This window comes from Acidimicrobiia bacterium (assembly GCA_036271555.1).
Lineage (GTDB): Bacteria > Actinomycetota > Acidimicrobiia > IMCC26256 > PALSA-610 > DATBAK01.
In genome coordinates this window covers 1-115343 of sequence record DATBAK010000085.1, presented here as the reverse complement: position 1 = coordinate 115343, position 115343 = coordinate 1, and the positions used below count along the sequence as shown (strand labels likewise).

The 115343-nt window shown below is 70.3% G+C and carries 109 protein-coding genes and 2 tRNA genes (1 of these 111 running past the window's edge); 60 read left to right on the top strand and 51 right to left on the bottom strand.

The annotated features are described in order from the left end of the window. The 4 genes in view from VH914_19915 to VH914_19900 are tightly spaced (at most 10 nt apart) and all read left to right on the top strand, a layout consistent with a single transcriptional unit that may run on beyond the window. On the top strand, positions 1–1482 hold the 3' portion of the coding sequence (locus VH914_19915; GenBank protein HEX4493480.1) for an ABC transporter permease. Its footprint begins 933 nt before the window's first position; 1482 of the gene's 2415 nt are visible here — the last part of the coding sequence; the start codon falls outside the window, past its left edge; the stop codon is at positions 1480–1482. A 10-nt stretch (positions 1483–1492) separates the two neighbouring features. Next, the gene (locus VH914_19910) at positions 1493–3028 is read left to right on the top strand and encodes an arylsulfatase (protein HEX4493479.1); all 1536 of its coding nucleotides are present in this window, start codon (positions 1493–1495) and stop codon (positions 3026–3028) included. Next, on the top strand, positions 2995–4110 hold the full coding sequence (locus VH914_19905) for an amidohydrolase family protein (GenBank protein HEX4493478.1): 1116 nt from the start codon (positions 2995–2997) through the stop codon (positions 4108–4110). The genes VH914_19910 and VH914_19905 overlap by 34 nt, the downstream gene beginning before the upstream one ends. After that, a complete protein-coding gene (locus tag VH914_19900; protein ID HEX4493477.1) occupies positions 4107–4445 on the top strand; it encodes a nuclear transport factor 2 family protein in 339 nt (112 codons plus the stop codon). Before VH914_19905 ends, VH914_19900 begins: the two co-directional genes overlap by 4 nt. A 61-nt stretch (positions 4446–4506) precedes the next feature. Here the strand turns inward: VH914_19900 and VH914_19895 are convergent, their stop codons facing one another. Beyond that, positions 4507–5463 carry a DMT family transporter gene (locus VH914_19895; GenBank protein ID HEX4493476.1) on the bottom strand — a complete coding sequence of 319 codons (957 nt, stop codon included), beginning with the start codon at positions 5461–5463 and terminating at the stop codon, positions 4507–4509. Between the two features lie 113 nt (positions 5464–5576). On the opposite strand from VH914_19895, the gene VH914_19890 reads away from it, so the two are divergent. Both VH914_19890 and sigJ read left to right on the top strand, forming a co-directional pair. Next, positions 5577–6716 (top strand): hypothetical protein, encoded by a 1140-nt coding sequence (locus VH914_19890; GenBank protein ID HEX4493475.1) that lies wholly within the window; start codon positions 5577–5579, stop codon positions 6714–6716. 150 nt (positions 6717–6866) lie between these two features. Then, positions 6867–7748, top strand: coding sequence for an RNA polymerase sigma factor SigJ (gene sigJ, locus VH914_19885; GenBank protein HEX4493474.1), 882 nt, complete (start codon positions 6867–6869; stop codon positions 7746–7748). Positions 7749–7885: 137 nt separating this feature from the next. Here sigJ and VH914_19880 read toward each other — a convergent pair whose 3' ends face one another. Next, complete coding sequence (locus tag VH914_19880) at positions 7886–8392, bottom strand: O-acetyl-ADP-ribose deacetylase (GenBank protein HEX4493473.1); 507 nt, start codon at positions 8390–8392, stop codon at positions 7886–7888. Positions 8393–8446: 54 nt separating this feature from the next. On the opposite strand from VH914_19880, the gene VH914_19875 reads away from it, so the two are divergent. The 6 genes from VH914_19875 (at position 8447) to VH914_19850 (ending at position 15023) form a co-directional block, all read left to right on the top strand. Further along, on the top strand, positions 8447–9001 hold the full coding sequence (locus tag VH914_19875) for a hypothetical protein (GenBank protein HEX4493472.1): 555 nt from the start codon (positions 8447–8449) through the stop codon (positions 8999–9001). A 4-nt stretch (positions 9002–9005) separates the two neighbouring features. Next, positions 9006–9617, top strand: coding sequence for a class I SAM-dependent methyltransferase (locus VH914_19870; protein HEX4493471.1), 612 nt, complete (start codon positions 9006–9008; stop codon positions 9615–9617). Between the two features lie 84 nt (positions 9618–9701). Further along, a complete protein-coding gene (locus VH914_19865) occupies positions 9702–11351 on the top strand; it encodes an isovaleryl-CoA dehydrogenase (GenBank protein ID HEX4493470.1) in 1650 nt (549 codons plus the stop codon). A 136-nt stretch (positions 11352–11487) separates the two neighbouring features. After that, positions 11488–11979: an RDD family protein gene (locus tag VH914_19860; GenBank protein HEX4493469.1), complete on the top strand. Its 492-nt coding sequence runs from the start codon at positions 11488–11490 to the stop codon at positions 11977–11979. Positions 11980–12202: 223 nt separating this feature from the next. Continuing rightward, positions 12203–12874, top strand: a complete 672-nt coding sequence (locus VH914_19855; protein HEX4493468.1) for a hypothetical protein — start codon at positions 12203–12205, stop codon at positions 12872–12874. A 133-nt stretch (positions 12875–13007) separates the two neighbouring features. Next, positions 13008–15023, top strand: coding sequence for a PQQ-binding-like beta-propeller repeat protein (locus tag VH914_19850; GenBank protein ID HEX4493467.1), 2016 nt, complete (start codon positions 13008–13010; stop codon positions 15021–15023). A 3-nt stretch (positions 15024–15026) separates the two neighbouring features. On the opposite strand, the gene VH914_19845 is transcribed toward VH914_19850, so the two are convergent. Then, positions 15027–18575: an AAA family ATPase gene (locus tag VH914_19845; protein HEX4493466.1), complete on the bottom strand. Its 3549-nt coding sequence runs from the start codon at positions 18573–18575 to the stop codon at positions 15027–15029. A 172-nt stretch (positions 18576–18747) separates the two neighbouring features. Between VH914_19845 and VH914_19840 the strand changes: the two genes are divergently transcribed. The 3 genes from VH914_19840 (at position 18748) to VH914_19830 (ending at position 22725) form a co-directional block, all read left to right on the top strand. Then, positions 18748–19347: a Crp/Fnr family transcriptional regulator gene (locus VH914_19840; protein HEX4493465.1), complete on the top strand. Its 600-nt coding sequence runs from the start codon at positions 18748–18750 to the stop codon at positions 19345–19347. Continuing rightward, positions 19323–21164 carry an adenylate/guanylate cyclase domain-containing protein gene (locus tag VH914_19835; GenBank protein ID HEX4493464.1) on the top strand — a complete coding sequence of 614 codons (1842 nt, stop codon included), beginning with the start codon at positions 19323–19325 and terminating at the stop codon, positions 21162–21164. Before VH914_19840 ends, VH914_19835 begins: the two co-directional genes overlap by 25 nt. A gap of 409 nt (positions 21165–21573) precedes the next feature. Then, a complete protein-coding gene (locus tag VH914_19830; GenBank protein ID HEX4493463.1) occupies positions 21574–22725 on the top strand; it encodes a hypothetical protein in 1152 nt (383 codons plus the stop codon). Here VH914_19830 and VH914_19825 read toward each other — a convergent pair whose 3' ends face one another. Both VH914_19825 and VH914_19820 read right to left on the bottom strand, forming a co-directional pair. Beyond that, positions 22726–22989 (bottom strand): hypothetical protein, encoded by a 264-nt coding sequence (locus VH914_19825; GenBank protein HEX4493462.1) that lies wholly within the window; start codon positions 22987–22989, stop codon positions 22726–22728. Further along, the gene (locus VH914_19820; protein ID HEX4493461.1) at positions 22977–23195 is read right to left on the bottom strand and encodes a hypothetical protein; all 219 of its coding nucleotides are present in this window, start codon (positions 23193–23195) and stop codon (positions 22977–22979) included. Before VH914_19820 ends, VH914_19825 begins: the two co-directional genes overlap by 13 nt. A gap of 147 nt (positions 23196–23342) precedes the next feature. Here VH914_19820 and VH914_19815 point away from each other — a divergent pair, with 147 nt between their 5' ends. The 3 genes from VH914_19815 to VH914_19805 are packed head-to-tail and all read left to right on the top strand — an operon-like array spanning position 23343 to position 26889. After that, positions 23343–23582, top strand: coding sequence for a hypothetical protein (locus VH914_19815; GenBank protein HEX4493460.1), 240 nt, complete (start codon positions 23343–23345; stop codon positions 23580–23582). Between the two features lie 11 nt (positions 23583–23593). Then, the gene (locus VH914_19810) at positions 23594–23845 is read left to right on the top strand and encodes a DUF4242 domain-containing protein (protein ID HEX4493459.1); all 252 of its coding nucleotides are present in this window, start codon (positions 23594–23596) and stop codon (positions 23843–23845) included. Positions 23846–23904: 59 nt separating this feature from the next. After that, on the top strand, positions 23905–26889 hold the full coding sequence (locus VH914_19805) for an AAA family ATPase (GenBank protein ID HEX4493458.1): 2985 nt from the start codon (positions 23905–23907) through the stop codon (positions 26887–26889). Between the two features lie 13 nt (positions 26890–26902). On the opposite strand, the gene VH914_19800 is transcribed toward VH914_19805, so the two are convergent. Next, the gene (locus tag VH914_19800; GenBank protein HEX4493457.1) at positions 26903–27946 is read right to left on the bottom strand and encodes a methyltransferase; all 1044 of its coding nucleotides are present in this window, start codon (positions 27944–27946) and stop codon (positions 26903–26905) included. Between the two features lie 164 nt (positions 27947–28110). Between VH914_19800 and VH914_19795 the strand changes: the two genes are divergently transcribed. The 7 genes from VH914_19795 to VH914_19765 all read left to right on the top strand — a co-directional run bounded on the left by VH914_19795 (position 28111) and on the right by VH914_19765 (position 37130). Next, entirely contained in the window at positions 28111–29520 is a 1410-nt protein-coding gene (locus tag VH914_19795; protein HEX4493456.1) for an OB-fold domain-containing protein, read from the top strand. A 16-nt stretch (positions 29521–29536) separates the two neighbouring features. Continuing rightward, entirely contained in the window at positions 29537–30733 is a 1197-nt protein-coding gene (locus VH914_19790; protein ID HEX4493455.1) for an acetyl-CoA acetyltransferase, read from the top strand. 10 nt (positions 30734–30743) lie between these two features. Beyond that, on the top strand, positions 30744–32975 hold the full coding sequence (locus tag VH914_19785; GenBank protein ID HEX4493454.1) for a CoA transferase: 2232 nt from the start codon (positions 30744–30746) through the stop codon (positions 32973–32975). Positions 32976–33245: 270 nt separating this feature from the next. Beyond that, positions 33246–35156 (top strand): S53 family peptidase, encoded by a 1911-nt coding sequence (locus VH914_19780; protein HEX4493453.1) that lies wholly within the window; start codon positions 33246–33248, stop codon positions 35154–35156. 150 nt (positions 35157–35306) lie between these two features. Beyond that, entirely contained in the window at positions 35307–35519 is a 213-nt protein-coding gene (locus VH914_19775; GenBank protein HEX4493452.1) for a hypothetical protein, read from the top strand. 37 nt (positions 35520–35556) lie between these two features. Beyond that, positions 35557–36051, top strand: coding sequence for a hypothetical protein (locus VH914_19770; GenBank protein HEX4493451.1), 495 nt, complete (start codon positions 35557–35559; stop codon positions 36049–36051). After that, the gene (locus VH914_19765) at positions 35949–37130 is read left to right on the top strand and encodes a serine hydrolase domain-containing protein (protein HEX4493450.1); all 1182 of its coding nucleotides are present in this window, start codon (positions 35949–35951) and stop codon (positions 37128–37130) included. The genes VH914_19770 and VH914_19765 overlap by 103 nt, the downstream gene beginning before the upstream one ends. Here the strand turns inward: VH914_19765 and VH914_19760 are convergent. Continuing rightward, complete coding sequence (locus tag VH914_19760) at positions 37127–37513, bottom strand: VOC family protein (GenBank protein HEX4493449.1); 387 nt, start codon at positions 37511–37513, stop codon at positions 37127–37129. The two genes, VH914_19765 and VH914_19760, sit on opposite strands and share 4 nt — an antisense overlap. A gap of 100 nt (positions 37514–37613) precedes the next feature. On the opposite strand from VH914_19760, the gene VH914_19755 reads away from it, so the two are divergent. The 5 genes from VH914_19755 to VH914_19735 all read left to right on the top strand — a co-directional run bounded on the left by VH914_19755 (position 37614) and on the right by VH914_19735 (position 40523). Next, entirely contained in the window at positions 37614–38729 is a 1116-nt protein-coding gene (locus tag VH914_19755; protein ID HEX4493448.1) for an exo-alpha-sialidase, read from the top strand. After that, positions 38726–39028: a MoaD/ThiS family protein gene (locus VH914_19750; protein HEX4493447.1), complete on the top strand. Its 303-nt coding sequence runs from the start codon at positions 38726–38728 to the stop codon at positions 39026–39028. Before VH914_19755 ends, VH914_19750 begins: the two co-directional genes overlap by 4 nt. 44 nt (positions 39029–39072) lie before the next feature. Further along, positions 39073–39387 (top strand): helix-turn-helix transcriptional regulator, encoded by a 315-nt coding sequence (locus VH914_19745; GenBank protein HEX4493446.1) that lies wholly within the window; start codon positions 39073–39075, stop codon positions 39385–39387. Then, the gene (locus VH914_19740) at positions 39377–39937 is read left to right on the top strand and encodes a hypothetical protein (GenBank protein HEX4493445.1); all 561 of its coding nucleotides are present in this window, start codon (positions 39377–39379) and stop codon (positions 39935–39937) included. Before VH914_19745 ends, VH914_19740 begins: the two co-directional genes overlap by 11 nt. A 91-nt stretch (positions 39938–40028) precedes the next feature. After that, positions 40029–40523: a hypothetical protein gene (locus VH914_19735; GenBank protein HEX4493444.1), complete on the top strand. Its 495-nt coding sequence runs from the start codon at positions 40029–40031 to the stop codon at positions 40521–40523. Between the two features lie 3 nt (positions 40524–40526). Here VH914_19735 and VH914_19730 read toward each other — a convergent pair whose 3' ends face one another. Continuing rightward, positions 40527–41075, bottom strand: a complete 549-nt coding sequence (locus VH914_19730) for a DinB family protein (protein ID HEX4493443.1) — start codon at positions 41073–41075, stop codon at positions 40527–40529. Positions 41076–41158: 83 nt separating this feature from the next. On the opposite strand from VH914_19730, the gene VH914_19725 reads away from it, so the two are divergent. Beyond that, positions 41159–42109 (top strand): YafY family protein, encoded by a 951-nt coding sequence (locus VH914_19725; protein HEX4493442.1) that lies wholly within the window; start codon positions 41159–41161, stop codon positions 42107–42109. 14 nt (positions 42110–42123) lie between these two features. Here VH914_19725 and VH914_19720 read toward each other — a convergent pair whose 3' ends face one another. After that, positions 42124–43767 (bottom strand): hypothetical protein, encoded by a 1644-nt coding sequence (locus VH914_19720; protein ID HEX4493441.1) that lies wholly within the window; start codon positions 43765–43767, stop codon positions 42124–42126. A 131-nt stretch (positions 43768–43898) separates the two neighbouring features. Here VH914_19720 and VH914_19715 point away from each other — a divergent pair, with 131 nt between their 5' ends. Continuing rightward, positions 43899–45824: an acyltransferase family protein gene (locus VH914_19715; GenBank protein HEX4493440.1), complete on the top strand. Its 1926-nt coding sequence runs from the start codon at positions 43899–43901 to the stop codon at positions 45822–45824. A 315-nt stretch (positions 45825–46139) separates the two neighbouring features. Here VH914_19715 and VH914_19710 read toward each other — a convergent pair whose 3' ends face one another. Beyond that, on the bottom strand, positions 46140–47735 hold the full coding sequence (locus VH914_19710; protein ID HEX4493439.1) for an EAL domain-containing protein: 1596 nt from the start codon (positions 47733–47735) through the stop codon (positions 46140–46142). A 117-nt stretch (positions 47736–47852) separates the two neighbouring features. Here VH914_19710 and VH914_19705 point away from each other — a divergent pair, with 117 nt between their 5' ends. The 3 genes from VH914_19705 to VH914_19695 all read left to right on the top strand — a co-directional run bounded on the left by VH914_19705 (position 47853) and on the right by VH914_19695 (position 52371). Next, positions 47853–51152 carry a BTAD domain-containing putative transcriptional regulator gene (locus VH914_19705; GenBank protein ID HEX4493438.1) on the top strand — a complete coding sequence of 1100 codons (3300 nt, stop codon included), beginning with the start codon at positions 47853–47855 and terminating at the stop codon, positions 51150–51152. Between the two features lie 83 nt (positions 51153–51235). After that, positions 51236–51835, top strand: a complete 600-nt coding sequence (locus VH914_19700) for a TIGR03086 family metal-binding protein (protein HEX4493437.1) — start codon at positions 51236–51238, stop codon at positions 51833–51835. An 11-nt stretch (positions 51836–51846) separates the two neighbouring features. Continuing rightward, positions 51847–52371 carry a dihydrofolate reductase family protein gene (locus VH914_19695; GenBank protein HEX4493436.1) on the top strand — a complete coding sequence of 175 codons (525 nt, stop codon included), beginning with the start codon at positions 51847–51849 and terminating at the stop codon, positions 52369–52371. Here the strand turns inward: VH914_19695 and VH914_19690 are convergent. From VH914_19690 to VH914_19640, 11 genes are all read right to left on the bottom strand, one after another. After that, positions 52368–53522 (bottom strand): aminotransferase class I/II-fold pyridoxal phosphate-dependent enzyme, encoded by a 1155-nt coding sequence (locus tag VH914_19690; protein ID HEX4493435.1) that lies wholly within the window; start codon positions 53520–53522, stop codon positions 52368–52370. The two genes, VH914_19695 and VH914_19690, sit on opposite strands and share 4 nt — an antisense overlap. 8 nt (positions 53523–53530) lie before the next feature. After that, a complete protein-coding gene (locus VH914_19685; protein ID HEX4493434.1) occupies positions 53531–54001 on the bottom strand; it encodes a MarR family transcriptional regulator in 471 nt (156 codons plus the stop codon). Beyond that, entirely contained in the window at positions 53998–54378 is a 381-nt protein-coding gene (locus VH914_19680; protein ID HEX4493433.1) for a cupin domain-containing protein, read from the bottom strand. The genes VH914_19685 and VH914_19680 overlap by 4 nt, the downstream gene beginning before the upstream one ends. Positions 54379–54461: 83 nt before the next feature. After that, positions 54462–56327 carry a carbohydrate-binding protein gene (locus VH914_19675; protein HEX4493432.1) on the bottom strand — a complete coding sequence of 622 codons (1866 nt, stop codon included), beginning with the start codon at positions 56325–56327 and terminating at the stop codon, positions 54462–54464. A gap of 493 nt (positions 56328–56820) precedes the next feature. Continuing rightward, positions 56821–56897: transfer RNA gene (locus VH914_19670), tRNA-Met, on the bottom strand. Positions 56898–56942: 45 nt separating this feature from the next. Beyond that, on the bottom strand, positions 56943–57821 hold the full coding sequence (locus tag VH914_19665; GenBank protein HEX4493431.1) for a hemerythrin domain-containing protein: 879 nt from the start codon (positions 57819–57821) through the stop codon (positions 56943–56945). A gap of 37 nt (positions 57822–57858) precedes the next feature. Next, complete coding sequence (locus VH914_19660; GenBank protein ID HEX4493430.1) at positions 57859–58275, bottom strand: nitroreductase family deazaflavin-dependent oxidoreductase; 417 nt, start codon at positions 58273–58275, stop codon at positions 57859–57861. A gap of 43 nt (positions 58276–58318) precedes the next feature. Beyond that, positions 58319–60112, bottom strand: coding sequence for an ABC transporter ATP-binding protein (locus tag VH914_19655; protein ID HEX4493429.1), 1794 nt, complete (start codon positions 60110–60112; stop codon positions 58319–58321). Beyond that, positions 60109–61923: an ABC transporter ATP-binding protein gene (locus tag VH914_19650; GenBank protein ID HEX4493428.1), complete on the bottom strand. Its 1815-nt coding sequence runs from the start codon at positions 61921–61923 to the stop codon at positions 60109–60111. Before VH914_19650 ends, VH914_19655 begins: the two co-directional genes overlap by 4 nt. 82 nt (positions 61924–62005) lie before the next feature. Beyond that, positions 62006–63034 carry a glycosyltransferase family 2 protein gene (locus VH914_19645; GenBank protein HEX4493427.1) on the bottom strand — a complete coding sequence of 343 codons (1029 nt, stop codon included), beginning with the start codon at positions 63032–63034 and terminating at the stop codon, positions 62006–62008. Beyond that, positions 63031–63882 carry a glycosyltransferase gene (locus tag VH914_19640; protein ID HEX4493426.1) on the bottom strand — a complete coding sequence of 284 codons (852 nt, stop codon included), beginning with the start codon at positions 63880–63882 and terminating at the stop codon, positions 63031–63033. The genes VH914_19645 and VH914_19640 overlap by 4 nt, the downstream gene beginning before the upstream one ends. Positions 63883–64031: 149 nt before the next feature. Here VH914_19640 and VH914_19635 point away from each other — a divergent pair, with 149 nt between their 5' ends. Next, complete coding sequence (locus tag VH914_19635; GenBank protein ID HEX4493425.1) at positions 64032–64916, top strand: glycosyltransferase family 2 protein; 885 nt, start codon at positions 64032–64034, stop codon at positions 64914–64916. A 3-nt stretch (positions 64917–64919) separates the two neighbouring features. Here the strand turns inward: VH914_19635 and VH914_19630 are convergent, their stop codons facing one another. Continuing rightward, a complete protein-coding gene (locus VH914_19630; GenBank protein ID HEX4493424.1) occupies positions 64920–65189 on the bottom strand; it encodes a hypothetical protein in 270 nt (89 codons plus the stop codon). A 9-nt stretch (positions 65190–65198) separates the two neighbouring features. Beyond that, positions 65199–67031: an AAA family ATPase gene (locus VH914_19625; protein HEX4493423.1), complete on the bottom strand. Its 1833-nt coding sequence runs from the start codon at positions 67029–67031 to the stop codon at positions 65199–65201. A 142-nt stretch (positions 67032–67173) separates the two neighbouring features. Between VH914_19625 and VH914_19620 the strand changes: the two genes are divergently transcribed. Next, complete coding sequence (locus VH914_19620) at positions 67174–67611, top strand: DUF4395 family protein (GenBank protein HEX4493422.1); 438 nt, start codon at positions 67174–67176, stop codon at positions 67609–67611. Between the two features lie 6 nt (positions 67612–67617). Here the strand turns inward: VH914_19620 and VH914_19615 are convergent, their stop codons facing one another. From VH914_19615 to VH914_19570, 10 genes are all read right to left on the bottom strand, one after another. Continuing rightward, on the bottom strand, positions 67618–68466 hold the full coding sequence (locus tag VH914_19615; protein HEX4493421.1) for a phytanoyl-CoA dioxygenase family protein: 849 nt from the start codon (positions 68464–68466) through the stop codon (positions 67618–67620). A 5-nt stretch (positions 68467–68471) separates the two neighbouring features. Continuing rightward, positions 68472–68960 (bottom strand): MauE/DoxX family redox-associated membrane protein, encoded by a 489-nt coding sequence (locus VH914_19610; protein ID HEX4493420.1) that lies wholly within the window; start codon positions 68958–68960, stop codon positions 68472–68474. Positions 68961–68972: 12 nt separating this feature from the next. Further along, positions 68973–69476 carry a flavin reductase family protein gene (locus tag VH914_19605; protein HEX4493419.1) on the bottom strand — a complete coding sequence of 168 codons (504 nt, stop codon included), beginning with the start codon at positions 69474–69476 and terminating at the stop codon, positions 68973–68975. 9 nt (positions 69477–69485) lie between these two features. Next, a complete protein-coding gene (locus tag VH914_19600; protein ID HEX4493418.1) occupies positions 69486–70352 on the bottom strand; it encodes an MBL fold metallo-hydrolase in 867 nt (288 codons plus the stop codon). A gap of 64 nt (positions 70353–70416) precedes the next feature. Next, on the bottom strand, positions 70417–71274 hold the full coding sequence (locus VH914_19595; protein ID HEX4493417.1) for an ABC transporter permease: 858 nt from the start codon (positions 71272–71274) through the stop codon (positions 70417–70419). Further along, positions 71271–72224 carry an ATP-binding cassette domain-containing protein gene (locus VH914_19590; protein ID HEX4493416.1) on the bottom strand — a complete coding sequence of 318 codons (954 nt, stop codon included), beginning with the start codon at positions 72222–72224 and terminating at the stop codon, positions 71271–71273. Before VH914_19590 ends, VH914_19595 begins: the two co-directional genes overlap by 4 nt. Beyond that, positions 72211–72693, bottom strand: coding sequence for a MarR family transcriptional regulator (locus VH914_19585; GenBank protein HEX4493415.1), 483 nt, complete (start codon positions 72691–72693; stop codon positions 72211–72213). The genes VH914_19590 and VH914_19585 overlap by 14 nt, the downstream gene beginning before the upstream one ends. 114 nt (positions 72694–72807) lie before the next feature. After that, the gene (locus VH914_19580; GenBank protein ID HEX4493414.1) at positions 72808–73335 is read right to left on the bottom strand and encodes a hypothetical protein; all 528 of its coding nucleotides are present in this window, start codon (positions 73333–73335) and stop codon (positions 72808–72810) included. Between the two features lie 72 nt (positions 73336–73407). Further along, complete coding sequence (locus VH914_19575) at positions 73408–73695, bottom strand: hypothetical protein (protein HEX4493413.1); 288 nt, start codon at positions 73693–73695, stop codon at positions 73408–73410. Beyond that, positions 73692–74483 carry a hypothetical protein gene (locus VH914_19570; protein HEX4493412.1) on the bottom strand — a complete coding sequence of 264 codons (792 nt, stop codon included), beginning with the start codon at positions 74481–74483 and terminating at the stop codon, positions 73692–73694. The genes VH914_19575 and VH914_19570 overlap by 4 nt, the downstream gene beginning before the upstream one ends. Positions 74484–74606: 123 nt before the next feature. Here VH914_19570 and VH914_19565 point away from each other — a divergent pair. The 4 genes from VH914_19565 to VH914_19550 all read left to right on the top strand — a co-directional run bounded on the left by VH914_19565 (position 74607) and on the right by VH914_19550 (position 77650). After that, positions 74607–74676 (top strand) — tRNA-Ile (locus tag VH914_19565). 47 nt (positions 74677–74723) lie between these two features. Further along, on the top strand, positions 74724–75620 hold the full coding sequence (locus tag VH914_19560; GenBank protein HEX4493411.1) for an IS1595 family transposase: 897 nt from the start codon (positions 74724–74726) through the stop codon (positions 75618–75620). Between the two features lie 201 nt (positions 75621–75821). Next, on the top strand, positions 75822–76454 hold the full coding sequence (locus tag VH914_19555; GenBank protein ID HEX4493410.1) for a hypothetical protein: 633 nt from the start codon (positions 75822–75824) through the stop codon (positions 76452–76454). 158 nt (positions 76455–76612) lie between these two features. Continuing rightward, positions 76613–77650 carry a right-handed parallel beta-helix repeat-containing protein gene (locus tag VH914_19550; protein HEX4493409.1) on the top strand — a complete coding sequence of 346 codons (1038 nt, stop codon included), beginning with the start codon at positions 76613–76615 and terminating at the stop codon, positions 77648–77650. On the opposite strand, the gene VH914_19545 is transcribed toward VH914_19550, so the two are convergent. From VH914_19545 to VH914_19535, 3 genes are read right to left on the bottom strand one after another with little or no spacing between them, the layout of a single operon-like run. Continuing rightward, entirely contained in the window at positions 77647–78060 is a 414-nt protein-coding gene (locus VH914_19545; protein HEX4493408.1) for an HIT family protein, read from the bottom strand. The genes VH914_19550 and VH914_19545 overlap by 4 nt on opposite strands. Next, positions 78061–78573 (bottom strand): MaoC family dehydratase, encoded by a 513-nt coding sequence (locus VH914_19540; protein HEX4493407.1) that lies wholly within the window; start codon positions 78571–78573, stop codon positions 78061–78063. Next, on the bottom strand, positions 78570–79721 hold the full coding sequence (locus VH914_19535) for an acyl-CoA dehydrogenase family protein (protein HEX4493406.1): 1152 nt from the start codon (positions 79719–79721) through the stop codon (positions 78570–78572). The genes VH914_19540 and VH914_19535 overlap by 4 nt, the downstream gene beginning before the upstream one ends. 148 nt (positions 79722–79869) lie before the next feature. Here VH914_19535 and VH914_19530 point away from each other — a divergent pair, with 148 nt between their 5' ends. Both VH914_19530 and VH914_19525 read left to right on the top strand, forming a co-directional pair. Then, positions 79870–81009: a DUF459 domain-containing protein gene (locus VH914_19530; protein ID HEX4493405.1), complete on the top strand. Its 1140-nt coding sequence runs from the start codon at positions 79870–79872 to the stop codon at positions 81007–81009. 50 nt (positions 81010–81059) lie between these two features. Further along, positions 81060–82703, top strand: coding sequence for an acyl-CoA dehydrogenase family protein (locus VH914_19525; GenBank protein HEX4493404.1), 1644 nt, complete (start codon positions 81060–81062; stop codon positions 82701–82703). A gap of 54 nt (positions 82704–82757) precedes the next feature. Here the strand turns inward: VH914_19525 and solA are convergent, their stop codons facing one another. Continuing rightward, the gene (gene solA / locus VH914_19520; GenBank protein HEX4493403.1) at positions 82758–83843 is read right to left on the bottom strand and encodes an N-methyl-L-tryptophan oxidase; all 1086 of its coding nucleotides are present in this window, start codon (positions 83841–83843) and stop codon (positions 82758–82760) included. Positions 83844–83852: 9 nt separating this feature from the next. Then, a complete protein-coding gene (locus tag VH914_19515) occupies positions 83853–84791 on the bottom strand; it encodes a CoA ester lyase (protein ID HEX4493402.1) in 939 nt (312 codons plus the stop codon). Positions 84792–84851: 60 nt separating this feature from the next. On the opposite strand from VH914_19515, the gene VH914_19510 reads away from it, so the two are divergent. Continuing rightward, positions 84852–85694 carry an MBL fold metallo-hydrolase gene (locus VH914_19510; protein ID HEX4493401.1) on the top strand — a complete coding sequence of 281 codons (843 nt, stop codon included), beginning with the start codon at positions 84852–84854 and terminating at the stop codon, positions 85692–85694. A 99-nt stretch (positions 85695–85793) separates the two neighbouring features. On the opposite strand, the gene VH914_19505 is transcribed toward VH914_19510, so the two are convergent. Beyond that, entirely contained in the window at positions 85794–86477 is a 684-nt protein-coding gene (locus VH914_19505) for a dienelactone hydrolase family protein (protein HEX4493400.1), read from the bottom strand. A 140-nt stretch (positions 86478–86617) separates the two neighbouring features. Between VH914_19505 and VH914_19500 the strand changes: the two genes are divergently transcribed. From VH914_19500 to selD, 3 genes are all read left to right on the top strand, one after another. Next, positions 86618–87103 (top strand): hypothetical protein, encoded by a 486-nt coding sequence (locus tag VH914_19500; GenBank protein ID HEX4493399.1) that lies wholly within the window; start codon positions 86618–86620, stop codon positions 87101–87103. A 215-nt stretch (positions 87104–87318) separates the two neighbouring features. Then, a complete protein-coding gene (locus VH914_19495) occupies positions 87319–88467 on the top strand; it encodes an NlpC/P60 family protein (GenBank protein ID HEX4493398.1) in 1149 nt (382 codons plus the stop codon). 48 nt (positions 88468–88515) lie between these two features. Then, a complete protein-coding gene (gene selD / locus VH914_19490; protein HEX4493397.1) occupies positions 88516–89592 on the top strand; it encodes a selenide, water dikinase SelD in 1077 nt (358 codons plus the stop codon). A 129-nt stretch (positions 89593–89721) separates the two neighbouring features. Here selD and soxR read toward each other — a convergent pair whose 3' ends face one another. Further along, on the bottom strand, positions 89722–90180 hold the full coding sequence (soxR, locus tag VH914_19485; GenBank protein ID HEX4493396.1) for a redox-sensitive transcriptional activator SoxR: 459 nt from the start codon (positions 90178–90180) through the stop codon (positions 89722–89724). Positions 90181–90243: 63 nt separating this feature from the next. Between soxR and VH914_19480 the strand changes: the two genes are divergently transcribed. After that, on the top strand, positions 90244–91596 hold the full coding sequence (locus VH914_19480; GenBank protein HEX4493395.1) for a hypothetical protein: 1353 nt from the start codon (positions 90244–90246) through the stop codon (positions 91594–91596). A gap of 39 nt (positions 91597–91635) precedes the next feature. Here VH914_19480 and trxA read toward each other — a convergent pair whose 3' ends face one another. The 10 genes from trxA to VH914_19430 all read right to left on the bottom strand — a co-directional run bounded on the left by trxA (position 91636) and on the right by VH914_19430 (position 102351). After that, positions 91636–92631: a thioredoxin gene (gene trxA, locus VH914_19475; GenBank protein ID HEX4493394.1), complete on the bottom strand. Its 996-nt coding sequence runs from the start codon at positions 92629–92631 to the stop codon at positions 91636–91638. An 84-nt stretch (positions 92632–92715) separates the two neighbouring features. Continuing rightward, positions 92716–93657 (bottom strand): putative Ig domain-containing protein, encoded by a 942-nt coding sequence (locus VH914_19470; GenBank protein HEX4493393.1) that lies wholly within the window; start codon positions 93655–93657, stop codon positions 92716–92718. Between the two features lie 71 nt (positions 93658–93728). Beyond that, complete coding sequence (locus VH914_19465) at positions 93729–94376, bottom strand: SGNH/GDSL hydrolase family protein (protein HEX4493392.1); 648 nt, start codon at positions 94374–94376, stop codon at positions 93729–93731. Next, complete coding sequence (locus VH914_19460) at positions 94373–95755, bottom strand: ABC transporter permease (protein HEX4493391.1); 1383 nt, start codon at positions 95753–95755, stop codon at positions 94373–94375. Before VH914_19460 ends, VH914_19465 begins: the two co-directional genes overlap by 4 nt. Continuing rightward, entirely contained in the window at positions 95752–96471 is a 720-nt protein-coding gene (locus VH914_19455; protein ID HEX4493390.1) for an ABC transporter ATP-binding protein, read from the bottom strand. Before VH914_19455 ends, VH914_19460 begins: the two co-directional genes overlap by 4 nt. 64 nt (positions 96472–96535) lie before the next feature. Beyond that, positions 96536–97360, bottom strand: coding sequence for a maleylpyruvate isomerase family mycothiol-dependent enzyme (locus VH914_19450; GenBank protein ID HEX4493389.1), 825 nt, complete (start codon positions 97358–97360; stop codon positions 96536–96538). Further along, positions 97357–97809 carry a nuclear transport factor 2 family protein gene (locus VH914_19445; protein HEX4493388.1) on the bottom strand — a complete coding sequence of 151 codons (453 nt, stop codon included), beginning with the start codon at positions 97807–97809 and terminating at the stop codon, positions 97357–97359. Before VH914_19445 ends, VH914_19450 begins: the two co-directional genes overlap by 4 nt. A 73-nt stretch (positions 97810–97882) precedes the next feature. Beyond that, positions 97883–98650 (bottom strand): glucose 1-dehydrogenase, encoded by a 768-nt coding sequence (locus tag VH914_19440; GenBank protein HEX4493387.1) that lies wholly within the window; start codon positions 98648–98650, stop codon positions 97883–97885. A 124-nt stretch (positions 98651–98774) separates the two neighbouring features. Continuing rightward, positions 98775–99872 carry a Zn-dependent alcohol dehydrogenase gene (locus tag VH914_19435; protein HEX4493386.1) on the bottom strand — a complete coding sequence of 366 codons (1098 nt, stop codon included), beginning with the start codon at positions 99870–99872 and terminating at the stop codon, positions 98775–98777. A gap of 10 nt (positions 99873–99882) precedes the next feature. After that, the gene (locus VH914_19430) at positions 99883–102351 is read right to left on the bottom strand and encodes a glycoside hydrolase family 3 C-terminal domain-containing protein (GenBank protein ID HEX4493385.1); all 2469 of its coding nucleotides are present in this window, start codon (positions 102349–102351) and stop codon (positions 99883–99885) included. Positions 102352–102467: 116 nt separating this feature from the next. Between VH914_19430 and VH914_19425 the strand changes: the two genes are divergently transcribed. The 12 genes from VH914_19425 to VH914_19370 all read left to right on the top strand — a co-directional run bounded on the left by VH914_19425 (position 102468) and on the right by VH914_19370 (position 113164). Beyond that, a complete protein-coding gene (locus VH914_19425) occupies positions 102468–103229 on the top strand; it encodes an enoyl-CoA hydratase family protein (GenBank protein ID HEX4493384.1) in 762 nt (253 codons plus the stop codon). A 103-nt stretch (positions 103230–103332) separates the two neighbouring features. Next, positions 103333–103953 carry an HAD family phosphatase gene (locus VH914_19420; GenBank protein ID HEX4493383.1) on the top strand — a complete coding sequence of 207 codons (621 nt, stop codon included), beginning with the start codon at positions 103333–103335 and terminating at the stop codon, positions 103951–103953. A 202-nt stretch (positions 103954–104155) separates the two neighbouring features. Beyond that, entirely contained in the window at positions 104156–105550 is a 1395-nt protein-coding gene (locus VH914_19415) for an AarF/ABC1/UbiB kinase family protein (protein HEX4493382.1), read from the top strand. A 2-nt stretch (positions 105551–105552) separates the two neighbouring features. Next, positions 105553–106008 (top strand): hypothetical protein, encoded by a 456-nt coding sequence (locus VH914_19410; GenBank protein ID HEX4493381.1) that lies wholly within the window; start codon positions 105553–105555, stop codon positions 106006–106008. A gap of 34 nt (positions 106009–106042) precedes the next feature. Continuing rightward, positions 106043–106213: a hypothetical protein gene (locus VH914_19405; GenBank protein HEX4493380.1), complete on the top strand. Its 171-nt coding sequence runs from the start codon at positions 106043–106045 to the stop codon at positions 106211–106213. Beyond that, positions 106210–106797 (top strand): phosphate-starvation-inducible PsiE family protein, encoded by a 588-nt coding sequence (locus VH914_19400; GenBank protein ID HEX4493379.1) that lies wholly within the window; start codon positions 106210–106212, stop codon positions 106795–106797. The genes VH914_19405 and VH914_19400 overlap by 4 nt, the downstream gene beginning before the upstream one ends. Before the next feature lie 2 nt (positions 106798–106799). After that, positions 106800–107402, top strand: coding sequence for a YetF domain-containing protein (locus VH914_19395; GenBank protein ID HEX4493378.1), 603 nt, complete (start codon positions 106800–106802; stop codon positions 107400–107402). Positions 107403–107489: 87 nt separating this feature from the next. Then, on the top strand, positions 107490–109427 hold the full coding sequence (locus VH914_19390) for a PQQ-binding-like beta-propeller repeat protein (GenBank protein HEX4493377.1): 1938 nt from the start codon (positions 107490–107492) through the stop codon (positions 109425–109427). A 34-nt stretch (positions 109428–109461) separates the two neighbouring features. After that, positions 109462–110088 carry a histidine phosphatase family protein gene (locus VH914_19385; protein ID HEX4493376.1) on the top strand — a complete coding sequence of 209 codons (627 nt, stop codon included), beginning with the start codon at positions 109462–109464 and terminating at the stop codon, positions 110086–110088. Further along, on the top strand, positions 110085–110888 hold the full coding sequence (locus VH914_19380) for a crotonase/enoyl-CoA hydratase family protein (protein HEX4493375.1): 804 nt from the start codon (positions 110085–110087) through the stop codon (positions 110886–110888). The genes VH914_19385 and VH914_19380 overlap by 4 nt, the downstream gene beginning before the upstream one ends. 59 nt (positions 110889–110947) lie before the next feature. Then, complete coding sequence (locus tag VH914_19375) at positions 110948–112510, top strand: citrate synthase (protein ID HEX4493374.1); 1563 nt, start codon at positions 110948–110950, stop codon at positions 112508–112510. 111 nt (positions 112511–112621) lie between these two features. Next, positions 112622–113164, top strand: coding sequence for a DUF3558 family protein (locus VH914_19370; GenBank protein HEX4493373.1), 543 nt, complete (start codon positions 112622–112624; stop codon positions 113162–113164). 17 nt (positions 113165–113181) lie between these two features. On the opposite strand, the gene VH914_19365 is transcribed toward VH914_19370, so the two are convergent. Beyond that, the gene (locus VH914_19365) at positions 113182–115203 is read right to left on the bottom strand and encodes an Ig domain-containing protein (protein ID HEX4493372.1); all 2022 of its coding nucleotides are present in this window, start codon (positions 115201–115203) and stop codon (positions 113182–113184) included. Positions 115204–115343 lie beyond the last annotated feature (140 nt).

Genomic DNA, 115343 nt, shown 5'->3' with positions numbered 1-115343 from the left:
GTCGTCTACGCCATGGGCGAGTCGGTACCCGTCCTCCGCTCCCTCGGCTTCACCCGCGGCGATTCGATGCGGGCACTGCTGCGGCCGATCGCGCTCGTGCTCGCGATCGCGTCGCTCACGGCGGTCGGGTTCGCCATCGTCTTCTCACGCTTCTTCCCGGTCGGTCTCGCGCGCCAGTTCGACCCGGGCCTCGGCTTCCACGTCGACTGGCTCGTGCTGCTGCCCGGACTCGTCGTCGTCGGACTGTTCGTGCTGGCGGCGGCTGCGATCGCGGCGCGTCGCGCGACGTCGACCCGGCTGCGCGCCCCACGCCGTCGGCGCGCCTCGGCCGCGCGCGAGTTGCTCGCGAGCGCCCCGCTTCCGGTGTCGCTCGGCGCGGGTCTCGCGTTCGAATCGGGGCGCGGCGAGCGCGCGCTCCCGGTACGCCCCGCGATCACGGGCGTGATCGCCGCGGTGCTCGGGATCGTCGCGGCGCTCGGCTTCCTGCGCGGCATCGACGACGCGCTCGAGCGCCCGACCCGCTCGGGCCAGGTGTACGACGCACTCGTCACCCCCGACTCCCAGGCGCAGTACCGCGCGTTCCCGGCAAAGCTCGAGCACCTCCCGCAGGTCGCGAAGATCGCGCTGATCCGACACGGCACCGCGAACGTCGCCGGCGCGGGGCTGCCGCTCTGGGATCTCGAACCGATGCGCGGCGCGATGGACTTCACGATGCTGTCGGGTGACACGCCGCGCGACGGCGAGGTCGCCATCGGGCCCGCGACGGCGCGCCAGCTGCACGTGCACGTGGGCGAGCGGCTCCGCGTCCGCGGCACGCACCCGACGACCCTGCGCGTCACGGGAACCGCGCTGCTGCCCGAGAGCCCGCACTCCTCGTTCGACCAAGGGCTCTGGGTCTCGAAGCGCACGATGACCGCGCTGTTCGGAACCGTCGAGCAGTCGCAGAACACGGATGTCGGCTTCGTCGTCACCGCGAAGCCGGGCACTTCGCAGGACACGCTGATGCACGCGCTCGCTGCGCACGTCGGCAACGACCTCGACTCCGCCACGCTGCCGCAGGACGTGGTCTACCTGCGCGACGTGCGGTCGCTGCCGATCGCGCTCGCGATCTTCCTCGTTCTGCTCGCGCTCGCCGCGCTCGGGCACGCGCTCACAACCGCGGTCCGCCGGCGCCGACACGACCTCGCGATCTTGAAGGCGATCGGGCTGCGGCCGCGGCAGAGCGCGGCGTGCATCGCGTGGCTCGCGACGACCGTCGGCATCATCGGTGTCGTCGTCGGCGTCCCGCTCGGCATCGTCGCGGGCCGGCTCGCGTGGCGCTGGATCGCGGATCGCACGCCGCTGCTCTACGTCGCGCCACTCGCGACCGTCGCGGTCGTCGTGATCGCACCCGCGGTGCTCGTCGTCGCGAACTCGCTCGCCGCGCTGCCGGCGCGGCGCGCCGCGCGCCTGCGCACGGCCGAGGTCCTGCGCACCGAATAGCGTCGGCCGCATGACGACCGTCGATCCCATCACCGGACCCGTCGAGGCGCCCTCGCCGAATCGCGAGCCGCGCTTCGTGATCCCGGCGCGTGAACAGGCCGCGCAGGCGAAGCTCGACGAGTTCGCGCAACGCACCGGACGCCGACCGAACGTCCTCTTCATCCTCATGGACGACGTCGGCTGGGGCGACTTCGGCTGTTACGGCGGCGGGGTCGCGGTCGGCGCGCCGACGCCGAACGTCGACCGCCTCGCGCGCGAAGGACTCCTGCTGACGTCGTGTTACAGCGAGCCGTCGTGCACGCCGACGCGCGCGTCGATCATGACCGGACGCCTGCCGATGCGACACGGGCTGCTCGTCCCTCCGATGTACGGCATGCCCGGCGGCCTCAGCGGTGAGATCACGCTGCCGCAACTGCTGTCCGACGCGGGCTACGTCACGCAGGCGGTCGGCAAGTGGCACATGGGCGAGAACACCGAGAGTCAGCCCCAAAACGTCGGCTTCGACGACTTCTACGGATTCCTCTCCGTGTCGGACATGTACACCGAGTGGCGCGACCCGTACTTCTTCCCCGAGATCGTCTACAGCGACGCGCGCCGCGAGTGGGTCGAGAACATTCCGTTCAACAAGTGCTTCGTCCACGCGACGCGCGGCAGCGAGCTCGAGAACGTCGAAGAAGTCACGATCCCGGTGCTCTCGCTGCTCGACGACAAGTGGTGCGGTTACTCGGAAGCGTTCATCGAGCGGATGGCCGGCGGCGAGCAACCCTGGTTCCTCTACCACTGCACGCGCGGCGCGCACTTCGACAACTATCCGCACCCCGACTTCGTCGGCCGCTCCCCCGCGAAGCACCCGTACAAGGACGCGCTCGTCGAGCTCGACGACATCTGCGGCCGGCTCGTCGCCGCGCTCGAGCGCACGGGTCAGCTCGAGTCGACGGTCGTCGTCATCTCGTCCGACAACGGGCCCGAGATGGAGACGTGGCCCGACTCCGCGTACACGCCGTTCCGTTGCGCGAAGGGATCGACGTGGGAGGGCGGCGTGCGCGTGCCCGCGGTCGTCTCGTGGCCCGGCATGATCGACGCCGGTCGCGCGAGCGACGGCATCGTGCACCTGCTCGACCTCTTCGAGACCTGCGCGCGGCTCGCGGGCGCCGAGGCGCAACTTCCCGGCGACCGCTACCTCGACAGCGTCGACCAGACGTCGTTCCTGCTCGCGCCGGCGAACGAAGCCGAGGTCGTGTCGAACCGGAAGCATCAGCACTACTGGCTCACCGCGCACTACTCCGCCGTACGGCTCGGTGAGTACAAGTACATGCTCGTGTCGATCACCGACGACGACACCGACGTGCTGAACCCCGGCGGTTTCACGGGATCGGTGCAGACGTACGGCTACGGCCGCCTGTACAACCTGTACCTCGATCCGAAGGAGACGCGTTCGTACATGATCCGCAAGCTCGTGTACATCGACGCGATCCTCGCGGAGGTCGCGCGCCACCGGCGGACGTTTCACCAGTGGCCGAACAAGCCGGCGCCGGCCGCGTCGTGAACGCGCGCGTGTTCGACGCCGACGGGCACGTGCTCGAACCGCTCGACGTCTTCGCGGACCTGCTGCACACGACGCGCGACTCCTACGAGCTGGACCACGTGTTCGTCGGCGATCAGGAGATCGTCACCGTCTCGCTCGGGAAGATCGGCACGCCCGGCTCCGCCATGTCGGATCTGTCGAGCTCGCCCGATTACGCCGACGCACACGCCGGCGGCTTCGACCCCGTCGCGCGTTTGCGCGACATGGACGCCGAGGGCATCGAGACCGCGGTCCTCTATCCGACGCTCGGTCTGTACTTCTGGGCGATCACCGATCCGGAGGCGGCCACCGCGATGGCGCGCGCGTACAACGACTGGCTCGCGCACTACTGCGCGGCCGATCCCGCGCGGCTGCACGGCGCGGCGATGGTGCCGTGGCAATCGGTCGACGCCGCGGTCGCGGAGCTGCGCCGCGCGCACGACGAGCTCGGCTTTCCCGCCGTGTTCCTCCGTCCGAACCCGTGCCGGGGCCGCACGATCTCGCACCCGAGCCACGAGCCGTTCTGGGCCGCCGCCGAGGAGCTCGGCGTCACCGTCGGCATCCACGAAGGCTCGTCGAACTTCATCGAGACCCTCGCCGCCGACCGCCGCCCGTTCAACCCGCTGATCCTGCACGCGGTGTCGCACACGTTCGAGCAGATGCTCGCGTGCGCGTCCCTGATCACGAGCGGCGTGATGCAGCACCATCCCGCGCTGCGGTTCGCATTCCTCGAAGCCGGCGGCGGGTGGGCGCCGTACTGGCTGTGGCGCCTCGACGAGCAGGTCGACGGGTTCGGCGGCTTCTGTCCGGAGATGAAGCTGACGCCGAGCGAGTACTTCGCGCGCCAGTGCTGGATCAGCTTCGAGATCGATGAACCGACCCTGCCCGCGCTGGCGCCGATCATCGGAGCGGATCGCATCCTCTGGGGCTCCGACTACCCGCACCACGACTCGACGTTCCCGGGCGCGGTCGACAAGCTGCGCGCGACGATCGCGCCGCTCGGCGCGCGTGAACAGGACCAGGTGCTCGGAACGAACGCCCTCGCCTGCTACGGAATGTCATGAGCGCGACCGCGACGACGATCGACGCGTACTTCGCCGCCATCCGCGCCAAGGACGCCGACGCGCTCGGCGCGCTGTTCACCGACGACGCGCAGCTCGTCACGTTGGCGGGCACGTTCACCGGACCCGCGGCGATCGCCGGCTTCTACCGCGACCTCGCCTTCCGAGTCGACGACCTCTGGCCCGAGCCGGGGCCGTTGCTCCTCGACGGCGACCGGGTCGCGGTCGAGATCCGCCTGCGCATGAACGGCACCGTCTCGCTCGTCGGCGACTTCTTCACCCTCGTCGGCGACCGCATCGCCCGGCTCGTCATCTTCAACGGCCCACCGGCGGGATAGCACGGACCGACGCGACTCCCGACGGTCTTCCGTTCGCGCACGACGCTCGACCTCGACCGATTTACGTCGGTGGCGATGGATCGGGCACGTCTTGATGCTCGAGCGCGGGCGCGCGCACGATGCCCCAGAGCGCGCCGACGACGATCGCGCTTCCGACCGCCGCGAGCACGCCGACGGACTCGCCGAAGCAGACCCACGCGCCGATCGCGACGAGCGGCGCCTCGCCGAGCAGGAACGGCGACGACACCGAAGTCGGCACATAGCGGTGCGCCCACACGACGAGCGTGTGCGCGGTGGTTCCCGCGGTCATCGTGCAGGCGGCGAAGAACAGACCACGCCCGCTGATTCCGAGCCCGCCGTTCGCGACGAGCGCGACCGGCGTGATCAGCAGCGCGGCGGCGGTCAACGTGCCGAGGAGGAAGACGAACGGATCGATCGGCCAGCTGGTGCGCAGGACGCGGCCGTAGAGGAACCAGCCCGAGTTCGCGACGAGGCTCACGATCGCGACGACGTCGCCGGCGAGGCTCCACGAGCCCGTGCTCGACGCCGAGACCGCGACGACGACCACGCCCGTGACCGCGAGCACCGCGCGCACGACGTGCCCGCGCCCCGCGTGCTCGCCGAGGAACGCGACCGCGAACCCGATGATCAGGACCGGCTGCAGCGCGCCGATGAGCGTGACGTCGAGGAGTCGCGTCATGTTCAGCGCCGCGAACATCGTGCCCGCGCCCGACACGAAGAACGCGCCCGCGCCAAGGAACAACAGCGCCCAGCGGCGCGTCGAGGTGCCGGGTGGCCGCCAGTGCGCGGCGCCGCGACGTCGGGCGCGCGACGCGACGATGAGCGCGAGCGGCGGAAGCGCGAACCAGAGCCGGTAGGTCGTGAAGATCAGCGCGTCGGAGTCGCCGGCGCGCACGAAGAGCGTCGTGGCCGACCACAGCACGACGGCCACGCCGACCGCGAGCACACCCCGGGTCTCGACCGGCAGCCGGTGTACGCGCAGTGGGGCGGAGACCACGCTCGCAACCTACCGGGGCGACCTCCGCGCCTCGGCCCTCGATCTCTCGGCCGTGCGGCACCTACGCTCCGGTGCGGCGGAGCGCCTACTCGGCGCCGGGATCGGGGACTGCCATGAATCACGGGCGGAAGCGCGCTGCACGCTCGCTGCGCGTCGTCGCGGCGGCACTGGCACTGCCGATCGCGATGACGGTCGGCGCGAGCGCGTCGGCGGCCGACGCGGGCTACCACATCGTGAGCACACCGAACTCGGGCTCGGGCGGCCTGCTCGCGCTCTCCTGCCCCGCGCCGACCCACTGCGTCGCGGTCGGTCAGTCGTTCAAGACCGGCGCGCTGATCGAATCGTCGGACGGCGCGACATGGTCGTTGGCAACCGGCGCCGACACCGGTACGAACTCGTCGTTGGACGGCGTGTCCTGCCCGACCGCGAACTTCTGCGTCGCCGTCGGCAGCACGAACGGCGCCATCCTGATCGAGACGTGGCGCGGCTCCGCATGGACCATCGAGACGTCACCGAACCCGGCGAATTCGAGCGCGAACCTGCAATCCGTCTCGTGCGTGAGTCGATCGCGATGCGTCGCCGTCGGTGGGTTCGCTGCGACGAGCACCCCGCTCGAGAGCCGGCCGCTCGCGGAGTCGTGGGACGGCACGCACTGGACGCTCATGAAACCGCCCCGGCCGGCGCGGAAAGCGAGCGACCTGGACGCCGTCTCGTGTCCGACCGCCACCGATTGCGTCGCGGTCGGCTATGCGAATGCCCCGCAATCCGGTGATTCCGTGGACGCCGCAGCCCTGATCGAGCAGCTGCACGGAAGCAGCTGGTCGATGGACACCGCTCCCGACAGCGGGCTCGACCAGACCTTCCTCGACGACGTCTCCTGCGTCGACAGGCAGACGTGCGTCGCCGTCGGATGGGGCGATCCCCAACGCGCGGTCGCGATGAAGTTGGACGGTGCCGTCTGGAGCGTCACGACGACGGCGACGCCGCACGACCGCGACCTGCTGCAGGCCGTCTCCTGTGCGAGCGCCACTCACTGCATCGCCGCCGGCTACCAAGCCGGCTCCGTGCCCGTCACCCACGTCGAGTCCTTCGACGGCGCGGTCTGGACGGCCGTGCCGAGCGACAACTATCCCGGCGCGAACACGAACGATCTCTGGGGCGCGTCGTGTCCGAAACACGGTCGTTGCTTCGTCGCGGGCTTCATCCGCGGCATCGGGCTCGGCGAGCGAACGCTCGTGCTCACCGGCCGCTGACGTTCACCACCCGAGTCCCGCGTACGAGCGCGGCGCGGCGTCATGCGGCTTCCATGACCGGGTCCTTCGGGGTATCAACGTCGGCGCGGTCACATCGACGCGTCCGGCGGGGTCAACGACATGACCCGCCCCGACGGAGGAACGTGACGGATGGACGAAGCCGAGTTCCTGGCCCGACGCTTCGAGGAGCACCGCACGCGCCTGCGGTCGCTCGCGTACCGGATGCTCGGCTCGATGAGCGAGGCCGACGACGCGGTGCAGGAGGCGTGGCTGCGCGTGAGCCGCGCCGACGCGGACTCGATCGAGAACCTCGGCGGCTGGCTCACGACCGTGACCGCGCGCGTCTGCCTCAATCTGTTGCGCTCTCGCAGCACGCGCCGCGAGGAGCCGCTCGACGTCCACGTCCCCGATCCCATCGTGAGCGACGAGCGACTCGATCCCGAGCGCGAGGCGCTGCTCGCCGACTCGGTCGGGCTCGCGTTGCTCGTCGTGTTCGACACGCTGACGCCGGCCGAACGGCTCGCGTTCGTGCTGCACGACATGTTCGCGGTGCCGTTCGACGAGATCGCGTCGATCGTCGACCGCACGCCCGAAGCCGCGCGCCAGCTCGCGAGCCGGGCGCGGCGACGCGTGCAGGGATCGGCTGCGCTACCCGACGTCGACCTCGAACGTCAGCGCGAGGTCGTCGACGCGTTCTTCCGCGCCGCGCGCGAAGGCAACTTCGACACGCTCGTGTCGCTCCTCGACCCCGACGTCGTGATGCGCGCCGACGCGGGCGCCGCACGTCCGAAGCTCACCACGGTCGTGCACGGTGCCGAAGCGGTCGCGGGGCGCGCGCTCATGTTCGCCAACCCCCGGGCCGTCGTCCGTCCGGTGCTCGTGAACGGCGCCGCGGGCATGCTCGTCACGCTGAACGATCGGCCGGTCTCCGTCATCGGCTTCACCGTGCAGCGCGATCGCATCGCCGCGATCGACGCGCTCGCCGACCCCGAGCGTCTGCAGAAGCTCGACTTCACCGCGCTCGAGGATTGAGGCGCATCGTCAGCAGTGAGCGGAGCGAGCGTGCGCCCTCATCGACTCCGATCCCGCGTCGCGGAGCGGCGGGCGATCGAGTGCGCGCTCGCCGCGGCACCTTCGTGCCGAGCCGGACGAGCGAGCGAGCGTGACCATCAGGCACTGAGCAGCTGCTCGAAGATGTCGAGGGTGGCGCGGTCGAAGGCGACGAGCTGCGCGAGGTCGAGGCCGGCCGACCCGGACCGGGACGCGGACGCGGTCCGGAGGGTTTCGACTGCGATCTCGGCCGCGTCGCGCGCCGGGTAGCCGAAGATGCCGGTCGAGATCGCGGGGAACGCGATCGAGGTCGCACCGGCACCGTGGGCGACCGCGAGCGATCGGCGGTAGCACGACGCGAGCAGCTCGGGCTCACCCGATCCGCCGCCGTGCCATACGGGTCCGACGGTGTGAACGATCCAGCGGGCCGGCAGCGCGAAGCCGGGCGTGACGACGGCGTCGCCGGTCGCGCAGCCGCCGATCGCCGCGCACGCGCGGTCGAGCTCCGGGCCCGCGGCCGCGAAGATCGCGCCGCAGACGCCGCCGCCGCGCTGTAACGCGGAGTTCGCGGCGTTCACGATCGCGTCGACGGACGCGGTCGTGATGTCGCCCTGCACCGCCTCGATCTGCACGCCGACATCATGCCCACGCAGCCGTCCGTCGAGTCGTAGCCTTCGAGCGTGACACTCGCGGTCGAGGACATCGTCGCCCGCTGCCAAGGGGCGCTCGCCGAGCACACTCCCCAGCTCGCGATGCGCGATGTGCTCGCCGAGCTGATCGCCGATCCCGACACGCTCGAGCATGCGGTCGGCGCGATCGAGCTCGGCGGGATCACGACGCTGCACCAGGCGCCCGACCTCACGATCCTGCGCGTCGCATGGACGCCCGGCATCGCGCTCAACCCGCACGAGCACCGGATGTGGGCGGCGATCGCGATGTACGGCGGGCAGGAGGACAACACGTTCTACCGGCGGAGTGAGCACGGTCTCGACGCCGCCGGCGGCCAGGAGATCACGACCGGCGAGGTGCTGCTGCTCGGTGACGACGTGATCCACTCGGTGGCGAACACACGCCGCGAGTTCGCGGTCGCGCTGCACGTCTACGGCGGCGACTTCTACGAGATCGAGCGATCCGAGTGGGACTTCGACACCTACGTGGAGCGGCCGCGCGACTTCGAGCGCACGCGCCGCGTCTTCGACGCGGCCAACGCACGCTGGCGCGAGCAGTCGGACTGAGCGGATGGGCTTCTACGACGATCACGTGCTGCCGCGCGTCATCGACGTGCTCCTCGGATCGAAGCGCATGGGGAAGTTGCGATCGCGCGCGATGGAAGGCCTCGAGGGCAACGTCGTCGAGATCGGATTCGGGAGCGGCACGAACGTGCCCTACTACCCGGACGCGGTCGAGCGCGTGTACGCGGTCGATCCCGCGCTCGTGGGTCGGAAGCTCGCGGCGAAGCGGCTCGCGATGTCGAAGGTCCCCGTGGAGTTCGTCGGGCTCGACGGCGCGTCGATCCCGCTCGAAGACGCGTCGGTCGACAACGCGCTCAGCACGTGGACGCTGTGCACGATCCCCGACGTCGACGCCGCGCTGCGCGAGGTCCGGCGCGTGCTGCGCCCCGGCGGGAAGCTGCTCTTCCTCGAGCACGGGATCGCCGACGACCCGAAGGTCGCCCACCGCCAGAATCGCTTCAATCCGATCCAGCGCAAGATCGCCGGCGGCTGCAACATCAACCGTGATCCACTCGCGCTGGTGCAAGCCGCCGGGTTCGAGATGGAGCACGCGGCGAAGTTCACGATCCCCGGCCCGAAGCTCATGAGCTTCATGTACGCCGGCACCGCGCGCGCGTAACCGCAGCGGGCGAGCCGACCGATGCCGGTGTCGATCACCGGCCCGCAACTCGAACGCGCGCCCGCGCTGCCTAACCTCGGGTTCGTGACGACACCGTTCGAGACGCACGAGGTGACGAACCAGGCGCCGCCGCTCGCGGGCTACGACGGGTTCGGTGCCGACGCCGCGCTCGTCGAAGCGGTGGAACGCGAAGGCGCGGGTTGGGCCCACGCCGAGCTGCACGCGCTCGGCACGCGCGCGGGATCGTTCGAGGCGCTCGAGCTCGGCCGGCGCGCGAACGAGAACCCGCCCACGCTGCTCACGCATGATCGCTACGGCAACCGAATCGACGTCGTCCGCTACCACCCCGCGTACCACGAGCTCATGACGACCGCGATCGCGAACGGTCTGCACGCGGCGCCGTGGGCCGACGATCGAGAGGGCGCGCACGTCGCGCGCGCCGCGAAGGTGATCGTCTGGTACCAGGTCGACGGCGGCCACGTCTGTCCGATCTCGATGACGTACTCGGTCGTGCCCGCGCTCCGGCACGCGTCCGACCTCGCGGCCACGTGGGAGCCGCGACTCACGACCCGCGTCTACGACCCGTCGAATCGGCCCGCCGAGCTCAAGGCGGGCGCGACGTGCGGCATGGCGATGACCGAGAAGCAGGGCGGCTCCGACGTGCGTGCGAACACGACCGTCGCCGAAGCGACCGCCGACGGCTATCTGCTCACCGGCCACAAATGGTTCTGCTCGGCGCCGATGTCGGACGCGTTCCTCATGCTCGCCCAGGCGCCGAGCGGCTTGTCGTGCTTCCTCGTGCCGCGGTGGAAGCCGGACGGCACCCGCAACGCAATCCACATCGAGCGACTGAAGGACAAGCTCGGCGATCGTTCGAACGCGTCGAGCGAGATCGAGCTGTTCCGCACATGGGGCGCGCTCGTCGGAGAAGAAGGACGCGGCGTCCGCACGATCATCGAGATGGTGAACCACACGCGGCTCGACTGCGTGCTCGGTTCGACTGCGATCATGCGCCAGGGCGTCGTGCAGGCCTTGTGGCACACGCACTTCCGCCACGCGTTCGGCGCGCTCCTCGACGAGCAGCCGTTGATGGCGAACGTGCTCGCGGATCTCGTGCTCGAGTCGCAGGCCGCGACCGTCGCCGCGATGCGGCTGGCGCGAGCGTTCGGTGCAGACGCGCACGACGAGCACGAACAACGACTCAAGCGGCTTGCCACTCCGATCATCAAGTACTGGACGTGCAAGCGCGCGCCACAACACGCGGCCGAAGCGCTCGAGTGCCTCGGCGGCGCGGGCTACGTCGAGGAATCCGATCTGCCTCGGCTCTTCCGGCAGAGCCCGCTGAACGGCGTGTGGGAAGGGTCGGGCAACGTCATCTGCCTCGACGTGCTGCGCGCGATCGCGCGCGATCCCGCGTCGCTCGACGCATTCTTCGACGAGGTGAGCATCGCCGCGGGTACCGACCGCCGGCTCGACGAACGGGTCGAGGCGCTACGCAAGGAGTGCGCCGACCTCGACGACATCGAACGGCGCGCCCGTCGCCTCGTCGAGCAGCTCGCGACCGTGTTCCAGGCGTCGCTCCTCCTCCGCCACGCACCGCCCGCAGTCGCCGACGCCTTTTGCGCGTCCCGTATCGCCGGCGATTCCGGCCGCGCGTTCGGCACCCTGCCGCGCGGCGTCGACCTGCAGGCGATCATCGCCCGCGGCCGCCCTCCTGTCGCCTCGCTGACATAGCTCGCGTCGCGCGCGCGACGGAGCTTCTCGCCGAGAACCCGCACGATCACGAGGTCGGCGCGCGCCGTTCAACGGCGAACGGCAACGGCCGGCTCGAACGACTCGTCATATTGGCCACACGTCCTATGGGGGAACCATGCTCGAGACTCCTCGCCCGAACCTGCCGCCGCCATCGGCTCCGCCGGCGGTCTTCGCGCCCAGCGGTGCCTCCGTCGAGCGACGCACTGCAATCGCCTTTCCCGCCGGCGTCCAGGTCGCCAACCCTTGGCTGCGCCTGGGCTCCTGCCTTCTCGAAGCTGTTCTCATGGCCCTGACGCTCGGCGTCGGTTGGATCATCTGGGCCGCGATGATCGCGAGCACCGGACAGACGCCGGCGAAGAGCCTCCTGAAGCTCAGGGTCATCACGGCGGACACGATTCAACCGGCGGGGTTCGCTCGGATGGTCTTCATGCGCGGTCTCATTGCCGGCTGGATTGGCTACCTGGTCGCGGTCTTCACACTCGGCATTCTCTTTTTCATGCCGTTCTGGGACCGTCGCCATCAGAACCTCTGGGACAAGGTTTCGAACACGTACGTCGTGACGGATCCCCATGACGCCTGGAACACGCGCCCGAACCTTCGTGGCTGAACGGTGCGGCCGCGCGCGGCCGCACGCTGCACCCGATCACATCGAGGCCCGGTCCTTACGGCCGGGCCTCGGCGCGTCCGTCGCGTGTCGCCCCGATGACGTTCCCCACGTCGCGCGAGCGAACGAACGCGGCGTCGCAGGAGCGCACGCTGCACGCATCGACGAACTCCGTCGACGTTGCGCCGCCGATCACAGATCCGGCGCTCACCAGAGGGAGGCAGAGATGAGAAGCAAGAGGCTGGGCGTGTTGGTCGCGACGGGGGCTTGCCTGATCGGATCCGTCGCCGCGAGCATGCCCGCGAGTCAGGCGGGAGCGATCTTCCACACCTACACGATCAAGCGGGGCGCGGCGACGTACCTCGTCGCGAAGGCGCCCAATCTGTTCCCGAGCGGCACCGACGACTCGGTCGCGCAGGTCGCCTTCCCGTTCCCCGTCAGCATCTACGGCAAGCAGCACACGACCGGGTGGGTCTCGAGCAACGGCAACCTGCAATTCGGTTCGCGGCCCTCGGCCGCGTTCACCAACGACTGCCTGCCCGACTCGACCCTCGGCAATCCGGTGCTCTCCCCGTACTGGGACGACCTCATCCTGCGACCGAACCCGAGCTCGCCCGACGGCGTGTTCACGGTGACCGACGGGGTCGCTCCGAATCGCAAGTTCGCCATCTCGTGGCGAGGCGTCGACTACTCGACGGGCGAGACCGCGGTTCGCTTCGAGATCGTCTTCACCGAAGGCAAGCCGTACTTCGACTTCGTGTACTCCGACGGCGACGGGTACAGCGCGACCATCGGCGTGCAGCAGTCGGCGACCGGGCCGGCGACCCAGTTCCTCTGTAACCCCGGCAAGCACAACGTCGTGACGCCAGGCGAGCGGCTGCGGTTCACGTACTCCTGACGGTGCAGTTGCGGGCTCGGTCGACAACGAAGTCGGCCGGGCCCGCGATCATTGACAGCCTCGCGAACGCGTCGATACGTTCCGCAACGGGTCGACAGCGCGCAGCGCGCGAATGAGGGGCTGGAGGCAGCGGTTGAGGATCTCGAAGTTCGGCGCGCGAAGGGTCGCGCTCACCGCAGTGTGTGTCGTCGTCAGCTCGGCGGCGTTCCTCGCCACCGGCGCGGCGCCCGTGAGCGCGCGGCCGGCGTTCCGAACCGGAACCGTCCAAGACATCACCGACTTCGACTCCTACAGCTGCCCGCAATCGGGCATCGGGTTCGTCGGTTTCGAGGACCTGGGCACCGACTCGACGCTCGGAAGCGCCAGCGTTCCCGGACTCTCGTTCTCGGCCGACCACGGCGCGCACTGGACGGTGCGCAACTTCGATGCCGGCGCGGCCGACGGCGAGAAGTTCCCCGCGGGCCCGCTCTCGAGCGAGCAGACGCACTGGAGCACCGCGACCGGCGCCAACACCGCGACGATCAACCTCACCGGCGGCACCGCGTCGCATTTCAGCATGCTCGTGAGCGACTACTCCAAGGCGACGCTCACCGCGTTCTCCTCGACGGGCAAGAAGCTCGGTTCGACACCGACGCACAAGATCCCCGACGGCCGCCATATGTCGATCTTCCAGCTCGACCGCCCGTTGGGCGACATCGGGAAGGTCACGCTGACGGTGAACGGCCATGACTTCGCGATCGACTCGATCTGCACCGACGCCCCGCAGGTGCCGACACCACAGCTCACACTGTCGTCCGCCGACGGCGCCCCGGGTTCGACGATCACCGTGGACGGTTCGGGATTCGCCTCGGACGAGAACGTCGACATCTCCGTGGACGGACACCTCGACGCGCCGGTGCACACCGACGGGACGGGCGCGTTCCACACCCAGCTGGTCATCTCCGAGCTGGCCGCACCCGGCCCGGCGACCATCGTCGCCCAGGGCGCGCAGGACGAAGGAACCGCGAACTTCTCGGTGCACACCGATTGGCGCCAAAACGGCTTCAACGCCAGCCGCGCGAGCTTCAACCGCGCCGAGAACCAGCTCGATCCCGCCGACGCGGCGAACCTCGTCAATGCGTGGCCCGACGCGGACGCGGGCCTCACCGGCGGTCGGCCCACCGCACCGATCGTCGTCGACGGCGTCGTGTACACCGCGGCTGCCGACGGTTTCGTCTACGCCTTCAACGACGTCACCGGGGCGCGTGTGTGGGCGTGCGTGCCCGGCACGTCTCCCTGCGCGACGGGAAGCGGGATGCCGCACCGTCGCGCGAAGGTCGTCGCGCTCCGCGGCGCGCCGTCGTACGACAACGGCATGTTGTTCGTCTCCGCGGCCGACGGGTTCCTGTACGCGCTCGACCCCACCAACGGCAAGGAGATCTGGGGATTCGACACCGGGCACCCGTTGAACCGTGCGCCGCTCACCGACCACGGTGTCGTCTACGTCGCGACCGATGCCGCGAACGGAACCGTGTTCGCGATCGACGAAGCGACCGGAACCCCACGCTGGAAGAAATCGCTGCAAACGCCGGTGCACTCGACGCTCGCGACCAACGGAAAGCTCGTGTTCGCCGGGACCGACAGCGGTCTCCTCTACGCGCTGAACACCAAGGCCCAGGGCGCGGTCGTCTGGACCGGGAAGACGAAGCAACGGATCCGATCGTCGGCGGCGGTCGCCAACGGTCTCGTTGTCGTCGGTTCCCAGGACGGAACCGTCTACGCGTGGAACACCGACAGCACGGGCACGCCCAAACCGGTCTGGAAGCGGGCAACCGGCCAACCAGTGGGTGCGGGCATCGCGATCGGCCAGGGCGGCGTCTTCGTCGGAACCGAGAGCGGCACGTTCGACGAGCTGTCCCTCTCCGACGGCCACCCCATCGACAGCTTCATCTCCGGCGGATCGATCACGACGCGAGCCGCGGTGGCGAACGGGGTCGTCGCGTTCTCGGACCCGGTCGCGCAGAAGATCTTCGTGTTGAATCAGAGCTCGTTCACGAGTGCACTGTTCACCGCGGACACCGGGCTGGTCGCGAGCGACATCACGCTGACGAACGGCGCGATCTACGTCGGCTCGACCCTCAACCAGATCCAGAAGTTCGCGCTTCCGTAGCGCTCAGGACGGCCAGGCCCCCGACGCTTCGAGCTGTTCCAGCGTCGAACGAGTCGTGCGGAGCGGCGCGAGTGCGCCCTTGCGCTCGAAGCAGTCGATCGCCTGTAAAAGCGCCGCGCGCGCGTCGTCGGCCCGGCCGGATCGCGCGAGTGCCTCGCCGTAGCTGAGGAACGCCTCGCCGCGGTCGAGGAGGCAGTCGGTCTCGACGGCGACCGCGTCCTGACCGGCGCGGATCGCGTCGTCGCCACGCCCGATGCGCGCGTACGCGTTCGCAAACGCCGCGTGCAGCAGCACCAGCGAGTCGGAGTCGTGCGGCTCGACCAGCCGTTCTGCCTCGGCCGCCGCGCTGATCGCCTCGTCGAGCCGGCCCTGTCGAGCGAGCACACGCGACAGCTGCGCGAGCACGGTCGTTCGATAGTTGTCGGCACCCATGAGCCGGAGCTGCTTGTCGCTCGCTTCCAGCGCGATCCGAGCGGCGTCGATGTCGCCCGTCCACCACTCGATGTCGTACACGTCCTGGCCATGGCTCGCGAGGTGCCGGCTGAGGCCGTAGGTCTGCTCGAGATCGAAGTACTCCTGGAGCGCAGCACGAGCGCGCTCCGTATCGCCGCGCATGGCTGCGAGCAGCGCAGCTCCGCGCGCGATCGCCGCCGGACGCGAACCGAGCTCCTGCATGCGCGCCGAGGTCTCATCGAGGATCCGCTCGAGCTCGTCGACGGGCGTGGGACCGTACGCGGCGGACGTGACGAGGTGCCGCAGCGCGCGGATCTCGTAGTGCGTGAGCGACTCCGCGCGTGCGAGGGAAGCCGCGCGCGCGAAGTCGACGACGGCCGCGGCGCGCTGTCCGAACTGCGTCTCGAGGAAGCCTCGGTGATGGAGCGCCTCGATCTCGTCCGAGGGTTCGAGCGGCGGCTCCGAACCCGCCAGCCGATCGAGGATCGCGCTCGCGGCCTCGTGGTCGCCGGTCGACAGCCGAGCGGTGCGCAATGCGGCGTCGGCGAGCCGCCACTGCACGCTGTCCGAGTGCTCCGCGCCCCAATCGGACACGATCGTGGCGGCGGTGTCGCAGTCGCCCTTGTCGGCCAGCGCGCTCGCGAGGCGCGGACCGAGGCGCGCGCGCATGGTCGCATCTCGCGCCGCGACGTGCTCGACGCGGGCCAAGAGCTCGCCCGTCGCTCGGCCGCGACCGTTCGCATCGTCGATCACGGCGCAGAACGCCACGATCGATCGCTCGACCACGCGGGCGTCCGTCGAGCGACCGATCTCGCGCGAAGTCGTGATCGCGAGCTCGAGCTGTCGTGCGACGAGCGCTTCCCGTTGTTCTCCGGTCGTGGTGGAGTCGGCATCGAGCCAGGCAACGAACGATTCGTGCAACGTCGCGCGTTCCCGCTTCGTGAGGCTCCGGTACGCCGCCTCGCGCACCAGCGCATGCCGGCACTGCACCGTCTTCGGATCGCGCGCGTCGCCTTCGGCAATCGTGAGGATGTCGCGCCGTACGAGCGCGGTGACGAGATCGCCGACCTCCGACGGCTCGAGCTCGGTCAGGGCGGTCAGGGGCGCCATCCCGACGGAATCACCGACGATCGACGCACACTGCAACAGGTTTCGCTCCGCCGGAGTGAGCTGGTCGATGCGAGCCTCGAGCAGCGCGCTCAACGACTGTGGCATGACCACGCTCGTCGCGATCTCCCGCTCGTCGCCTCCCGCGCTGCGCTGCACGAGCGCGGCGAGCACTTCCTCGACGAAGAGCGGCACCCCACCCGCGGCGTCGAGAAGTCGGCCCGCGACCGGTTCGGGGAGCGCGGCACCGTGGGGCAGCGCCTCGAGCAGTTCTCGAGACGCATCGGGACCGAGCGGCTGCAGCGTCCGCGTCGTCGTCTGGCGCTTGCCCCCCGCCCACTCGGGTCGACGTTCGAGGAGGTCCGGCCGGGCCGTCGCCACGATCAGGACGGGCGCGCCCGACGACCAGTCCGACACGTGCTCGATCACCTCGAGCACCGACTCGTCGGCCCAGTGGAGGTCCTCGAAGACGACCACGAGCGGTCGTTCCCGAGCGAAGCTCTCGAGGAGGCTCCGGAACGCCCAGAACGTCTCCTCGATCTCGCCGGCCGGCGGCTCGTGGCCGACGAGGCGAGCCAGACCGACCGCCGCGACCGGCGGGAGCGCGAAGCGATCGACGACCGCGCCGAGCTTCGCCCGCACCGTGTCCGGAGAGTCGGAGCGATCGATCCCGGTGAGCGCCTCGATCACCTGCGCGACCGGCAGGAACGTGATGCCTTCGCCGTACGACGCGCAGCGACCGACGACGACGCGGGCCGAGTCCGCGAGGTGTGCCTCCAACGCCGCGACGATTCGCGTCTTGCCGATACCGGCCTCGCCGAGCAGCGTGACGAGCGCGCAGGTCTCGTCGGCCACGCAGTCCTCTACGAGGCGTTCGAGAATGCGCAGTTCCCGATCGCGGCCGATGAGCGGAACCCCGGCGGTGGGCGCGGTGATCTCATCGATGCGTCGCACTCGCCCCAGCCGATACGCGGGCGCGTCCCCGGCGCGCGTTCGGTCGAGCTCGTCGGCCTCGACCTCCGTCTGCACGAGTCGGAAGGTCGTGTCGCTCAACAGGATCGTGTTCGGCTCGGTCGCGTGCTGAAGTCGCGCCGCGCGGCTGACGAGATCGCTCGCAGTGAGCGTCGACGTCGGGTCCGATCGAATGACCGTCTCGTCGGTCAGCACGACGATCCGGGCGTCGACCGCCTCGTCGAGACCCGCGACCGCGCGCGACGCGGGATCGGTCACGAGATCGAGCAACTCCGACGCCGCGCGCGTCGCACGGAGCGCGTCGTCCTCGTGCGCGTGCGGCACACCGAACACGCCGACGACACTGTCGTCGAGAAAACTCTGTACGAGGCCGCCGTGACGTTCGACCGCCGCCCGCGACGCGTCGAAGTAGCGGCGGCGCGCGGCGTCGACCGCCTCGGGGTCGCGATCCGCGTGTCCGACTGCCGCGGAGAGCTCGGCGAGAACGACCGACACGAGCTTGCGAACGTCTCGAGTCGGTGGCGGTTGGACGACCGGATCATCCGCGTCGGGCGCGACTTCATCGTCCGCGGCGAGTCCGAGCTGCTCGTAGAGGAGATCGATGTCGCGACGCCAGCGTCGGTCCGAGAGGTCGAGCGCGTTGACTCGCGCGAGGAAGGCGAGCGACGCCGGGAGCTCGCTCTCAGCCGGCATCTCGGCGTCTTGCAACAGGATCGGCAGGATGGGAATGCGATGTTCGAGCGCGGTCTCGAGCTCGACGCGTACGTAGTCGTCCGGCCGGTCGAGACGGCGACGCCCGGTCCGGTCACGCGTGTCGCTCCAGCTCTTGCCAATGAGCGCGAGCACGATGTCGCAGCGACCGAGCGCCTCGCGAACCACTTCCGCGAAATCGACACCGACCGGGATCGTGTCCACGTCCATGAACACCTGATCCGCGCCGAGCCGCTGCGAGAGGTCGTCGTAGAGACGGCCCGCGTGCCCCGCGACGTCACTCCGCCGGTAGTTGATGAACACGCTCACGGCGTGTTGCTCGGCGGGATCGGACACCGCCAATTGTCCGCCACCGCCGGGCGGCCCGCAACCGCGGCCGTAGGGCGCTCCACCGGAACTTCCGTCGCCGACCCGGTTCGGGCGAAACTGGGGCATGGCGTGGCGATTGCTCGATGGTGTGTCCGCGGATGACCAACGCCGCGTGCTCGCGCTGGCGCGGCGGCGAAAATTCGCCAAGGGCGAGGTGCTGTTCCACGAGGGCGATCCCGGAGACTCGCTGCACCTCGTGTCCAAAGGGCACTTGGCGGCGCGCGGCACCACACCACTCGGCGACGTCGCGACGCTGCGCGTCCTGAGCCCCGGCGATCACTTCGGCGAGCTCGCGGTCCTCTCGCCGGGGCCCCGAAACGCCACGGTCGTCGCGCTCGAGCCCGCCGAGACGCTCGCGCTGCACGCGTCCAACTTCGCGACGCTCCGCGCGGAACACCGCTCGCTCGAAGCGATCCTCGTCGATTCGCTGGTGGCCGAGGTGCGCCGCCTCGCCGCGGCGCTGCTCGAAGCGCTCTACCTCCCGGTCGACAAGCGACTATGGCGTCGCATCGACGAGCTCGCGGCGACGTACGGACAGGAACCACCGATCACGATCCCGCTCACGCAGGAAGATCTGGCCCAGCTCGCCGGCACGACCCGCCAGACCGCGAACCGAATGCTGCGTGACGGCGAGCGCGAGGGTGCACTCGACATGACACGGGGCCGGGTGACAGTCCGCGATCTCGAGTGGGTCCGGCGGCACGGCCGTTGAACCAGCCCGGTTCTGCGCGCGACGCCGAGCGGTCGGCGCGCGCCGCGCTCGCGCGCGGTGATGCGCTGATGGCCTACGACGTCGCGGCCGCCGCGCACCGCGAGCACCCCGACGACCTCGCGCTCGCGCATCTCGCCGCGCTCGCGCTCGCGCGCGCGGGCGCGGCCAACGACGCGGAAGCAGCCGTGGCGCGGTTGCCCGAGAGCGGGAGCCCGCCGGCGGTGGCCGAGGAGATCGCGGCCCTGCGCGCCCGGCTCGCGAAGGACCGCGCGTTGCAGAGTGACGACGCCGAGCGTGCGACTTCGCTGCGCGCGGCCGCCGATCGATACGAGGTGGTCGCGCACCGATACGAGAGCGCGTACGCGGCCGGTAACGCGGCCACACTGTCGCTCTTGGCGGGCGACCGCGCGCACGCCGAGCAGTGTGCGAGCTATGCGATTGCTCTCATCGAGCGCGCCGAGCCGAACGCCGAGCGACGCGACTATTGGCAATACGCGAGCGAAGCCGAGGCCGCGCTCGTCTTGGGGAGTCGGCTCCGCGCACATGAGGCGCTCGAGTCGGCCGCGCTCGTGGCCGGGTCCGACTATGCAGCCATGGCGACGACGCGCCGGCAGTTGCGCCTCGTGTGCGACGCGCTCGACGAGAGCGACGACATCCTCGATGCGCTCGCGGTCCCGAGCGTCGTGCACTACTGCGGTCACCGAGTCGACACGGCCGATGACACATCCCGCTTTCCGGTCGCGAGCGAGTCGGAGATCACCGACAAGGTCCGCACGTACCTCCGGACGAGACGCGTCGGCTTCGGTTACGGCTCGCTCGCGTCGGGTTCCGACATCGTGATCGCCGAGGCCCTCGTCGAATCCGGCGCCGAGGTGCACGTCGTCCTGCCGTTCGCGCGCGACGAGTTCGAGCAGGTCTCGGTCTCACCCGGTGGTGCGGGTTGGTCCGAGCGGTTCCGTCGTTGCCTCGAGGTAGCGACCTCGGTGGAGTACAGCTGCGACTCCGCGTATCTCGGCGACGACACACTCTTCGCGCACGCAGCTCGCGTCGCCATGGGCCACTCGCTGAACCGCGCCGCGATGCTCGACGCGTCGGTCGAGCAACTGGCAATCTGGGACGGACGCGAGACGGCCGGGCGGGCCGGCACCGGTTACGACGTCGGAGTCTGGCGCAGTGCCGGTCACCGCACGCACGTCGTTGACGCCGCCGTCGGTCGCGAGTCTCGGCCGGACGTGCCGTCGACGGACGCCGAGAACGCACGGACTGTGAACGCGGTTCTCTTCGCGGACTTTCGTGGCTTCTCGCGCCTGCGCGACGAGCAGTTCGAACCGTTCGTCGCGCACGTGCTCGGCGCGCTCGCCCGTGTGCTCGAAGCGCACGGCGACGCGGTCCTGTGGCGCAACTCCTGGGGCGATGCGATCGCTGCGGTCACACGCGACGTCGTGAGCGCGGCATCCTGCGTCTCCGGCTTCCACGACGCGCTCGTCGACATCGACGTTGCGACGCTCGGCCTGCCCGATGATCTGGAGCTCCGGATCGGTGCGCATGTCGGCCCGATGCTCGCCCTTCGCGATCCCATTACCGGGCGCCCGACCTATTGGGGCCGGGAACTGACGCGGGCCGCGCGCATCGAGCCCCGCACCCCTGCCGGAGAGGTCTACGTCACCGATGCGTTCGCCGCGCTGCTCGCGCTCGAATCGGACGCACCCTTCGTCACCGAGTACGTCGGTCGCGTGACGACCGCGAAGGACTTCGAGACCATTCCGATGTACCGCCTCGCGCGGCGTGCGGGGCGTCGAAGGGTGTCGCGGCCCTGACGTCGTGAGTGTCGCCGGGCCGACGGTTCTCTCGAGGCGACCGTCGTAGGTTCGATCCGACCGATCCAGTCGGTGTCGGACCCGATCCAACACGGTGTCCGGTTCGGAGCCGAGGATCAGCACGGCGCAATACGGGCGGTTGCGCCGTCGGTCGCGGGAGGGGTGGCCTTTGTGGGGGGCCACCCCTCCTCTCGCGTCCGGACGGAGCCGACGCCGGCGCCGAAACGCGAAGCGACATGACGACGTTCGAGACTCCGCCCGACTGGTTTTGGCGGGACTCGGTCCGGCACGCTGGCGAGTGATGACGAACCTCTGGTCGTCGCGATGGCCCGCGGAAGACGGCGGACCACGGCGTCTCCAAGTACCGAGCTCGGGCGCAGGTCCGAACTTCGAACCCGACCGAGTCGACGTGATCGCGCGCGAGGCGATCGCGTCGACGATGGTCGTGCTGCGCGATCCCGGCGAGGTGTTCCTGCTGCGGCACACGCTCGGCGCCGAAGTGATCGCCTGGGTCGAGCGCGTCGACCCGGTCACGCTCGATCCGATCGCGCGGTCGGCCGACCTTCCGGCCGGGCCGATGTGGCCGGGCGGGCTCGCGGCGCACGGCAACGGATCGCTGCACGTCGTGTTCGGCAATCACGCGCACCGGCTGTCGGCCGACCTCGACGTGCTCGTGTCGCGCGAGCTGCCGCGCCGACGTCCGTACAACAGCTTCGTCGTTCTCCCCGACGGCACGCTCGTCACGAAGGACTTCGGCGGCCGCCTCCCGCACGACCCACCCGACGCGCCGCCGGCAGAACCCGCAGAGCTCCTCGCACTCCATCCGGAGTCGCTCGAGATCGTGAGTCGATGCGCGCTCCCGGAACCGTCGATCGCGCGTCTCTCGGCCGACGGCGACGACGTCTACGCGGTCGGCACGACGACGCTCTTCGGCGTCCACTGGAACGGCTCGGCGCTCGTGCGCGACGAGACGTTCGCGGCGCGCTACCGCACGATCGAAGGCCAGAACTACGGCTGGGATCCCATCCTCGCGCTCGGCGCCGCGTGGTTCCTCGACAACGGCGAAGGCAGCGAGCGGTACGCGGGAACGTTCCACGGCCAGGGCACGGCCGGCGCGCCACTGCATCTCGTGCGCGTCGATCTCGCGACCGCCAAGGTCACGCTCACCGAGATCTGCGGGTTGGCGAACGGTCTCATCGCGAACCCGCCGCTCGTCGACGAAGGGCGTCGCATCGTGGTCGGCTACGACAGCGGGAACGGCGTGCTCGCCGCGTTCGACGTCGCGCACAACGGCACCACGTCACCGCGCTGGCGCCGCGACCAGGACCACGCGTGTCATCTCCTGCTCTTCCCCGACACCGGCGAGCTCGTCACGAACGATCACGACGCCGAACGCATGCACGAGGACGTCGTCGTGCTCGACATCGAGACCGGTGCCGAACGTGTGCGCGTGCCGTCCGGGAGCGCGGTGCAATCCGTCGTGTTCCCCGCGGCCGGCTTCGAACGCGACGTCTACTGCTGCTCGTTCTCGACCGTCACGCGCATCGCAGCCCGCGCCTGACTACGACAGCGCCTCGCACCCGCGTACCGCGGCCTCGGCCGCGAGCCGCGCCGCGTTCGACGCGTCCCGACCGAGCCGTTCCAGCTTCTCCGCGACCTCGGGCTCGCGGGCGAGCAGCGCGGCGATCTCGTCCATTCGCCCCGAGCCGTCGGGATTCGTGAGCGCGATGACACGCGCGTCGAGCAGACCGTCGAAGTGCCGGTCGCCGATGCACCGGTAGGGATCGAGGCCGCCGCAGATCCCGGCGATCATCACGTGGTCCACGGGCGCGCCGGAATCGAACAGCGCTTCGTGAGCGCGGCGCGGGTCGCCGGCGGACCCATCCCGATGTGGATCGCGGTGACGTTGGCATCGCCGACGTGCCCCGTCGACGGCGCAGGCGCGGCATCGCGGAACGGCGAGAGCCCGAACGCCTTCACGATCGCGTGCATCTCGAGGGGCATCGGTGCCAGTACCACGACCTCGGTCATGGCCGTAGTTCCTAGCGCGAAGCGCGCGAATAGGTAGGGCACAGCCCGGATGTAAGGCGCGTTCCCGATGCGTCTCGAAGCCCGCGGGCGCATCGTGGCCATGACAACCCGACCGACGAGCGGACGGGCCGAGCGAGAGGAAGTGTGATGACTTCGACTTCGGTGTTGAACCGCGCCGAGCCGGTCTCGACCGTGCAGGCCTGGCTGCGATTCGCGGCTGCGATCGTCGTGATCGCGGCGTTCACGATCGGCGCGTTCGCCATCGGGCGAGCGACGTCGACCAGCGCGGCCCGTCCGGCGAGCACACCGGCGAGGGTCGCACCCCCCATGCCGGCGGCAACGCCGACGACCGCGCCCTATCTCTGCCGGATCGGCCGGCCCTGCTGAAAGGAAGCGACATGCCTCTGTTCATGGACGTCCACGAGAAGGTCGACGGCCTCACCTCCGAAGCCGTTGCCCAGGCCCACGCCCGCGACCTCGAGGTCCAGGGCAAGTACGGGGCGAACTACCTCCGCTACTGGTTCGACGAGGAGAACGGCAAGGTGTTCTGTCTCGTCGACGCGCCCGACGCCGAGACCGCGGCGAAGGTCCACGCGGAAGCGCACGGACTGCTCGCCGACTCGATCACGCCGGTGCAGGAGGGCAAGTGACCGACCCGCGCGCGGCATCGCCCGACCCCGACGGAAGGACCCTGTGGGACACTTTCGCGGTGGGCGAGCCGTTGTCGAGCACGACGTTCGCCGGTCGGGAGACCGAGCTCGACCGGCTGTGCACGGTGTTCGCCTCGCTCGAGACGAGCGGGGCGCGCACCGTGCTGGTCGGCGGTGAGGCCGGCATCGGCAAGACGCGTTTGGTCGAGGAGTTCCGTGCGCGCGCCCGTGCCGCCGGTGCCTGCATCGCGACCGGTGTCTGCACTCCGGCCGACGGCGGCGGGCTTCCGTACGCGCCGCTGCTCGGCATCGTGCGCGAGCTCGGCAAGGTCCTCGACCAGCCGGCGGCGAGCTCCGCGCTGCTCGCGGTGCGTCGCGAGCTCGGGCTCGTCGAGCCGTCGACCGCGAGCGACGACGCGACGCCGTCGGGCGCGCTCGCGAAGACGCGCCTCTTCGAGTCCGTGTTGCTCTGCCTCACCGCGCTCGCGGAGCGGGCACGCGTCGTCGTGGTGTTCGAAGATCTCCAGTGGGCCGACTCCGCGACGATGGACCTGTTCGATTTTCTCGTGCGCAACCTCGCGGACGCGCCCGTGCTCGTCGTCGGAACCTTCCGCAACGACGAGCCCGACGAGGCGCGACCCCTGCGCCGGGTGCTTACCGAGCTCGGCCGTCATCGCGCGGTCTCGCAGGTCGAGCTGACCGGCCTCGACCGCGACGCGATCGCCGCGCTCATGGCCGGCATCCTCAGCCGGCAGCCCGAGTGGGCCCTGGTCGACGCGGTGCACGCTCGGTGTGCCGGGAACCCCTTCTTCGCGGAGGAGCTCACGGCCGCGCGCGACGCGACGTCGCTGCCGTCGGTGCTGCGCAACGTCATCCTCCTGCGCATCGACCGGTTGTCGGCAAAGGCGCGGCGCGTCGTATCCGTGGCGGCGGCCGCGGGATCGAAGGTCGACCATCGGCTGCTGGCGGCCGTCTGCGATCTCGACGACGCGGAGCTCTACGCGGCGATTGCGGGGGCGGTGGAACGCGGAGTCCTCGTCGTCGTCGACGACGATCGGTTCGCGTTCCGTCACGCGCTCCAACGCGATGCGATCTCGGACGCGATGCTGCCGACGGATCGCGGCGTCCTGCACCACCGCCTCGCCGTCGAGCTCACCGCCAAGCCCGAGCTGAGCGCGGCCGGACCAACCCACGCGTCGGTCGAGCTCGCCGCGCACTGGTGGGCGGCGGGCGATTGGAAGGAAGCGCGCGACGCGTCGATCGCTGCTGCGCGCGCGATGACCGCGCTGCTCGCGATGCCGGAGGCCTACGCGCACTACGACCGCGCGCTCGCCGCGAACGACCGCGTCGCCGAGACCGATCGTCTCGACGACCACGCGTATCTCGAGCTCGTCGAGGGCGCGGCCGACACCGCGTACTTCGGCGCGTCGTCGGCACGCGCGTGCGAGCTGTGGCAGCTCGCGCTGGAGCTCGTCGACGAAGAAGCCGAGCCCGAACGCGCCGCGCTGTGTCAGGCCCGCCTCGCGCGCAACACGTTCCTCCTCGGCGAGACGGAACGCGCCTTCCAGCTCTTCCGGACCGCGGCCGAGATGCTCGGCGACGACCCGCCCACCGTCGAGCTCGCGCGCGTGCTCGCGCTCCAGAGCCGCTGTCTGCTGCTCATGGCGCGCTTCCACGACGCGGTCGAGCTCTGCCGGCGCGCGATGGCGGTCGCGCGCCAAGTCGGCGCGCGCGCCGAAGAGGGTCACGCGCTCGACACCTACGGCATGTGTCTCGGCATGATCGGCGACTTCGCGGGTGGCATCGAGGCCGTGCACCAGGCGCTCGCGATCGCCGAGGAGCTCGAGATCCCCGACAACCTCAACCTCGGTTACACGCACCTCAGCCTGTTGCTGCTGCACGCCGGGCTGCTCGAGAAGTCGGCCGCGGTCGCGCTCGACGGGATCGCGATGGGCGAGGCGCTCGGCGGCATCCGTCTGAACGGAGCCGCGGTGAACAGCGCACAGGCGCTGATCTCGCTCGGCCGCACCGACGAGGCGCTCGGTCTGCTCGAAGACCTCGGCGGTCTCGCCGGCAACTGCCAGATCTCGCCGCCGCTCCTGCGCATGGTGATCGCGGTGCGCCGCGGCGACAACGACCTCGCGACCGAGCTCGCACCGCAGCTCGAGGCGGCGACCGAGGGCTTGGTGGAGATCGATTTCCGCGGCGTGTTCCAGGCGATCGCGACCGAGCTCGCGTTGAGCGAAGGCCGCCCCGACGACGCGCAGCGGTCGATCGACGGCGCGCTCGCGCTGGCCGCCGGCACCGACGACCCGTTCCAGGTCGAGCTGGGCGCGCTCGCGCTGCGCACGATCGCCGACGGAATCGACGACGCGCGCGTGCGTACGAAGCGGCCGGACGTCGACAAGGCCCGTCTGCTCGCGACCGAACGGCTCGACGCGATCGAGGAGTTCATCGAACGTCCGGATGCCGACGTCGGTGCGCTGCCCGCAGTCGTCGCGTGGCGGGCGACCGCGCGCGCCGAGCACGCTCGCCTCTACGAGCCCGACGCCGAGCTCTGGGCCGACGCCGCGGCGCATTGGGACGGGATCGGTCAGCCGTACGAGGGCGCGTACTGTCGCTGGCGCGAGGCCGACGCGCTGCTCCAGTCGCGCGGTGGCCGTCCGCGCGCGACGCAGCGCCTGCAAGAAGCGCGCCGGCTCGCGGCGCAGATGGGCGCTCGGACGCTCGTCACCCGCATCGAACGGCTCGCGCAGCGGGCGCGCCTCGCGTTGACCGACACAGGGTCCGACGACGACGCACAGCCACTGTCGGAACGCGTCGCCGAGGACCTGGATCTGACGCCGCGCGAGGTCGAGGTGCTCGACCAGCTCGCCCGCGGCCGCACCGACCGACAGATCGCCGACCAGCTCTACATCAGCCGGAAGACCGCGAGCGTCCACGTCTCGAACATCCTGCGCAAGCTGGACGTATCGAGTCGCGTCGAGGCCGGCGAGATCGGGCAGCGCGCGGGGCTCGGCGTCGACGAGGCCGCGACGGCCTGATCCGCCTGCCGGGTCAGGCCGGGGCGCGCGAGAACACGTGTGCGCGGTCGCCCGACGCGAGCTCGATCGACCGCGCGAGCCGGAGACCCGCGCGCCCGCCCAGCGCGCCGAACTCCGCGGTCGTGCGCTCCTTCCCGGTCGCGGTGAGCACGAGCATGAGCAGATCGGTACGGGTGCTCATCGTGTCGAGAGCACGCTGCGCCCGCTCGCCGTCGACGACCACGACGCGGCCGTCGGCCGGCATCGCATCCGCGACGCGACCGAGCAGGCGCGCGCAGTCGTCGTCGCCCCAGTCGTGCAGCACGTTGACCAAGAGATAGGTGTCGCAACCGGCCGGTACCGCTGCGAACGCGTCGCCTCCCACCGGCTCGATCCGATCGTGTGGCTCGGCGCGGGCGATCACTGCGGGAAGGTCGAACAGCACGCCGGAGAGATGCGAGTGCGCGCCGAGCAACGCGCGCAGCAGCGCGCCCGAGCCGCCGCCGACATCGCAGACCCGCGACGCCTCGCGCCACGGGAGCGCAGCCGAGAGCGCGAGCGCGTGCAGCCGCGCGCCCGCGTCCATCGCGCCGTCGAACACCGCGTGGCGGGCGGGATGATCGGTCATCCACGCAAAGAATTCGGCGCCGTGCGCGTGCGCGAAGCCGCTCGTTCCCGCGCGCGTCGAATCCGACAACGCCCGCGCCGCCGACGACACCTCTCCGGAGCCTGCGAAGTCGACCCACGCCCGCCAACCGCCCGGATGATCGGCGCGCAGGAACCGCGTCGTCCGCGTCGGCTTGACCCGGTCGCCGCGACCGAAGGCGAGCCAACCGCGCGCCGCGGCGAACCGCAGCAACCGATCGAGCGGCTCGACCTCGACTCCGAGCGCAGCCCCGAGCTCGTCGACCCGCATCGGGCGCGTCAGACGCTCGGGAATCCCGAGCTCGCAGCACGCGACGAGCGCGGCGTTGTCGAGCAGGCCGAGCATCGACTCGAGGATCCCGACCGGCGGCGGCGCCATGCGCCGGTGGAGCGACAGGAGCGCGGCCCGCAGCCGGGTCGTCGCGATGGTCATTCGCGCCGGTGGCAGCATCGGGACACCCACCACGTCGCTCACCCGCACCCGCCCGCGGTCCCCCCGATCGCGCCCGCGCATGACCGTGATCCTCGCGTACGTCGTCGGCCCTCGCCGGAACGCCGAGGTGCCCGCGCGGAGACCTGCTCCATAGACTCCGGCGCATGAGAGGCATCATCAGCGCCGGCGGGTACGTCCCGTACCGGCGCCTCCAGCGCGCGGAGATCGCGAAGACGTTCGGGAGCGGCGGGGGCAAGGGCACCCGTTCGGTCGCGTCCTACGACGAGGACACGACGACGATGGGTGTCGAGGCCGCGCGCCTCGCGCTCCGGGCCGCACCCGCGTCGGCAACACCGAGCGCGCTCTGGTTCGCGACCGCGGAACCCGCGTACCTCGACAAGAACAACGCGTCGACGGTGCACGCCGCGCTCCGGCTCGACTCCGACGTGGCCGCGTTCGACTTCGGTGGCGCGCTGCGCTCCGGGCCCGGCGCGATCCGCGCCGCGCTCGACGGCCGGGGCACGACGCTCGTCGTCACCGCCGACCTGCGCACCGGGTTGCCCACGAGTGTCGACGAGGCCGCGACCGGCGACGGTGCCGCCGCGCTCCTCGTCGGCGACGACTCGAGCGCACCGGTCATCGCCGAGTACCTCGGCGGCGCGAGCGCGACCGAGGAGTTCATCGAGCGCTGGCGCTCGCCCGGCTCGACCCGCTCCCGCCAGTGGGAGGAGCGCTTCGGCGAAGTCAAGTACGGGCCGCTCGCCGAGCAGGCGTGGAACGGCGCGCTCAAGGCCGCGAACGTCTCGACCGACGGCGTCGCGCGCGTGATCGTCACCGGCATGCACACGCGGGCCGTACGCGGGATCGCGGCGAAGCTCGGGGTCGCGAAGGAAGCGCTCGCGGAGGACCTCGCCGCGACCGTCGGCAACACCGGCACCGCGCACGCCGCGCTGCTCCTCACGAACGCGCTGGAAAATGCGAAGCCCGGCGAGGTCATCGCGGTCGTCGTCCTCGCCGACGGTGTCGACGTCCTCGTGTTCCGCGCGACCGACGCGATCGCGAACTACTCGGCGGCGCGCACGATCGCGAGCCAGATCGAGAACGCCGCCGACCTCCCGTACAGCAAGTACCTGAGCTGGCGCGGCGCGGTCTCGATCGAGCCGCCCCGGCGTCCCGAGCCCGACCGCATCTCCGCGTCGGTGTCGGGCCGTACCGAGGGTTGGAAGTACGGCTTCGTCGCTTCACGCGATCGATCGAGCGGTGAGCTGCACATGCCGCCCGCGCGCGTCTCGCGCGTCGGCGACGCGGTCGACGAGATGGAAGCGGCGCCGATGGCCGACGCCGTCGGCACGATCGCGCTCGTCACGATCGACCGCATCGCCTACTCCCAGAGCCCGCCGACCGTGTTCGCGGTCGTCGACTGGGACGGCGGCGGCCGGCTCCCGGTCGAGCTCTGCGACGTCGACGCCGCGAACCTGAAGATGGGCGACCGCGTCGAGATGACGTTCCGCCGGCTGTTCACCTCCGACGAGATCCACAACTACTTCTGGAAGGCCCGCCCCGTACGGGCGTAGCGAGAAGAGAGCGCACATGAGTTCGAACGGCATCAAGGACCGCGTCGCCATCGTCGGAATGGGGTGCACGCCCTTCGGCGAGCACTGGAACAAGAGCGCCGACGACCTCATGATCGACTCGTCGGCCGACGCGTTCGCGTCGGCCGGAGTGACGAAGGACGATGTCGACGCCTACTGGCTCGGCACCGCGATGTCGGGCATGAGCGGCATGATGCTCGCCCGGCCGCTCCAGCTCCACGACAAGCCGGTCACGCACGTCGAGAACTTCTGCGCGACCGCGTCGGAGGCGCTCCGCAACGCGGCCTACGCGGTCGCGAGCGGCGCGTTCGACATGGCGATGGCGATCGGCATCGAGAAGGTGAAGGACAGCGGCTACCAGGGCCTCGTCGGCGCGGGCAAGACGCCGACCGACGGCACCGGTCGCACGCTCACCGCGGCCGCGATGTTCGCGATGTGCTCGCCCGGATACGGCAAGAAGTACGGGCTCGACGACGACCAGATGCGCGAGGTGCTCGCACGCATCGCGTGGAAGAACCACCAGAACGGCGCGAAGAACGAACGCGCGCAGTTCCGCAAGCCGGTCTCGATGGAGACGATCTGCAACGCGCCGCTCATGGCCGGCGGGCTCGGCGTGTACGACTGCTCCGGCGTCGCCGACGGTTCCGCAGCCGCGGTGATCGTCCGCGCCGAGGACGCGCACAAGTACACCGACAAGCCGGTCTACATCAAGGCGCTGTCGCTCGTCGCGGGCAACTGCTCCGGCAACGCGGACCCCGACTACGACTACACGACGTTCCCGGAGATCGCGGCCACCGGTCGTGACGCATACGCGCAGGCCGGCATCACGAACCCGCGCGAGCAGCTCGCGATGGCCGAGGTGCACGACTGCTTCACGCCCGCCGAGCTCCTCATCTACGAGGACCTGCAGTTCGCCGAGCGCGGCACCGCGTGGAAGGAAGTGCTCGACGGCACGTTCGACCTCGAGGGCGCGCTGCCGGTGAACCCCGACGGCGGGCTCAAGAGCTTCGGCCACCCGGTCGGCGCTTCGGGCCTGCGCATGGTGTTCGAGTCGTGGCTCCAGCTGCGCGGTGAGGCTCCGCCCGAGCGCACGATCAAGCACGCCGACCGCGGGCTCGCGCTGACGCACAATCTCGGCGGGTACCCCGGCGAGATGGTGTCGTTCGTGTCGATCCTCGGCAGCCGGCTCGGCTGATCCTGCTGTCGTGACCGAACGGTTGCTCGAGGGCGTCCGCGTCCTCGACCTCGGCGGCGACGCCGCGGCGCGCGCGGCGCGCATCCTCGGCGACCTCGGCGCGTCCGTCGATCGCGTCGTCCCGACTCCGGGCGACGTACTGACCGGCAACGTCGAGCGCGCGTGGAACGCGGGCAAGCGCGTGCACACGCTCGCCGCCGACGCGAGCGAGCTCGACGCGCTGCTGCGCGACGTCGACATCGTGTTCGACTCTCCCGACGTCCCCGGCACGCACGTGCTCGACCCGGCGCGCGCGGCGCAGGCCGTGTGGGTGCACGTCACCCCGTTCGGCATCGACGGCCCGCGCTCCACCTGGCGCGCGTCGAACCTCGGCGTGATGGCCGCGAGCGGCAACATGTACTGCACGGGCGATCCCGATCGCGCGCCGCTGCGCTGCGCAGAGCCCACGGGCTACGCGCACAGCGGCGGGGAAGCCGCGTTCGCCGCGCTCTCGGGGCTGTGGTCCGGCATCCCGCAGATCGTCGACGTCTCGATGCAAGAAGTCGTGATCAGCGCGAGCATGGCCGCGCCCGCGAACTACCCGCGCACCGGCCAGCGCGGGCGGCGCGCGGGTGCCAACATCGGCCGCACGCGCGAGATCTGGCCGACGCTCGACGGGTTCGTGTCGTTCGGGCTGCGGGGCGGCAAGGCGCGGATCGCGAGCCTCGAGCTCATCGCGAAGCTCGCGGATCTCCCGGCGCGCGACTGGAGCGAGTGGAACGTCAACACCGCGACCGACGACGAGCTCAAGGCCGTCGAGCAGAAGGTCGGCACGTACTTCGCGAAGCATTCGATGCAGGAGCTCTACGACATCGCGTGCGAGACGAACCTGATGCTCGCCCCGATCAACTCGCCGCGCGAGATCTACGCGTCGGCGCAGCTCGCGTCGCGCGACTTCTTCGGTCCCCTCGGCGACGTCGCGCGGTTCCCTCGCGCGTTCGTCCTCCTGCGATCGGCCGACGGTGAGGTCGGCATCGCGGGGCCGTCGGTCAGCGCGAGCACACCGGCGCGCACGAGGCCCGCGTCCGGAGCACGCGCCACCGGCAAGGGCGCGTGGGACGGGTTGAGGGTCCTCGAGTTCGGTTCGGGCGCGGCCGGGCCGATCGCCACGCGCTACTTCATCGAGCAGGGCGCGACCGTGCTGCGCGTCGAGTCGCGCACGCGGCCCGACTTCCTCCGCACGATGGCGCTCGCCGACCCGAGCCATCCGCACGGCCTCGAAGGCGCACCGCTCTACGACGGCCTCAACGTCGGCAAGCGCAACCTCACGCTGAACCTCAAGAAACCCGAGTCGGTCGAGCTCGTGAAGCGCCTCGTCGTGGAGTGGGCCGACGCGGTCGCGGAGAACTACGCGCCCCGCGCGATGAAGGGATTCGGTCTCGACTACGACTCACTCGCGCCGCTGCGGTCCGACCTCGTGATGATCAGCACCTGCTTGAACGGGCAGACCGGTCCGCACAAGGACTATCCCGGCTTCGGTGGGCAGGGCTCCGCGCTCGCGGGTTACAACGCGCTCACCGGTTGGCCCGACCGCGAGCCGTGCGGACCGTACGGCACGATCACCGACTCGCTCGCGCCGCGCTACGTCGCGACCGCGCTCGCCGCAGGACTGCACTACCGCCGGCGCACCGGACGCGGCGTGTACCTCGACGTCTCGCAGGTCGAATCCGCGAGCTGGTCGCTCGCGCCGTGGCTCCTCGACTACGCGGTCGACGGCGTCATCGGTCAGCGCAACGGCAACGACGACACGCGCGCGTTGCTGCACGGCGCGTTCGCGTGTGCCGACGAGGACGGTGTCCGCGATCGTTGGATCGCGATCGCGTGCTGGACCGACGACGAGCTCGCGCGCCTGCACGCCATCGCGGGCACCGACGACATCGAGGCGTGGACCCGCGCCCGCACGCGCGCCGAGATCGCGGAGCGACTCCAGCGCGCCGGGATCGAAGCCGTGCCCGTCCAGGACTTCGGCGACCTCCACGACGACCCTCAGCTCGCGTACCGCGAGCACTTCGTGCCGATGACGCATCCCGTCGTCGGCGACACGATGTACGAGCGCACGGGAACGCGCCTCGCGGCGTGTCCCGGTGGCTATTCGCGCGGCGGTCCGACGCTCGGCCAGGACACCGACTGGGCGCTCGGCGAGGTGCTCGGCCTCGACGCGGCCACGCGGGACTCGCTGCGCGAGGCCGGCGCAGTCGAATAGGCGTCCGCGCCCGCGCCGACACCGGCGATGCCGGGCGAGCGCGCCGACCGGCACACGGACGCCGGAGTCACGCGAGCCTGACGCTCCGGTGACATAACTGTCACGGAAATCGGAACGGTACGCGCGCAACGAATCGCAACATTCCTTCGGCACGCGCTTGACGCACCGCGCGCGACCGCCCCAGGCTTCCGGCCGGGTGGACTCTCGTGTCAGGCAAAGGAGGGCCAGTTGATGTTTGGTCGAGCCGTTCGTCATGCTCGCGTCGCCATCGTGGTGGCGTCCGTGGGCGCACTCACCGCGGGGGTTGCGGTGGGGACCAGCGGCGCGGGGGCATCCACATCCCGCGTCACGCTGGCTCACAGCCGACCCGCGTTCGCCGCGTCGGCCGTCGACCTCGGGGCCGCGCCGGCGAACCGGCGCGTCGACTTCGAGGTCGCACTCGCAGTGCCCGACGCCGCGGGGTTGGCCGCGGAAGCGCGCGCGGTGTCGTCGCCGTCGAGCGCATCGTTCCGTCACTTCCTCACGGCGGCGCAGTTCCGCGACCGGTACGCGCCGTCGACCGCCGACGTCGACGCGGTGAGCGCGTGGGTCCGCAGTTCGGGCCTGCAGGTCGCGTCCGTCGCGTCGAGCCGCCTCTACCTCGAGGCGACCGGCACGATGGCGCAGGCCGAGGCGCTCGTCGGTACGTCGATGCACATCTACTCGTACCAGGGCAAGCAGCTCGCGGCGCCGGTCGCGGACTACCAGGTGTCGAGTGACGTGAAGTCGAAGGTCGCGGGCATCGTCGACCTCGACGACAGCTTCGCGTTGCGCACACCCGCCGACACCGAGCCCGGTCCGCCGCCCGGCGTCCGCTACGGCGTCGAACCCTGCTCCGACTACTACGGCCAGCAGACGGCGACCGACAAGCCGCCGGCGTACGGGCAGACCTGGCCGTACACGATCTGCGGTTACAACGCGAAGCAGTACCAGAGCGCGTTCGGCCTGAGCGGCGCGATCGCGGCCGGTCACAACGGCCACGGTGTCACCGTCGCCATCACCGACGCGTACGCGGCGCCGACGATCCTCGCCGACGCGCAGCGCTGGTCGAACGACAACGACATCCCGAAGTTCGCGAAGGGCCAGTTCAAGCAGGACATCCCGCAGCCCGACGGCTTCGACCACGCGGACCTGTGCGGCCCGCAGGGTTGGTACGGCGAAGAGACGCTCGACGTCGAGTCGGTGCACGCGATGGCACCGGGCGCGAACGTGCTCTACGTCGGTGGCGAGAACTGCATCGGCGGCCTCAACCGCGCGTGGGCGTCGGTCATCGACGACCACAAGGCGAGCGTCATCACCAACTCGTGGACCAACAACGGCGAGAACGTGCCGCAAGGCCAGCGGACGTTCTTCGACAACGAGCTGCAGCAGGCCGCGACGACCGGCATCACCGTGATGTTCTCGAGCGGCGACGACGGCGACCAGTCGGGCACGATCGGCAAGTCGGTGAACTTCCCGACGTCGAGCCCGTGGGCGACCGGCATCGGCGGCACGAGCACCGAGATCGGCGCCAACGGCAAGATCGTCTTCCAGGACGGCTGGTCGAACGCGTACGCCACGCTCGACGGCAACCAGTGGAAGCCGAAGCCTCCGGGTCCGTACAGCAGCGGCAGCGGTGGCGGCACGAGCAAGCTCTACGAGCAGCCGTGGTACCAGGCCGGCGTCGTGCCGACGTCGATCAGCGAGTACAACGGCGGCAAGACGCCGATGCGCGCGGTGCCCGACATCTCGATGCCGGGCGACCCGAACACCGGCCTCCGCATCGGCGAGACGCAGGTCTTCGGCAAGACCACGCGCTACGAGACGTACCGTCTCGGCGGCACGAGCCTGTCGTCACCGCTGTTCGCGGGGGTCGTGGCCGACGCGATCGAGTACAACCACGGCGCGGCGGTCGGGTTCATCAACCCGCTCGTGTACCAGAACAGCAACGAAGCGGCGATCACCGACGTTCAGCACTCGTCGGCCCCCGAGGCGACGGTGCGCACGAACTACGTGAACAACCTCAACGACAACCAGGGCTACGCGTATCTGCTCCAGACGATCGGCGTGCCGACGCACATCTTCACGTTGCCCGGCTACGACGACATGACCGGCGTGGGCACCCCGAACGGGTTGTTCTTCCTCAAGGCCATGAAGTACTGAGCCCTCCGGGCGCACTCGCTTCGCTCGCCGCTCCTGCGGGAACGAACGAGCGATTGTGAGTTCAGAGCGAGACCGAGGGGCGGCCCGCCGGGCCGCCCCTCTTCTCTCACATGCGCCGCGACACGGGGGCGGGGGGACCATGAAGTCAGGGTGCGCACGCGCGCGTGGGCGCTGATCGCGACGGCCGCGCTGGTCGTCGGCGCGACGACGACGGCCACGGCCGCGCCGGCTCGACGCTCGCCGGCGATGTCGAGCGTGATCGACACGAACCCCGACCACGGCGTCACGAAGGCCCGGTTCTTCTTCACCGTGACCCGACCGCCCCTTGACGGGCACCATCCGCCGCCCCAGGCTCGCGCCTGAACGTGGATCGCCGGTGGGGGTCATCGGGGAGAGTCACATGTCGATTCGTCGAGCAGTCGTGTTCGCCGCAGTGGTCGCGACGACCATCGGCACGGGCGTGGGCGTCGCGAGCGCGACCCATCCGCGCATCCGGCCGAACGAGGAGTTCGTCGGCCTCGTGAACGGCAGCACCGGCGGGCACCAACCGGCCGTGGTCAAGGTCGCGTGCCCGAGCCCGGATCCCAGTCAGCGGACGCATCCGCTCCCGCACCAGACCCTCGCGGTGAGCATCCCGGCGGCATCGGGCGGAACCGTCGGCAACACCGGCCCCGACGCGACACACATCACCGCGGTCTTCGGGATCCCGCCGTCGAGCACCGCGACCGGCGGCCTCGCGACGTTCAAGCACTTCGGACACGCGAAGCCGATCCCGACGTCGATCTCCGTGCCGTGCTCGGGTACCGGCTACATCACCTTCCTCCCGTTCCCGCGTGTGCCCGGCGAGACCGTGCCGTTCGTCGTCCCGATCGAGTTCGCGAACATCGCCGGCTGAGCCACGGTCCGGCGCCGCGTTCTAGCCTGCGCCACATCACCACGATCGACGAGCTCTGTGACGCGGCGCGCGCCGACGTCGACTCCGGCACGGTTCCCGCGTGCCAGCTCGCGGTCGCGCGCGCCGGCGAGCTCGTCGCGTTCGAGACGTTCGGCGCGGCGACGAACACCACGCGCTTCTGCATCTTCTCGGCGACGAAGCCGATCGTCGCGTCCGCGATCTGGCTGCTGATCGGCGAGGGCTCGGTCGACGTCTCGCGTCCGGTGCGCGACTACGTACCCGAGCTCGCGCACGACGGCTTCGAGCGCGTCACGGTCGAGCAGGTGATGCTGCACACATCGGGCTTCCCGAACGCCGACACGCGTGCCGACGTCAGCGACGCAACCCAGCGACGCGCGCAATTCGCGCGCTGGCGCCTCGAGTGGGAGCCCGGCACACGGTTCGAGTACCACGGCGGCGCCGCGCACTGGGTGCTCATCGACATCATCGAGCGGGTCACAGAGGTCGACTTCCGCGATTTCGTCGCGCAGCAGGTGTGCGCGCCGCTCGGCCTGCCGCGCGTGCTCGGCATCCCCGTCGATCAGCAGGACGACATCGCCGTGCTCGTCGACACGACCGGGACCAACGCCGATCCGCACGCACTCCAGCTCAACGATCCTCGGGTGCGCGCCGCCGGTCTTCCAGGCGGCGGCGCGATCGCGACCGCGGCCGATCTCGCGTGCTTCTACCAAGGGCTGCTGCACAACCCCGGCGGACTCTGGGACCGCGACGTGCTGCGTGACGCGAAGGCGCACATCCGCTGCACCTTCGCCGACCCGCTCATGGGCGTTCCGGTGAACCGCACGCTCGGTCTCGTCGTCGCGGGCGACGACGGCAAGCACATCCTGCGCTACGCGATCTTCGGCGCGGGGTGCTCGCCCCGTTCGTTCGGACACGCAGGCGCGCACGCGCAGACCGCGTGGGCCGATCCCGACTCGGGAATCTCGTTCGCCTGTCTGAACAACGCAGTGACCGACGATCAGATGAACGCAGGCATGCGCGCGAACCGGCTCGCGACGATCGCCGCCGACCTGAGCTAGCGAGACGAACGCGAGAGCAAGCGGGCGAAGCTGAGCTCGTGCCCGTCGGGGTCGCGTACATGGAAGTAGCGCTCGCCCCACGGCGCGTCCGACGGCGTCATCTCCGGCTGCCGGCCCGCGGCCTGCACGCGCGCGTACATCGCGTCGACGTCGTCGACCCAGAACACGATGCGACCCCACACGTCGCGACGGCTCGGCGCCGACGGATCGAGCTGCAAGTTCAAGAACGTCGGCCCGACGCGGAACGTCGTGAACGCGGCTCCTGCCCCGCCGACGATCGTCAGAAATCCGATGGCCTCGTAGAACTCGACCGCGGCCGCCATGTCGGCGGTCACGAGCGTCACCGCGTTGATGCACTCGATCGGTGCGCCGGGCTCCTCCACCGGCCCGAGCCTCGCACAGCGATGAGTTCCGGGCGGCCCGATCGTCAAAGGTTCGAACCGGTGCGTCCCGATTGGCGCGCCCGGCAGGAGGAGTGTGCGGATGAGTGGTGTTCGCGTCCTGGTCGGCACCCGCAAGGGCGCCTTCATCCTGACGGCCGAGGGCACGCGAGAGGACTGGACGGTGACCGGGCCCGTCTTCGGCGGCTGGGAGCTGTACCACGTCAAGGGCTCGCCGGTGGATCCGAACCGCCTGTACGCGTCGCAGTCGACGGGTTGGTTCGGCCAGCTCATCCAACGCTCCGACGACGGCGGCGCGACGTGGACGCCGGTCGGCAACGAGTTCCGCTACGAGGGCGTGCCCGGAACCCACCAGTGGTACGACGGAACGCCGCACCCTTGGGAGTTCGCGCGCGTCTGGCACCTCGAGCCGTCGCCGACCGACGTCGACACGGTGTACGCCGGGGTCGAGGACGCAGCGCTGTTCCGCTCGACCGACGGCGGCTCGACGTGGAGTGAGCTGCCGGCGCTGCGCGAGCAGGGTTCCGGTCCCGCGTGGCAACCGGGCGCCGGCGGCATGTGCCTGCATACGATCGTGATCGATCCGACCGACGAGCAACGGATGTTCGTCGCGATCTCGGCGGCCGGCGTGTTCCGTACGACCGACGGCGGAGCGAGTTGGAAGCCGACGAACCACGGTCTGCACTCCGAAGGCATTCCCGACGACGACGCCGAGGTCGGTCACTGCGTGCACCGCATCGCGATGCACCGCTCGAATCCAGACGTGCTCTACATGCAGAAGCACTGGGACGTCATGCGCAGCGACGACGGCGGCGACCACTGGCACGAGGTGAGTGGCAACCTCCCGACCGACTTCGGATTCCCCATCGACGTGCACGCGCACGAGCCCGAGACCATTTACGTCGTGCCGATCACGAGCGACTCGCTGCACTACCCGCCCGACGGGCGCCTGCGCGTCTACCGCAGTCGCACCGGCGGCAACGAGTGGGAAGAGCTCACGAAGGGTTTGCCGCAGGATCACTGCTACGTGAACGTGCTGCGCGACGCGATGGCCGTCGACTCGCTCGACGAGTGCGGCGTCTACTTCGGCACGACCGGCGGGCAGGTGTACGTGTCGCCCGACTCCGGCGACACTTGGCGGCCGATTGTGCGCGACCTGCCCGCGGTGTTGTCGGTCGAGGTGCAGACGCTGCCGTGAGCGAGGTCCGGATCGTGCTCCCGGCGCACCTGCGCACGCTCGCGGGCGTGCACGGCGAGGTCACGATCGCCGTCGACGGCGTGGTGACGCAGCGCTCGGTGCTCGACGCGCTCGAGGCCGAGTATCCGATGCTCGAGGGCACGCTCCGCGACCACGACACGAAGGCGCGCCGGAAGTTCGTGCGCTTCTTCGCGCTCGAAGAGGACCTCTCGCACGAATCGCCGGACGCGCCCCTCCCGGCCCCGGTGGCCGCGGGGACCGAACCCTTCTTCGTGATCGGGGCGATGGCCGGGGGCTGACCGGAGCTTCCATCCCTGGTATCTGAAATGATACCATCGACCCCATGGACGCCGACGCCGTGCTGCGCCGGGCCCGGCTCCGCGCCGGGCTCAGCCTCCGTGAGCTGGCCGCCCGCGCCCACACGTCCCACTCGACCCTCGCCGCGTACGAAGCCGGCCGCGTCACTCCGACGGTCGACACGTTCGAGCGGGTGCTCTCGGCGGCCGGGTTCACAACCTCGCTGTCGCTCACGCCGCGCGTCGCATCCGATCGCGACCGCTCCGCGGAGCTCGTCGACGCCCTCGTGCTCGCGTCGCAGTTCCCGGCGCGTCATCGCCGCACGCTGGCCTTCCCGAAGTTCGGTCGCCATGGCGACTGAGGTCGGGATCGTCGAGAAGATCCTGGCGCTGCACCGCGCGCTCGATCAGGCACACCTGGCGCACGCGTTCGGCGGTGCGCTCGCGCTCGCATGGTGCACGCAGCAAGCACGCGGCACCGTCGACATCGACGTCAACGTGTTCGTCGATCAGCAGGAGGCCGACGCGGTGCTGAAGGCGCTCCCTCACGAGGTCGCGTGGTCCGAAGCCGATCTCGTGAGGTGCGTGCGCGACGGGCAGGTGCGGCTGTGGTGGGCGGCGACGCCCGTCGACGTGTTCACCAACACGACCGCGTTCCATCTCGCCGCGGCCGATCGCGCGGTCGTGCACGAGTTCGCGTCGCACGCCGTCCCGTTCCTCGGCTGCAGCGATGTCGCCGTGTTCAAGGCGTTCTTCAACCGCACGAAGGACTGGGCGGATCTCGAGGCGATGATCGACGCGGGCACGCTCGACGCCGATCTCGTGATCGGCGCGCTCGTCCACTACCTCGGCGCCGACGACGAACGGGTCACCCGGCTCCGCGCGCTCGTCGCGAGCGCCGGGCCCTCGTGACGTCGCCGGCGCCCGCGTACGCGTAGACGCACGGCCCGCTCAACCGCTCGCGACGCGGCGCCGATACCAGGCGATGATCGACGCCGACGCCATGAGCGAGCTGACCGTCCGCGACCTGCTCGCCACGCACGAGGCGGTCCTCACGGCCCTTCGCGACCGCGGCGTCGTTCGTACCGACGAGGCGCCCGAGCAGCAGTACGCACTGTGGCTCGCGCACGAGGCGTTCGGTGGCGCGATCACGCCCGAGAGCGCCTCGCACGATCTGACGACGCCCGACGGTCGGCGGCTCCAGGTGCGCAGTTACATCGTCCGCGTCGACCAGATCGACGACCGCCACCTCGCGCCGTTCCGCAACGTCGACTTCGACGAGGTGCTCGTGATCCTCTTCGACGCGAGCTACGAGGTGACGCGCGCCGCGCTGCTCACGAACGAACAGGTGATGCGGCTCGCGCGCTGGAAGCCGCAGTTGAACGGCCGGGTCCTCACCGCGCGCGATGCCGTGCTCGCGCTCGGGACCGATGTGCGCCGGCGCCTGCCGGCGACGCGCACGCACACCGGAAGCGGCGCGCCCGCCATCGCCGACTGAGCGTCAGCAACGCCACGGCTGCATCCAGGGCGTCTCGGGCCAGCCTTCGACCGCGGCCATGAGCGGGTAGCAGCTCGCGCCGTCGATGCTCTCGCGGATGACGTCGGCGTGACCGGCGTGGCGCGCGATCTCCTCGATGAGGTGCAAGAGCACCCAGCGCACGGACCACGCGTCGATGTCGTCCGGGAACCACGGCACGCCCTGCGGCACCGGCACCGGGTCGTCGAGGCTCAGCCGCGCGATCACGGCTTCGGTCTCCGAGGCGACGCGGTCGTACTCGTCGAGCAGGCTCGCGAGCGTTTCGCCGGCCGCGAGCCCGAAGCCTTGATCGCCCGCCGACGGGCCACCCTGCGCCACCGAGATCCAACTGCGCTCACCGACGAGGGCGTGCCGCAACAGGCCGGCGAGCGTGAGCTCGCTCACCGTCGACCGCGTCTGCGCCTGCTCGTCGTCGAGGCCGAAGACGGCGTTGCGGACGCCGGCGCGCTGCTGCTCGAGGAATCGCAGGAGCAGGGTGCGCTCGTCGTTCGTGGGGGCGGGAAGACCGGGCATGGGCGCTCCTTCGTTGGGGACCGGGACATCATGCGCGCCCAAACTGGACAGCTCCTGGGCAGTTTCCTGCGTAATCTCGACCGGTGCGCGCCGACCGACTCCTCACCGCCCTGCTCGTCCTCCAGGCCAAGGGCAAGGTGACCGCGGCCGAGCTCGCGGCGGAGCTCGAGGTGTCGGTGAAGACCGCCCGCCGCGACCTCGAGGCGCTCGCGGCCTCGGGCGTGCCCGTCTATTCGCGGCCCGGTCGCAACGGCGGCTGGGAGCTCGTCGGGGGCGCGCGGACCGACCTCAGCGGGCTCACCGAAGCCGAGGCGAAGGCCCTCTTCTTCCTCGTCGGGCCCGCGGCGGAACTGTCGCCCGCGGCGAAGACCGCGCTGCGCAAGCTCGTGCAGGCACTCCCCGCGCCCTTCCGCGACGCGGCGCGTACGTCGTCGACGTCGGTCGTCATCGACTCCGCGGCGTGGGGCGGCCGGGCGAGCGCCCACGAGCCGCGCCATCTCGACGCGCTCCGGCACGCGATCGTCGCCCGGCGCCGCGTCGAGCTCGAGTACGGCGATCGCGGCGGCCGCGCGTCGACGCGCGTCGTGAGCCCGCTCGGTGTCGTGAAGAAGGGCGCGACGTGGTACCTGCTTGCCGACACCGACGCGGGGCAACGCACGTTCCGCGTCGGCCGCGTGCGCGGCGTCACGGTCACCGACGAGCCCGTCGTCGTGCACGACGACTTCGACCTCGCGGCCGAGTGGGATCGCGTCGCGGAGAACGTCAACGAGCTGCGCCGCACGATGCGCGGGCACCTGCGTGTCGGACGCGCCGAGCTCACACCGCTGCGCTACCAATTCGGCGACGACCTCGAGGTCGGCGCCGAGCGCGCCGACGGTCACTTCGACGTCACGATCGCGGGCACCGGCGCGACGATGCTCGCGCAGCAGCTCGCGGGATGGGGTACGGCCGTCGAGGTCGTCGGTCCCGAGTCATTGCGACGCGAGCTCGTGCGCATCGGGCGCGAGCTCGTGAGTCGCGACCACGCGCGCTGACCGACGCGCGCGGCTTACTGCGTGTTCAGCGCGAGGTTGTTGTCGCCGGCGCTTCCGCTCGCGCCGCCGTGGTTCGTGACCCGGCCGGTGTCGGCGAGCGTCCAGTAGCCCTGGCGCGCTCCCGGCGCGGCGACGATGGCGACGGTCGGGCCCGGCGCGGCGGTGAACAGGTTGTTCGGGTAGGCAGGCCTCGTCCAGCGCCCGTTGCCCCAGTAGTGCGCGTCGCCGAACGAGAAGATGCCGCCGTCGGCTCCGACGAGCCAGTAACCACGGCCGTCGGGCGTCGACGCGATGCCGGCGATCGCGCCCTGCAGCTTCACGCCGCCCATCGAGCCGAAGAAGCGGGCGTCACCGAAGGAGAAGATGCCGCCGTCACGGCCGGCGATCCAGTAGCCCTTGCCATCCGGCGTCGCGGTGAAGCCGACGACCGGCGCGTGCGCGAGGCGCGAGATGCCGCCGAGCACACGCGCGTGACCCGCCGCGTACACCGCGCCGTTCGTGCCGACTGCGAGCAAACCCGTGTGCGCCGGCGTCGCCGTGATCGCGGCGAGTCGCGTCGACGGACGCGCCGTGAACGCGATCCGCGGCGCGTCACCGACCGGGACGATCGTCCCGTCTGCCGCGACGAGCCAGAGACCGTGACCGCTCGCGGTCGCGGTCGCGCCGACCACTCCACCGTGCCCGACGACGCGCGAGTGCGCGCCCGCGACCGTCGCCGCGCCCCCGAAGCGATACACCGAGCCATCGCAACCGACGAGCCAGTACCCGCTCGCGGGACTCGGAACGAGCGCGACCGTGCGGTCGCCGGGTGCAACGTCGTCGCGCAGGCTCACGTGCACGACGCGCGCGATGTACTGCGCGTCGACCGTGCCGGTGAGTGACGCGCCGAAGCGCGTCTGATGGAGGTTGGCCGGCGGCCGCACGAGGGTCGGCGCGCCGCTGCAGTCGGGCTTGGTCTCGGTGCGATGGCCATCGGGCGCGGCGAGCGCGTGGCCCGCATCGATGATCGGAACGTGGAACGCGCGCAGCACGGGGAGATAGCCGTGCCAGATCGGATCCCACACGTTCGGATCGGGGCTCGCCCTCGACGCGCCCGCGGGGATCGGCGTCACGAAGAGCACCTGCGCGCCGCGGCTGCGGAGGATCGCGAGGAGTGTGAGCACCTGTTGGTGCAGCATCGTCTGTCCCGACGGCGACCAGAGGTCCTCGATCGGGCGACCGGCCGCGTCGTGCGGGTGCGGCGGGAAGTAGTTGTGGTTGAGGTAGACCGCGACGACCTGCGGGTCGAACGTGTCGACCTGGTGCCGCGCCTCCTTCAACCAACCGCCGTCGAGCTTCGAATGGCCGAAGTCGTACTGGTCGGTCGTGAGGAGACTCGTTCCCCACCAGCCTTCGGCGCGCGCGTCGACGCCCGCCTGGCGGAGCACGAACGCGGCGGGGTTGCCCTGCTGGTCCATCACGCTGTCGCCGATGAGCAGCACCCGGGCGGGGGGCCCGGCCGCGGTCGCTCGTGGCGATTCACTGCCGGTCGTCGTCACGAGGCGGGCGATCGAGGGTGCGCCCCAGGCCGGCGCGGTGACGAGCAGACCGCCGAGGAGCGCGCCGAATACCGCGGCGTACCGCGGGCGCCAGCCTCTGAACTTTGCAAACCCGGCCATGTCGTCGGCGCACCCCGCGGCGTCGGGAGATCGGCAGAGGCGGCATCGACCGCCCCGGGCGCTTACCTGAGGCCGAATCGGGGCAGATCCACACTGATGGTGGCGGGCTGACCACTCTAGGATGGCCTGGGGTGAATGGGCAGGCAGGCAGACGGCGCTACGAACCGGGCCTCGACGGCCTGCGGGCCTTCGCGGTCGCGGCCGTCCTCGCCTTCCACGACGGCCGGCTCCGGGGCGGATTCCTCGGCGTCTCGACCTTCTTCACCCTGTCGGGCTTCCTGATCACGGGACTGCTGCTCGACGAGTGGTGGTCGCGGGGCCGGGTCGCGCTCGGCGACTTCTACGCGCGACGCATCCGCCGACTCCTGCCCGCGGCCGTGATCGGCGTCGTGCTCGCGGCCGCGGTCGCGGTGCGCCTGCACGACGCGCAAACCTCACGCGCGTTCCCACTCGACGGCCTCGCCGCGCTGGCGAACGTCGCCAACTGGCGCTTCCTCGTGTCGGGACAGTCGTACACGGCGCTGTTCTCGACACCGTCGCCGCTGCAGCACTACTGGTCGCTCGCGGTCGAGGAGCAGTTCTATCTCGTGCTCGCGCCGCTCACGGTCGCGCTCCTCGCGCTGCTGCGCGGCAGTCGAACTGCGCTCCTCGGAGTGTTGACCGCGCTCGGCGCGGCGTCGTTCGTCGACGCGTGGATCGTGTCCGCGCACAACATCGACCGCGCGTACTACGGCACCGACACGCGCGCGCTCGAGTTCCTCGTCGGTGCCGCGCTCGCCGTCGCACTCGCGCACCGGTCACTCGGTCGGCGATCCGCGCGCGCGATCGCGATCGTGGGCCCCGCCGCGCTCGTCGCGATGGCGTGGGCGAACGCGCACTTCGCGGTCACCGATCACGCGCTCTACCACGGCGGGCTGCTCGCGTACGCGATCGCGGGCGGCGTTGTGGTGCTCGCGGCGCGCGAGCGCGGCGTCGTGCGTTGGGTGTGCTCGCTCCCGCCGCTACGCGGGCTCGGACGCATCAGCTACGGCGTGTACGTGTACCACTGGCCGATCTTCCTGTGGCTCAGTGCGAGCCGGACCGGGCTCGACCCGCTCGCGCTCACGACCGTGCGGGTCGCGCTCACGCTCGTCGTCGCGACACTCTCGTACCTGTTCGTCGAGCGTCCGGTGCGCGAGCGCCGCGTCGTCACCGGCCGGCGGCGGCTCGTCGCACCCCCGGCCGCGCTCGCGGCCGCGGCGGGCGCGGCGCTGCTCGTCGGAGCGCTGGCGGCGACACCCGCCGTGACGTTCGCGGCGACGGCGACGCCACAATCGGTGCTCGCGGCCGCGCAGCACATGCGCGCATCGACGGCGGCGGCGCGTGCCGCCTCCGCGGCCTCGACCACTCCGACGATCGCGCCGGTGCGGCGCGTGCTCGTCACCGGCGATTCGGTCGCGTTGACGCTCGGTCGCGGCATCGAACGGTGGGGCAAGAGCCACGGCGTGCTCGTGTGGAACGGCGGTGCGCTCGGCTGCACGCTCGTCGACGACGTGCTCGTGCGCAGCTCCACCGGGATCGCGCGCCGGCCGCCGGACTCGTGTCATCGCGCCGAAACGTGGCCGAAGGCGATCGACCAGTTCCGTCCGGACGTCGTCGTCGTGCTTTACGGCACGTGGGACGTGTTCGACGTCTCGCGCGACGACGGGCACACGTGGGAGTGGCCCGGGCAGCCCGACTTCGACGCGCGCTACCGCGCGCTCATCTCGAACGCGGCGCGCACGCTCTCCGCGCGCGGTGCCCACGTGATCTGGCTCGCGCCCCCGTGCTTCGGTCCCGAGCCCGACGCGTCCGATGCCGGCGCGGCGCGCTACGACCCGACCCGGGTCGACGTGCTCGGCGCGCTCGCGCGTCAGGTCGCGGCCGAGAACGACATGACCGTGTCGTCGACCGCGCACGACCGCGGCTGCCCGGTGAACTACCACGACCGTCCGGACGGCACGCACTACACCGACCCGGCGGCCGACGCGGTGGCCGACGCGCTCGGTTCGCAGATCCTCGGCCGCGGCGCCGGCTGACGCGCCCGCCCCACGAAGTTCAGTTGTCGGCGAGGCGCTCCTCAGCACCGGTGGGGCGCGTCAGAGCGTTCGTTGACAACGCTCCGGGCTCTTCGGTTCACTGATCACACGTTGGTTGTGGGGATTCGTCGATCGAGCGTCGCGTGAAACGCGCACGCCGGCGAGCGGCGTCGCTGCTCGCCGGGATCGCGTGCATGAGTGCCGCGGACGCGGCCGCCGGACGCCTGCCGCTTCTCGGGTCGGCCTTCACACCCGCGGGCCCGACCACGAACCGCTCGTTTCCACGACCGTCGAGACCTTGCGCCCGCGCGTGGGTCAGTCGATGTCGCGCGCGAGCACGGGCGGGCCGAACAAGTCGCCCGATCCGGTCTCGCAACCCAACTCCACCAACGCGTCACGAATGTCGTCGGTGTCGACGCCGGTCGCGCCGACCACGGACGCGCGTGTCGCGGCGAGCCGGACGATCTCCGACACGGCGCGCCGCGCGTCATCGTCCGTCGCGGCGGCACGCGTCAACGCGCGCGACAGGTAGACCTCGTGAACACGTGCGGCAACGGCCGAGTCCATGTCGTCGACTTCGTCGACACCGTTCAGCACGAGACCGACACCCGCGTCGCGCAGCGACTCGAGCGCATCCTGGAGTGACGGCGACCAATTGTCGAGCAGGCGCCGATCGATGCGGAGTCGGATCTGATCGATCGCGAGGTGGAACGCGTCGGCGACCTCGGCGAGGAACTGCTCGGTGCGCACGTCGGCGATCAAGCGGGTCGACGCCGGCGCGGAGAGCGTCAGCGGCGCCTCGCTCGTCGAGAGCGCGAGCACCTCGGCGAGCTCGCGCACGACCAACAGGTCCAACTGGGTGACGAGGGGTGTCGCCTCGGCCATCTCGAGGAAATCCGCGGCGTCGAGAACGCCGCGTCTCCGATGGTGCCAGCGGGCCGTGCCCCGATAGCCGACCAATCGACCGGAACGAAGCCCGACGACCGGCCGCGCGTACGTCCGCAGCTCGCGCAGACTGAGCGCGACGCGGAACTCGTCGATGTTGGGCGACCCGGGCCGCCGTTCCTCGACCACGCGCGCCGGCTCGATCGCCGACGCCGCGCGTTCGACGAGATCAGCAGGCTCGTCGTCCGGCCGGCCCACGGACGCGCCACACCGCACCGCGATCCAGACCTCACCGCCGGGCGTCGGGAACGGTAGGTCGACGAGCGCGTCGCCAACGCGCGTGGCGATGTGCGCCGCTTCACCGCGGCCCCGAACCGCGCCGAGCAAGAGCGCGAGGTGACGGTCGTCGACGCGACCGGCGACGTCGAACGAACGCGCGATCCGCTGCAGCCGGCGCGCGAGTGATCGCACGATCGTCGCCCCGGTCGCGGGTCCGACGGTCTCGATCGCGGTGTCGGCGCCGGACATGTCGACGAGCACCAGCGCGACGGCCTCACCACCGCGACGCTGGGCGAGCAGCGCGCGGCTCACGCGCACGTCGAACGCGGCACGATCGAGGAGACCGGTCGCCGTATCCCGCGTCTCGCTGCGATCGTCGGCGCGCGCCGCAACGGGTACGGCATCACGCGCGTGCACGACCAAGCCGTCGATCGCGCCGCCGGGACCGACGGTCGCGGTCGTCGAGACCCACATCGGCACGATGCCCTCACCCGCGACCGTGAGCCGCACCTCTCCGCTCCACGCGCCGGCGCGGAGCAACGCGGGCCGGATCACGTCGTGGTAGAAGGCCGTCTCCTCGGCCGGGAACACGTCGGCGAGCGTGAGGCCGGTCAGGTCCGAGATCCCGAGCCGCTTGGCGGCCGCCGGGTTCACGTAGAGCACGCGGCCCCAACCGTCGGCGACGCCCACGAAGTCGGCCGTCTGCTCGACGAAGCCCCGTAGCTGCGCCGAAACCTCGGCATCCATACCCAGTCCCAACGTGCCCCCCGGCGCCGTGCGCGCCAAAGGTTGCCAGACGGATCGGCCTGCCGCACACCCGATCGGCATGGAACGAAAGGACCGAGCCGTCGTAGCCTTTCACCTGTGCTCATTCGCATCCTCGGTCGCGTGGGAGTCTCGACCGACGACGACGATCTGATCGCGGTCCGAGCGCCGAAGCAGCGCGCGCTCCTCGTGCGCCTCGTCCTCGACGCGAACCAAGTCGTCGGCAGCAGCACGCTGATCGAATCCCTCTGGGACGACGACCTCCCGCAACATCCTCGTACCGCGCTTCAGATCATCGTCTCCCGGTTGAAGACGAACCTGGGTCCGTACGGCACGCACATCACCGCGGTCTCCGGCGGCTACCGGCTCGACGCGGCCGCTCACGAAGTCGACCTGCTGCTCGCCGAGTCGCTCCTGCGTGACGGACGGATGGCGCTGGCGAGCGAGGAGAGCGCACGCGCAGCCGACGCGTTCGAGCGCGCGCTCGCGTTGTGGACGGGCGACGCGTTCGAAGACGTCGAATCGTGCCCGTTCTGGCCCGAGGCCGTGCGTCGCGCCGCCGACCTGCGCCTCACGCTCGTGGAAGCGCGCAACGACGCGTACCTGGCGAGCGGCCGTCATCTCGAAGTGCTGCGCGACATCGACGCGTTGGTCGCGGCGGCACCACTGCGCGAGCACCTGCGCGCGCAGCAGATCGCCGCGCTGTACCGCGCGGGTCGTCAGGCCGAAGCGATGCGCGCGAGCGAAGCGCTGCGCAAGTCGCTGCGCGACGAGTTGGGGCTCGAGCCGTCGCCGCAGATCCGCGATCTGGAACGACGGGTGCTGGATCAGGACCCGAGCCTGGTCGCCACCGATGCCGGCTTCATGACGCCGCTCCCCGCGTGGACGGCCGAGACCGTCGCGTACGTCGGCCGCGGCGCAGAGTACGAGCACCTGCTGACCCGGCTCGCCGAAGCCGTCGAGGGCGAGATGCGCTTTCTCCTCGTCGAGGGCGTTCCGGGCATCGGCAAGTCGCGGTTCCTGTCCCAGGTGGCCCGGCGCCTCTCGAGCGACGCGATCGTCCTGCCGGTGCACGTCCACGACGTCTTCAGCCCCGCGTTGCGCACGTTCGCACGCGTGATCGCCGAAGCGACGCTCGGACTCTCCGACGACGAGCTCGCGACCGTGATCGGAATCGTCCCCGAAGCGACCCGGGATCTCCCGCAACTACGCGAGCTGACGCGTGCGCTCGTCGCCGGGGAGCCGGTCCCCGGACTCGACGACGAAGAGATCCTCGAGGCCGCGGCGCGATGGATCGCCGGCCTCTCTGCGAAGGCGCCCGTCGTGGTCGTCGTCGACGACCTCGATCACGCGAGCCCCGCGCTGCTCCACGTGTTCGCGCAGATCGCGAATCTCTCGATGCCGAAGCGGGTGCTCGTGGTCGGCAGCGTGCGCACGCCCTTCGACACCACTGCGCCCTACCTCGCGCATCTGGTCGCGACGCTCGAAGCGTCTGCGTGCATCGACCGGATCGTGCTGCCGCCGTTGGACGCGACCGACATCGACGAGTTGCTCGAACGAATGCGGATCGCGCCGCGCGAGAAGCTCGGCCGGCGGCTCCTCGAGCTGACCGCCGGCAGCCCGCTGATGGTGGCCGAGTTGCTGAGCACCGGGCCGCTCGAACGCGTCGTGGCCGACTGGACGTCGCCGCCTCGCGTCCGCGACCTCGCGCGCCGGCGAACCGCGGAGCTCGGGCGCGCGACCGCCGAGCTGCTGAAGCACGCATCGCTGTTCGAGCGTGACTTCACGATCGACCTGCTCGCCGAGACCGCCGGCATCGGGACGCGCACGGCGACCGAGTTGGTCGACCGCGCCGTCGAAGCGCACATCCTGCAGTCGAGCACGATGCGCTCGTATCGGTTCGCGCATCAGCTGTTCCGCCACGCCATCGCCGGCGACCTGTCGGCGACGCAGCGCGCCGACGGACACCGGCGCATCGCCGAGGCACTCGAACGCCGGAACGAATCACCCGCGCTCCTCGCGGCGCATTGGAGCGCGGCGTCGGGCGACATCGCCGAGAAGGTCTTCGCCTACGCGCGGCTGGCCGGCCGGGAGTCGTTGAAGATTCTCGAGCCGCAGGAGGCGGCTTCCTGGTTCCAGCTCGCGCTCGTGTACCTCACCGACGAGGCCGACCGCGGTTCGCTCCTCGCCGAGCTCGCCGAGGCGCAGATGTTCGCAGGCGACGCGGCCTGCATCGCCTCCCTGCAAGCGGCGGTCGACCTCGCGCTCACATCCGACGACGACGACCTCGTGGTGCAGATCGTGCGCGTCACGACGCCCGGCTGGTCGACCCTTCCGGGAGTGACAGGACCCGAGACGCGACAGCTCATCGAGCGCGCGCTCGACGTCGTCGACGATCCGGCGACGCGCAGTCGTGTCCTGGCGCGGTTGGCCGTCGACATGTCGTTGTCCGACGCGCCGGCTGCGGAGCGCGGCGCCGCCGAGGCCGTCGCCCTCGCGCGCGCGAGCGGCGACCGAACGGCACTGCTCGAGACGTTGTCGCGCAGCGCGGCGTTGTCGTTGACGCCCGAGACGCTCGAAGCGCGCCGAAACGCGCTCCGGGAGGTGCTCGACCTCAGCTCGTCGGCTACCGACGTGGTCACGCGTTACTTCGCGTTGAGCTCGAACATCGTGCCCGCGCTCCAGAGCGGCGACCTCGCCGAAGCCGACGCGCTTTCGGCCGAGGCCGACACCATCGCCGCGCACTACGAGCTCGCGCCGCTGCGGTGGAGCACGTTGATCCGCCGGGCCTGGCGAGCCGGACTCGACGGCTCGTTCGATGTGGCCGAGGAGCTGATCGAAGAGGCGTCGTCGTACGGCGAGGGGCACGGTGTGTCGCACGCGCCCGAGGCGGGATGGATGCAGCGCGGCTGGTCTCGTTGGCAACAGGGCCGTATCTGCGAGCTCTTGCCCGTCGCGCGCTCCTTCTACGACAACGTCGGCCGGCAGTTCCCCGGATTCGCCCTGCTCCTCGCACGGATCCTCGCCGAAGACCCCGAGTGTCACGACGAGGCTCGGCAACTGCTGCGCGACACCGCCGCGAACCATTTCGGTGTGCTGCCGGGCGGCACGTTTTGGTCGAGCACGCTCGTGCTGACGGCGGAGACCGCGTGCATGCTCGGTGAGCGCGCCGTGTGCGAGACGATCCGCGACCTGCTGGTGCCGTTCGCCGACCAGGTGGTGTTCAACGGTCTCTGGGTCGTCGCGCCGGTCGCGTACGGCGTGGGCATCGCGGCCGCCGGATGCGGCGACGCTCACGCGCCACGTCACTTGGATCGGGCCGTCGCCATCGCCACGCGCCTCCGGGCCCCCGCCCTCGTCGCCCGCGCTCGCGCCCCCCGCCTGACCGCAGCCGGCTGAACACATCGGAGCGCCGACGCGCCGATGAGTCGCGCCGCCGCGCGTCGTCGTATCTGCTGACTCGATCGACAAGGGAGCGCATCGTGCAGAACTCAGCCGTCGACCCGCAGACTGCGGCCGAGCAGATGGCCGCCGTCGTCGGCGCGACGCGCGACGACCGCCTCGGCGATCCCACACCGTGTACCGATTACACCGTCGCCGACCTGCTCGATCACATCGCGGGCCTGGCGCTCGCGTTCACCGAGGCCGCCCGCAAGTCGGGGCCTTCGAACAGCGGGCCCCCGCCGCCCGGTGACCGCGCGCACCTGCACCCGGACTGGCGCAACGAGATCCCTCGGCGCCTCGACGCGCTCGTGCTCGCTTGGAGCGAGCCGGGTGCGCGCGACGGGATGACGAACGCCGGTGGGATCGAGATGCCCGGCGAGGTCGCGGGGATCGTCGCGGTCGAGGAGCTCGTCGTGCACGGGTGGGACCTCGCGCGCGCGATCGGGCAGTCCTACGCGATCGACGACGCGTCCGCACAGGCCGTGATCGGATTCGTCTCGCAGTTCGCGGGCCCCGACCAGGCCGAGATGCGCGGCACCGCCTACGGCGATCCCGTCGCGCCCGATGCCGGCGCGTCGTTGCTCGAGCGCGCGATCGCGCTCACCGGTCGCGATCCCGGCTGGGCCCCACGAGCGTGAAGGACACGGCGATGAAGATCTTCACCCGCATGTGCACCAGCCTCGACGGCTTCGTCACGACGCCCGAAGGGCTCCCCGTGCAGCTCGCGTTCGACGGTTGGGACGCCGGCGCGCTCGGCTTCTACGAAGTGCAGTCGCAGTGCGCCGCGGTCTTGATGGGCCGCACGACCTTCGAACCCGCGCTGGGCGCGCCGCACTGGCCCTGGGGGGAGCTGCCGGTCTTCGTGCTCGGGGGTCAGCGGGCGGCAGGAACCCCGGACGACGTCGTCGTCGAATCCGATCCCGCGCGCCTGCTCGCACGGCTCCGCGCCGTCGCGCCCCACGGTGATGTCCACCTCATCGGCGGCCCGCGCACGCTCGAGACGATTCGGGGGCTCGGCGCGCTGGCCGAGGTACGGCTCATGGTGCTGCCGATCTTCACCGGTACCGGTCTCCGGCTGACACCCGACTTCGACACGAACACCACGCTCGACTTCCAGGACGCGCGACCGTGGCCCGCGGGCGTCGTCGAGCTTCGGTACGCGGTGCGCGACTAAGCGCGTCGGGACGCGCCCATCGCGCGCACGATCCGTTCGAGCACCGCACTCGACGTCGCGAAGTTGAGGCGCACGTGTTGCTCGTACCCGGCGCCGAACGGCGGTCCGTCGCTCACGGCGACGCCGGCGTGGTCGAGGAAGTGCCGGGCCGGATCCGCCAGCTCCAGCGCGCGGCAGTCGAGCCACGCGAGGAACGTCGCGTCCGGCGCGCGGTATTCGACACCGGGCAGGCTGTCGGCGAGCAGCTCTCCGAGGAAACGACGGTTGCCGTCGAGGTAGGCGACCAGCTCGGTGCGCCACTCGCGCGCTTCCGTGTACGCCGCCGTCGACGCCGCGATTCCCAACGGTGTCGCGCCGGCAACCTTGAACACCGGCAGGCGCCGCCACACGACCGCGTCGGCGTGATTCGACACGATCACCTGCGCGCACTTCAGACCCGCGACGTTCCACGCCTTCGATGCGGACGTGACCGTGATCGTGTGGTTCGCCGCGCCCTCCGACACGCTCGCGTACGGAACGTGGCGGTGCCCGCAGTACACGAGCGGCGCGTGCACTTCGTCGGAGACCACCCGAGCACCGTGATGCTCGACGATCGTCGCGAGCGCGCAGAGCTCGTCCTCGGAGAACACGCGTCCGGTCGGGTTGTGCGGGCTGCACAGCAGCACCGAGCGCGCGCCGGCGCGCAACGCGGCTTCGATCGCGTCGAGGTCGAGCGTCGAACGACCCGCGTCCTCGGTCATCGGCACCGGGACCACCTGTCGGCCGCCGAGCTCGACGACCTCGAACAGCGGCGGGTACGCGGGCGTCGGGATCACGACACGGCTGCCTGCCGGCACGAAGACGTCGAACGCGCCGGCGACACCGGTCAGCACGTCGGCGACGAGAAAGACGCGCGCGATGGGCACCTCCCATGCGTACACGTCGCGAAGGAACGACGAGCACGCCGCGGTGAGCTCGGTCGTGTCGGCCTGCGTGTAGCCGAAGTCCTCGCGGTCGACGGCCGCGAGCACCGCCGAACGGATCGCCGGCGCGACGTCGAAGTCCATCTCGGCGACCCACGCCGCGAGCACATCGGGTCCGTACAACGACCACTTGACCGTGCGGCGCCGGCGCAGCGCGTCGAGGTCGACGTCGTCGAAACGTTCCGCCATCGGCGCGCTCACCAGGTCGGGCGGACCGGCGGCAGCTCGCCGTCGTCGCCGGTCGCGAGCACGCGCACGAGGTCGCGGCGCAGCTCGCGCACGCGCGCCGCGCCGATGACGAGCTCCCACTCCCGCTCGAGCTCGACGTAGATCTCCTCCACCGCGGCCAGCAGGCGCTTGCCCCGAGGAGTCAGCACGACCGGTCGCGATCGGGCGTCGTCCGGCGACACCGCGCGCCGCACGTACCCCGCGTCCTCCATCGTGTCGACGAGCTTCGACGCCGCCTGCTTGGTCGTGCCCATGTTCGTCGCGAGCGCGGTCGACGTCGTCGGGCCCGAGCGCGCGGCGAGCAGCACGAACCCGAACGCGGGACGAACGTCGGTCCAACCTCGCGACCGCAGTCGCTCGTGCAGGCCGTCGACGAGCGACCGGTACGCGATGGCGAAGAGTCGGGCCAGCGGCGGCCCGTCGTGGTGCGCAGGAGTCATTCCGCCCACGGCGGCGTGAACGCGACACCGTCGGCCAAGCGCCCCTGCCCACCGACCGGCATGCAGCAGACGAGCTGCAGTGGCTCGTCGCCCGCGTTCGCGAGCTCGAAGTCGACGTCCGCCGGCACGACGATCGCGTCGCCGGTGCGGGCGAGGTCCTCGCGGCCGGCGATGCGGACCGACGCCGTGCCCTCGAGGACGACGAACACTTCCTCCCGAGTCAGCGAGTGCGGCGTCGCCGGTGTGCGGGGCAGGATCTCGACCTTCCAGACCGCGGTGTCGGTCGCGCCGCGACTCGGCGTTGCCAGCGACGTGAAGCGCGTCCCGCCGAGGTCGTGCGTGGGCATCGCGGGAGCCGGGAGCACGGACATCGTCATCTCCTAGATGGTCAACGTGGTGGACTATCTGGAGTATTGCGGCCCCAGGCGCGATAGTCAACCACGTTGTCTATCTGTCGGACTCAGAGAACCGTGATCGAGTCGAGGTTCACGGCACCGTGGTCGGAGTCGTCGACGCCGCACACCACGAGGTTCGTACCCGCGGCCATCTTCAACGCGACCGGACGGTCCTGCCACGACGTCCACGCGCGTGTGGTCGGGACGTCGAGCGTCGCCTGGCCGTGGGCCGCGCCGGTGACGGGATCGAGCGTACGGACGGTCAGCGACGACGAGTGGCCCGTGGCGTTGGCGACGCGGAACTTGAGTCGGTGCGTGCCCGCGTCGGCAACGGAGATGCCCACGCCGACACTGCTGCCCTCGGTGTCGAGACCGGTGACGTAGCCCATGCCCGTGTGGCCGCCGAAGGTGTTCTCGAAGCGGGCCGAACCCGCCCACGCGCCGACATCGGCTTGGAACTGCGCCTTGCCGCGCGGCGTCACGAGCAAAAGCACCGACGTGTGCGGCTTCAGGTCGACCTCGAAGTGCGTCATCGAACCGAGGTCCTCGTGCCTCCAGAGATCGCGCACCGCCGCGGGGCCGGTGATGCCGAGCGCGGCGGCGAAGTCGATGGACTTCGTGCGCGCGCGGGTGCCGTCGGCGCGATTGAACAACGCCACCGCCCAGCGTCCGTCGGGCAGCTGTCCGATCCAGCGCTCAGGATCGCGGCTCGACCCGTCGTACTCGAAGGCGTGCCCGTTGTGGAACACCGGCTTGCCGACGAGTCCGGCCTTGCGCAGTGCGAGCACCTCCTGGTTCTTGAAGATGTTCGCGCTGCCCTTGATCGTGTCGACGCGGTCGGTGATCGCGATCGGCGCACCGGCGATCGTGAACAGACTGATCGCGCTCTGCCGCTCGGCGTCGTTCTGGAACGAGCGGATGATCAGCGGGTCGCCGTCGAGGATCGCCTGGCCGCGACCGGAGATGTCGGCGAAGCCGGTGAACCCGAGGAACGGGTTGTTCCACTGCGACCACTCGGGCTGCCACGTCTCGCGGCCGCCGCTGAGGTTGTACCAACTCCCGAAGCTGGCGTCGTTGTCGATGCGGATCAGGTCGCCGTAGCGACGTTCCGCGGACCCGTGATCGAACAGGTTCGGCATCACGAGGCTCAGCTGCATGTCGCCGGCCGCCTCCGAGATCCACTCCAGCGCGCGTACGTACGCCTCGCGACCGTGCGCGACCGCGACCGTCCCCTCGTTCTGGTCGTATCCGTTCTCGTACCAGGCGAGGAAGTCGATCCGGAAGAACACCGCGCCGAGCCGGCGGAAGTAGTCGACGTACCCCTGCACGTACTCCTTCGCGCCGTCACGATTCGTGTCGATCCAATGCAGCAGTCCGCCGAAGTCGTCACCCGGGTTGACGATGTCGGCGACCTTGATGTCGGGCCGGCCGACGACCGTCACCGTCGGGTCGTCGACCGCGGAGTTCGTCGCCCACAACGGGTTGTAATAGACGCCGAGCCCGAGACCCTTGCGCTCCAGGTACTTCGCCCACCAGGCCCAGTCGTGCTCCCAGTCGTCGGCTTGACTGAGGATGTAACCGTGCTTCGTGGTGCGTTGGGTGTTGTCGATCCAGCCGTCGGTGCACACCATCGTGTAGCCGTCGTCGCGGAAGGTGTCGGCGACCCAGTCGACGTTCGCCTTCCACACGTGCTCGGGGATCATCGTGTTCGTGCTGTTCTCGTAGCCGTACGTGCTCCAGTAGAGCGGTCCCGCGCCGCCCGGTCGGAAGGCACGCGCGGTCGCCGAACGGGTCGCCGACGAAGCCGCGCGCGGTTCCACGTCGTGGTCCGGCGTCGCGGCATGCGCCGCGGTACCGCGCCCGAACCAGCCGGCCGCGCCCGCGAGCACGGCCCCTCCCCCGCCCTTCAGTACCTCGCGTCGCGTCGGCATCTGCAGCCCCCCGTGTCAGCCCTCGCGGAGAACCCTAAGACCGATCACCGCGGGTGCGCCCCTCTGTGCGCGACGCGTCGCTCACCTTGGCGATGATCACGATGCCGGCGGCGGTCTGCCGGAGGGACGGGAACGCCCCCGGCCCGAAGGCCCGGGGGGCGACCTTCGGTATCGCCGCGTCGTCCAGCACGGCCGGGGAGCGCAACCGGAACCCTGAGTAACACCCCGGAACCCAGGGGTGGCCAGCCGATCGGGTCACGCAGTCCATCGAACGCGTCGTGTGCGTTTGAAGTGGTTACCGACACTCCAAAGGGTCGACGACGACGGCCGGTACTGATCGCCGCTCCTCGTCTCGGATCCGCAACGTCGCATCCCTTCCGGCCGACGCGCCGGCAGCGCTTCGTTCCGCCACTGCTGGCAGTCTGCTGGCAGTCACGTTCGTAGAACAGAAACGGGACCCCCCGCAACACGGAGGGTCCCGTTCCATTTTCGATGGTGGCGGGGGTGGGATTTGAACCCACGACCTTCGGGTTATGAGCCCGACGAGCTACCAGACTGCTCCACCCCGCGGCGGACCATGCACGCTAGCGGCGAGGACCGACACGAGCAAACCGCTCAGCTCGCGATCTCCTCGCGAACCCGCTCGACGGCCTTCTTGCCGACCTCGCGAGCCTTGTCGAGCGCGCCCACCGCGCCGGCGACGATCGCGTTGGCCGGCGGCTCGTCAGGAGCACGCGGGTGCGGTCGCGTAGAGACCCTTGGCTTCGCGGCACGCAACTCGTCACCGATGGCGACCAGGCGTTCGCGGCCGAGACGCGCCCGCACCCGCGGGAACAGGTCGTTCTCTTCCTCACGCACGTGGTGGCGCACGCTCTCGATGAGGACGGTCACCTTCGCGTCGAAGCGCTCGTCGGCGGGCGACAGGCCCTCGAGCTCGTAGAGCAACCACTTCACGACGTGGTGCTCCTCGATCGCTTCGAGCACGTCAGGCGTCGCGCCGGCGACCTCGCGCCGCACCGCGGGATAGAACGCGAGCTCTTCGATCGCCGCGTGGCGCGAGAGCTCTTCGATGATCGTCTGCACCAAGCGCGACTTCTTCGCGCGTGCGGAGCCGGCTTGCTCGAACTGCTTGAAGAGCGCGTTCACCTCGCGGTGATCGGCCTTCAGCAGCGCGATCGCATCGGGGCGCCGGCCGCTCGGACGGGCACCGTTCGTCCGCGCCGGCGACGTCGCCTTGGCGACCTTGCGGACATTCGCGCGTGCCGCCTTCTTCGCGGTGCTCACCCGCTTCTCGGCCTTGCGAACCGTCTTCTTCGCGGTCCGCTGCGCCGTCTTCTTGGCCGTCGTTGCGCGCTTCTTGGCGACCCGCACCGACTTCTTCGCGGTCTTCGTCGCCGGAGCCCGCTTCACGGCACGCGTCGTGCGCTTCTTCGCAGCGCGAGCTTTCTTCGCGGCCGGACGGGCTCGGGACGTGGTCTTCTTCGTTGCAGCCATGGGGACTGTCGTACCCGTTGGCGGAACGCGTCAACCCTTAGGAGGTTCGCGTCAGTGCGACGACGGGGATGACGCGCGTCGTGCGCTCCTCGTACTCCTTGAATCCCGGATAGAGCTGCGCCTGCTTCGCGAACAAGCGATCGCGCTCCGCACCGATGAGAACGGTCGCGTGCACGGGAACGGTCTCCTCACCGACTTCGACCGACGCGTCGGGATGTGCGACGAGGTTGTGATACCAGTCGGGGTTCGTCGGTGCACCCGCCTTCGACGCGAACACGACGAGGCGATCACCGTCCTGGAGATACATCATCGGGTTGACGCGGGGTTGTCCGCTGCGCGCGCCGGTCGAGTGCAGGAGCAGCATCGGCGCACCCTCGAAGTTGCCGCCGAGCTTGCCGCCGTTGGCGCGGAACTCGTCGATGATGGTTCGGTTGTGATCGTTCACGTCGGGCATGAAGGGCGTCAACGCGACCGAGCGTCCGTGTATTTCACACGCTTCACGCGACCTCGGCCGTGTGATGGGACGACCACGCGCGGTACAGCGCGGCGTAGCGGCCGCCGAGGGCGACGAGCTCGGCGTGCGAGCCCAGCTCGGCCAGATGCCCTTCGTCGATCACGGCGATGCGGTCGGCGCGCGCGGCCGTCGACAGCCGGTGCGCGACCACGATCACGGTCCGACCCTCCATCAGGTGCTCGAGCGCCTGCTCGACCTCGTGCTCGGTACCAGGGTCGAGGTTCGACGTCGCCTCGTCGAGCACGAGGATCGCAGGATCGGCGAGCGCGGCGCGCGTGAGCGAGATCAGTTGCTTCTCCCCCGCCGAAAGGCGCGAGCCGCCCTCGCGCACCTCGGTGTCGAGACCGTCGGGGAAGGCTTCGAAGCGATCGAGCAGGCCGAGCGCGCCGAGCGCAGTCGCGACCTCATGGTCGGTCGCCTCGGGCCGGCCGACTCGGACGTTCTCGCGCAGCGTCCCCGCGAACAGATAGCCCTCCTGCGGCACGACGCAGATCCGCTCGCGCAGCGATCGAATCGTGGCGTCGCGCAGGTCGACGCCGCCGACCGTGACCGAGCCGGAGACCGGGTCGTAGAAGCGCGCGAGGAGCTTGGCGAGGGTCGACTTGCCCGCGCCGGTCGGACCGACGAGCGCGAGCCGCTCACCCTGCTCGATGTGCAGCGTGACGTCACGCAGCACGATCTCGTCGACGTATGCGAACGACACGTCGACCGCGTCGATCGTGCCCCGCTCGGGCAGGTCGACCGCACCCGGCTTCTCCGACACCGACGGCCGCTCGTCGAGCAGCTCGAAGACCTTGCGCAACGCGGCGCCGGCCGACTGCACGGTGTTGTAGAGCTGGCTGAGCTGCTGCACCGGGTCGAACAGGTTCTGCAGGTACAGCGCGAACGCGGCGACCGTCCCGACCGAGATCACCGACCGCGACGACAGCCAGCCACCGACGCCGATGATCACGGCCGTGCCGGCGACGCCCGCGTACTCGATCACCGGGAAGTAGAGCGACGAGATGCGCACGGTCACGAGGTTCTTCTGGAACTGCTCCTCGTTCGTCGCTTCGAAGCGGTCGGTGAACGAGTCCTCGCGCCCGTACGCCTGCACGACCCGGATGCCTTCGAGTCCTTCCTGGAGCGTGCTCATGTTCGTAGCGATGCTGTCGCGCACCTCGAGGTACGCCCTGTTCGACACGCGCCGGAACCATCGACTCGCGAGGTACACGGGCGGCACGATCACGGTGACGACGAGCGCGAGCTCCCAGCTCATCAGGAAGATCGCGACGAGCGCGCCGACGAAGATGAGCACGTTCTGTACGAGCAGCACGAGGCCCTGCGCGAGCAACTCGTCGAGCGCGTCGATGTCGGAGGTCATGCGCGCGACGAGGCGGCCCGTCTTCTCGTTCTCGAAGAAGTTCATCGACAGCGACATGAGATGCGCGAACACCTGCGTGCGCAGGCCGCGCAGGAACGACTCACCCGTCTTCGCGACGACGCGGATGACGAACCGTCCCATCACCAGCGCGAGGAGCGCAAGGAAGAGGTACGCGGCGGCGGCGCGGTCGAGCGTTCCGACGTGGTGGTGCTGGATCGCGTCGACACCGCGACCGACGAGCGCGGGTCCGCCGAGCAGCGCGCCGACCTGACCGATCAGCATCACGATCGTGAGGAGGATCATCGGCCGGTACGGTCGCAACATCCGGAGCAGGCGCCGCAGCACCCGCTGCGCCTCGGCGCGCGTGAGCTTCTCGTCAGGGACCCCGTCGGCCCAGTGACCCTGGCCCCTCATCCGGCTTCCTCTCGGAGCCCGACGAGCTCGGCGACTTCCTCTTCGGCGGCGTGGTGCTCGCTGCCGTCGAGCTCGGCGCGCGCGAGCACCGCGCGGTAGGCGTCGGAGGTCGCGAGCAACGACTCGTGCGTGCCGTCGGCGACGACCCGGTGGCCGTCGAGCAGCACGACGCGATCGGCGAGCGCGATGGTCGCGGGGCGGTGAGCGATGATCAGCGTGGTGCGACCGCGCATCACCTCCGCGAGCGCGGCGCGGATCTCGTGCTCCTTCGTCGGGTCGACCGACGACGTCGCGTCGTCGAGGATGAGCACGCGCGGGTCGGAGAGCACGGCGCGCGCGATCGAGATCCGCTGGCGCTGACCGCCGGAGAGCGTGAACCCGTGCTGGCCGACGACGGTCTCGTAGCCGCCGGGCAACGCGGATACGAACCCGTCGGCGCCCGCGAGGCGCGCCGCGGCGCGCACGCGCTCCATCGGCGCATCGGGTTCGGCGAACGCGATGTTCGAGCGCACGCTCTCGGAGAAGAGGAACGTGTCCTCGAACACGATGCCGATGGCGCGCCGGAGCTCGGTGAGGTTGAGGTCGCGCACGTCGACCCCGTCGAGCAGCACGCACCCGTCGGTGACGTCGTAGAAGCGCGGGACGAGCCGCGCGATCGTCGTCTTGCCCGAGCCCGTCGCGCCGACGAGCGCGACCGCCTCGCCGCCGCGGATGACGAGGTCGAGGTCTTCGAGCACCGGCCGGCCGCGGCCGTACGCGAACGTCACGCCCTCGAAGCGCAGCTCGCCCGGGCCACCGACCGGCAGCGCGCGTGCGCCCGCCCGCTCGCTGATGGCGGGATCGGTCGAGATGACCTCGTGGATCCGGCCCGCGGCCGACACCGCGCGCGGGATCTGGCCCAGCAGCATCCCGACCATCCGGAGCGGCCAGATGAGCATGAGCACGTAGAAGTTCGCGGCGACGATGTCGCCGACGGTCAGGTGGCCGGAGAGCACTTGGTGCCCGCCGTACCAGAGGATGCCGACGAGGCCGAGCGTCGGCAGCAGGTCGATCAGCGGGAGGAAGCCGGCGCGCAGGTTCGCCGCCGCGATCGAGCGTTCGAACACCGCGTCGGTCTCGACGCGCAGCGACTCGACCTGCCGCCGTTCCGCACCGAAGCCCTTCACGACACGGATGCCGCTCACCGTCTCCTCGACGACGCTCGACACCTCCGCGAGCCGTTGCTGGAGCTCGAGCCCGACGGGGTACATGCGACGCGTGAAGCGCGTCGCCGCGACGTTGAGCACCGGCAGGCTCACGAGCGCGAAGAACGCGAGACCGGGACTGCGGTACACGAGGATCGCGACCACGAGCAGCATCGTGACCGTGCTCGCGATGGTGAGCGGGACGAGCAGGACGACGTTGTTGATCTGCTGGATGTCGCTGTTCGCGCGCGACATGAGCTGACCGGTCTGCGCCTCGTCGTGGAACGCGAAGTGCAGACGTTGAAGGTGCGCGACGAGCCGCATCCGGATGTCGGTCTCGACGCGGTACGCGAGCTTGAACGCGGCGTAGCGACGAATGCCGGTGCAGAACGCCTGCAGCGCGCCGACCGCGAGGATCGCGATGACCCACCGCATCAGCGCACCGTTGTCGTGTCGCTTCACGATCGCCCGGTCGACCGCGATTCCCACCATGGTCGGCACCGCGACGCGCGCCGCGGTCCAGACGAGTCCGGCGGCGACGCCGACCCACACCATGCGGCGGTGCGGCCGGACGGTGCTCCGCATGAGGCGCCAGCCGTCGCGCCGGAGCTCCTTGTCCGCTTCCACGCCGTGCTTTCTCCCCGGTCCCACCCGGGCCGGCGGGCCCCGAGGCGGATTCGGGACTGTACCAGCGCGCCTGACGCGCCCGTCAGGGATTGCGCGGATGCGACGTCTGCGCGTCCGGATACCAGCGGCGCACGGCGAGGTCCTCGGGGCGCGCGAGCTGCGACCACTCGATCGGGTTCGCGACCGCGAACTCGCCGTCGGGTCGGTAGTTGCGCACGTTCGCCCAGTCGCCGCGGTACACCGCGTCGAGCGTCTGGAAGCGCGGCACCATCCCGTCGGCGGCGTCGTCGCCTTCCTGCACGCGCGTGTTGCCGTGCTCGTCGGTGCCGCAGAGCAGCGCGAGCCGGCGGCGCGTCACGTCCTCTTCGCGATACGGAAAGTGATGGAGGTAGATCGCCTCGACCGGCTCGAGCAGGGGCCGCTCCTCGCTCGTCGCGCGGTGGAAGCCGCGGTCGGAGAGGATCGGGACGCCGCCGCGGTCGTAACGCTGCAACGAGTGCTTGCGATGCTTGAGCGCGCAGCCGAGTCGATGCTCCTCGCACAGCGGCTGGAAGTCGAGCGGGTGGCGACCCGGAGCCGACGCGGGCACGCGGTCCGGATAGTGGTTGATGAAGCGCGCGCCGACGATGCGGTAGCGCCGATCGAGCGGTTCCAGGAACTCCCGCACCGTCAAGCCGCGCGGCCCGTGCGGAAACTCGTCGGCGTCGAGCCAGAGCCACCAGATGTGCTCGCTGCCGTCGAGCTCCGACTGCTCGCGCACGACGCGGTTCATGATGTCGAGTCGCAGCACCTCGTCGTACTGCTCGGTCCGGAACACCTCCGCCAACTCGGCGCCCGCGGCGACGGCCTCGCGGACCGTGCCGTCGGAGCTGTCGTTGTCGACGAGGAAGACGCGCTCGCAGCCCTGCGCGAACGCGTTCGCGACCGTGGCCGCGATCACGTCCTCTTCCATCCACGCACCGAGGATCGCGAACAGCTTGAGCTCGGAGAGCGGCTCCGGCGACGCGAAGTCGACGGCGCTCACCCACGGCGTTCGGGGTTCGGGCGCGGCGCGCAGACCGAGCTTGCGCAGCACGCGCCCGCCGGTTCGCCGAGCGTTCTTCCCGCTCACGGGAACCACACCCGGAAGCGCGCGCTCCCCTGCAGCCGGCCGACGTCGCGCCCCATCCGACGGGCCCAGCGCGCCGCGTCGCCGCGCCCGCGCACGAGCAGCAGACCGGTCGCGACCTGACGCCATTCGCGCAGCATCGACTGCGTTCCGAATCGGGGCATGCCGCGGTCACGATAGGTCCGGTACAGCAACGCCGATGCCCGGCCGAACTTGCGGTGCTGCGTGAACATCGACCGCAGACGGGTGCGGTACCGGTAGCGCAACACCGCGTCCGGAACGAAGCCGATGTCGTAACCCGCGAGCTGCGCGCGCCAGCAGAAATCGATGTCCTCCGCGTAGTGCATGTCCGACGCGAAGCCACCGACCGCCTCGAAGACGTCCGCGCGCACGCCGAGCGTGCCGCCGCTCCCGAACGGCAGGAATCCGAGGTGGTTCTGCAACGCGTTCGTCTGTGCGGCGGAGCGGCCGTCGACGACCCACCCGTCGTTCAGCGTCACGTGGTCGATGCGCGCGGCGACGATCGCGTGCTGCGCGAGCGCCTCGCCCATCGCCGCGATGTATCCGGGCGCGACCTCGTCGTCGGCGTCGACGAACACGACGGCGCGACCACCGGCGCGCGCGCCGACGTTGCACGCGTGCTGCCGGCCGGCACGATCCGACGCGTCGACGACGCGGATGTCGAGCACGGGACGGAACTTCTCCGCGACCGTGCGCGTGTCGTCGGTCGATCCGTTGTCGGCGACGATCACGTCCCAAGAGCCGCGCCACTGCTGCGCGCGCAGCGCCTCGAGCTGCCCCGCGAGGACCTCGGCCGCGTCGAGGCACGGGATCACGACCGACAGATCCACTCGATCCCGAGCGTTCATCGCCGCGTCCAGGCGTCGACAGATCGCGGTCGCCCGCGCCGCGCCGACGCCGCCTTGTGCCTTGCTTTCACTGACCCCTCGCCCGTTGCCGCCCCAGCCGTCGACGGCGTGCGCTCCGCTACCGTCCCAGTATGGCAACAGGGGCTTCCCCGCATCCAGCGCCCCGCCGGGTCAGCGTCATCATCCCGGTGCGCAATGGAGCGGAGACGATCGGCGAGCAGCTGGACGCCCTCGCGGTCCAGCGCTACGCCGGCGAGTGGGAAGTCCTGATCTCCGACAACGGCTCGACCGACGGCACGCGCGAGCTCGCGGCGCGCTGGTCGGGGCGGCTTCCGAACCTCACGGTCGTCGACGCGTCGGCGCGCGCGGGCTCGAGCTTTGCCCGCAACTGCGGCGCCGCGAAGGCCACCGGTGATTTCCTCGCGTTCTGCGACTCCGACGACGTCGTCGACCCCGACTGGCTCGCCGCGCTCGCCGCCGGCGCGTGCGACTACGACGCGGTGACCGGCAAGCAGGACGCGTCGGTCATCAACAGCGAGATCGTGCAGACGTGGCGTCCGCCCCGGACCAACGGGATGCCGCGGTCGACGTTCCTCCCGTTCGCGCCGTCGTGCAACCTCGGCGTATGGGCCGACGTGTTCGCGACGACCGGCGGCTTCGACGAGAGCTATCCGCAATCGCACGACGTCGAGTGGTCGTGGCGCGTGCAGCTCTCCTCGCACACGCTCGGGTTCGCGCCCGGCGCCGTCGTCCACTACCGCTACCGCACGTCGCCGCGCGGGATCTGGAAGCAGGCGTACCTGACCGGCATCGACTCGGTGCGCCTCTACCGCGACTACCGCGCCCAAGGCCTCACGCGCGTTCCCGTGAAGAAGCGGCTGCGCACGTGGGCCTGGCTCGTGTACCGCCTGCCGTACGTCGCGCAGCCCGCCAAGCGAGGCTTGTGGATGCGCCGGGCGGGCGAGGCCGGCGGCCGTCTCGCCGGCAGCGCGCAGTTTCGCGTCTGGTGCATCTGAGCGTCAGGATCTCGGCCCGAACAGCTCGTTGACGAGCTCGACGAGCGCGGCGCGACCATCCTCGCTCGCGGCATCGCCGGTGAACACCGCAACGCGGGTGCCCGCGTCGACGAGCTCGGCCGCGAGCGCGCCCAGCGCGTCGGCGTCTTCGCCCGTGAGCACGACGACCGCGTGCACGGCCGCCATCGCACGCGCCAGATCGGCGCCGCGCGCACCGTCGGCGTCCGCCACCACGACGACCCGGTTGTCGAGCGTGTCGCGTGCCGCCGTCATCGCGGCAACCTACTGCGCCGCGCCTTCCACGGGAGTCGCCAGCGAGTGCCGCGCCTCCGCCTCGCGCAGCACGTCGGTGATCTCGTCGCCGATGAGCTCTTCGCGTGCGAGCAGCTCGTCGCGCAATGCTTCGACCATGTAGCGGTGCTCGTCGAGCAGCTTCGTCGTGTCGGCCTTCGCCTGCTCGAGCATCTTCGACACCGCGCTGCGGCCGTCGTCGTTGTTGAGCACCTTGGCGACGATGCCCGCGTTGATCGGACCGTTCTCCATCGCCTCGAACGACACGAGCGAACCGGCCATGCCGAACGAGCCGACCATCTGCGCGGCGATCGTCGTCGCGTGATGCAGGTCGCTGCTCGGGCCGGTGCCGGCTTCGCCGAACCACAGCTCCTCGGCCGTCATCCCGCCGAACGCGATCTGCATGACGCCGATGAGCTCCGAGCGCCGGCGCGTGAACCGCTCGCTCGTGTCGGAGTGCGCGAGCAGGCCGAGCGCGTCGCGGCGCTTGATGATCGACAGGACCTCGAGCTTGCGGTCGAGGCCGATGAGGTGCGCGACCACGGCGTGGCCCGCCTCGTGCGTCGCGATCGTCCGCTTCTCCAGCTCGTCGTACTCGACGGGCTGCTTCAGACCGATCTCCTCGGTCATCTTCGCCTGCGCGACGTCGTCCCAGTTCATCGACTCGCGGCCTTCGCGCAGCGCCCAGATGAGCCCTTCGTCGAAGAGGTGCTCGATCATCACCGGCGTGTAACCGAACGTCATCGCCGCGAGCTGGTCGCGCCGCTCGGGCTTGTCGAGGACGGGATCGTGCGCCTTCTTCGAGAGGTAGTAATCGATGATCTCGCGTCGACCCGAACGGCTCGGCAGGTCGAAGTGGATCGAGCGGTCGAAGCGACCCGGCCGCAGCAGCGCGGGATCGAGGTCGGCGGCGCGGTTCGTCGCGCCGATCACGAGCACGTTGGGCTGGACCGCCGGCTTCTTCTGCAACTGCCGGTGCACCGGGAGAAAACGGTTCACCTTCTCGATCAGCCAGCCCTGGACCCGGCCGCCCGCGGTCGCGTGCTCGAACGATTGGAGCTGGATCAGCAGCTCGTTCACGACGCCACTGATGCCCTCGCCCGCGGCCCGCTCGACCGAACGCGCGAGACCGGGCGGCAGTGGCTCGGCGCGCATGCCGCTCCGAGCACCGGCGATCGCGTCGATCTCCTCGATGAACCCGATCGCGCCACCCTCTTCACGCGCGGCCTTGCGCAACGCGCGGAAGTACGACCGGATCTTGCGGTTCGTCTGGCCGTAGTACATCGATTGAAACGCGCTCGACGACACGAACAGGTACGGCACCCCGGCTTCGCGCGCCATGGCCTTCGCCATGTACGTCTTCCCGGTACCGGGCGGCCCCTCGAAGAGAATCGCCTTGCGGGGGTTGCCGCCCATCGTGTCGCGAAACGTCTGGTAGGTGAGGAACAGGTTCAAGGTCTTGAGGACCTCGTCCTTCACCACGCCGAGGCCGACGACATCGTCGAAGCCGACATCGATCTCGCTCGGCTGGAACCGTTGGTGCGGCGAGCGGCCCGCGAGCATGACCGGCATCACGAGCAACGGCCCGAGGATCACGATCAACAGGACCAGCGGCAGCAGGTTGATCTCGGTCTCGGTCAGGTGCGGCCAACCGAAATGGAGGGGCTCGTTGATCAGGACCCGGTGCCAGAGATAGACGACGAAGGGCACCAGGAACCACGCGACCCGCGTGATCCGGCGCTGCCGGGTCGCCTCCCGCTGGCGGACGACATCGACCGCGGCCCCCCGGACGACCGCGTTGTCGGCCAGCGCCCCTAGTTCCACCCGCAGCTCCCGTTCGCGTCCGTGCTGACGCTCAGAGTAGCAACCCTGTCCAGTCCCGGACCAGGGCGACGGGCCGTCGCGGCGCCGCGTTCCCGGGCTTCCGGCGGCCGGTTCGGGCGTCACCGCCGGTAGGGTCCGGCGCGTGGACGCCGACCGGCCCGAATCCGCCGTCGACGCGCGGGCGGTCCGCTTCGAGCTCGCGGCGCTGGCGGTCGTCCTGCTCGGCGCCTTCGTGTTCCGGATCCCCTGGGCGGTGCCCGCGCTCGCCGTGATCGTCGCGGTCGGCGTCGGCTTCGGTGCCCGGGGGAACCTCTTCCGGCAGGTGTTCGCGGCCGTCGCCGAGGATCGCCTCGGACCGGTCACGGCGACCGAGTCGGCGCGGGCGGTGCGGTTCTCCGAGTTGTTCGCGGTGGCGATGCTGACGCTGGCGACGTTGGTGTTCGCGCTCGACATCGGGGGCGCGGCCTGGCTCCTCGCCCTCGTCGAGGCGGGCGTGTGCGCAGTGCACGCGACGACCGGGATCTCGGTCGAGGCCGCGGTCCGCCGGCGTTTGTTCGGCGGCGGCAACCGCCGGCGCTGATCGCGCCTACGGCTTCGACGCGGTGCCGAAACCGGTGTGGCCCGCGTCGGGGCGCAGCACCTCGATCGGGTCGCGCATGTCGCCGACGTAGCCGAGCGCGTAGGCGCCGCGCGCGTAGCCGATGAGCCGCTGCATCGACTCGGGCAGGGTGCGCGCGACCTCGATCGGTACGGCGAGGTACTGGTTCTCCTCCTGCCGCAGCCAGCCGACGTTGTAATCGACGTTCATCCCGACGCGCACCGCGTCCGATTGGTTCGCACCCCCACCGTGGTACACGGAACCGGTGTAGAGGAGCACCGAGCCGCGCGGCATCGCCGCACCGATCGTGTCGTCGTGCGTGTATCGGAAGCGGTCGGGCGCGCGGTGACTTCCGGGCACGACGCGCGTCGCGCCGTTCGCCTCGGTGAAGTCGGTCATCGCCCACATCGTGCTGACCTGCACCTCGAAGCCGGGCGGGAAGCTGAAGAAGTCGTACGCCCACTGGTCGCGGTGCGGCATCTGCGCGGGCTCGCCGGGTCCGATCGCGATCATCTGGGTGAGGTGGAGCTGGAACGTCGTCGCGTGCGCGAGGACGCGGCCGACGACGTCGAGCACGAGCGGGTGCGCGATCAGGTCGCGCGAGGCGGGCGCACGCGCGATCAGCGCGCCGGTGCGGCGCGTGTTGCGCCCACTGAACTCGTCGGGCCCGAACTCCGTCGTCGCGAGGTACGGGTCGACCTCGGCGAGGATGCGATCGACGACCTCGGGCGACGCGAGCTCGTCGATGACGACCGCGCCTTCCTCGGCCATCACGGTGGCGATGCGCTCACCGTCGGCCGTCGCGGGCACGTGCGTGAGCGCGAGCGTGGACTCCACGATCGTCAGGCTACGCGGGCGATCGCGAGACCGGCCACGGCGGCCACCACCACGAAGTCGACGGTCGTCCCGAGCAGCCGGGCCCGCTCCGCGGTTCCCGTCGCGAGCACCGCGAGCGCGACGAGCACGCCGTTGCGGACGACGGCCGCCGCCGCGGTCGTGCGAGCGCCGGTGCGGACCGCGCCGAAGCACGGGCAGGGCACCGCGCGACGCGCGGTACGGACGAGGAACACGCTGAACGCGAGCAGCAGCACGATCGCGGCGATGCCCGGGATCGGCGAGTGGAAATCGAGCAACAGCGCGATCGCGACCACGAGCTCCGTGGCCGGCAGCCCGATCGCGAGCATGCGCGCGCCGCGCGCGCCGACACCGGCTTCCTGGAGTCGCGCGGGCAGTTGCGCGTGATCGGCGATCTTGCCCACCGCCGCGATCACGAGAACCGCCGCGAGCACGATGCGACATGCGAGCGCGAGCGCGGGACCGGTCGGACCCACGAGCGATCCCGCTCAGCTCTCGAAGTGGCCGTACCCGCCGCGGTAGAAGAGGAGGGGCTTGCCCTCGGTCGCGTAGCCGAGCTCGACGACACGCCCAACGACGATCACGTGGTCGCCGGCGTCGTGCTCGGCGTACGTCTCGCAGTCGATGTACGCGAGCGCCTCGGCGAGGATCGGCGCGCCGGTCACCGCGCGGTGGTGCGTGACCCCTTCGAAGCGGTCGATGCCCTTCGTCGCGAACACTCGGCACATCGGTTCACCGTCTTCGGCGAGCACGTTGACCGCGAAGTGTCCCGCGCCGCGCATCTGCGGCCACGTGCTCGAGCTCTTCGCCGCGCACCACAGCACGAGCGGAGGGTCGAGCGACACCGAGCTGAACGAGTTGCACGCCATGCCGATCGGCTCGTTGCCGTCGAACGCGGTCACGATCGTGACGCCCGTCGCGAAGTGCCCGAGCACCGTCCGGTAGGTCGCGGCGTCCGGCTCCAGACCCCACGTCGGGCGTGCTTGCGTCACGGGCGGATCCTAGGAGGCCGACGCGGGCGGACCCAGATCAAGGACCATGCGCTCCGCGGCCGCGATCACCTCGGGGCCACCGACGCGCGCCGACACGTCGGCGGCGCGCGCCGCGATCGCGTCCACGGCGTCGTCGCCGTGCACCGGATCGTGGTGGTACAGCGCGAGCAGCTTGGCGCCGGCTTCGCGCGCGACGTGCACGGCGTAGTCGTACGTGCAGTGGCCCCAATGCCGCTTCGGCGCGTACTCCTCGGCGGTGTGCTGCGCGTCGTGGATGACGACGTCGACACCGTCGCAGAGCTCGAGGATCTCCTGGGGTACGAAGTCGTCGGCGTCGTCGCGACAACCGGGTCCGTGATCGGAGATGTACGCGACCGACGCGCCGTTCAGCTCGACGCGGTAGCCGAGCGTCGGACCGACGTGGCGCACCCAGCGCGAACGCACCTTCGCGTGCCCGACCGGGAAGTCGTCGTCGCCGGTGTCGTGGAAACGGATGTCGGCGGCGAGCTGATCGGGTCGCACGGGGAAGTACGGCGGCTGCATGAGCCCCGTGAACACCTCGCCGAGCGGACCCGCTTCCTGGCGCGGCCCGTAGATGTCGAAAGTGGTGTCACCGTTGAACAGCGGCTTGAAGAACGGGAGCCCCTGCACGTGGTCCCAGTGCAGGTGCGTCAGCAGCACCGACGCGTGCAACGGCGTGTCGCACCCGAGTCGCTCGCCCCACGGTCGCAGACCGGTGCCGAGGTCGAACACGACCGGCGTGTGACCCTCGGCCGTGATCGCGACGCACGACGAGTGGCCGCCGTAGCGCTGGTACTGCTCGCCACTACACGGCGTCGACCCGCGGACGCCGTGGAACTCGACTCGCGCTCCCATCCCCCCGGACATACCCGGAGAATACCCATCCGCAACCGGTGCGCCCAGAGCGCGGTCGGGGCACTCAGCTGACGACGCGCGCGCGGAATCCCTCGAGTCCCTGCCACGTGAGGAAGCTCGCGAACAGGATCAGCGCGCCGTATACGGCCCAGAGCGACATGTGCGGACCGTGCGTCAGCGCGGCCCGGTAGCCCTCGCTGATGTACACGAGCGGGTTCAGGAGCACGAGCCACTTGAGCCACGAGAAGCCGAACAGCTTCACCGGACCGAGCGTCGACCACGAGTAGTAGATCGCGCCGAGGAACGTGAGCGGCAGCACGATGATGCCGAAGAGGATCGGCACCTGCCGCGGCTCGAAGCGGGTGCCGAACGACAACCCGAGCGCGGCCGCGGTGAGCAGCGCGAGCGGCGTGAGCGTGAGCAGCACGAGCCAGTTGACGTGCAGGTGCACCGGTGTCGCCGGCACGATCGCCGCGATCGGGAACACGAGGCACGCGGCGAAGAGACCGTTCAACATGCCGGCCGTGATCTTGCCCACGGCGACCAGCCAGATCGGGAGCGGCGCGAGCACGCGGTCCTCGATCTCCTTCGTGTAGCCGAACTCCTGCACGAGCGGCAGCGCGACCGACTGGATGCCTTGAAAGATGATCGTCAGCGCGATCACGCCCGCGACGAGGCGGGTCGAGAACGCGGCCGCGGCCGCGCCGGAGCCACCGACGCCCTGTCCGATGCGCGGGAACACGTACGTGAACACGAACACCAGGAGGAACGGCTGCAGCAACGTGCGCGGGATGAACTCCTTGAGGTTCTTGCAGAGCACGGTGAGGTCGCGCAGCATCAGCGCGCGGAACGCGACCGAAGACGCGGCCTGAGCGCTACGCGGCGGCGCGACGTTGCCGAGCGGCGTGTCGATGGCGGTCATTCGCGCAGGTCCTTTCCAGTGAGGTTGATGAACACGGCTTCGAGCGTGGGCTCCGTGACCGAGAGGTCGCTGACGACGAACCCGCCGTCTTCCGCGGTCGTCACCACCGCGGGCAACACACCGTGCGCGCCCTTCACGCTCAGCCGCACGGTGCCGTCGACGCGATCGGCGCGGGTGACGCCGTCGATCTTGTCCGCGAGCAACGTCGTCAACGCGTCGAGATCGCCGTCGGCGGTCACCGTGACGATCGTGTCGGCGCCGACCGACTGCTTGAGGCGCGCGGGCGTGTCGAGCGCGAGCAGCTTCCCGTGGTCGATGATCGCGAGCCGGTCACAGAGTTGGTCGGCCTCTTCCATGTAGTGCGTCGTGAGCAGGATCGTCTGGCCGTCGCGGTGCAGCTCGCCGAGGATGTCCCAGAGCGCGATGCGGCTCTGCGGATCGAGGCCCGCGGTCGGCTCGTCGAGAAAGAGGATCGACGGGCGGTGCAGGATCGCGCGGGCGACCATGAGCCGCTGCGCCATGCCGCCCGACAGCGCGAGCACGGGAGCCTTCGCGCGGTCGGAGAGGCGGAAGCGTTCGAGCATCTCGGTCGCGGCGGCGCGCGCGGTCTTTGCGTTCATGCCGAAGAAGCGGCCGTGGAAGTAGAGGTTCTCGAAGACGTCGAGCGCGCGGTCGAGCGTGTTCGTCTGCGGCACGACGCCGATGACCTGCTTGGCGACCGCCGGATGCTTCACGACGTCGATTCCGGCGACGAACGCGCCGCCGCTCGTCGGGATCACGCGCGTCGTGAGCATGCCCGCGGTCGTGGTCTTGCCCGCGCCGTTGGGACCGAGCAGCCCGAAGATCTCGCCGCGGCGTACCGAGAGGTCGAGGTGGTCGACCGCGAGGATGTCGCCGGGATAGCGCTTCGTGAGCTGCTCCGTGCGGATGACTTCGTCAGCTTGCGACATCGCGTTTCCTCTCCGCGAGGGAGTCGAGGGCGTGCGCGCGGATCTTCTCCAGCGCGCGCAGGAAGGCGTCGTTGTCGGCGCCGAGCAGCGCCGCGAGCTCGGCGTTCAGTGCGTCGACCGTCTCGCGCATGCGCGCTTCGGCCTGCATGCCGGCCTCGGTGACGCGGATGCGGGCCACGCGCCGGTCGCGGGGATCGCGACGGCGTTCGAGCAGACCGTCGGCCTCGAGCTTGTCGAGGTGGCGGACGAGAGTCGGCGCCTCGATGTAGAGGCGCGCGGCGAGCCGCGACTGACCGAGGTCGGGCTCGACGACCGCGTGGTGCAGCACGAGCCAGGTCGCGAGGCTGCCGCCGTGCGTGGCGAGGCGCTCGTCGATGACCTCGTGGACCGCCTTCTGCGCGAGGGCGAGCACGCGCCCGATGCGGAGGTCGTCGTGCCGGCCTTCGCCGGCTTGGGCCTGCTGTCCCATGCGGGACTAATTATTAGCACACGAATCGTTCGTGCACAAACACCGGCTCGGCGCCCACCTGGGGTTCTACGGAACTGATCGAGCGAGGTGACGCGGGCGCGTCACTTTTCTCGATCAGTTGGAGGCGTCTCCGGAGGGGGTCGGGCCGTCGGCGCGGGCGGCCCGCACGGCGACGAGGGCGTCGCGCAGCTGCTGGATCCAGTCGGACTGATGGTCGCCGACCAGCCGTACGCACCACGCGAGCGCCTCGCTCCGGCTCCGCGCGACACCGCCGCCGACCAGCGTGTCGAGCACCTGGCGCTCACTCATCCGCAGCCGGGTCATCACCGGGATCGACAGCGACGTGAAGACGTGCGTCTCGGCACCACACGTCGCACCCCACGCGACCTTGCGGCCGGTACGCGCCTCGGCTTCGTCGGCGATGCGCATCCGCTGCTCCCGGGTCTCCTCGCGGAACCGCTGGATGCGGGCGAGCTGGGCCGCGCGCTTGGCGTCGTCGGCACTGTCGGGATAGTCGGGCTCGGTGACGTCGCCGATGACCAGGATCTCGTCCCGGTCGACCGTCACCTCCGGCGCCTCCGTGAACCACCCGTCGGGGAGCCGACCGGCAAACCAACCCTGGACCGTCTTGTCGTTCGTCATGCAGCCATTACATCATTACATCATTCCTGCCCGCAAGTTCGGCAACGACTTACTTCGCTCACCAGCCGCGGATCAGGCTCGGCGGATGAGGTAGCGGCATTGGTCGCCGCCTTCGAACCGGCCGACGTCCTTGCGTATGTCCGTCTTGGGATCGAGCGCAGTGGCCTCGGCTAGGTGTGCGTCCTGCCACGCTTGCCACAGAACGTCTGCCTCGGCCAGCCGAGCCCAATCGACCACGACGACCCAACCATCGGACCGCGGCTTCGCTTCGACGAGCCGCTTCGTCAGTTCCTCGAAGGCGTCGAATTCGGGGTTCTCGTCGTCGGGCTCATCGTCTGAGCCGGGATCGTGATCGGTCACTCGTCCTCGTCGTCGGGATCGAGCGCGCCGCGATCGACAACGTCGACGGGGGCCGCATCCGGAGTGCCGATGAAGCTCGCCTTCATGGTCGAGAGCACCGTTTCGAGCATCGTCCACTCCGCCTCGGTGACGGGACGCGTGGTCTCTATCGTGGCGCTTCCGCCCCCAGGGAGCGGCAGGAGAAGCGAACGGCCGACAGTCGGCGTGGCGGGCGGCATCAATGGCGGCTTCTGCTCCGGTAGGCGCGGAGTGCTCGGTGGGATTTCAGGCCCGACCGTAGCAGCTTGCGTCAGTTGAGCGAAGGAGACTGTGTCCCGAAATTCGCGGATGAACTCGGCTGCGCCACTCTCGGTGAATCCACGGTTGCGTACCAGTTCGTACCGGAGCGAGTCATCCGATGGCAGGCCGTGTTCCTTGTGCTTCTCCCAAAGCTCGGTGTGAATCGGCGGCGTCAGCGCAGCCGAACGGATCGCGCGGGCCTGCGCCGACTGGTCCGGATTGAGGATGATGTCGAGCGCCAGGTCTGTCAGCTTCCCCATGCGCTCGTCGCCTCGGCCGTTCTCGCCCAACAAGCCAAACTTCTTGAGCGCGGCGTACGTCACCGCGGCGGGTCCCGTCTTCGGTGAGGTGTAGCCCCAATGCCCCGTGATCGCGCCCATCGGCGCGGCGTTCCGGCCTTCCTCGGCGTAGAGCTTCTGGGCTCGGCTGATCGCCGTTTCCAGGTTGATGCCGGGGTAGCTCGGGCTGCGGCCCTTGCGCGGCTTGTGGTCTTCCCACGTCTGCGTCATGGCAGCTAAGTTACAGACGCCGAGATGCCGAGTCAACCTCAGATGCGGAGTTGACTTTTATCTCCTCATCTGTATACTGAAGATGAAGAAGCCCCCGGTTGCACCCGGGGGCTCCGTGAAACAGGGGACGAGGCAATGGAAGCCACCCGGGCCAATCATCCAGGGCAAGCGGGTTCGATCCCCGTCGTCTCCACCGACCATTCTACGTCGGCACGCAAGCCCCGGACCCTGATTGAAGCGGTGCGGTACTTCTCGGACGAGGACGTGTGCATCGAGTACGTGGCCCGGCTGCGCTGGCCGAACGGCCCTGTGTGCCCCGCCTGCGGCGGCACCGAGATCATCTACCTCGCCAGCCGTCGCGTGTGGAAGTGCAAGGCGAAGGACTGCAAGAAGCAGTTTTCGGTCAAGAAGGGCACGATCTTCGAGCAGTCGCCGCTCGGGCTCGACAAATGGCTGCCGGGCCTGTGGCTGATCGCGAACTCGAAGAACGGCGTCAGCAGCCACGAGGTTGCCCGCGCTCTCGGCATCACACAAAAGTCCGCAAGGCACCTTCTCCACCGTTGCCGCGAGGCGCTGCGCGACGGAACGTTCGAGCTGCTCGATGGCACGATCGAAGTAGACGAGACGTTCATCGGCGGCAAGGTCGATAACAAGCACGCGTCGAAGCGGCCACCGAAGGGTTCGAGTATCGGAGGCGCCGGCAAAACGATCGTCGTCGGAGCCCGTCAGCGCGGCGGCAAGGCCCGCGCTCGCGTCGTCCCGGACCGGACGAGCAAGACGCTCATGCGGTTCGTGACCACCAACGTCGATCCCGGAGCGCAGGTCTACACCGACGAGGCCAGCGCCTACTTCTACCTCCGGTGGGACGGCTACAAGCACGCCACGGTCACGCACAGCAAGGGTGAGTACGTCCGCGGTTCGATCAGCACGAACGGCGTCGAGAATCTGTGGTCGTTGTTGAAGCGCAGCATCCACGGCACGTACGTGCAGGTCGCGCCCGAGCATCTCTCGCGCTACGTCGACGAGCGCACGTTCGCGTACAACCTGCGCGAGCGCACCGACCTGGAACGGTTCGAGACGGCGCTCGCTCAGTCAGTTGGTCGTCGTCTCACCTGGGCGCAGCTAACGGAGACGTGAGAGATTTGCGAACGCGTGAGGCAGCGTCGACGACCTAAACCTGGGCCGCCCGTGTGGGGAACGTGCCCGCTCTGCGGTCAGGAGGCGTGGCTGCGACCCGAGCACGTGATTCCATGGTGGGCCGTCTGTCAGGTTCCCGAGTTCGACGTCGTGAACACCTGGAACGGTCGTACAACCGGACCGCGCCCTGAGGGGCTCAACGTGCTGTTGCACATCTGCAAGCCATGCAACAGCCGGCTCGGTAAGAAGTTCGAGGAAGCGGCGTCAGCCTTCATGAAGCCGATGATCCGGTGCCAGCCGACAGATCTCGGCCTCATGTTCCTCACCCCGGCGCAACAGGTAACCGTTGGGCGCTGGGTCCTGAAGACTTCGATCCTGCGCGCGCACGCGGCGCAGTTCCCGATCCCACAGTTCCTCTGGCAGTGGCTCCGCGAGGGCGGTCAACCGCGAGGCATGCAGCCGCCCCCGCCTGGTACGTACATCTGGGTGGCGCAGATGCCATGGGCGGAGCAGCACGTACGACACCTTGCGCCAGCGGACCTGCCAGATCGGACGCTGCTTGAGTACGACTGGAGCAGCCCGATGTTCTACTTCAGCGAACTTGCGATGTTCGTGCTGCATCAGCGCGTCGTAACTGACGAGATTGCGACACACCCGGCAGAGCACCTCGACACGCTCGCCCGCGTCTACCCAGAGCATGACGGCACCGTCGCCTGGCCGCCGCGACAGCGCGTCGGTCGTGAGGATCTCATCCGCATAACGCGGACCGCGATGACCCCCTCCGCCCAGGCCCTTCCTCTCGGGCTCACCGGAATATTCGCGGCTGAAATCTGAACTGACGTCAGGCATCGTCAGCTACATCCCGCTCGTAGCCTGGTGAGGCAAGTAAGTCGGTGCCGCAAGTTCCGCAAGTCGCCGGCGGCTGATGCGTCGCTGTAACCGCTCGCCGTCAGAGTCGACGGAGATCGGTGGGCCGGCACGAGGGGGCAGCCATGCACAGGGTTCAGATGCGGCAGTGGAAGCAACGGTGGGCCGTTCCGGCGCTCGTCGCGATCCTGTTCGTGCCGCTCGCGGCGATCGGTCTCGCGCTCGCCCATTCGGCGACCGCGGCCGACAACGGCGACGGCGCGGTCCACGTGACGTGGCTCTCGGGCTTCGGCGACGATGCCAACCCGTGCAGCCGCACCGCGCCCTGCAAGACCGTCCAGGGGGCGTTCGCCAAGACCGCGCAACCCGACGGCGAGATCACCACCATCGATCCCGGCAGCTACGGCAACAGCAACTCGTACCTGTCGCCGTTCACGATCAACGGCGGCATCGACATCGACGGTGGCGCGAACCAGATCGTGCTGCAGAACACCGTGAGCGGGATCGACGGCATCGACATCGCCGCGCCGGCGAACGACGTCGTCGTCCTGCGCCACGTCGACCTCGAGGGCTTCGGCATCGGTCTGCACGGCATCAACTTCATCTCCGGCAAGGCGCTCTACATCGAGGACTCGGTGATCGAAGGCTTCACCGGCGACGGCGTGCACGTCGCGCCGACGGCCGGCGGCCAGGTCGTCATCGAGCGCTCGACGATTCGTAGGAACGGCGCGAACGGCGTGAACGCGACCGGAGCATCGTCGACCGCGGTCGCGACCGTCAGCGTGAAGGACTCGACGATCGAGGCGAACGCGGCGGCCGGAGTGCTCGCCGCCGACTACTCCGATGTCACCATCGACGGCAGCAACGTGAACGGCGACGCGCAAGGGCTCGCGTGCGTCACGCAGTCGACCGGTTCTTGCGTGATCACTGCGACCGGCAATCAGATCGGTCAGGACGCGACCGGCGTGCTGTCGGGCCGAGGCGTGCCGGGCGCGTCCGGCAACGCGACGGTCTACCTGAGCGCGAACACGATTCGCGACAACGCAAAAGGACTCGCGGTCACCGCGAAGCCGTCGTTCGGACGGATCATCTCCCTGGGCGACAACACCGCGGTCGGCAACCAGAACCCGGGCAAGGTGACGAGCACCGTCCCGAAGATCTAAACGGGGAGCGCGGCGACGATGCGGGCCGCGTACTCCGCGGCCTCGCCGTCGGCGTACTTGGTCCGCGGCCAGAAGAAGCCCCGCAGTCCGTCCTTGCGCCGGCGGGGCACGACGTGGGTGTGGAGGTGTGGGACCGACTGGCTCACGACGTTGTTCATCGCGACGAAGCTGCCATCGGCCTCCACGCCCGCGACGACCGCGGCGGTGATGCGCCGCACCTCGAGGAAGTACGGACCGACGCGTTCGGCGGGCAGGTCGTTCAGCGTGACGACGTGCGCGCGCGGCACGACGAGCGTGTGCCCCTTGAACACCGGACGGTGGTCGAGGAACGACACCGCGATCTCCGAGCTCGCCACGACCTGCGCTTCCGCCTCGCCGGCGATGATCCGGCAGAAGAGGCAGTCACTCACTCAGGCGCGCTCGTCGTTCGTGTACGGACGCTGCCTCGGCGGCGCGGCGTCGCGCTTGTAGACCATGAGCTTGCGGCGGAAGTAGCAGACCTCTTCGCCCCGCTGGTTGAAGCCGAACGTCTCGACGGAGACGATGCCGCGGTCGGGCTTGCTCGACGACTCGACGCGCTCGAGCACGCGCGTCTCCGCGTAGATGGTGTCGCCATGGAACGTCGGGCGCTTGTGCTGCAATGTCTCGACTTCGAGGTTCGCGATGCACGCGCCGCTGACGTCGGGAACGCTCATGCCGAGCACGAGCGAGTAGACGAGGTTCCCGACGACGACGTTCTTGCCGAACTGCGTCTGCGTCTCCGCGAACCACGCGTCGGTGTGCAGCGGATGGTGGTTCATCGTGATCATGCAGAAGAGGTGGTCGTCGGCCTCGGTGATCGTCTTGCCCGGCCAGTGCTTGTACACGTCGCCGGGCTCGAAGTCCTCGTAGTACCGGCCGAACGGCCGCTCGTAGATCGTCATGAGCTCGTGTCTCCTCTGGCCAGCAGTCCGCGCGCGATGACGATGCGCTGGATCTCGTTCGTGCCCTCGCCGATCAGCATGAGCGGTGCGTCGCGGTAGTAGCGCTCGATCGGGAGCTCGGTCGTGTAGCCGACGCCGCCGTGGATGCGCATCGCCTCGGTCGCGATCTCGAACGCGGTCTCGCTCGCGAACAGCTTCGCCATGCCCGCCTCGACGTCGGCGCGCTCGCCGGCCTGCCGCCGTTCCGCGGCGCGGCGCGTCAGCAGCCGCGCAGCTTCGAGCTTCGTCGCCATGTCGGCGAGCTTCATCTGGATCGCCTGGTGCTGCGCGATCGGCTTGCCCATCGTGACGCGCTCCTGCGCGTACTGCAGCGACGCGTCGAACGCGGCGCGGGCGAGGCCGACGGCACGGGCCGCGATGTTGATGCGACCGACCTCGAGGGCACCGAGGATGTAGGACAGTCCGCGGCCGGGGTCGCCGAGCAGCGCGTCGGCAGGCACGCGATGACCGTCGTAGACCATCTCGACCGTCTCGATGCCGCGGTAGCCGAGCTTGCCGATGTCGCGACTCACGGTGATGCCACCGAAGCGCGCGCCGGGCTCCTTCTCGACGACGAAGCAGCTGATGCCCTCGTCGGTGCGCGCCGCGAGCGCGACGATGCCCGCACGCTCGCCGTTCGTGACCCACATCTTCGTGCCCGTGATCACGTACTCGTCGCCGTCGCGCACGGCTTTGCACGACACGTTGCGCGTGTCGCTCCCCGCGTCGGACTCGGAGAGCGACAGGCAGCCGCGCAGCTCACCGGTCGCCATGCGCGGCAACCACCGTTGCTTCTGCTCCTCGGTGCCGTGCCCGCTGATGATGCTCGCCGCGATCGTGTGCGTGTTCACGACACCCGAGAGCGACATCCATCCGTACGAGAGCTCTTCGACGGCGCCGATGTACGTGAGGAGGTCGAGACCGAGCCCGCCGTACTGCTCGGGGATCGTCAGGCCGAACAGTCCGAGCTGCTTCATCGTCTCGACGATCGCCTCGGGGTATTCGTCGGCGTGCTCCATCTGTGACGCGACGGGCATGACGTCGCGAGCGATGAAGCGGCGCACGGTGTCGACAAGCGCGTCACGCGTCTCTTGATCGGTGGTGATCATCGGCTCCCCCGAACGTGTGTCCCCGCATGATGGTCGACCGTTCACAGGCTCGCTACTTGGGCGCCGGACGGCGCGGCTACCCTCTGAAATCTTCCGCCCGAACCGCCCTCCGCACCCGCGCGTCGTCGCGCAATGCATCGGGAACGTGATGGTCGACGAACCGCAACCAACCTCGCGACGCTTCCGCGAGCGACAGCGCCGCACGCGCCGGCAGAAGCGCGCCAACACCGTGGGCACGCTGGTGACGCTCGCGGTCGTGCTGCTCGTCGCGCTCATCGCGACCGACACGTGGCGCGTCGGCGGTCACGGCCCGTCGCTCGCGAGCGGCAAGACGAAACCGCTCCCGACGGCACCGAGCGCGAGCAATGCGCTCGCGCAGCTGAAGACGAGCCATCCGGCGCGACCGTTGAGCCACGCCGCGCCGCTGCGGCTCTGGGTCGGCGGCGACTCGCTCGCCGGCGACCTCGGTTACCAGCTCGGCCCGATGCTCACGAACACCGGCGTCGTGAGCGCGCACGTCGACTACAAGGTCTCGAGCGGCCTCGCGAGCAACGCGATACGCGACTGGCCCGCCAACTTCACCGACGAGAACGCGCAGTACCAGCCCGAGTCGCTCGTGTTCATGGTCGGCGCGAACGACGCACCGATCGTCGGTACCGCGAAGGACGCGAGCGGACAACCCGCGTGGGAGGCGAAGTACCGGGCGAAGCTCGACACGATGATGGACCTCCTCGTCGGCGCGACCCATCGCACCGTGTTCTGGATCGGCTCACCGACGCTCGGAACGAAGTACGACCATGGCGCCTCCGAGGTCGACCGCGTGATGCGCGAGGAAGCGGCGAAGCGACCGAGCATCGTCTACGTCGACGCGTACAGCCTGTTTTCCGTGAACGGCGAGTACTCCGCGTACGTGAACGACGCGAGCGGTGAGCGCGTGCGCATGCGCACCGGCGACGGCGTGCACTTCACGGTCGCGGGCGCGCAGTTCCTCGCGCAGAAGGTCTACGCGCTGCTCGACTCGCACTGGAACCTGACGACGCAGGCAGAGCGCAGCGAGCCGATCCCGTACACGATCGAACCGAAGAGCGGCACGATCGGCGGCGTGCACCTCACGAACCACTACCACTCCACGACGACGACCGCGGCAACGGTCGTGACGACCGCGGCACCGACGACGACGAAGCCGACCGCGACGACCGCGGCGCCGACCACCACCGCGCCGAAGCACACGACGACGACGACGGCTCCGAAACACGGCGGGTCCTCGACCACGACGACGCACACCTGACCGCGCGCGCCGAAGTGAAGCCATCGCGGGCCCCTCGCTAGCCTGCGCCGATGACCGACAGCTCATCTTCCGCGCGGGGTGACGCCGAGGGTGCGGTCGAGGCCGCGGCCGGGGTCGTCGCGCGCGCCGCGGGCCGGCTCGCCGAGCTCGCCGCCGACGGCACGCGCATCTCGGTGGACCGGCTCGACCAGCACCAGGTGCTGGCGTACGACCTCGCGCACGCCGCGGCGGCAACCGAGGGCAGCCGCGTGATGCTCGAGTACGCGCAGCACGGCGAGCTCGAGTCGATGCTCGCGCGCGCGTACGTGGCCGACGCGGTGAGCGACATCGCGGCGCGTCTCGTCGGACGCGAATCGGTCTGGGGCAGCGGGCTCGACGCGTTGGCGGGCGCGATGCCGTTCGTCGAAGCGCACCGCGCGCCGTCGTTCCTCGCGGAGCTCGGCGACGCGACCGCTCAGCACGGCACCGGACCGGGACACCTGTCGGACGACTTCGAGCTCGTCGCCGAGACCTTCCGCCGCTTCGCCGACGACCGCATCCGTCCGGTCGCCGAGCACGTGCACCGCACGAACGGCGACGTCCCCGAAGAGCTCATCACCGGACTCGCCGAGCTCGGCGGGTTCGGCCTGTCGGTCCCGGAGGAGTACGACGGGTTCGCGTCGGGCGGCGAGAGCGACTACCTCGGCATGGTCGTGTCGACCGAGGAGCTGTCGCGCGGGTCGCTCGGCATCGGCGGCTCGCTCATCACGCGACCGGAGATCCTCACGCGCGCGCTCGTGACCGGCGGCACGGAAGAGCAGAAGCGGCGTTGGTTGCCGCGCGTCGCGACGGGCGAGCTGATGGCCGGGATCATGGTGACCGAGCCCGACTACGGCTCCGATGTGGCGGGCGTGTCGGTCACCGCAACGCCGGTCGACGGCGGTTGGCACATCAACGGCGTGAAGACGTGGGCGACATTCGCCGGCCGCGCGAACGTCATCATGCTGCTCGCGCGCACCGACCCCGACCGCAGCAAGGGCCATCGCGGGCTGTCGGTGTTCGTCGTCGAGAAGGAGCCGGTCGCGGGTCACAGCTTCCGGTTCGAGCAGCCGCACGGCGGCGTGCTCGACGGCCGCGCGATCGACACGATCGGCTACCGCGGCATGCATTCGTTCGAGGTGTCGTTCTCGGACTGGTTCGTGCCCGCCGAGAACCTCGTCGGCGGCGAGGAGGGTCGGGGCCGCGGCTTCTACCTCCAGATGGCCGGCTTCGAGAACGGCCGTCTGCAGACCGCGGCGCGCGCGGTGGGACTCATGCAGGCCGCGTTCGAGGCGGGCATCGCGTACGCGCAGGAACGCAAGGTGTTCGGTCGCGCGGTGTTCGACTACGAGCTCACGAAGGTGAAGCTCGCGCGCATGGCCGCGCTGATCCAGGGTGGTCGTCAGTTTGCGTACGCGGTCGCGCGGCAGATGGCGAACGGCGAGGGAACGCTCGAGGCGTCGATGGTGAAGGCGTACGTGTGCCGCGCCGCGGAGTGGGTGACGCGCGAGGCGATGCAGATCCACGGCGGCATGGGCTACGCGGAGGAGTTCCCGGTGTCGCGCTACTACGTCGACGCGCGTGTGCTGTCGATCTTCGAGGGCGCCGACGAGACGCTGTGCCTGCGCGTCATCGCGCGCCGCCTCGCCGAGCAGGCGTTGGCCTCGCACTCGTAGCGCGGCGCTCGGTGGTACTGCGTTGTTCGGCTATACGCCGACAACGCAGTACCACTAGAGACCGAGAGTGCGGGTGCCGAGGCGGAAGCGGGCGGGGGCGGCGCGGCCGTCGACGAGGTCGGCGACGATCTCGCCGACGAGCGGCGCGAACTTGAAGCCGTGCCCGGAGCACGGTGAACAGACGATGACGGGCCCGACCCGGTCGAGCACGAAGTCCTCGTTCGCCGTCGACGTGTAGAGGCAGGTCGCCTCGGAGACCGCGCGCGGCTCGACGCCCGGGATCCAGTCGCGCGCGTATTCGAGCAAGCGGCGCGTCGCGTTCGCGGCGAACGCGGGCTCGTCGGCGGCGTCGGGCGTCGCGAGCGGCGGACCCGAGTGATGCTCGCCGAGCTTGATGCCTTCACCCGGCGTCTCGAGCCCGTACGCCGCGAACGGCTCGCGGTAGTGGATGAACGACGGCCACGTCGTGGTGCCATCGCGCGGCGGGAGGTGCACGTAGTGCTCGCGCGTGACCCGCAGCGGCGCGAGGCCCACCAGCCCGCCGGCCCACGCGCCCGCGGCGACGACGACACCGGCCGCGTCGAACGTGGCCGACTCGGTCTGCACGCGCGCACCGTCGGCGTGCGGTTCGATCGCGACGACGCGTTCGTGCTCACGCCACTCGACGCCATGCGCGAGCGCGGCGCCCGCGAACGCGGCGAGCGCGTCCGCGGCGCGGCAGCGGCCCGCGTCCGGCTGGAAGCAGACGTCGCCGTCGAAGCGAAGCCTGGGGAATCGCTCGGCGGCTTCGTCGGCGCGCCAGCGTTCGAACGGCAAACCCGCGCCCGCGAGCGCGTCGGCAATCGCGTCGACCGCGACCGGCGCGCCGTGGTCGACGCCACCGGTGACGTCGATGACGCGCGCGCCCGTTTCCGACTCGAGCTGGGACCAGAGCGGTCGCGCGCGCCGCGCCAGCGCGACGTACTCCGCGTCGGGATACGCGTAGCGAAAGATGCGCGAGCCACCGTGCGAGCTTCCGCGTGTGTGGCCCCGTTCGAACTGCTCGAGCACGACGACCGACCGGCCGCGAGCGGCGAGCCGCCAGGCCGCCGCCGATCCCATCACGCCGGCGCCGATGACGACGACGTCGGTGCGCGTCACCGCGTCACCTCACGACGCGCTGCGCGCCATCCCGGCCCGCTCGCCGCGACCCACGAACTTCGTGGCCATCTTGCGGCTGGCCTCGTCGATCATCTCGTCGCCGAACATCACCGCGCCGCGGCGCTCGCCCTCGGTCGTCGCCTTCTCGTACGCCTCGAGGAGATCGAACGCGTGGTCGAACTGCTCCTGCGTCGGCGTGTACACGTCGTTGATGACGCCGACCTGGTCGGGGTGCAACGACCACTTGCCGTCGTAACCGAGGATGCGCGTGCGCATGGCGTAGTCGCGCAGACCGTCGAGATCACGGATCTTGAGGTACGGACCGTCGATCACCTGGAGACCGTTCGCGCGCCCGGCCATGAGGATCTTCGAGAACACGTAGTGGAAGTGGTCGCCCGGGTACTCGGGGATCTGCACGCCGCCCGTGAGGACCGGCATCTCCGTCGACGCCGCGAAGTCGGCGGGACCGAAGATGATCGTCTCGAGTCGGTCGCTCGCGGCGCAGATCTCCTCGACGTTGATGAGGCCCTGCGCGGTCTCGATCTGCGCCTCGATGCCGATGCGGCTCTGCCGTCCGGTGACGCGCTCGATCTGCGTGAGCAGCATGTCGAGCGCCTGCACCTCGGCCGCGCACTGCACCTTCGGCAGCATGATCTCGTCGAGTCGCTCCGACGCTTCTTCGCACACGGTCACGACGTCGCGGTACGTCCACTCCGTATCCCACGCGTTCACGCGCACGCAGAGCACGGTCTCGCCCCACTCCTGCTCGTTGATCGCACGGACGACCTTGGCGCGCGCGGCTTCCTTCTCGAGCGGCGAGACGCTGTCCTCGAGATCGAGGAAGACCTGGTCGGCGCCGAGACCGGGCGCCTTGCCGAGCATCTTCTCGTTCGAGCCGGGCGTGGCGTGGCACGTACGGCGGGGCAGGTTGCGGGTGCGCTCCGACATGGGCGGAAGGGTACGGGTCGTGCCCGTCTCACTCCAACCCGGGACGGGTACGGTGCGAACGTGGCCGCTGCGACCCCGACGAACACGCTGCACGAGATCGCCGACGGGGTGCTCGTGTGGCTCCAGCCCGGCGGAGAATCCGGCGTCAGCAACGCCGGCGTCGTCATCGACGACGACGGCGTCACCGTCATCGACACGATGATGGTGCGCTCGCAGTGGGAGCCGTTCGCGGCCGCCGTGCAGGCGCTGCAGCGGCCGATCTCGCGCCTCGTGCTCACGCACGCGCACGTCGACCACGTCGGCGGCACGCGCGCGTTCCCGACACCGAAGGTGTTGGGTTCGCTGCAGACGAGCCAGCTGCTCGAGGGCGCGATGCCGATCGACGCGTACAAGTCGTTCATGCCCGCGTTCACCGACGAGTTCGACGACCTCGACGAGCTCGGCACGCGTCAGGTGACGCACCTCGTGACCGATGCCGCGCGACTCAGTGCGCGCGTCGAGGTGATCCCCGCGTCGGGTCACACGGCAGGCGATCTGCTCGTGCTCGTCGAAGACGCCGACGTGCTCTTCGCGGGCGACCTCTGCTTCTTCGGTGTGACGCCCCTCGCCTTCCAAGGTGATCCGCGCGCGTGGGCCGACGTGCTCGACGCGGTCGTCGGGCTGGCGACGACGATCGTGCCCGGGCACGGTCCGATCGGCGGCGAGCCCGAACTGCGCGCGCTCCAGGGTTATCTGCGCGCGTGCGTCGCGGCGAAGGGCGACGAGAACGCGATCCCGCCGGGCCCGTGGGACGACTGGCTCGAGCGCGATCGCGACGCGATCAACGTGCAGCGCGCCGCACTGCTCGCGCGCGGCGAGGACGTCATGCCGCCCGCGATGCTCAAGGCAATAGGGCTGCTCTGAGCCTGATGGTCGCGCTCGCTGTGCCCGCCGCTCCTGACGCCTCAGGTTTCGAGTCGGGCGGCGCCGCAGAGCGGCTTGCCCGCCGTGGCGGGGCCCGCGCTAGAGATTCGCTCTGAAGAACGCCTTCGTGCGGGCGTACGCCTGCTGCGTCGCTTCGGGCGCGTAGACCTCGGGACGCTGGTGGTTCGTGAACGCGTGCTCCGTACCGGGATACGTGAAGATCTCGACCTGCTTGCCGAGCGCGCGCAACTCGTCGGCGAACTGCGCGACCGCGTCGGGTGACGCGTAGTCGTCGTTCTCCGCGTAGTGGCCTTGCACCGGACCCGCCAGCTTCGACCATTCGGGAGTCGTCGCAGGAAAGCCGATGATCCCGTAGTACGGCGCGCACGCGCGCACCTTCTCCGGACGCAGCGTCGCGAGCCACAGCGCGAGCGCGCCGCCCGCGCAGAAGCCCATCACCGCGACACCGTCACTCGACACCGCGTCGTGCGCGGCAAGCACGTCGACCGCACCGACCATGTCCTTCGCGGCCTGCTCGAGATTCAGACCCATGAGGATCTTGCCGGCCTCGTCCGGTTCCTTCGTGACGACGCCGTGGTACAGGTCGGGTGCGAGGGTGACGAAGCCATCGGCCGCCCACGAGTCGCACGTCTCGCGGATCTGGTCGTTCAGGCCCCACCACTCCTGGATGATGACGACCCCGGGGCCGGAACCCGACTCCGGGATCGCGAGGTAACCCTGCGCGGTGCCGCCGTTGCTCCGGAAATCGATCATCTGGCCCATGAATCGGAGATTACCGGTCGGGCTCGCAAGCTTCGCCCCCATCGACGCCTCACGTAGCCGGTGCCGGCGGCCCGCACAGCGACCCGCCGGTTCTGGTCGGAACCGATGACCGCGCTCGCCTCCAGGTAGTTTCTCCGCCCGTGGCGAACAATCCCGATCCCTCGCTCCAGCTGACGAGCATCGCCGGTGTCACGCGCACGCTCGACGACTGGGCGACCGTGTTCAACCTCGCGATCGTGCTGCTGCCGCCACGACCCGAAGCCGCCGCGTGGGTGCCGGTCATCGATCGCATCTACGCGACCTTCGGCGATTCGGATGTGCGCACGACGGTGTGCGTGTCGGCGAACGAATCGATCGCGCGCCGCATCCTCGGTGACGCGGCCGATCGTTGGCTCACGTTCTGCGACCCCGACGGCGCGCTCGCGTCGTCACTCGCACTCGAACGACTTCCCGCGTTCGTGCATCTGCGACAGGACACGTCACTCGTGAACGTCGCGCAAGGTTGGAGTCCGAGCGAGTGGCAACGCGTCGCCGACGCGCTCGCGAAGAAAGAGCACTGGACGAGCCCGCAGATCGCGGCTGCCGGTAATCCGCGTCCAACTCCGGGTTGGGCGCTGAGCGCTTGAGCTTCGCAATATCGTCGACGCGGCGTTGCGTGATGAACGCGCGCTCATCTGGACACACATGATGTTCGAATGCGCGGCGCCCCAGGTCAGAGGCGAACTTCTCGCGATCGGCCCTTCAGTTCTCGATGTTCGTGCCGACAACTGCTAGGTTCCGCCAACGGGCCGAAGGACTGCGGTTGCGCAGCCACTGAGGCCCGTGTCTATTATTGAGGAAGATGTTGCGAACGGAACCGGCAATCCGCCACAACGTCGCCGCCCGCAAGCGCCCTCGGGGCCTCGGTCGGCTCAGTGTGCTTCTCGCGGTCGCGCTTCTCGGCGGCATGATCGCGCCGTTCGCGAACAGTGCGTTCGCGACCAGCCCGCTCGATCAGAAGCGCGCCGAAGCGTCGCACCTCGCGAACGAGATCGACGCGAACAACAACCGCATCGACGTGCTCGACGAGCAGTACAACGCGTCGGTGTTGAAGGTCGCGCAGCTGAACAAGCAGATCGCTACGGCGAAGGCGAGCTTGAAGACCGCGCAGCGGCACACCGATCACCTGCGTGACCAAGTGCGCTCGCGCGCCGCCGACCTCTACATGAGCTCGCGTTCCGGAACGCTCTTCCCGCAGCTCGACGCGAAGAACGCGCAGCAGGTCGCCTCGCGCACGACCTACACCGCCGCCGCGGCTTCGCACGACAGCACGTTGCTCTCGAGCCTGCGCACCGCGACCGCGCAGTTCAACTCGAAGCAGAAGTCGCTCACCGAAGCGCGCGACAAGGCGGCGACCGCGAGTCATCGACTCTCGAGCACGCGTGACGCGATCCAGTCGGCGAACTCGAAGGCACAGAACCTGCTCACGCAGGTGAAGGGTCAGATCGGCACGCTCGTCAAGCAGCAGCAGGAAGCCGAGGCCGCGGCGGCACGGGCCGCGGCACGCGCCCGGCTCGAGCACGAGGCCGAGCTCCAGCGCGAGCGGTCGTCCGGCGGTTCGTCCGGGCACTACGAGGCGCCGCCGACGAACCTGCCGCCGCCGAGCGGCCGGGCCGCCACCGCGGTGTCGGTCGCCGAAGCCCAGGTCGGCAAGCCGTACCGCTACGCCGCCGCGGGACCTTCGGAGTTCGACTGCTCCGGGCTCGTGATGTACGCCTGGGCCCACGCCGGCGTGTCGATGGTCCACTCGTCGGCCGGTCAGTACACCGAGTTCCCGCACGTGCCGATCAGCCAACTGGCGCCGGGCGACCTGGTGTTCTTCGGGAGTCCGATCCACCACGTCGGCATGTACGTGGGCAGGGGCACGATGGTCGAGGCACCGCATACCGGTGCGTTCGTGAAGTACTCGAGCATCTACCGCGACGATTACACCGGCGCCGCACGTCCCTGACGTCGAGCGCGAGCGAGGTTCGCTTCGGCGCGCCGTAGGCTCGGCCCGATGACCGCGACCGAACGTTCGCCGGCACGCCCGCCGGCACCGGTCCGCCTCACGCGCTTCTCGCACGGCGCGGGCTGCGGCTGCAAGCTCTCGCCCGCGGACCTGCGCACGGTGCTCGGTCTCGTTCGCACGCCGCCCGCCGCGGACACGGATCTGCTCGTCGGCTTCGAGACCGCAGACGACGCCGCCGTCTACCGCTTGCGCGACGACCTCGCGGTCGTCGTCACCACCGACTTCTTCACGCCGATCGTCGACGACCCGTTCGAATGGGGCCGCATCGCCGCGACGAACGCGCTCTCCGACGTCTACGCGATGGGCGGCACACCGACACTCGCGCTCAACCTCGTCGCGTGGCCGCGTGAGGGTCTCGACTTCGCGTTGCTCGCGCGCGTGCTCGACGGCGGCGCGACCGCGGCAACCGACGCCGGTTGCGTGATCGCGGGGGGCCATTCGATCGACGACGCGGAACCGAAGTACGGGCTCGCGGTCGTCGGCACCGTCCATCCGGACGCGATCCTCACGAACCGCGCCGCGCGCGCCGGCGACGCGCTCGTGCTCACGAAGCCGATCGGACTCGGCGTGCTCGCGACCGCGCTGAAGCGCGACGGCGCAACCGAAGCCCATCTCCGCGATGCGATCACGGTGATGACGACGTTGAACGCCGGCGCGCGCGACGCCGCGCTCGAGGTCGGCGTGCACGCGGCCACCGACGTGACCGGCTTCGGTCTCGCCGGTCACCTGCTCGAGCTCGTGCGCGGGTCGGGCGTCGGCGCCGAGATCGATGCGACGGCGGTGCCGGTGATCGACGGCGTGCGCGAGCTCCTCGCCGCCGGCATGGTCGCGGGGGGAACGCAACGCAACCACGCGTTCGTCGACGACGCGGTCGACTGGGGTGCACTGTCGCTCGACGAGCAGTACCTGCTGGCCGACGCGCAGACGTCGGGCGGGTTGCTGCTGTCGGTCGCACCCGAGCGCGCCGACGCGCTCGTCGCCGCGCTGCGCGCACGCGCGACGCCGGCCGCCGCGATCATCGGGCACACGACCGCGGCGCACGCGGGCACGATCTGCGTCCGTTGAGCGCTCTCCCAACCGACCGCGCGGCCCGCACTTTGCGACCGTGAGTGCCCTGAAGGGATACGGAAGGTCGCAAGGTGGCGCGCGCGGCGAGCGCGGTCGAGGAGCGCGTCGGCGGTGCGGACCAACTCGTCAACCGATGTCGTCGGGGGTGTTGCCGAGGAGATAGCGCGGGCCGGTGCCGAGCGCCGCGGCCGCGTCGTCGCGGTTGTAGAGCGCGCACTCCTTGAGCGAGAGGCAGCCGCAGCCGATGCACGAGTCGAGGTCGTCGCGCAGTCGCTGTAACACCGCGATCTGCTCGTCGAGCTGCGGCCGCCAGGCACGCGAGAGCCGCGCCCAGTCGGACTTCGTCGGCGTGCGGCCCGCAGGAAGCTGGTCGAGCGCGGCCCGGATCTCGTCGAGCGTGAGCCCGACGCGCTGCGCGACCCGCACGAAGGCGATGCGCCGCAGCACGTCGCGGTGGAACCGGCGCTGACCGCCGTCGCTGCGGCGTGCGGCGATCAGCGCCTCCTGCTCGTAGAAGCGGATCGCCGAGACCGCGACACCGGTGCGGTCGGCGACCTCGCCGATGGAGAGCTCGTCGGAGGTCATCTCGTGACCCTACGGCCGCGAGGCCTTGACCTCAAGTGAGCTTGAGCATTTAGGGTGCGACCCATGCCGACGCCGCAGACTGTGACCACGGCCGCCGACCTATCGGGAATCACACCCGACGCCGTGCACCGCGAGTACCGCGACCGCGGGATCGCGGAATGGGACGACCACCAGCTCGTCGCCGCCGCCGGCCGCGTGCTCGCCGTGCCGCGCGCCGCACCCGCGGACTCCTTCGTCCTGCACGCGCCGCTCGAGTTGATCGGGCGCGCCGCATTGCTGCCGCACGTCGCGCCCGGCGCACGCGAGCAGGCGCGTGCCCGCATCGTGCAGTTGGGCGCGGCGTACGAGGCCGCGGGCGAACCCGTCGCCGACCCGGCGTCGATCTCGGTGCGCCCGCTCGCCACGCTCGCCGCCGATCTCGTCGCCGCGATCGGCGCGGGCGACCTCGATGCGGTCGACCGGTTCGCAACCCAGCTCGGCGTGCAGGCGAAACCGCACGACCTCGGGCGCCTGCTCGGCGAGGCGCTGACGCCGGCGCTCGGCGCGGCGGGGCACGCGCCGATCCTCCTGCATCACTTCCCGCGCGTCGCGCTCGCGAGCGGCGTGACCGTCGAGGTCGTGCGGGGCCCGGCCCGCGAGATCGCGCGCCACCCCGACTGGCGCATCACGTGGCACGACGCGACGGAAGCCGCGAGTGACAGACCCGCCTTGCTCGACGCGCTCGTGCAGACGCCGTCGCTCGGCCTGCCCGGGAACGACTTCATCTACCCGCTCATGCACCAGGTCGAGGAAGCCGGCGTCGCCGCGTCGCTGCTCACCCACGCGGTCGACTCGCCGATCGACGTCGCGTGGGCGCGGCGCGACATCGCGCGCGTCGCCGCGTGGTCGATGCTGCAAGAACCGTCGACCTACGCGCCCTACGGGTGGACCCACTGCCTCACGATGGCGCAGGCCGTGATGGGACTCGCGGGCGGTGCCGTCGCGGCGCGCACGGCCGTCGCGGTCGCGGGCACGTTCGTCGCGGGCTTCCGCGCCGGGCTCGGTGCCGTGACCCTCGATCCCGAGTGGCGACCGCCGCGCCCGTCGACGCGCACGCTCGCCGACGCGATCGAGACCGGGCCCTCGCAAGCCGCTGCGTACGTGTGGCATTCGTCGGAGGACGCGCGGGCGGCGATCACGAGCGAGCTCGTCACGCGCGCCGCGGTGCACCACGACGCACACCTCGTGAAGTACACGCACGCGTGCCTCGATGCCGCGGCCGACGAGCCCGCGGCGCGCCGCCTCTACCTCGCCGCGGCCGCCTACCTGTCGGCCTGGTGGGCGCGGCAATCCGACGACGGCTTTTTCGGCGGGTGGCAACGGGTCCCGCATCAGCGCGCGAGCGGAGCGAGCGGCGCGACCTCGGTCGGCGGCTGACGCGTCAGCAGCGGCGAGCGGAGCGAACGCGACCGGCGGTCACGGAATGACGAGCATGCCGAGCTCGGCTTCGAGCTGCTGACGGGACTTCAGGCCGAGCGACGAGCGCTCGAGCCGGCCGTTCCGGAACAGCCCGATCAGCGGGATGCTCTGCACGTCGTACTGCTGCGCGAGCGCGGGCTCCTCGTCGATGTTGACCTTCACGACCTTGTAGGAGCCGTCGCGCATACGCGCGATCTGCTCGACGATCGGCGACACCTGCCGGCACGGTCCGCACCACGGCGCCCAGAAGTCGACGATCACGGGCTGCGACGACTCGAGCACCTCGCGCGGGAACGTGGCGGTCGTGACCGACGGCACCGCCTCGACCGGGTCGTCGGGAACCGGCTCGTCGGGCCGCTCCCCCGCCGCGACACCCTCCATCCACGTGCGCGCGTCGCGCAGCTCCTCGAGCGCGACCTGATGCTCCATCGGGTACTCGCGGAACACGACGGGTACAGCGGCGCCCCGCAGCGCGCGCGCGAGCGCGCGCGACTGCTTCACGGGGATCATCGGGTCGTGCGTGCCGTGCGCGACGAACACGGGGGTCGACGCGGCTGCGGCGTCGTCGATCTCCAACCCGTCGAGCGCGGGGAGCAACGGGCTCATCGCGAGCGCACCCGCAGGATGCGCAGACGCGCCCGCGCGCAGCGCGAGCGCGATCGCGAGCCCGCCGCCCTGGGAGAAACCGCCGACGATCGCCTCCGAACGCGCGAAGTCGTGCTCCGCGCAGCTTGCATCGAGCAGCTCGTCGAGCGAGTCGAGCACATCGTCGAACGCGGCCGCGTTCGGCGGCGCCGACATGTCGTACCAGGAGAAGCCGGGCGCGCCCGGCGCCGCCAGCGGGCCGCGCGGCATGACCGCGACGAACTCGCCGTCCGGGTCGAGATACGTGAGGAGCCCACCGAGGTCGCGCTCGTCGGCGCCGTAGCCGTGGATCAGCAACAGCACCCGCCGGGCGCCCGAACCGGCGATCACATTGGTCACGAGCGACATGCGCGAGCCTCCTGGAACGACCTCCCGCTCACGCTACCGGCTCGCGATGGGCCCGAAATCACGGGGCGGCGGGCGCCGCGCCGGTCAGTCGACCGAGACCGTGAACGGTCCGGCGTCGTCGCTCGCGGCACCGAACAGGCCGGCCGAGTTCGCGGCGCGCACCGAGTACGTGAACGAGGTGGTCCCGGTGGGTGGGGTACCGCTCAGCGCGCCGGTGCCGGGATCGATCGTGAGCCAACTCGGCGCGGTGTCGAGCGAGTACGTGGGCGCGGGATCGCCGGCGGCGTGGAAGTGATAGCCGTAGTGCGCGCCGACCGACGCGGTGAGCGGAGGGTCGGCATGCTTGAAGTTCGGCACCCACCCGGTCGCGATGACCGGTCCGTGGTCGATCGCCGAGCCGCACTCGTTGGCGGTCACCGCGTCGAACTGATACTGCGTGTGCGCGACGAGGTGACGGAACGTCGCGCGCGATCCGCTCTCGGTCGGTCCGCCGACGAGCGTGATGGCGACCTTGATGTGGCCGGTCTCCAACGGCGGCTTCGTCATCACGGACCACGCGACCGCCACCTTGATCGCGTGCTGGTGCACCTGATCTTCGATGTAGGCGTTGCTGAACGACTGCGGGCCCGGGCGTTGCGCGACGTCGACCTGCACGGTCGCGGGCGCCGACGTGCCCGCCGCGGTGACGGTCGAGATCTCGAATTGGTTGTTGCCGACCTGCGCGTCGAAGGGCAGGCTCGTGGGAGCGGCCGGAAGGTCGAGCGTGCGGCTGAACGGCGGGTCGGTCATGCCGTTGACGAACCAGTGCACGTGGTACCCGGTGACCGGATCGCCGCCGGTGTCGGCGGGGGCATCCCAGCGCAACGTGTCGCGGTCACCCGTGCACGAGTGCCGCGGATGCGGAACCGTGACCTGCAGGTTCGTCGGCGGAGGCGGGGCCGTCGCCGCCGAGCTCGCCGCCATCGGCAGCAACATTCCGGTGGCCATCGCGACAGCCGCGCTCACGAGCACGAAAGGCTTGCGCATCGCACGCACGTCCCCACTCCTCTCGCCAACCGACGCGCGTTCCGCGCGTCCGGGGCATCATGCCCCACGCGTCACGATGGGGCGAGCGCGGCACCGAAGGCGGCCGCGACGGCGTGACCCTGCGCGACCGTGATCTTCGAGCTCGGACCGATCGTGGGTGTCGACGCGAGCGCGGACGCGACGTCGGCCACGGTCGCACCATTCGCGCGCGCGACGTTCGTGACCGCGGCATTGAATGCGACGGCGCAGGGGACGCCGTCCGGAAGGTTGCCGACGGCCACGCGCGCACCCGAGTCGCGCAGCGGCTTCACGAGCGCGGTGAGTTGCGGCGTGAACATCGTCGCGGTCGTGTCGGTCGTGCAATCGCCGCGGGTGGGCCCGAGCCAGATCGCCGCGGCCTTCGCGTGCTGTTCGAGCGCAACCGGAAGCTGGAGCGTGACGGCGTCGTCGATCGGCAACGGATCGTCGGACAGATTGATGAGCACGGTCGAGAACGGGAACGAATCGCGGAACACCACCTGCGGCCAGGCGTCGCGAAGGTTGTCGGCGAGACCGGAACCGAGGCCGGCGGTCGAGCCGAACGCGACGAACACCTCCTGCGCGGCCGTGGCGGTCGTGGGCGCGGCGAGGCCGCCGCTCGACGACGCGTGCGAGCAGGCCGCGAGCGCGACCGCGACCGTGAGCACGACCGCGAGCGCCGCCGGCGCGCGACGCGTCACCGGTCGCCCATCGCCTGGCGCGCGGGCAGCTGCGCGGCGCGCTGCGCGGGAACGGTGCCGGCGATGAGCGCGATCGCGGTCGCGCCGACCACGCCGCCGACGAGGATCACGGTCGGCACTCCGAGGGTGACGCCCGCGAGGCCCTCCTTCGCGAGATAGCCGTTCACCACGCCCGCGAGGGCGCGCGCGGTCAGCCACCCGGCGACCGTGCCGATGACGCCGCCGATGCAGCCCAGCGTCGCGGCCTCGAGGAGGAAGATCCGGCGAACGTCGCGATCGCGCGCGCCGATCGCCTTCAGCACGCCGATCTCCCGGCGCCGCTCGCGCACCGCCGCGAGCATCGCGTTCGCGATCCCGAGCGCGGCGATCACGAGACCGATGAGGCCGATGCCGGCGAGCACGATCTCGACGACGTGCACGTAATGCTGCACCGACTCGATCAGCGTCTCGGGCGCGCTGGTCGAGAACCCGACGTTGGTGATCTCCGCGCGCACCGACCCGACGTGGCCCAGCGAGCTCGCGATGACGAACAGCGCGGAGTAGGGCGACGCGTTACCGCCGAAGATCGCCGCGCTCGGACCGGTCAGGGTCCAGCGGCGCGCCGCCTGCGCGACCGCGATCGGGACGACGAACTGCCCGCCGCTGAGCTCCTGCGCCGCGACGCCGACGATCTCCATCCGCGTCCAGCGGGCACGCAGGCTCGAGTGGCGCAGCGTCGCGCCGCCGGACTCGTCGAAGAAGCGCGGCGCGCCGAACTGGAGGTGGAGGCCGAGGAGGCTCGGCGCGTCGGCCTTCGAGAGACCGAACCGGGCGAGGAACCCGTCGGTCACGGCGACCTCGGTCGTCGAGCCCGGCGCGGGGAGGCGCCCGGCCTCGAGCGCGACCGGAACGTCGTTCGTACGCGCGAGATCGACACCGATGAGCTCGTCGCTGATCAGCGACGAGCCGCCCGAGGCGGTGCCCGCGCGCCGACGCGCCCCGGCCCGCCGGCGTGACGTCGTCGTGCGCTTCGGCGCCGGCAGGTTCGTGGGCCGGAGCACCTGGATCGGTGTGACGACGACCGGCACGACCGCGCGCACGTCGGGCAGCCCGGCGATGCGGTGGCGCGCGGCGTCGTCGATCGCGCGCGGCCTCCCCGTCGGCGGATCGTCGGAGTCGAGCGACCCGGGGTCGGGCGCCGCCGCGTCGACGCGGATGCCGGTGAGCGGACCGCCGCGACTCACGTCGTCGAGCACCCGCGTGCGCGCGGCGCTGCCCGCGATGAGCAACGACGAGAGCAGCGCGGCCGCGAGCGCGACCGCGAGCACGGTCAACACCGCGCGGCCGAGCCGGCGCGTGACGCTGCGCGCTGCTATAGCGATCGCGTCCCGATAGCTCACTGCAGGCGACCCTGATCGAGCCGCAGCACGCGATCGGCGCGTGCGGCGACCGACGCGTTGTGCGTGACCACCACGAGCGTGCACGCGTGATCGTCGGGCAGCGCCGTGAGCAGATCGAGCACGCGCGCCGCGGAATCGTCGTCGAGGTTGCCCGTCGGCTCGTCGGCGAGCACCAACCGGGGCCGGTTCGCGAGCGCGCGTGCGATCGCGACGCGCTGGCTCTCGCCCCCGCTGAGCGCGACCGGCCGATGATTCGCGCGGTCGGCGAGCCCGACCGAGTCGAGCAGCTCGCGCGCCCGACGCGTCCGGCTCGCGCCGCGGACCGCGGCGAACGTCAGCGCGAGCTCGATGTTCTCGAGCGCGGTGAGCGAACCGAGCAGGCCGAAGTCCTGGAAGACGAAGCCGACGGTCGTGCGGCGGTAGTCGGCGAGCGCGTTGCCGGTGAGCGACGCGAGGTCGGTCTCTCCCACGCGGACCGAGCCCGACTGCAACCGTTCGAGCCCGCCGAGGATCGAGAGCAGCGTCGTCTTCCCGGAGCCCGAGCGACCGGTGACCGCGATCAACTCCCCCGCGTCGACCGACCAGTCGAGGTCGTCGAGCACGCGCAGCGGCTGACCGTCGAGGCGGTACTCGTGACGCAGGCCGCGCACCTCGATCCCGACCGCGTCCGGGCGCGAACCGTCGGCGCGCGGAGGATCGGACACGGTTCGGACCACCGTCGCGACCGTACCCGTCGCCCTGCGACGCCCGACATCGGGGTCTCAGGGCAGTCACACCCTGTTACATCAGCACCTTCATGTGCTCGACGACGCGGCGGCCGAGGCCCGCGTCGCCCTCGATGCGTACTGCGGTCGCGACGGCGTCGAGCTCGCCGCGTCCGCCGATGAGGCGCACGAACGTGTCGGGATCCATGTGCAGCGTGACGTCGACGCCGCTCGCGACGGGATCGGGCACCGGGTCGATCGCCTCCGCGCGGCTCTCGTGCATCGCGAGCGCGGTGGCGAACCCGCCGGGACCTTCGACGACGAATGCGACGCGCGTACCGTCGGGCGGCCGCAGCCGCGCGCCGACGATCATCCCCAACGTGGCGCGCATGCGATCGAGCGAGAGCTTCGCGGCCGGCGCCTCGAAGTCGGCGGGCGTGCCGAGCGCGCGTCGCATGTCGAGCTCGTGCACGAACGAATCGAGGACGCGGAACGGGATGAGGTCGCGCACCTGACCGTCGCCGACCGGCGTCCACGACGGCGCCGCCCAGTCGGTGTCGGTGTACGAGCGCAGCTGGTTCAAGCGGGAGGTCGCGATCACGCGGAACTCGTGCAGCACCTCGGAACCGGTCCAGCCGCGGAACGACTCGACCCACACCTCGTTCGAACGGCCCAGCTCGTTCTTCACATGGCGAAGGCCGGCGGGCAGCTCGACCTTCGGTTCGGGCAGCCCGATGATCACCGACTCGATACCGATGATGTGCGCGAGGTTGTCCTGCACGGTCCAGCCGGGACAGTCGGTCGGCAGCTTCCACTGCGCCTCGTCGAGCGTGTCGCCGAGCTGCTGCATCGACGCCCACACGCTCGACAGCGCGACGAGCACGTCTGCTTCGCCGCTCATTGCGGCAGCCTCCACTTCGCCGTCATGTGGTTGGACAGGTCCCCGATGAGATCGGGGTGGATGATGCGCTCGGTGAACCACCATGCGCCGTCGATCACCGCGAACGTGTCGCGGTACTGGCCCGCGATGATCGGTTGCAGCGCGACGTCGGGCACCTTCTGGATCACCGTGAAATAGCTGCGCGCGGCCGCCGTCTGCGCGTCCTCGTCGACCGTGATCGTGACGTTGGTGATGCAGTGCATCGTGCACGGCGTGCCGTTGTCGTAGATGATCACGCCGTTGTAGTTGCGACGGGCCTCGGCCGCGCCGCGCCGGCGCTCGGGCCGGATCGACGAGCCGAGCTCGGCGTGCTCGAACAGCGCGGCGAGCCCGTCGAGATCGCCCGCGTCGATACGGAACGCGTACTCGTGGATCAGCGCGCGGATCGCGGCTTCCGGGGAAGCGCTCATGGTCGCATGCTCTCTCCGCTCGGCGCGAGGCTCCGCCGTGGTTCTCGCGCTGAGCGCGCACCTGCTCCGCGACTCACCGGCACACCTGGCCACCGTCGACGAGCATCGAGTCGCCGCTCACGAACGACGCCGCGTCGGAGCACAGCCACACCGCGGCTTCCGCGACCTGTTCGGGTCGTCCGAGGTCACCGGTCGGCGACGAACGGCGCAGGAACTTCTCCATCTGCGGGTTCTCCTCCATGAACGTGCGCAGCATCGGCGTGTCGGTCGAGCCGGGCAGGATCGCGTTCACGCGGATCCCGTTGCGCGCGTACTCGGTCGCCGCGGCCTTCGTGAGCCCGAGGACACCGTGCTTCGCGGCCGTATACGCAGGCTGGCCGGGCGCGACGACGACCCCCGCCCCCGACGACGTGTTGACGATCGCGCCGCCGGCGCCCTGCGCGAGCATCTGCCGCAGCTCGGCCTGCAAGCACCAGAACACGCCGCTCAAGTTGATCGCGATCACGCGTTGCCAGTCGTCGACGGAGACGTCGGCGAACGCGTGGAAACCCGCGCCGATACCCGCGTTGTTGAACGCGCAGTCGAGCCGGCCGTACGTCGACACCGCGGCCGCGACCATGGCGTCGACGGACGCGGGGTCGGCGACGTCGACCTCGTGCTCGGTCGCGGTCCCGCCCGCGGCGCGGATCGTCGCGACCGTGACCGACGCGCCGTCGACGTTGCGATCCGCGGCGACGACACGCGCGCCCCGGCTCGCGAAGATCTCGGCCGCGGCCGCGCCGATGCCACCGGCCGCACCGGTGACGAGCACCACCTTGCCCTCGAAATCACCTGCACTCATTCGGCTCCATCCTCCGGCGCGCGCCTGGCCACTCATTCGGCTCCATCCTCCGGCGCTCGATCCGGAGATCTACGCCGTGCTCCCGTGGCGTGACCGCGCCTTCGGCCTGCGCCCGGTCACTCATCTACAGCTCCAGGACGGTTCGCAGGCCGCGCGCGGCGCGGAGGTCGTCGAAGGCGGCGTTGACCTCGGTGATCGGCCGGCGCTTCGTGATCATGCCTTCGAGGTCGAGGAGCCCGGCGCGCCACAGCGCGAGCAGCCGCGGGATCTCGCGCGGCGAGTTGCTGCTGCCGAGGAACGAGCCGACGATCCGCCGCTCGGACGCCATGAAGACGACCGCAGGATCGATGCTCACGGCCTCTTCGAGCGGGCCGGCGCCGACGAGCACGGCGGTGCCGCCCGGTCGCGTCGCCCATATCGCGGCCTGCCCGAGCGCGCCCCGCCCGACCGCCTCGAACGCGAAGTCGGCACCGATGCCCGTGAGCTCGTGCGTGCGCGCCACGACGTCGTCGTTCGTCGGGTCGATCGCGTCCGTCGCGCCGAAGCGCGCCGCCGAGTCGCGGCGTTCGCTCACCGGATCGCTCACGATGATCCGCGTCGCGCCCGCGATGCGCGCACCCTGCACGATCGAGATGCCGACACCGCCGAGCCCGATGACGAGCACGGTGTCGCCGGGCTCGACCTTCGCGGTGTTGAACACCGCACCGACTCCCGTCTGCACCGCGCAGCCGATCACGCAGGCGACGTCGAGCGGCGTGTCGTCGTCGATCTTGATCGCGCCCGACTCCTGCGTGACGACGAGCTCGCCGAACCCGCCGACGCCGAGGCCGCGGAAGACGGTCGCGCCACCGCGCGAGAGACGCGTGCTGCCGTCGTTGAACATGCTCGTGAACACCGCGGTGCTGTTCACGCAGATGCTGAACTGTCCGCGCAGGCAGAACGGGCAGTGACCGCACGGAGGCGCGGGCGTGAGCACGACGCGGTCACCGGGCTTCACCGTGGTGACGCCGGGCCCGATCTCTTCGACGGTTCCGGCGGCTTCGTGTCCGAGCACGAGCGGCAGGGGTGGCGGAAACGTGCCGTCGACGTTCGACAGGTCGGAGTGACACACCCCGCAGTGCGAGACACGCACGAGGACCTCGCCGGCGCGCGGCGGCTCGATCTCGACGTCGTCGACGACCTCGAGCGGCTCCTTCACCGCGGTGAGCAACGCCGCGCGCATGCTGCCTCCTCTACTCGTCGCCCTTGACGGTGACGACGGCCACCGCACGGATATCGCGCGACGACTCGCCGATGCGGATCTCGAACTCGCCCGGCTCGACGTGCCAGTCGTGCCGGTCGGGATCCCAGTACGCGAACGCGCGCCGGTCGAGACCGAACGTCACCGTCGCGCTCTGACCCGGACCGAGCGCGACCTTCGCGAACGCACGCAGCTCCTGCTCGGGCCGCGCGACGGTCGCTTCCACGTCGTGCACGTAGAGCTGGAGCACGTCGGTTCCCGAACGCGTGCCGGTGTTCGTGATCGGCACGCGCAGCTCGACCAACGTGTCAGTACCCGACGCGGCCGCGCTCGCGGCGACCTCGGTGCGGTCGGCTTCGAGCGCGCCGAGCTCGAAGGTTGTGTACGACAACCCGTGGCCGAAGGGGAAACGGGGCTCGATGCGCCGCCGGTCGTACCAGCGGTACCCGAGGTACACGCTCTCGCCGTACACGACATGACCGCGTTCGCCGGGGTAGCTCGTGAACGCGGGTGTGTCCTCGATCGCGCGCGGGATGGTGGTCGGCAACCGGCCGCCGGGATCGGCGTCGCCGAACAGCACGGCCGCGAGCGCGGGCCCGCCTTCCTGACCGGGGAACCACAGCTGTGCGATCGCCGCGACGTCGTCGGCCCAGTCCATGCCGACCGGCGAGCCTGCGTTCACGACGACGACCGTCCGCGGGTTCACGGCCGCGACCGCGGCGACGAGCTCGTCCTGCAGACCGGGCAGCGTCATGTCGCGGCGGTCGTGGCCTTCGCTCTCCCACTCGGCCGACGTGCCGACGACGACGATCGCGGTGTCGGCGCGGCGCGCCAGCGCGACCGCGCGCTCGAACTGGTCGTCGGGGCGCGGCGGCTCGCACCCGATCGCGAGGCCGCCGAGACCGGGTAGGCCGGGGTTGGCGTACTCGACGACGATCGCGTGCTCGGAACCCGCGTCGAGCCACACGTCGGCGCCGACCTCGGTGCTCCCGAGCCCGAAGAACGAATCACTGCCACCGGGCGTCGGCGAGGTGTTGTCGACGACGACCGTGCCGTCGACGAGCAGCCGGCTGCGACCCGCGCTCACGAGCGAGAAACGCCACGCGCCGGTCTCCTCCGCGACGAACGTGCCCGTGACGCGCGCCGAGAACTCGCCGGGCACGCTCGCTTCCCACGGTCCGAGCCACACGAACCACGCGCGCGTCGTGTCCTCGGCGAACACCGGCGCGCCCGCGTGCTCAGTACCTGCGAAGTACTCGACGTGCAGCGCGCCTTCGGCGAGGCGCCGGCCCTCGAGCGGAGGCGTGCGGCGATGACTCACGCATCCCCGCTCGAACCGGACGTCGACGTCGTCGCCCGCGCGGTCGCGAATCGCCTGCAGCGGCGTGCGCACCTCGTGCGTCGTGACCGCCGCGCTCCCGCCGCCTTCGAGTGCGGGGATGTCGGCGTTCGGACCGATCACGGCGAGCGTGCGCAACTCCGGCGCGCCGAGGAGCGGCAGCACGTCGGCGTCGGACTTCAGGAGCACGATCGACCCGATCGCCGCGTCGCGCGCGAGCGCGCGGTGCTCGGGGCGGTCGATCGACTGCTCGTCGTGCGGCTCCCGGTCGAAGAGCCCGGTGCGCTCGGCGAGCGTGAGCATGCGCCAGACCTTCGCGTCGACGACCGCTTCGTCGACCTCCCCCGCGCCGACGGCCTCCGCGAGCTTCGAACCGAACCACTGCGGCGGACCGGGCATCTCGAGATCCAGACCCGCGCGCGCCGCGGGAGCCGTGCTGTGCGTGCCGAACCAGTCCGACATCACGAGGCCGTCGAAACCCCACTCGCCGCGCAGCACGTCGGTGATGAGCATCTCGTTCTCGCTGCAGTACGTGCCGTACAGCCGGTTGTACGCGGTCATGATCGACCACGTTCCGGCCTCGACGACCGCGGCCTCGAACGGCACGAGACACAGCTCGCGCAGCGTGCGCTCGTCGGGCTCCGAAGAGATCGTCATGCGCTCGTATTCCGTGTCGTTCGCGGTGAAGTGCTTCACGCACGCCGACACGCCGGTGTCCTGGATGCCGGTGACGAACGCGACCGCGAGGCGCGCGCTGAGGTGCGGATCCTCCGAGTAGCACTCGAAGTTGCGGCCGCCGATCGGCGTGCGGTGCAGGTTGACGGTGGGCGCGAGCACCACGTGCACACCGCGGTCGCGCGCTTCGGAACCCAACGCCGCGCCGACGCGTTCGAGGATCGCGGGATCCCACGTCGCGCCGAGCGCGCTGCCGCACGGGAACAACGCCGACGCGCGTCCCGTCCAGCGCTCGCCGCGCACGCCACTCGGACCGTCGCTCACCTTGAGCGCGGGGATGTCGAGGCGATCGATCGCGGGAAGGTGCCAGAGGTCGGTGCCGGCGACGAGCGCGCACTTCTCGGCGAGCGTCAGGTTCGCCACCAGAGTGTCGATCCGCTCGCTCACGACGTCCTCTCGGCTCCTCGGTCCCGCCTTGCTACCAGCGCGGAGCGGCTCGGCGCCACCGGTCGGGAGGGTCGGTAGTGTGCCCCGCGTGAACGGGGACCGACGGTGAGAGCGGGATGATCCGGACCGAGCGCCGCGGCGCCGTGGTGATCGTCACGATCGCCAATCCGCCGGTGAACGCGCTGCCGGTCGCCGGTTGGTTCATGCTCGCCGACGCGATCCGCAGCGCGGGCCGCGACGACGAGACGAACGTGGTGATCGTCGCGGCCGAGGGCCGCGGCTTCCAGGCCGGTGTCGACATCAAGGAGCTCGCCGCCGACCCGACGCACCGCAGCCTCATCGGCGTCAACCGTGGCTGCGCCGAGACCTTCGCCGCGGTCTACGACTGCCCGGTCCCGGTGATCGCGGCCGTCAACGGCTTCTGCCTCGGCGGCGGCATCGGCATCGCGGGCAACGCCGACATCCTCATCGCGTCCGACGACGCGACGTTCGGCGTCCCCGAGGTCGACCGCGGCGCGCTCGGCACCGCAACGCACCTCGCGCGCCTCGTACCGCAGCACAAGGTGCGCGCGATGTTCTTCACCGGTCAGATGGTGACGGCCGCCGACCTGCTCGCCTTCGGAACGTGCGAGCGCGTGGTGCCGCGCGACCAGTTGCTCGACACCGCGCTCGAGATCGCGAACACGATCGCGGAGAAGAGCCCGCTCGTGATCCGCCGCGCCAAGGAATCACTCAACGGCATCGAGCCGATCGACGTGAAGAAGGCCTACCGCTTCGAGCAGGGCTTCACGTTCGAGGTCAACCTCTTCGGCGACAGCGACGAGCTCCGCCAGGCGTTCGTCGAGAAACGCGACGCGGATCTCTCGAAACCGACATGAGCCGGAGCGCCGAGAGCGAAGCGAGCCGGCGACCCGACTCGCTCCCGTCCCGCGTCATGGACGGCGGGCGCAGCCAGGACGACGAAGCAGCGCGAGCGCGCACGTGAAGGCCGTCATCTTCGATCTGGGCGGCGTGGTGTTCGGCTCGCCCTTCGAGCACTTCGACGAGTACGACCGCATCCACGGCCTGCCCGACGGTTGCGTGCGGGGCGTGATCGCGCGCAGCAGTGTCGACGGCGCGTGGGCCGCGCTCGAACGCGGCGAGCTGAGCATGCCCGAGTTCTTCGCGACGTTGGAGGCCGAGGCGCGCGCCGAGGGCCACACGATCGACGCGGCCGAGATCATGGCGATGGTCGGCCGCGGTATCGGCGCGCGCCCCGAGATGCTCGCCGCGATCGAACGCATCCGTGAGCACGGGCTGAAGATCGCCGCGCTCACCAACAACTGGCCGGCCGAGAACGGCTCGCCGCCGGGACTGCGGTCGCTGCACGCGTTCGACGTCGTCGTCGAGTCCGCGGTCGAGGGGATGCGCAAGCCCGATCCCCGTATCTACGAGCTCACGCTCGAGCGGCTCGCGGTCGACGCGCGCGACGCGGTGTTCCTCGACGACATCGGCATGAACCTCAAGCCCGCGCGTGCGCTGGGCATCACGACGATCAAGGTCGACTCGCCGGCGCAGGCGATCACCGATCTCGAGGCCGTGCTCGGCTTCTCGTTGCGCTGATCGCGCGCGCACTGCCCGATCAGGATCCTGGGGACCAAAGCCGGCGGCGCTCCCGGTAGCGCCCGCGCGCAACCGATTGTCGGCTTGCTGACACTCCCGATGTCACACCCCGGACGGTCGCGACCGCTCCCGAGGTCGACGATCTCCTCACGTGTTCGAGCCGGTGCGGGGGCCCCGGCGGACACGACGGGGGAGGCGGACGATGAGCGCGGTCCAGGCGGGAGCCCTGCGGTCGACGAGTTCCGAATCGACGCACGCAGCTTCGACGAGATGGTGGCGCGCGGCCCGTCTGGGCCGGCTCGCGGCCCGCCGGACGTCGGGCTACATGGTCATGCGGTCGCAGCAGCTCGTGCACCGCGGCCAGAGCCGACCGACGATCGCCGAGCGCTATCAGGTCCGGAGCGCGCAGGACATCGCGCGCGAGTTCGGCGAGATGCGCGGCGCGATGGTCAAGCTCGGTCAACTTCTGAGCGTCGCCGCGATCGGACTTCCGGATGACGCTCGCGCCGCGCTGACGTCGTTGCAGTCGCACGTGCCGCCGATGGCGCCGGGCCTCGCCGAGCGAATCGTCCGCGAGGACCTCGGGTCGGACGTCGTCCAGATCTTCCGTGAGTGGGACCCGACGCCGGTCGCCGCGGCATCGATCGGCCAGGTACACCGCGCCCGGATGCTCGACGGGACCGCGGTCGCCGTGAAGGTGCAGTACCCCGGCCTCGACGAGTGTCTCGGTGCCGACCTGCGCAACGTCGGGCGAATCGCGCGCGTGTTCTCCGGACTCGCGTTCCCGGGAGTCGACACCACTCTCCTCATCGACGAGATGCGGAGCGCGCTGCTCGACGAGCTCGACTATCGCGGCGAGGCGCAACGGCAGGTCGAGTTCGCGAACCGGTGGGCCGGAAGTGCCGGTGTCCGCGTACCGCGCGTCTTCTTGGAGCACAGCTCGCGACGCGTGCTCGTGACGGAGTGGGTCGACGGGCACGATCTGGCGTCGTTCGCCCGAGCCGGCTCACCGGCGGCGCGGCGCACCGCCGCCGAGACACTGCTGGCGTTCTCGTTCGATTCCGTGTTCCGGTTCGGCAGCTTTCACGCCGATCCGCACCCGGGCAACGTGCGCTTCTCGGACGACGGCGTCGTCACGGTGCTCGATTACGGCCTCGTTCGGCGCCTGACGAACGACGAGCGCGGGCGGTTCCTGCGGCTGCTCGACGCGCTCCTCGACGGCGACGACGCGTCCGTCTTCAGGACCGCGCGGGAAGCCGGCCTCCTGCCGAACGACTGCGCGTCTTCTCCCGCAGCCGTCGCCGCGTTCTTACGAGAGCCGTTCGCGCTGTTCGCTCCGGGCGAGCGCCGGTGCCGGGAAGAGTGGCTGCTGCACGTCGCGCGAACGACGTTCGATCCGCACGGACCCCACGCCGCGGTGCTCGCCGAGATCGAAGTTCCACCGAGCTACTTCTTCGTCGATCGCGTCATGTGGGGCGTCATGGCGACCCTCGCTCAGCTTCACGTGCCCGCGAACTGGCGCGCGCTGATCGATGCGCGCCGGCGCGCCTGCAGCGACGTCACCTCGATCACCAACCCAGCACCCGAAGGAGTCTGATCATGAACCAGCGTCCGTTCAGATCGCGCGTGTCGATCGCGTGCGTGCTCGCGACCGCGGCGCTCGTCGCGCCGCTCGCCGCGTGCAGCCACTCCACACCGCGTTCGGTCACGGCGTTCTGCAACACGCTCGCACAGCAGAAGCAGCAATTCCTGTCGGAGTACGACACCTCGGGACAGGACCCGCTGCAGGGATTCGTCACCGGCATGAGCTCCCTCGGCGAGATTCCGGTCATCTTCGACCGGCTCGACAAGGTGGCCCCGCCCGATATCGAGCCCGACGTCGCCGCCGTCCGCGACTCCTTCAAGCAGCAGCTCGGATCGGTCAGCGGCATGGCGTCGAACCCGCTCGGTGGCCTGATCGGCGGCATCGCTTCGTCGCTCACGGCCGCGGGCCCGTTCCAGCGGGTCTCTGACTACGTCACTGCGAACTGCCCGGACCCGTCATCGCAGCCGTGAGTCCCACGGCGCACGAATCGAAAGGAACGTCGACATGCGACCTTTGAAGCTTCTCGTGACCATCGGGATGCTCGTCCTCGCTCCATGGTTCTTCTACGCGAACCAGACGCAGCAGAAGGCGACCTGCGTCCTGTACCAGTTGGCGGGCGTGAAGCCCGGACTCGTTCAGCAGGTGACCTGCACGCTGAACGGACACGCGCAATGACGGGCCAGACGGTCGTCGAGCACGCGTGGCTGCCGACGGGAAGTGCTCGTCTGCCGAACGACTCGACCGCGCCCACGGGTGAGGGCGTCGCCGATGAAGCCGAAGCGCGCCACTGGCCTCGGCGGCGGCGGGTGCACCGAGGCACTCCGCGTGCAATGCGGCCCCTCGTCTGGGCCGAGGACCTCCTGCACTACGCGGTGGCACTCGTGCTCGTCGCGGCTGCGGGCGTCGCGCTCGTGCACTCGGTCGGCGCGGCGCTCCTCCACTCGACGAGCTTTCAGACCCAGGTACCGGAGCTGGTCGACAGCGTCTTGTTCGTCATCATCGTGCTCGAGATCTTCACGACGGTCCTCGCGCATTTTCGCGACGGAAGGCTGCAACTCCAGCCGTTCCTCGTCATCGGAGTCATCTCGGCCGTGCGCGAGATCCTGGTCGTGGGTGCGAGATCGTCATTGTCGGGTTCTCAACACGACTCGCTGTTCTTGCAGCACATGATCTCGCTCGGCGTCGATCTGATGATCGCGCTGCTGCTCGTCGTCGCCCTGGTCTTGGTCAAGCACTTCGACATCAAGAAGGAGCACTGACGATGTTGTGTGCAATCGGAATCGCTCACAGCCTGTTTCACCTCGACGTTCCCATCATCGAGAAGGTGGTGCGGGCCCTGCTCGTGTACGCATTCCTCGTGGTCGGCTTGCGGCTGGCCGGCAAACGCGAGCTCGGGCAGCTCAACACGCTCGACTTCGTCGTCCTGCTCGCGGTGGCGAACGCCGTCCAGAACGGCATCATCGGGAACGACAACACCGTCACGGGCGCGGTCGTCGGTGCGAGCGTGTTGTTCGGCGTGAACGCCTTGATGGCGGCGCTCATCTTCCGCAGCGTCCGCGCCCGCAAGCTCGTCGAGGGATCTGCGACCGTGCTCATCGAAGATGGAGTGTTCATCGAGAAGGCGCTCCGTCACGAGAAGATCTGCAAGGAGGACCTGCTCGCGGCGATTGCGCAACAGGGTGCTTCCGACGTGGCCGAGGTCGAGCGCGCGGTACTCGAACCAAACGGCGCCATCGTCACGATGCTCAAAACGCCGGACTACGAGACTCAGCACTTCCTCGCGTTGTCGCAGCAGATCGCCGAGTTGAAGACGATCGTCGAGCAACGCAGCGACGTATTGACGGTCGCGGAGCTCAACTCCTAGCTTCCAACCATTCGACGCAGCATCTTGGGGGGGCCGACAATGCGGCGGAGCACTCGTCGAGCATTCGTGACGCTTCTCGCGGCTTCCGTGGGGTTCGGCGCCGTCGCGCTCGTGCCACAGGGAGCCGGGGCGACGCGCAGGGACACCGTCACCGGGACCTGGAAAGAGATCAACCCCGACTCGTTCACCTGCACGAGCGGCGGCTTCGTGGGGTTCGAGCAGTTCGGTGACGCGCAGAGCCTCTCCAACTCGTCGGTCAAGGGTCTCGGATTGAGCGGCTGGAGGGTCGGCGACTTCGGGACCGGCGAGTACGACGGCAAGTACCCCGCGGGCGACTTCTCGAGCGAGCAGACGCACTTCGCGACGTTCACGCCCGCGTCGACCCCGACGATCACGCTGACGCACGCGGCGACGACCTTGAGCTTGCTCGTCGACTCTGCGGCGGGCACGAACGTGACCGTGAGCGCACTCGACAAGAACGACAACGACCTCGGCGGGGTCGCGCACATCAACAACTCGCACGGCCGGCACATGACGCAGTACGACCTCACCGGCGGCGCGAACTTGATCAATTCGGTCACGATCGATGCCGGTACCGGTTTCTTCACCGTCGACTCGCTGTGCACCGATGCCCCGACGGTTCCGACGGGACAGATCACGCTCAAGGTCGGCGACGGTCCGCCGGGCACCGCGTCGTACATGCACGGATACGGATTCCTGCCCGACGAGCGGGTGCAGGTCGCGGTCGCGGGACGGCCCGTCACCGTGACCCCGCCGACCGACGGCGCCGGCCATTTCGATCTGGCCTTCAACGTGCCGACGTCGGCACCGCCGGGCTCGGACCAGATCGTCGCGAAGGGTCTGCAGAGCAAGCGGAAGGCGACCGCCGACTTCTACGTGCACACCGATTGGAACCAGTTCGGCTACGACGCGCAGAAGGCGTCCGAGAACCCGACCGAGAACGTGCTCGACTCGACCAGGGTTCACGCTGGGCTGCACCGCGCGTGGTCGGCGCACGTCGGCGGGAGTCAGGCGTCGGCAGCTGCGATCGCCGAGGGTGTCGTCTACGTCAACTCCGCGGAGGGCTCGGCGTTCGCGTTTCGCGAGGACAGCACGAGCAGCAAACCCGATTCGGTCGGCCAGGTCGCGACCGGCAGCTCGGTCAACGCGCCGCCGGTCGTCGACTCCGGACGCGTCTTCATCGCAGAGCACAACGGATTCCTGTACGGGTTCGATCCGCATCTCGGGCCCGCACATCTGTGGCAGTACCCCAGCGGCAGCACGAGCAGCTTCGTGTTCGACAGTTCGCCCGCGGTGCGCGACCTCGTCCTGTACGCGACCGACGAGAACGGGTCGATCGTCGCAGTGAAGGAACCGACCGGGCAGTCGGAGCCAGGGTGGCCGATCACGCTCCCCGGTTCCCCGAAGATCCACTCGGCGCTCACGCTCGACGACAAGAACCTGTACGTCGGCGCCGACAACGGCATGCTCTACGCGATCGACCGCGCGACTCGACAGGTCGTGTGGCAGAAGCAGGCGGGCAAGCTCGCACTCGGTAACCCGGTCCTGTCGAACAAGTTCTACGGGCCCGGGGGCAAGGTGTACGTCGGATCCGCGAACGGGAACGTCTACGCGTTCAACGCGGCCGACGGCTCACGGGGCTGGCAGAACCACCGCCTGATCTCGACCGGGTACGCGCTCGACGAGAACCTCGCACTCGCGAACGGCGTCCTCTTCATCGGTGGGAGCGACCCTCACGGGACGTTGCGAGCGGTGTCGGCGCTCACCGGCGACGAGTCGTGGAACACCCAGACCGGCGCGGCCATCGAGTCGAAGCCGGCAATCGCGGACGGGGTCGTCTACGTCACCAACACGGGTGGCGAGCTGGTTGCGCTTTCACCGAGCGGCGCCATCCTCACGACGGTGTTCGTCGGATCCAACTCGCCGAGTGCGCCGGCCGTGACCGACGGTGCAGTGTTCGTCGGCACCGGCGGCAACGGCCGCATCGCGAAGTACGTCCACTGACACGCGCGTCAGACCTCGGGTTCTCGTTGCGCTGATGGACCTCGCGCTCGTTCGGCACGCGGAGCCCGTGCGCACGCCGGCGGGCAGCGTCGACGGGCCGGCGGACCCCGGTCTCACCGAGCTCGGCAACGAGCAGACCCGGCGGCTCGCGCAGTGGCTCGCGGCCGAAGCGGTCGACGTCGTGCTCAGCAGCCCGATGCACCGCGCGCGCGAGACCGCCCAACCGATCGCGACCATGCACGGGCTCGACATCGAGATCGTCGACGGACTCGTCGAGTACGACGCCGCTTCGGCGGACTACATCCCGATGGACGAGCTGCAGGCGTCGGGTGATCCCCGTTGGCACGCGATGGTCGAAGGTCGGTGGGAAGACTTCGGCGCCGATCCTGCACACGTGTTCAAGGCGCGCGTCGCGAACGCGGTCGAGGAGATCGTCGACCGCTTCCCCGGCCGGCGCGTCGTCGCGGTGTGCCACGGCGGCGTGATCAACTGCGCGCTCGCGTCGATCCTCGGCATCGACCGTTACCTCTGGTTCGAACCGAAGTACACGTCGATCTCGCGCGTCGTCGCGTCGCGCAACGGGATCCGGAGCATCGCAACGCTGAACGAGCACGCGCACCTCGAAGCGACACGCGATGACGCGCCGGAGCGTCAACCGTGAGCGCCGTGAACGTCGACCGTCAGGGGGCGGTCACGATCGTCGAGATCGACCGGCCCGCCGCACGCAACGCGGTCGACGGCCCGACCGCCGCACTGCTCGCCGACGCGTTCCGTGAGTTCGAGCACGACGACTCGCAAGCGGTCGCGGTGCTCACCGGCGCGAGCGGCACCTTCTGCGCGGGCGCCGACCTCAAGGCGGTCGCCGAAGGGCGCGGCAACCGCGTGCTCGCCGACGGCGACGGACCGATGGGCCCGACGCGCATGCTGCTGCCGAAGCCCGTGATCGCCGCGGTCGAGGGGTTCGCCGTCGCGGGCGGGCTCGAGCTCGCGATCTGGTGCGATCTGCGCGTCGCCGCGCGCGACGCCGTGTTCGGGGTGTTCTGCCGGCGCTGGGGCGTGCCGCTCGTCGACGGCGGCACCGTGCGCCTCGCGCGCCTGATCGGCCACTCGCACGCGCTCGACCTCATCCTCACGGGCCGCGGCGTCTCCGGCGACGAGGCCCTGCGCATGGGCCTGGCGAACCGATTGGTCGAGAAGGGCGACGCCCGCCGGGCCGCGATCGCCCTCGCGACCGAGCTCGCCGCGCTCCCCCAGGTGTGTCTGCGCCACGACCGGCTTTCGAGCTACGAGCAGTGGTCTCTCGACCTCGACGCCGCGATGCAGAATGAGTACCTCCACGCCCTCGAATCCCTGGCTTCGGGCGAGGCCACCGCCGGCGCATCCCGCTTCAGTGCCGGCGCCGGACGCCACGGCGCCCGCGCGATCCAGGGCCCAGGCGGCCCGGCGCCGAAGGCGCCGTGAGCGGAGGACGCCGAAAAGATCGCAAGACCCAAAAAGAGGCAGACGAGAAGAAGGTGACCATGCCGGAGCAGGACAAGACCAACACAGCCGAGCGCACGATCCGCGAGGTCATGAGCGCCCCGGTCGCCTCGGCCACCGCAGCCGAGACCATCGCCACCGTGGCGGGGCGCATGCGGGAGCAGAAGGTGGGATCGGTCGTGATCGTCGACGCCGACGGTCGCGCCACCGGCATCCTCACCGAGCGCGACATGCTGCGCTTCGCGGCCGCGGGATCCGACGCGTCGACCGCGAAGGTGTCGGAGTGGATGACCGCGGAGCCCGACACCATTGGGCCCGACCTCTCGGCGCGCGAGGCGTTCGCGCACGTCGCCGAGCACGGGTATCGCCACATCCCCGTCGTCGAAGGCGGGAAGCTCATCGGCATCGTGTCGATGCGCGATCTCATGCGCATCGCGATGATCCAACCGGTCGAGGCGCTCGCGCACGAGACACCGCGCGGCCTCGAAGGCGTCGTCGTCGCCGAGACCGAGGTCGGCGACGTGCGCGGCCTCGAAGGCTTCTACCACTACCGCCAATACAGCGCGATCGACCTCGCGAAGTCGCGGCCGATCGAGGACATCTGGCGGCTCATGTTCGACGGTGCGCTCCCGACGACGCTCGCGGAGCGCGAGGCGTTCCACCACGAGAACCGCCCGTTGCGCGCGCTCCCCGAGTCGGTCGCGAGCGTGCTGCCCGAGATCGCGAAGGCGGGCGACACGTTCGTGCCCCTCGACGCGTTGCGGACCGCGGTCTCGCTCCTCGGCGCCGCGACTGGGTTCAAGCCGTCGCTCGACGTCGAGTCGACCGAGCTGCGTGCGAACGCGATGCTCGTCTGCGCGGCGATCCCCACGCTCGTCACCGCGCTGTTCCGGTTGCGACAGGGCCTCGACCCGGTCGCGCCCGACCCGAAGCTCGGCTACGCCGCGAACTACCTCTACATGATGCAGGGGAAGGTCCCGACCGATGAGCACGCGGCCGCGGTCGAGAAGTACCTCATCTCGACGATCGACCACGGCTTCAACGCGTCGACGTTCACGGCGCGCGTCATCACGTCGACCGGTGCCGACCTCGGCGCCGCGGTCGTCGGCGCGATCGGCGCGCTCTCGGGTCCACTCCACGGCGGCGCGCCGAGCCGCGCGCTCGACATGCTCGACCAGATCGGCACCGCGGACCGCGCCGAGGGGTGGCTGCGCGCCGCGGTCGAGCGGGGCGACCGGCTCATGGGCTTCGGGCACCGTGTCTACAAGACCGACGACCCGCGCTCGCTCATGCTGCGCGACGTCGCCGAGTCACTCGGCGGCGAGAAGATGGAGCGCGCCCGCCACATCGAGGCGACGGCGATCGACGTGCTCGCGGAGCTCAAGCCGGGCCGCAAGCTCTACACGAACGTCGAGTTCTACGCGGGCATCGTGATGGATTCGTGCGGCGTGCCGCGCGAGATGTTCACGCCGACGTTCGCGTCGAGCCGTGCGATCGGCTGGTGCGCTCACATCCTCGAGCAGGCCGCCGACAACCGGTTGATCCGCCCGAGCGCGCACTACCGCGGTGAAGCCCCGCCGCAGCCGGTGCCGCCGATCGCGTGAGCGGCGGGCGGGGCCGGGCTCGAAGAGATTGAGCAACGATTGCTCAGGTGGCGGAGGGCTGGTTCGCGGTCCACTGGGTCGGCACGCCCGACTCGGAACGGAGACCGAACCATGCCCGCCCGCCTGCTCACCTCCACGCTGCTGATCGCGGCCCTCGGCGTCGGCGCCGCCGCCTGCTCGTCGTCCGACTCGTTGGGTGCCGCCGCGGACAAGGCCGGCACGCCCACGAGCACGACCTCGCAGGTCGCGGGCACCGGCGTCGTGAACGCCCCGTCGGGCCGATCCGACGACGGCCCGAACCCCTGCACGATCGTGAGCGCCGCCGACGTCCAGGCGATCCTCGGCACCGCCGCGAAGCCCACGGGACCGACGAGCGAGAACCGCGGCCACCAGTGCAGCTGGCACCCGGGCAACGGCTCGTCCGTGCTCGTGCAGGTCTTCCAGGGCAAGGAGTTCTACGACCCGTCGATGGAGGCGCCGAAGGCCAAGAAGCTGAGCGGTCTCGGCGACGACGCCTACCTCGACGACTTCGGCAAGACCCGCACCGCGGTCGGCTTCCTGAAGGGCGACACCGCGGTGTTCATCGACGGCTTCCAGATCACCGGCTCCGCCGCCGTCGTCGCCGCCGCCCGTGACGCGGTGAACAACGTCTGACCACGCGCCCCACCGAGCTATGCGATGCCGACGACCGGGGCGACGAGGCGCGCCGACGCGGTCGAGCCGTCGAAGCCCGCGGCACCGAAGCTGAAGATGCCGCCGTCGGCACCCACGACCCAGTAACCGCGATCGTCGGCGGTCGCGACCATGTCGACGATCGGCGCACCGATGGTGATCGGCGCCGCCGAGCCCAAGAACGCGGCGTCGCCGAACGCGAACACACCACCGTCGGACGCAACCAACCAGTAGCCGTGACCGTCGCTCGTCGCCGTGATGCCGACGACCGGCGCACGCAACGCGATGCCGGCCGCGGAACCGTACGAGTGCGCGGCGCCGAAGGAGAACACCCCACCGTCGGCCGCCGCGAGCCAGTAGCCGTCGCCGTCGGGCGTCGGTGTCATGCCGACGACCGCGTGCGCCGTCATCCCCACAGCCGATCCGTAGAAGTGCGCGTCGCCGAAGGCGAACACGCCGCCGTCACGACCGACGACCCAGTAGCCGTCGCCGCTCGACGTCGATGCGATGCCGACGACATCGGTCGCATTCGCGTTGCCGAACGCGTGCGCGGCGCCGAACGCGCGCACGACACCGGCGGACGACACGAGCCAGTAGCCCGCGTGATCCGGCGTCGCCGCGATGCCGACGATGGGAGCGCCCGCGACCGGTGCCGCGGAGCCCGCGAAGTCCGCGGCGCCGAACGAGAACACACCGCCGTCGCGCGCACCCAGCCGGTACCCACCGGTCGACTGCGCGGTCACGGTCCAGGCGAACGACGCGGAAGCCGTCGACTCGGCGTCGTCGGTCACGGTCACCTGCACCGAGCACGTGCACGCGCCCTGTGGCGTGCCGGTGATCACACCGGTGTTCGGATCGATCGCGAGCCCTGACGGCAGCCCGGTCGCGGAGTACCCGAGCGTCGCCGCGTTCCACGAGTCGGTCGCGTGCAGCGAGAGCGGCACGACCGCGTGGCCCGCGTCGCCCGCCTGTGCGCCCGGCGTGTCGATACCGAGCGTCGTGCTGAGCAACGGGACGCGCAGCGCGAACCCGTCGTTCGAGTTCGTGTCGCCGACCGCGATGCACCACGCGACCGAGGGACACGAGACGCCGTAGCCGTAGATCCCGTGGATCGACGCGTCGACGGCCGGCAGGCTCCACGTGCTGCCGTCGGTCGTCGTCGCGATCATCGGACCGCCGTCGTCTCCGGCGGTCGCGCAGACGTTCACGGCGGGGCACGCGAGCGCACTGACGTTCCCGTTGGACGACACGGTCTGGTCCGTCCAGCTCGCGCCGCCGTCGGCCGACACCATCGCAAGCGCGGCGCCGCTGACGGAGTCGAAGCCCCCGGCGACGCACGAGGTCGCGGTCGCACACGAGATCGCTTCGAGGTACTCGTGGGTCAGCGCCTGCTCCGTCCACGTCTGGCCACCGTCGTCACTCGTGTCGACGGTGTACGGACCGACCGCGACACAGTGGGTCGCCGTCGGGCAACTCGCCGCGTACATGGTGCGCGACGGTGCCGCGGTGACGGTCCACGTGCCGCCACCGTCGGCGCTGGTGATGATCGTGCCGCCGAAGCTCCCGCCCCTGCCGACCGCGACACAGTCGCTCCCTGTGGCGCACGCCACGCCGTAGAACCGGAGGAATCCGCCGGGAAGGGTTCCGGCCGTCCACGTCGTACCACCGTCGTCGGTCACCTCGATTGCAGTGTCCGTGGCCACGACACAGCGAGTCAGCGTCGGACATGCGATGGCCTGCCCGCTCGGTCCGCTCGGGCTCGGGAACGATCCGGTGGTCCAGTTCAGGCCGCCGTCGGTCGTCTTCGCCATCAGCGGATCCGACGACTGGTCGTATCCGGTCGCGATGCACGTCGTCGTCGACGGGCACGCCACCGCGTTGAGCCGTTGCACGGTGGTCGGCACGGTGCCGAACGTCAGCGGACCGCTCGCGCCCGCCGGTGGCGTCACCGACGTCACCCATCCGACGACCGCGACGAGCACCGCGCTCGCGATCGCTCCGAACCGCTTCGCCTTCGACACGCGCGCTCCCAGAGATCGCCCGCGGGAGCCGGTCGCCCGCCGCGACCTCCGATCCGCCCGCCTGACCCTCGGCTGCTCATCGACCGCCGTGGCGCCGCCCTGAAGAAGTTGTTGCAGAACCCCTGCATCAGGTGTCTGAG

Coding starts and splice junctions, on each gene's coding strand:
- VH914_19635 (HEX4493425.1), top strand. CDS start 64,032: ATGGCAACAGGGGCTTCCCCGCATCCAGCGCCCCGCCGGGTCAGCGTC.
- VH914_19795 (HEX4493456.1), top strand. CDS start 28,111: ATGAGAGGCATCATCAGCGCCGGCGGGTACGTCCCGTACCGGCGCCTC.
- VH914_19410 (HEX4493381.1), top strand. CDS start 105,553: ATGAACCAGCGTCCGTTCAGATCGCGCGTGTCGATCGCGTGCGTGCTC.
- VH914_19440 (HEX4493387.1), bottom strand. CDS start 98,650: ATGAGTGCAGGTGATTTCGAGGGCAAGGTGGTGCTCGTCACCGGTGCG.
- VH914_19570 (HEX4493412.1), bottom strand. CDS start 74,483: ATGACGCAGACGTGGGAAGACCACAAGCCGCGCAAGGGCCGCAGCCCG.
- VH914_19685 (HEX4493434.1), bottom strand. CDS start 54,001: ATGACTCCTGCGCACCACGACGGGCCGCCGCTGGCCCGACTCTTCGCC.
- VH914_19695 (HEX4493436.1), top strand. CDS start 51,847: ATGAAGATCTTCACCCGCATGTGCACCAGCCTCGACGGCTTCGTCACG.
- VH914_19530 (HEX4493405.1), top strand. CDS start 79,870: ATGGTCGACGAACCGCAACCAACCTCGCGACGCTTCCGCGAGCGACAG.
- VH914_19370 (HEX4493373.1), top strand. CDS start 112,622: ATGCCCGCCCGCCTGCTCACCTCCACGCTGCTGATCGCGGCCCTCGGC.
- VH914_19800 (HEX4493457.1), bottom strand. CDS start 27,946: ATGACCATCGCGACGACCCGGCTGCGGGCCGCGCTCCTGTCGCTCCAC.
- VH914_19470 (HEX4493393.1), bottom strand. CDS start 93,657: ATGCGCAAGCCTTTCGTGCTCGTGAGCGCGGCTGTCGCGATGGCCACC.
- VH914_19770 (HEX4493451.1), top strand. CDS start 35,557: ATGTCGATTCGTCGAGCAGTCGTGTTCGCCGCAGTGGTCGCGACGACC.
- VH914_19630 (HEX4493424.1), bottom strand. CDS start 65,189: ATGACGGCGGCACGCGACACGCTCGACAACCGGGTCGTCGTGGTGGCG.
- VH914_19870 (HEX4493471.1), top strand. CDS start 9,006: ATGGGCTTCTACGACGATCACGTGCTGCCGCGCGTCATCGACGTGCTC.
- VH914_19540 (HEX4493407.1), bottom strand. CDS start 78,573: ATGACGATCTACGAGCGGCCGTTCGGCCGGTACTACGAGGACTTCGAG.
- VH914_19405 (HEX4493380.1), top strand. CDS start 106,043: ATGCGACCTTTGAAGCTTCTCGTGACCATCGGGATGCTCGTCCTCGCT.
- VH914_19755 (HEX4493448.1), top strand. CDS start 37,614: ATGAGTGGTGTTCGCGTCCTGGTCGGCACCCGCAAGGGCGCCTTCATC.
- VH914_19655 (HEX4493429.1), bottom strand. CDS start 60,112: ATGAGGGGCCAGGGTCACTGGGCCGACGGGGTCCCTGACGAGAAGCTC.
- VH914_19400 (HEX4493379.1), top strand. CDS start 106,210: ATGACGGGCCAGACGGTCGTCGAGCACGCGTGGCTGCCGACGGGAAGT.
- VH914_19910 (HEX4493479.1), top strand. CDS start 1,493: ATGACGACCGTCGATCCCATCACCGGACCCGTCGAGGCGCCCTCGCCG.
- trxA (HEX4493394.1), bottom strand. CDS start 92,631: ATGTCGCTCGTGACCAATGTGATCGCCGGTTCGGGCGCCCGGCGGGTG.
- VH914_19665 (HEX4493431.1), bottom strand. CDS start 57,821: ATGGCTGCAACGAAGAAGACCACGTCCCGAGCCCGTCCGGCCGCGAAG.
- VH914_19525 (HEX4493404.1), top strand. CDS start 81,060: ATGACCGACAGCTCATCTTCCGCGCGGGGTGACGCCGAGGGTGCGGTC.
- VH914_19675 (HEX4493432.1), bottom strand. CDS start 56,327: ATGCCGACGCGACGCGAGGTACTGAAGGGCGGGGGAGGGGCCGTGCTC.
- VH914_19425 (HEX4493384.1), top strand. CDS start 102,468: ATGATCCGGACCGAGCGCCGCGGCGCCGTGGTGATCGTCACGATCGCC.
- VH914_19860 (HEX4493469.1), top strand. CDS start 11,488: ATGCTCGAGACTCCTCGCCCGAACCTGCCGCCGCCATCGGCTCCGCCG.
- VH914_19385 (HEX4493376.1), top strand. CDS start 109,462: ATGGACCTCGCGCTCGTTCGGCACGCGGAGCCCGTGCGCACGCCGGCG.
- VH914_19790 (HEX4493455.1), top strand. CDS start 29,537: ATGAGTTCGAACGGCATCAAGGACCGCGTCGCCATCGTCGGAATGGGG.
- VH914_19900 (HEX4493477.1), top strand. CDS start 4,107: ATGAGCGCGACCGCGACGACGATCGACGCGTACTTCGCCGCCATCCGC.
- VH914_19415 (HEX4493382.1), top strand. CDS start 104,156: ATGAGCGCGGTCCAGGCGGGAGCCCTGCGGTCGACGAGTTCCGAATCG.
- VH914_19585 (HEX4493415.1), bottom strand. CDS start 72,693: ATGGGACAGCAGGCCCAAGCCGGCGAAGGCCGGCACGACGACCTCCGC.
- VH914_19890 (HEX4493475.1), top strand. CDS start 5,577: ATGAATCACGGGCGGAAGCGCGCTGCACGCTCGCTGCGCGTCGTCGCG.
- VH914_19480 (HEX4493395.1), top strand. CDS start 90,244: ATGCCGACGCCGCAGACTGTGACCACGGCCGCCGACCTATCGGGAATC.
- VH914_19535 (HEX4493406.1), bottom strand. CDS start 79,721: ATGATCACCACCGATCAAGAGACGCGTGACGCGCTTGTCGACACCGTG.
- VH914_19735 (HEX4493444.1), top strand. CDS start 40,029: ATGAGCGAGCTGACCGTCCGCGACCTGCTCGCCACGCACGAGGCGGTC.
- VH914_19600 (HEX4493418.1), bottom strand. CDS start 70,352: ATGGGAGCGCGAGTCGAGTTCCACGGCGTCCGCGGGTCGACGCCGTGT.
- VH914_19550 (HEX4493409.1), top strand. CDS start 76,613: ATGCACAGGGTTCAGATGCGGCAGTGGAAGCAACGGTGGGCCGTTCCG.
- VH914_19515 (HEX4493402.1), bottom strand. CDS start 84,791: ATGTCGGAGCGCACCCGCAACCTGCCCCGCCGTACGTGCCACGCCACG.
- VH914_19445 (HEX4493388.1), bottom strand. CDS start 97,809: ATGAGCGCTTCCCCGGAAGCCGCGATCCGCGCGCTGATCCACGAGTAC.
- VH914_19855 (HEX4493468.1), top strand. CDS start 12,203: ATGAGAAGCAAGAGGCTGGGCGTGTTGGTCGCGACGGGGGCTTGCCTG.
- VH914_19375 (HEX4493374.1), top strand. CDS start 110,948: ATGCCGGAGCAGGACAAGACCAACACAGCCGAGCGCACGATCCGCGAG.
- VH914_19820 (HEX4493461.1), bottom strand. CDS start 23,195: ATGACCGAGGTCGTGGTACTGGCACCGATGCCCCTCGAGATGCACGCG.
- VH914_19580 (HEX4493414.1), bottom strand. CDS start 73,335: ATGACGAACGACAAGACGGTCCAGGGTTGGTTTGCCGGTCGGCTCCCC.
- VH914_19590 (HEX4493416.1), bottom strand. CDS start 72,224: ATGTCGCAAGCTGACGAAGTCATCCGCACGGAGCAGCTCACGAAGCGC.
- VH914_19815 (HEX4493460.1), top strand. CDS start 23,343: ATGACTTCGACTTCGGTGTTGAACCGCGCCGAGCCGGTCTCGACCGTG.
- VH914_19435 (HEX4493386.1), bottom strand. CDS start 99,872: ATGCGCGCGGCGTTGCTCACCGCGGTGAAGGAGCCGCTCGAGGTCGTC.
- VH914_19720 (HEX4493441.1), bottom strand. CDS start 43,767: ATGGCCGGGTTTGCAAAGTTCAGAGGCTGGCGCCCGCGGTACGCCGCG.
- soxR (HEX4493396.1), bottom strand. CDS start 90,180: ATGACCTCCGACGAGCTCTCCATCGGCGAGGTCGCCGACCGCACCGGT.
- selD (HEX4493397.1), top strand. CDS start 88,516: ATGACCGCGACCGAACGTTCGCCGGCACGCCCGCCGGCACCGGTCCGC.
- VH914_19505 (HEX4493400.1), bottom strand. CDS start 86,477: ATGGGCCAGATGATCGATTTCCGGAGCAACGGCGGCACCGCGCAGGGT.
- VH914_19680 (HEX4493433.1), bottom strand. CDS start 54,378: ATGACGATGTCCGTGCTCCCGGCTCCCGCGATGCCCACGCACGACCTC.
- VH914_19660 (HEX4493430.1), bottom strand. CDS start 58,275: ATGCCCGACGTGAACGATCACAACCGAACCATCATCGACGAGTTCCGC.
- VH914_19690 (HEX4493435.1), bottom strand. CDS start 53,522: ATGGCGGAACGTTTCGACGACGTCGACCTCGACGCGCTGCGCCGGCGC.
- VH914_19595 (HEX4493417.1), bottom strand. CDS start 71,274: ATGACCGCCATCGACACGCCGCTCGGCAACGTCGCGCCGCCGCGTAGC.
- VH914_19495 (HEX4493398.1), top strand. CDS start 87,319: ATGTTGCGAACGGAACCGGCAATCCGCCACAACGTCGCCGCCCGCAAG.
- sigJ (HEX4493474.1), top strand. CDS start 6,867: ATGGACGAAGCCGAGTTCCTGGCCCGACGCTTCGAGGAGCACCGCACG.
- VH914_19450 (HEX4493389.1), bottom strand. CDS start 97,360: ATGAGCGGCGAAGCAGACGTGCTCGTCGCGCTGTCGAGCGTGTGGGCG.
- VH914_19710 (HEX4493439.1), bottom strand. CDS start 47,735: ATGGATGCCGAGGTTTCGGCGCAGCTACGGGGCTTCGTCGAGCAGACG.
- VH914_19395 (HEX4493378.1), top strand. CDS start 106,800: ATGTTGTGTGCAATCGGAATCGCTCACAGCCTGTTTCACCTCGACGTT.
- VH914_19810 (HEX4493459.1), top strand. CDS start 23,594: ATGCCTCTGTTCATGGACGTCCACGAGAAGGTCGACGGCCTCACCTCC.
- VH914_19730 (HEX4493443.1), bottom strand. CDS start 41,075: ATGCCCGGTCTTCCCGCCCCCACGAACGACGAGCGCACCCTGCTCCTG.
- VH914_19740 (HEX4493445.1), top strand. CDS start 39,377: ATGGCGACTGAGGTCGGGATCGTCGAGAAGATCCTGGCGCTGCACCGC.
- VH914_19745 (HEX4493446.1), top strand. CDS start 39,073: ATGGACGCCGACGCCGTGCTGCGCCGGGCCCGGCTCCGCGCCGGGCTC.